The following is a 96154-nucleotide window of genomic DNA, read 5'->3' on the forward strand; positions in this document are numbered from 1 at the left end:
AGGCGCGGCGTCTTGCATGAGCAGCCGGCTGGGCCCGACCGCCGCGCGGCGCGGCGGTCGGGCCCAGCCGATGACACGGCCGGTTCGCGCGGTGGCAGGAGCCGGCGAGCCGCACCGAGCAGCCGGACGCGCCTACCGCGATGAGCGGTTCGGGCGCAGGCGCTCCGGCCAGATCCCGGACTTGCCCGGGTTCAGAATGCCGTTCGGGTCGAGCGCATCCTTGATGCGTTCCGCGAAGGCGCGCTGGATGTGGTCGTTGAAGCGGTACGTCTCGACGACCTGCTCGGCGAGGACGTTGTGCGTGCGATAGATTCCGTAGCCCTCCTGCGCTCCGGTAGTGATGAGCTCACGGGTCATCTGCAGCGTCTCCGCGCGACTCCGCTGATCGGTGACGTCGTATAGCGGCAGGCAGATGTGATGCATCTCGCGGAGCCCGATGATGAACTGCGCGAGGTAGTCCTTGCCGTACGCATCTGAAATGCGCTGCGTATCGGAGAACTGCGTCGCCGCGTCCGGGCCGCTCGGCGCGGAGACCGGGGCGTAGAAGAAGTGCCCGGCGTTCGGGAACCAGTCGAATACGGCCGCCGAATGACGGTTCGGCACCCCGGTGTTCAGCAGATGACGCGCGTGCAACAGGTCGGCCCTCCGATCACCGAAGGCCGGCGGAAGCGTCTCATTCGTCTCGAACCGTGCGCCCTCGATCTGCGAATAGGCGCCTTCGATGATCTCGAGATAGCGGTCGACCTGCCAGCGCGGTCCGTAGCACGTGCCGTACAGGATCCAGTACCCCGAGTCGAGGGCATCGATCATGCGCTGTTTGGCCTCGGCGGTCAGCGGACCGGGATCCTGCTGCCACTCGTCGCGACGCGAGACGCACGCGGCGTCGAAGACGATGTTGCGCACGATCGGCACGGATTGAATGGGTGCCATGCCGATGCGGAGCGGCAGGGTGATCTCCATGATCGCCGCGAGATCCTCCTCGCGCGGGAAGGTGATGGCGAAGGTCACTGCCGATTCGGGCTTGGGCATGAGCTGCATGCCCATCCGCGTGCAGATGCCGTAGTTCGACTGCTCGAAGAGTCCCTCGACGGAGGGCCCGATCCCGCCCGCGTAGAGATGCCAGGCTTCGGATTCGGGCAGGCCGCCCATGCCGGTGCGCAGCACCTCCCCATCGGGCAGCACCACCTCCATGCCGCATCGCCACATCGCATGATCGCCGTAGGGGGTGTAGCCGACGCCGTGATCCATCGTGTTTCCGATGACGCTGCCCCAGTCGAGCTCTGCGGGATCGATCATGAGCTGCGCACCCGACTCCTCCACCGCTCGATGCAGTGTCGCGTAGTCGACGCCCGGCTCCACTACCGCGTAGGCGAGCTTCTCGTTGATCTCGAGTACTCGGTTCATGCGCTTGCCGAGATGCAGCAGCACGGATCCGGTCACCATCGGGGACGACCCGCCGTACCCGAGATTGCGTCCGGTGGAGAACGCGTGCAGCGGAATGAGGAACTCGTTCGCGATGCGCACGATCGCCTGAACGTCGGCGGTGCTGCCGGGCCACACGACCGCTCCGCCGCGGAACTCGTCTCCGTCGGTCACCGGAAAGCGATCGTCGTACTGCCGCACGGTCGCGTCGTCGACGTGCACGTTCTCGGCGCCGATCGCCTCGCGCATCCGGTCGATCGCGGCGATGAAGTGCTCGGCGCCGACCCCGGGCGGCAGGTGGCTGATCGTCTCGCCGAATGCGTCGGTTCGGGCTGTCGACATGGGTGAACTCCTTCGTTCGTACGGTGTCATGCGCCCATTCATGGGGCGGTGCGAGCCAGCGTAGGGAGATCCGCGAAGCGCCGGATCGCGGGTTCGTTTTCGGGATACGCGCCTCCCGCCCGTGCGCGAGCACGCGGCGCGGGCTCGGCCTGCTTCGCGCGTGCTCGGCCTACTTCGCGCGCGTCTCCGAGGGGAGCTCGCCGAACTCGCGCTGGTAGAGCGCCGAGAAGCGTCCGAGGTGCGCGAAGCCGTGGCGCCGGGCCACGGCGCTCACACGTTCGTCGGCACCGGAGTCCCGGAGTTCGCGGCGCACCCGGTGCAGGCGCTCGGTGCGCTGAGCGCGCATCGGCGTCTCCCCGCGCACGTCGCGGAACGCGGCCTGCACGCTGCGGCCGCTGACGCCCGCGTACTCGGCGATGGCGCCGAGTGCGAGCGGCGGCCCGCTCGAGTAGGTGATCGCCTCGAGCGCTCGCTCGACGATCAGCGAGTTCGCGGCGGTCGTGCCCTCCGTTCCGGCTCCGGTGCCGGAGCCACGCACGGCGCCGGGCGTTCCGGAGTCGGCATCTCCGAGCACTCCGGCGACGAATCCGTCGACGCAGCGTTCGGCGAGGAACGCGGCAAGACCGGCGTCCATGTCGGGCATGCGATGCGCGCGCGCGATGAGGTCCCGGGTGAATGCGATCCACGAGCGCGCAGCACCGGCCGTGACATCGAGCACCGGTGCGAAGGCGGCAGCCTCCTCGGTGCCCAGCTCCTGAGCGAGCCGTCGCTCGACCAGCCGCCGGTCGAGCTTCACCGCGAGCATGACGCACGGCTGCTCCCATCCGCTGATCGCGGTGTCGACATCGGGGGTGTATATCGCTGCTCGGGAGCGTGTCGCCTGAATGCGTCGGTCGCCTATCGACGTGCGCAGCGATCCGCGCAGCGGTACATTGCACTGGAAGGCGGTCTCGTAGGGCGCCGTGTCGATCCTGATCCCCGTGGAATAGCTCAGCAGACCCGCCGTCACCGGGCCGAGCATGGCGGCGTGAGCAGTGAACGTGAAGTCCGGGCCCGAACGGGGGGCTGCCAGCATGGTCAGCTGATGCGGGTAATACAGGAGCGCCCCGAGCTCGCGCGCGGCGCCGAGCGAGTGGACGTGCGCGGCGACGCCCACCCGCTCGATCGGCTGCTGAGACATGTCAGGCCGCGGCTCCGACCGCGTGGAAGGCGCGGCTGTCGTACACGAGGGCCTGCGCGTCGGAGCGGAAGCGGATCGCGTCGATCTCGACGAAGAACACGCTGTGCGTGCCCCGCTCGAGCGTGCTGGTGATGCGCCCGGTGAGCGCCACCCGCGCGTCGCGCAGCGTGGGAATGCCGCCGAGATCCTGCCAGACGTCCCAGGCGAAGCGATCCTCCATCGGCACCTTCGTCTGGCCCGAGAAGTGCCGCGCCAGGTCCTCCTGATCGCCCGCGAGCACGTTGAGCGCGAGACGTCCATTGGCGGCGAAGACGTCGTGGGCGGAACTTCCGCGGTTGATGCACACCAGGATCGTCGGCGGAGCATCGGTGACGGAGCATGCAGCGCTCACCGTGATGCCCAGACGGCCGTGCGGGCCGTCCGTGGTGACCACGTGCACTGCTGCCGCGAGATTCGCCATCGCCTGGCGGAACTCGAGCTGGCGAGGATCGAGATCGGTCATGATGCGCTCCCTTCCGAGACGGGATAGTCGATGATGGTGGCGCCGCCCGAGGCGTAGTTCGGCACATCGGCCGCGACGGCCCGGCCTTCGGGCGACGCCATTGCTGCGCGGAAGTCCGCAGCGCTCGCGAACTCGGCTTCGAAGACGGCGAAGTAGGCGGGGGCCGAGCCGTCGGGTTCCGGCTGCACATCCGTCGTGTACCGCCACGCCTGCAGGCGCGGCAGCTTCGCCGCGAGCGGCAGGTGCGTGGACACGTAGTAGTCGATGAATGCGTCGGGGTCGGCGGGCTGCGGGTAGAGGACGACGAGTTTATGCATGTGCGGGATCCTTCACTGGTCGGAGGCGCCGGCAGTCGCCGGTGCCGTGGCTTCGACGGCCGCTGCGACGCGGTCCGGGGTGCCGAGGAGGTCGATCTGTCGAATCGGGTAGTTGAAGTTCTCGGTGAAGCGATTCGCGAGTTCCGGGTTGTGCACCATCTCCGAGAACAGGTGCGGAATCTGCGGGGCCGGCGGCAGCTGGATGATGGTGTTCACCCAGTCGGTCGACGCCTCGAGCCGTTCCGCGCGACGGCGTGCGACCTTGCGCATGAACCGCTCGTCGAACACTCGATCCTCTCGGATCGCGTCGGCCACGACTTTCGCAGAGTACGTGGCGGAGTTCGCCCCCTGCGCCTGCACCGGGTCGACAGTCATGTGCACGTCGCCGAGGGCGAGCAGGTATCTGCCGTTCGGCAGAAGCACGAAGTCTTCGCGGAGCACCGGGGTGACGGCTCCCTGGAGAATGTCACGAGCATCCGATTGCAGTACGAACTCCGCCTCGTTCACCCGTTCGGAGACGGAGGGATGGAACTCGCGCAGCATCTGCAGGGTGAGCTCGCGATAGGCTGCCGGATCCTCCTCGTACCTCCGATCCGTGAGCGCCTCCTGCGGTCCGCCCGGCACGCTTTCGAAGAGCAGCGCGTGCACCGGCCCGGAGAACGACCACATCGGCAGGGCGAGCAGCTCGCCGGCTGGTGGCGCCACGCTGATCTCGACACCGCGGGGGTCGCGAGGTGCGACGCCCTTCCAGAACCCGACTGCGAGCTTGCGCTGCGGGCTCGTGTAGGGGGACTTCTCCTCTCGGCGGGGGAAGAGTGCACCGATCTCGCCCTTGCCCGTCGAGACGACGACGAGATCGTGGACCTCGGTGAGCTGTTCGATCTCCGCAACCGAGAGGTCGCGGATCTCGAGGAGGCCGCCGCGCCTCTCGAACTCGGCCATGAGCTCGGGCAGATAGATGCGGTAGTCGAGGATGCGAGCCGGCTCCTCGAACTTGCCGGTGAACCGGCGATCGTCACCCCAGCCGTTGTAGTGGTAGTGGTACGAGTACTCCGCATCGGTGCCGGGCCAGTCCGCGATGCCGAGTTCGCGCTCGATATCGATGGTCGCGCTCATATGGGCCACGCTGTTCATGATCTTGCCGTCGCGCACCTGATCTGCGGTGCGGTTGGTGTAGATGGTCACGTCCAGGTCTTGCTGCAGGAGATGGAGACCGAGATGCAGCCCTGCGACCCCTGCTCCGATGATGCCGATGGTGGTCATGCCGGTTTCACTTTCCGATCAGGACGCGAATCGTCCGCGTCATTGCGTTCGTCTGCTCGATATGCGAACTACGTCTGTCGAATAGTTCGATATGTGAGCTCAATGTTACGCGCGCGTGACAGACGGACGCATCGGCTTCGCAAAATGGATAGTTGCGCGTGCAGCCAGGCCAGCGGAAGAGCAGGTGGGGGTCAGTGCGACCAGACGTCGGCGGGGCGCTCGACCCTGAGCGCTGCGTGCTGCAGCGCCGGAATCACCTCTCGGACCTCGTGCGCGCCATTGGGGAAGATCACCGCGATGCTCGCCGGTTGGCCGTCCGGCAGCTCGAGCGGTTTCGCGACCGCTTCGAAGCCCGGGAAGGGAGAACCCTTCGTGTGCACGTGGCCGATGCTCCGGGCGAGTGCGATCTCGTCGGCTTCGTACTCACGCGCTTCGCCGCGCGCGAGGATCGCCATACCCGGTGCCCCGTCCGTCAGCAGGAAGCGAGTGCTGCGCCGGATCGCAACCGCGGCGGAACGATGCGACGGTCGAATCGACGCGAGCACGACGGCGTGGTCCTTCTGCGGAACCGAGAAGATGGCGGTTGCGGAGGTGGCTTCGGCAAGCTCATCGAGCACCTCTTCGATCCGCAACTCGGAGTTGCTCACGCCCGCCTCTGCGAGCGCCGCGATTCCCGTGCCGAGCGTGTAGCGCCCGTCGGCCGCTCGAGTGACGAAGGTGTAGTCCTCCAGCGTGCGAAGAATGCGATACACCACCGAGCGATGCAGGCCCAGGGCGTCGGCGAGTTGCTGACTGGTTCGCCTCTGACCGTCGGCGAGCATCTGCAGCGCATCGAGGCCTCGCTCGAGCGTTTGCGAGCGCACGGCGCGGTTCTTCGCTTCGGTCATGATGCTTGCCATGCTATCGGGGGAGCGAGAGACGTACGACGCCGGCGCCCATTCGGGGCCGGTGGTCTCATCGTCTACGCAGTGCAGGGTCCTTTCCGGGCAGAGGGAGCTTCCGTTCCAGTCTGGCGGCGATCCGGTCGGCTCGTCCGCTGCGGTGGCCGAGGGTATGCACCGTGATCACCCGCGATCCGTCGTAGGAGACGCCGATGAACGCCCCGTGATGGAGGTTGTGACCGTTGTGCCACCAGAGGGCGTCATCGGCCATCCATCCGAACGGCTTCGCGCCGTTCGACTGAGCAGCGACCGCGGTGGCGTACTGTTCGAGCGCATCGAAGGTGCCGTGCACTCCACCCGCGCCGATGAACGGACCGGTGTCCGTCCACTGGCGGAGGATGCCGCCGGTCCATGAGCGCAGCAGCGGCACGCGCTTCGGGTCGGGGCTGATCGATACACCGGAGATGCCGAGTGGTGCGAACACCTCATCCATGGCGAGGGCCCACCAATCGCGGCCGGAAGCGACCTCGAGCAACCGGGTCAGCACCGCGTATCCCAGGTTGGAGTACCTGAACGACCCAGCGGTGCCATCGAGCTGCTCCGCGAGCGTCGGCAGCACCTCCGCGTCGAAGTACTCGTTCGTGTACTTCGCGTAGGGGTCTCGCGCTTCCCCCAGGGTCGCGACCATGTTCCGAGGAGCTTGGGGCAGACCGGACGTGTGCGTCGCCAACGCGAGAACATCGACGGTGCGCGGCAGCTGCGTCTCCGGGAAGTACTCGCTCACGGGGTCCGAGAGGTCGATGATGCCTGCATGTGCAAGACGCTCCGTGATCCGAGCGGTGACGGTCTTGCTGATCGATCCCCACTCGAGCATCGGAGCACCGAGGTGCAGCGGCCCCATCCGCTCGACCGTGATCCCACCGCGATCGCGGACCCGGTACGCCGTGCTCCTGCGACATACCAACCAACTCATGCCTGCGAGCCTATCGGCCCGGGCGGAGGCCGTGCTCGCCAGGAAAGAGCCGATCCGCGCAGTGCCCGGGCGCGCTCCGATGGTTCGCCTCACAGGCGCGCATTGCTCGTGGACGAGAGAAACGACCCGCTCGACCCGCTGCGGGTGCCACCCTCCGGGCACCCGCAGCGACAAGCGTCTGCACACGTCGGTCGAGCTGCGCCCGACGGATCAGGACGCGCGGCGACGCCGCAGCACGAGCAGACTGCCGGCGGCGAAGAGTGCGCCCATGAGCGCGATCGTCACCGGCCACTGGAGGTCGGAGGCGCCGGTGTCGGCGAGCTCGCGCCTTCCTGCGGAGTCCGTACCGGCGGCACCCGCTGCACTGCCGTCGGCACCGGAGGCGGCCCCGGTCCCGTCATCTGCTCCCTCGTCAGGGCCGTCTGCCGGTTCGCCCGGTGCTCCGGGGACGCCCGGCTCGGCCGGAGCGCTGGGGTCGCCCGGGCCGCCCGGATCGATCGGGCTGGTCGCGTCGTCGGCGACGGTGATGGTGTGCTCGCGCACCACCCCGTTCACGGTCACGGTGAGTGTCGCCTCTCCGACCCCGGTGGCGGTCAGCGCTCCAGTCGACGGGTTGAAGCGGACCACGCTTTCACCGGCTGCCTCGCTCGCGCTCGCGCTCACGGCGCGGCCGCGCTGATCCGTCTCGACCGATCCGTCGTCGACGATCACTCCGTCGCCTCCCCAGACCGCGCTCATCGGCCACTGCACCGGCACGATGCGCCCGCCGTCCTGCGAAATGGTGGCATCGACGGTGACGGCCTCTCCGACGGTCATCGCTGCTGGAACTGCTGCCGTCGCGCCGAGTGTGAGCTCGTCGACGCGGGGCTTCACCTCGGTGCGGAGCCAGTTCGTGCGGCTCGTCACGGGCGTCGGGTTGTGACCGACGACACCCGAGTTCGGGTTGATGCCGAGCATCGCCCAGCCGGTGAACCCGCCCTGATCGGGCGCGCCCGACGGCCCCTTACCGCTGTTGCCGCTGAGGAACGTCGATACGCCCTCATGGCTCGTCGCGTGGAATACCCCGGCGTGGCCGTTGATCGAGGCGATCGACTTGCCCGTGTCGGCGCGGAACTCCGCGAGCCGGTCCTGATACCGCTGCGCTTCGATGCGGTCGGAGAGTTGGCTGTCCTTGCTGCTCTTCGGATCGTCGACCGGATGGTGCGCGAACACCAGCACGCCCGTGATCGTCGAGTCCTGCTCAGCCTGGGCGAGCGCCTCCTCGAGGAAGCGCATCTGCTGCTTGTCGGAGCCGTTGAACGAGCCGTTCGCAGTGTTCAGCGTGACGAGAAGCGTGCCGCCCACTTGCTGCTTCGTCTTGGTCGGCCCGAACTCGGCGATGAAGTTCTCGATGGGGCCGCCCATCACCTCGTGGTTGCCCGGCACGTAGACCCACGGCAGCTGGTCGCCGATCTCATCGTCGAGAATTCTCCGCGCGAGTGCAAGGTCCTCGGGAGCGGCCTCGTCGACGAAGTCGCCGGTGATCACGAACATGTCGGGCTTCGCGGCGAGGATCTCGCGCAGCGTCTGCCGCGCCCCTTGCACGTTCGGCCCCTCGGGGTTGCGTGCGACGAATTGCGCGTCGCTCATCACGGCGATGCGTTGCGCGCGCTGATCGACGGTCCCGTTCGTGATGACGAGCGGATCGTGCACGACGGGTGCCTGCGGCTGCGCCACGTCGGGCGCCACGACAGCGCGGATGCCGGCGAAGCTGGTCTCGCCCTGGTACTGCTTCGCCGCCGAGGTCTCCATCATGCGCACCCGCTCGAGCTGCAGCGGGAAGGCGGTTCCGACGGGCACCGTGAACGTGATCTCCTGCCAGCCCGTCCAGCTCGTGTGCGGGCCGTCGAGGTTGATCGTCGTGCCGGCGCCGGTCTTCATCTGGAGGCGGGGCCAGGTGCTCTTGCCGTCTCCGTGCATCCACATCGTGATCGCCTTCGGCTGCCCCGCGATCTCGATGGGTTCGGGTGCCACCGCGTACGCGCCGCGCGTGCCCGTGGACGAAGCGAAGTCGTAGGTGAGTTTCAGTCCCGCCTCGCCGTTCGGTCCAGTCGCCTCCGAGATGGCACCGGTCGCCCGGTCCGAGCGGAAGGTCCAGTCCTTCCCGTTCGCGAGGTCCGACACCGGAGTCTCCTCCAGGCCGATGGTCACCGCGACGTCGACGCGGCGGTCTCCGGCGGCGAACGACACGGTCGCCGCCCCGGATGCCGTGCGCGGGGTGATGGTAAAGGTGTTGCCGTCGAGCGATTCGACAGCGACATCCGCACCCGCGGAAACCGTGAGATCTGCGGCCTCGATGGGTGCTCCGAAACCGTCACGGTCGAGCCCCGTGATCGTCACCGTCTCGCTGCCGTTCTGGTCGACCAGCGCGATGACGCTTCGGCTGGCACGGAGCCTGTCGAGCTCGCCGAGCACGCGCATCTCGCTCGTCGCCGACTTGCCGGCAGCGGTGAACGTGACGGGTGCGGTGCCCGGGGTCGCTCCGGTAACCTTCGCGGTGTCTCCGTCGATCGCAGTCAACGTCGCGTGTCCTCCTGCCACGGAGAACTCGCCCGTCGTAGCGAGCGCTCCGCGGTTCGCATCGAGGCCGATGCCCGAGACGGTGCGCGAGAAGCCGGGGAACACCGCGTCGGCGTCGTCGAGCTTCGACTCGGGGCCGACGCTCACGTCGGTGACGCCGGCGTCCGGCGCGGTCGACGAGAACACGAGGCTGTTGGGTACGCTGCGCAGATGCCCGTCGGAGGGTGCATTGCCGACGCTCAGTTCGCTGGTGCCCGGCTCCCGCATGAGCAGGGTGCTGGATCCGCCGCCGTCGAGGTTGACCGCGTTGTGCGCGCCGAGTTCGACCATGAATTCCCCGAGCTCGTCGAGGGCCATGCCGCGCGAGTGGCTCTGTCGGCCGTCGAGGGAGACGACGATGACTTCGCTGCCGTCTTCGCTCACGCCGACGGCGGTGCGCGGCTCGCCCGGGGTAGGCGCACCGACGACCGCTCCATCGGCGACGAGGCGCTGATTTCCGCTGATCGCGAGATCCACGTCGGCGCTCGCGGCGACCGTGACGGGCATCCGATCGCCGGGCTTCACGTCTGCGAAGAGGGCGACGGCCGATCCGCGCGCGAGCACGACGCCCGTTCCCGCGGCGATTGCGGTCGGCCCCGTGATCTCAGCGAGGTCGGCCGAGGTGCGTGTCACGACTCCGTCGGCGACCTCCACTCGAAGGAACTCCGGATCGATGTTCGCAGGTCCGCCGATCGCGCGCGCCATCGGGTACTCGCCCCACATCGGAGTGAAGTACCCGATGCCGTCAAGCGGAATTCCGATGTTGTTGACGGTGCTCACCTGGTGCGCTGTACCCGAGATCTCGACGGTGGCGGCCGAGGTGAGCGCTTGGATGGCGGCGATGCCCTCGCTCATCGTGAAGCTCTCGACGGGCGACGCGCTCGTGGTCTTCACGCCCTCGCTCGACGAGACGTTGGTGCCCTGTGCGACACCCGAGTTGTTGATGTCGAAGAACGAGCCGTTGACCGCGGCGACGGCATGATCGCCGAGGGAGTGCTCGGTGACGGGAGCAGGCTTCGTCAGGCTGCCCGAGTCGCGCACGTCCATCGACAGCGTCGGGGTGGAGAGGTCTGCGACGAGCACGTCGCCCGTCACCCACCCCTCGCTCTGCAACCGGTCGAAGCTCGTCGCCTTCAGGCCCGGGGCGAGGTGACGCGTCTCAGCGCGGAGCAGGCTCGAATCGCGGCCGCCGAGATCGAGGCCTCCGGTGTCGGGCGACGCGTAGCTCGCCGTCAGGGTGTGCTGGGGTACGAGAGCGATGCCGCTCACTGCGATGCCGAGACCGAGCCCGGCTGCGAGCGCTGTTCTCAGGGGTGATCGTCGAGATGAAGACACGAGTTGCCGCAGACCTTTCTTGAGGTGGGAAGCGCGTGCGGCAGCTCGATCCGAAGTATCGGGCCGCCGGGCGCCCAGGTCAGCGTAGGGAAGTAAAGTAGCGCGAAGATTGCCCGCGGGTGGACGGGAGGATCGCCGGAGGCGCTGGCAGCGCATCGTCCGATCACGCACAGCGCGGGAACGTGGGTCTCGGCCGGCATGCGCCGGAGTGATCGCCCGGTTGTCGAGAGCGTATGCACGGCTTGTGCCGATCCTGATGCCAGAGGGCGGGGAACCCGGAGCTCATCGTCCAGACCCCATGAGTAGCGCGATCAACCGTCTCATGAGTGATGCATACCGGTCATCCCGATCGGGCGGAGAACCTCCTCCACGGCGACGCGAAGCGCGGTGGCGCCCGAAGATTTGGTTAGCTCGGCACGGCGCCACCGCAGTTCCGGGTGCCTGACCCGCAGCGGTATCGAACGGCCGGTTGCGCTGGGAACGCCTCGCGTTTCAGCGCCAGGAGCGACCGGGTTCCTCTCCAACGGCGCGAGCATCTCGCCCACGCACACCATGGCTGATCTCTTCGAATTGGCGCTGGTGCACGAGGACGCTACGGTCAATGAGCTCCTCGACGCCAATACCGTCTGCATCGGTGCGCTCGCACTCGCGTGGGAAGTCCACGCGGGCTTCACTCCCGACGCGACGTGTTGGCTCATCCGCGTGCAGTCGGTCGAGGAGACCGGGGGCGACGCCGAGTACCTGTCGCTCTTCACCAACGCGGGCGATGCTGAGACGGCGACCGTCGATGCCCGCTTCGGCGAACTCGCGAAGGCATCCGGCACGACGCCGAACGACCTCTCGAAGCTGCTCGAAGGAATGGAATAGCGTCGCTCGACCGGGCGGCCACGGATGCATCGCTCCGGCGCGCTACCGAGCTGCCGCAGCATCTGAATCGCGCGCTCGACTCCACCAGGCAGATCACCGGAAGCGGTGAATGAAGATCATCGAAGTCCCCATGCTCCCGATCGTGATTCCGCTGGGGATCGTGACGTTCCTCGTGCTGCTCCGTGTCCTCCGCTCTCGCGGTCGCATCACCCTCGCGCGGGCGTCGGTCGCCGCCGCTCTCGCGATCTATGCGGGGGGAGTGCTCGCGAACACGGTGTTTCCGATCCTCCTCCGCGATGGACCAGGGTTTCATGACGGACCACGGCCGATACCTCTCTACCTCGTGCCGTTCGTGGACTATGAGTTCCAGGACGCTCTCATCAACATCGCAGTGTTCATTCCGCTCGGAGGGCTCATCCCTCTGCTGGCCGCGCGTGCGAGGTGGTGGGAGGTGTTGGCGATCGTCGCCGGCGCGAGCCTCGCTATCGAGCTGGCGCAGTTGGTCACCGCCCGTATTGTGCTGGGCGGTCACCTTGCAGATGTCAACGACTGGTTGACGAACATCTTGGGCGGCATGATCGGCTTCGGATTGTTCGCCCTCCTCACCCGCTCGACGAGGGGCGCCGCGTTCGTCGACCGCTTTCGGTGGCCGGCGCGGCAGGATCGGTTGACCACGGGGACCGTTGCAGACCCGACTCCCATCCCGGCTTCTCAGAACCAGCACCAGACGCATCCCGCGGAGTCGACGCAGCGCGTTACTTCGCGGAACGCGCCACCCGCCCCGTGATGATGCTGATCACACTCGTCGCGATCGCGACGAGCGCGAGAATGAGCACGACGGTGAGATAGAAGGGGTTCACCGGGACGCCCTGATACTCCGCGAGGATGACCACTCCTGCAGCACCGGCCCCGGGTACCCAGATCCACCGGCGCGACCCTGACTGCCCGTACAGAAACGCCCCCGCGATGAGACACACCAGGGTGAGGATCGTGGCACCGCTGCATGGGCCCCCATAGGTTCCGGGCCCGCACGTGCTCTGAAGATCAGGTGATGCGCCAGAGCGCGCCCCGACGACGATCAGGATCGCGCCCGAAGCCGCGCCGAGGAGACGAAGCACGCGCCGGAGGGAGCCTCGCTGGGGGTTCTGCGATGAGCTACGTGTCGGCATCTTCGTTCAGTACCTTTCTCTGAAAACCAAAGGCCCGCACCGCCGTTCATGTGAGAACCCTCTCCGCAGGCTCGGTACGGCCACACCCCATCTTCCACCCCGCACACCGACTCCCGTGCATCTGCGCCGTAGTTGCGCATTCGCACGCCCGATGCCGCAGGCACGGAACCAGTCAGCGCGAGGCCGCAACGTTCCCATCAGAACGTCTCGCAGTCCACCTCAGGAAACGCAACAGGCTCCCACCGCAAGTGCGGTGGGAGCCGATGGAGTAGGGCGTGCGGGACTTGAACCCGCGACCGATGGATTGCGCGTTCGGGACAACATCGTGCGCTTCCCGCTCAATGCTGAGCGCGACGGAATTCATGCTGCAAATGACACCGAGTGGTACCCAATTCGCGATGATTCCAACGTAATTTCATTGATTTCGCGAGCACAGCGGTAAGTCGCGAACAAGCTTCACCCGTGTGAACAGTACTGAGCTTCTGGCGGAATACCGACTCCATCTTCTTCGGCTCGGGCGATCGCCCGGAACCTTGAAACAACGGCTCGGCGATCTCAGCCGGTTGCATGCTCACGCCGGTCCGTTGGAAGACATCACCAAGACCGTCCTCGAGCAGCACCTCGACTTGCACTCGGCAGAGTGGTCGCCCGCCTACCGGAAGAAGGTATACGCCTCGTATCGATCCTTCTTCCAGTGGGCACGAAAACGGAAGCTCATCGCTCAGAATCCGAGTAGAGGGCTTGAAACGGTACGAGTGCCACGGTACCTACCGCGCCCAGCACCCGAAGACGTCGTACTCGATGCGTTCGACAAAGCGTCGACGGTCGAAGCAGCCATGCTGTGCCTCGGCGCAACCCAGGGTCTCAGACGAAGCGAGATTGCTGCTGCTCACCCTGCCCAGAGGGACGGTATGTCACTCCGTGTGATCGGCAAAGGCTCGAAGGAAAGGTTGGTCCCGCTCGACCCTCTCACGCTGAGCCTCCTCGAGCAACTGGAGTCGGAGCAAGGGTGCGACGACTACTACTTCCGCGGTCGGTTCGGTGGCCATGTTCATCCAGCGACGGTGTACAAGTGGCTGAAGCAGCACCTGGGGACCGGGTGGAGCACGCACAACCTGCGGCATCGCGCGGCATCGCACGGCCTCCGCGAAACGCACGATTTGCGAGGGGTGCAAGAACTCCTGGGTCATGCCTCTCTTGCGACCACTCAGATATACACCGAGGTGTCCACTGAACAGCTGACGTCGATCGTGACGGCGAACTCGCTGCGCACCAAGGTGATCGAGCGTCGCTTGAGCCAGACGTTACTCAATACCAACGTGCCTGCCACAGTGACCGATGCAGACGTCCAGCAAGCAATGAGAGTCCTCGCGCACCATCTGAGCCTTGTCCAAGACGGATGAGAGATTGGCGTGGTGGCGCGTTGCCATCGTGCCCTTCGTCTGCGGAATCGCCGCAACGATTCCTGAGCGCGACGACCAGATCGCTCACCGTCGAAACAAGCCGGGCCGACCGATCGACTTCGGTCACCAGCAGAAGGAGCGCTACAAGAGCCGAAACGTCGTCGAGAGATGCTCTCACAAGCTCAAGCAATGGCGCGGCATCGCGACGCGCTCCGACAAGACCGCTCACAACTACCGAGCCGCCGTTAGCCTCGCCGCCAAACTGACATGGATGAAGACGGACCTGTCCCGTCCGGCCTGAGCACGGGCCGGCCGGACCGCAAGGATGAGGCAGGATGATGGAATGAGTTCCTACGTCCGCCCCTTGATCAACGCGCCGGTCTTCCGCGATGCTGACGGCGGCGTAATCAACTATGGAAATCGGTGGCACGGGTCGCCTCCGGAGGACACCTACTCGGTCGACACGCATCCCGAGCGGTTCGCGCCGATCCACGTTGTCGCCGATGCCCTCATCGCGCACCTCCGAGAGACGTACGACGTCGAGGTCGATGAAGGCGTTGAGGCGGCGGCCGATCTGCTGCGTGCTGAACTTCAAGATGTGGTGCGCGCCGTGCGGATTCGGCCCAATGATCCGAGGTGCGCGTCCTTGACGATGGTCTTCACCGCCTATCCGGGGATCCACATGCACGCGGGCCTATTGCACGACTTCTACTACCCAGGCTGCGGTTGCGACGCATGCGACTCGAGCTGGCAGGCCGAAGCCGATGAACTCGAGCAGCAAGTATTGGCGATCGTCAGCGGTAACTACCGAGAGACGATTGAACGCGGACTTCGCCCCTGGGTCGACTACGCCTTCACCTATCCCGACGGCGCGAGCTCCGGAAAGTCCCGCTCTCAAGATCTTCCTGCCCAGCGTCTCAAAGACGCCAAACCCATCCTGCGCGCCCTTCCCAACGGGTGGCGTTCATGGCCGCGTTCGGCCTCAGTCTCTTGACCAGTACGGCCTAGCGGCCACCCGCGCGTGCCATCGGACGACTTCCTAGCGCTATCTGCTTGCGCGCCACTCCTCCCAGGGGAGAACATCTGGAATCGCGCGGAGAGTGCGCGCGATATTGCAGTCATCATCGAGGCACCGCACCGTGTTGATGTAGCGAAACGCTGGATCCCCACACGCAACGCACACGAACATGACGCCACCGTAGGTCACCCCGAAACCGAATCGCATCACCCGTCCCATTCGGCGGGAGGTTCTACGCCCGCGCTTCGCAGAGCTCTTCCCAGTGCGTCGTCGCGCGGCGCGAGAGCATCTCCCGCTTCATCGTCCACACCGGAGCTCCCCGCAGGCCACCACGGCCGATGCCGATCGCGCGCGGGCCGAGCTTCTGCGTGATGCCGTCCAGCGTCTCTCCGATCCGGCGCCCCTCGTACTCCGGCTCGAACAGCGCGAGCGGGGCGACGCTTTGCTTCTTCCGTAACCCGGTCAGCACCACCCCGGCTCGCACGTAGTCCGAGCCGGGTCGAACGCGGGGGAGCGCCGCGAACGCGGCCTTCGCGATCCCGATCGGGTCATCCGTCTCCGTCGGCATCCCGACGGCGACGTGCGCGGTGTGGAACTCGCCCTCGCGGAACCTGCTCGTCGACGCCCAGGCGGACACCACCCCTGCCACCAGGCCGTGCTCCCGAAGTCGCGTGCTCGCGCGCTGCGCGTAGATCGAGAACACCTGCTGCATGCCCTCCCGGGTCGACACCGGCTGGCAGAACGAGCGGGAGAAGATGAGCTGGTCCTTGTGCGGCGGCTGCTCCTCGAGCGGGATGCACGAGATGCCACGCAGCTCAAACACGGTGCGCTCCATCACCACGGAGAACTTCTTGCGGATCCACTTCGCATCCGCGTCACGGAGATCCTTCGCCGTGAAGATGCTCATCCCCGCGAGGCGCTTTCCCGTGCGCCCGGCGATGCCCCACAGGTCTGTCGTGCTGGTGCCGGCGAGAATCCGATCCAGCCGGTCGGGGGAGTAGAAGCCTAGGTGGCAGACACCGCCGAGCGACAGGTCGGCCTTCGCACCCCGCGAGGCGAGCTTCGCCTGCGTCTTCGATGAGGCGATGCCGACTCGGACAGGGATCCCGGTACAGCGGAGCACCTCGGAGCGAATCTCATGCCCGATTGCGGTGAGCTCGTCGACCGTTCCGTGCAGGCCGATGAAGGACTCGTCGATCGAGTACACCTCCTGCCATGCCGAGTACCGGCCGATGATCTCCATCACGCGCGCGGACAGGGAGCCGTAGAGCTCGTAGTTGCTCGAGCGGGCGACGACGCCGGCGCTGGCCGCCCAGTCCTTGATCTTGAACCACGGTGCGCCCATCTCGACCTGCAGCGCCTTCGCCTCACGCGACATCGCCACGACGCAGCCATCGTTGTTCGAGAGGACCACCACGGGTCGGCCGTACAAGGTGGGATCGAAGACCCGCTCGCAGCTCGCGTAGAAGGACTCGCAGTCCACGAGCGCGATCATCCGCTTACGCTCGGAGGACACGATGCAGGCTCCTCGTGACGACGCCCCAGATGTGCAGCTCCGACAGCTCGGCGACCTCGATGTCTGGGTGCTGGCGGTTCTCGGCCGAGAGGATCACGCCGGCGCGCGTCACGCGGAGCCGTTTCACGGTCATCTCGCCGTCGACGACGGCGACGACGACGTGCCCGTCCTCGGGCCGGATCGAGCGGTCCACGATCAGTTCGTCACCGTCGTAGATGCCTGCGCGGGTCATGCTGTTGCCGCGCGCACGAATCAGGAACGTGGAGACCCTGTTTGGCATGAGGTGCTCGTTCAGGTCGATCTCGGTCGTCTCGTAGTCCTGCGCGGGGGAGGGGAAGCCGCACGCGGCCTCGAGGTACGCGAAGGGGACGGCGCCGACGGGCGCGGCAGGATCGAGTGCCCGAACCTCTTCCACCCACATAGTCGCCCCCGCAGTCATCGAACATATGTTCGAGTGCCTATTATGCGTTGCGTTTGCGACGGTACGCCAATCTGTTGGCGTGTCGAAGGGAACTTCGACCTAAGCTCGAACCTGAGGGGGTGGCTGATCGTAGCTGAGCTGTGACCAATTTTCGCGTCGAGCCGTCGTTCCGGCCCGTGCTGCTCGACTTATCGCATGACGCCGATCCCGCTGCTCCCGAAGATGCTCTCGAAGAGTACGAGGGCGCGATGAAGAATGTTGCTGATGACCGAAGGTACAGGCTCGCACGGGAAAAGGCTGCCGTAATCCCAAGTCGGGAATCTCCATATCAGGCGATTACGGACCGTGCCCGCAATTTGCGCCGGGAGGTCGAGCGTCAATCGCCGAAAACGGCGACGCGCGCTCAGTCGCGCGGATTAGGAGTAAGGCGCTCGTTCTCAGCGATGCTGATCCGGACGAGGTTTAGCGTCGTGGGGACGAGACAGCCCGCGGTGTTGCCGAGCCAGTTGAGAACCTCGTTGCTGATCGTCGAGCTCAGATTGAAGGTGAAGCAACCATGTTCTCAAACTCGAAAGGTGCCCCACCTCAGGGGGGGCACCTTTGCTTTAGGGCTACTTCGTCTTCACACCTGTGTCGGCTCGTCAATAGCGATGCCTAACGCAGCTGGACTTCGCGCAGGACGTCGTTAACAGCAGGTCTTGGGGAAGCCGCGACCTCAAAGACCTCTGGCAAATGACCGACGCCGAGGAATGTGATGATGACTTCGTTGTCGGGAATGTCGAACTCTGCGCGCAAGCGCTGGTCGTGATCGGCGTCTTCGGACCAGTTCATCATGCATGCACCCAGGCCCGCAGCGTGGAAAGCGTACGCCAGAGACATCGCGAAGAGGCCGCCGTCAATCCAGGGCTGATTGCGTTCTCCGATCATGTCGAACCCGCGCAGGTCCGACGTGACGATCAGCACCGCACCGAGCTTGTGCCCAAATCCTCGGTTGCCGTGGTGGAAGGAGAGTAGGTGGTCTCTGAGATCAGAATCATAGGCAGCGTACACGCGGCGCGTCTCGCGATTGCATACTCGTGGGGTCTTCAATGCTCGAGAAACTGCAAGTTCGACATCGCTCGGTGACACCGCAGCGCCGGTGTAATGCCGGATGCTGTAGCGGGTGTTGATGAACTCGTCGTAGTCGAAATTCGTTGCGTTTTCGACCTCTCTCTTGGTGAGAGTGATCGACCCCCCGGTCGCGGCCGATCTCGGGGAATCTGCGACGAAGGCGCGCAATTCGGCTTCGGATCCTTCGGGAAGTGTCAAACCGAGGTTGTCGTGATACTCGACGTATTGGCGCAGGCACGCGCGCGCACCTGCGGTGATGCTGCTTGCGTGCCCGGTCGATTCAAGTTCCCGCACGGCTTGCATTGTCAGCGGGAGCCTGCCGGCGCCAAACCCCGCGCGGGTTTCTTCGACCGCGAGACCCTTCTCCAACGCGTGGGCCACCGAGGCGAGCACCGATTCCAACGCTTCCGGGTCGGGGTTGATCGAGGTCGTACTGGAATGCGTGATGAATCGTTCGAGGTCGTAGGCGTAGTTCCGTTGAACCTCTTCGCGATCGGCTTTGGGCGTGTACGCCAAACGCGCTGCGGTGAGATCCAAGAGCTCGGTTGTTGATGTCACGTTAGACCTCGCCTTTCGGGGTTTGTAGATGGGGGAGCGCGGCGTCGAGGATGGTGGCAGCAGCTGCTCGAGCGACGCGCATGGGTTCGTCGAACGACTGCGTGCCAAGGGTTACGAGTGCGCCTTCCAGGATGAGTAGCAAGTGCCGAGCTAAAACGTCCGGTTGGTCGAACCCTGCTTCTGCGCAAAGCTCCTGAAACCGTTCGAGCATCCAGGTTTTCTGTGCGGTGACCTCGATCGGTATGGGTTGCGCGGTCGCGTCTGGGCCGGCCTCGGCCCGTGCGTTCACCGCGCTGCATCCCTTCGTGGACCGGCCCGTGTACCACAGGTCCGCCGCGTCAAAGACGGCAAGAACTCGTTCGATGCTGTGTTCTGGCCGCAGTGACAGGAGTCTGTCGAGCGCGTTTCTCCACTGGTCTTCTCTGCGCCGAAGGTACGTGAGCGCGAGCTTCTCTTTGGAGCCGAAGCGATCGTAGAGCGTCTTTTTCGTGACGCCCGACTCTTCGGCGATGCGGTCCACGCCTACCGCATGTATCCCGTGGGCATAGAACAGCCGAGATGCCGTATCGAGAATTCTCTCTGAAGCCGGCGTCAATGCACCCACTGAGTCGTGCGCTCCTGTCATGGTCTCTTTCTAGCATGAAGTAAACAGACCTGTATAGTCGTTACTCACGGAGAACGGGTCCGCGGCTAGTGGGCGGAGATGGAAGAAAGGGCGATGATGGCTGACACGATGAAAACGATCACCGTAACCGAGTTCGGAGGACCGGAGGTGCTCTGCGCCGAGGAATCGCCAGTGCCGTCTCCACAGCCGGGAGAAGTTCTCGTTCGGCTCAAGGTGTCCGGGGTGAACTTCCTGGATGTGGCCCAACGGCGCGGTGCGACGCCGGTTTCGGTGCCGTTTCGTGCAGGCGTGGAAGGAGTCGGAGAAATTGCGGCTCTCGGTGATGATGAGACCGGGTTCGAGGTAGGTCAGCGCGTTGGATGGCTTGCGGGTGGGCAGGGGAGCTTCTCTGAGTATGCGATCGTGGACACCGAAAAGCTCGTGCCGATTCCGGACGACATCGACGATGAGACCGCTGCCGCTGCTCTCATGCAAGGCGTGACTGCACATTATCTGACCACCGATACGTTCCCTGTCTCTGAGGGTGATGTGGTCGTCGTGCACGCGGCCGCGGGCGGAGTCGGACAGCTTGTCACACAGATCGCGAAACTCAAAGGTGCGCGCGTGATTGGCACCACGTCGACTCCCGAAAAAGCCGCAACCGCGACCGCTCATGGGGCCGACTTCGTATTTGACTATGACCATTTCGCTGCACGCACTCGAGAAGTCACTGAAGGCATCGGGGCCTCGGTCGTATACGACGGCGTCGGCAAGACCACGTTCGACGACAGCCTCCGGGCCCTTCGCGTTCGCGGCACGCTGGCACTGATCGGAAACGCCAGCGGTCCCGTCGACCCCCTCGAGGTGAACCGATTGAACAGCGGCGGATCACTGTTCCTCACCCGTCCCACAGTGATGCACCACATTCGTACATCAGAAGAGCTGAATAGACGGGCCGCTGACATGTTCGATTGGATCAGAGAAGGGCGCGTGAAGGTGTCCATCGGAAACCGGTACCCCGTGGCGGAAGTGAGCGATGCATTCCGTGCACTCGAGGCGCGTGAAACTCAGGGGAAAGCGCTGCTGATTCACTGATCACAACCTGGAGTGACCACAATACGTTCGGTTACTGTCAGGGTCATGTTCAGGCTCGAGTGAGCGATCGCATCATTTGAAGGTGGATATTCAGATCTTCGGTGGTGTGATCGCTCAACAAATTTCGAAGCCGCGCCGTGGCAAGGTTCCGCGCCTGCGCCAATCGCGAACGCCCCAGTGGTGACACCCTCACGAGAACTGAGCGCTTATCCGCGAGTGAAGGAGCGCGCTCGACGAGTTCCGCTGCATGCAACTTTCGCAACACTCGACTCGATGCAGCACGGTCGATTTCGAGCGTGGCTGCAATGTGGGTCACGGAAGCTGGCGAGACACTGGAAACCGTGACGAGTACTGCAAGCTCGCTTGGACGCATGCCCTCGAGAACGCTTGCCGCGCGCTCCGCAAGATATCTTCTGGAAGTCGAAATCAGGCGTGTGAGCGCCACTTCGAGATCCTGAAGGGCCATATCCCGCGGACAGGTCTCCTCGCGAATCCCCCTTCGTGGCACAACGTCAGTCCGCGAGCGGCGCGGCGGTGCGCGGCCACGATGTTGTCGTCCCACCCCGGGATTCCCCGTAACGCTCGATATCGAGATTGAAACGGCGGAGAAGGTCCGCAAAGTGCGCGACGTCTGCGTCGCTCCACGCTTCTAGAGCGCGATCGAGCGTTGCCACAAAGCGCTGCCGTACCTTGGTTAAGCGCTCGGTACCACGTGCCGTGATCTCAAACTTCTTCGCTTGACCGCCATCGGGATCGGGGATGCGCTCAAGAAGGCCTTCACGCATAGCAGCGGCGGTCTGACGCTGCACCGTGGAGGTGTCCAAGAGAAAAGCATCGCGCAGTTGGGCGATAGTCATAGGGCCCTGATGCTCGAGGCGGCTGAGCAGTAGATATGCGCTCCGCTCGAGATCTCCTTCGAGACGATGCTGAGCCGTGGTGTAGCGGCTCAACAGCATCTGCTCGTACTCGATATCGGCAACACGTCGCGACATTGCACACTCCGTCCTTACTGGCGCTCCAATACTACCAGCAGATGTGTATTATGCATATGTACGATGCATATGCATTCTGCATAACGAGAGTCTGAGGAACCATGTCACCTTCCCAAATGCGTTCGCCGAGCTCCGGAGCGCTCGTTGCCACGCTCGCGTTCGCCGGCATTGCCGCGTCAGTTACGCAAACGATGATCACTCCGCTCGTCGCACAACTCCCCGCAATCTTTGCGACCTCGCCAGCTAACACCGCGTGGATCGTGACGGCAACCCTTCTCGCGGCTGCCGTGGCGGTTCCAATCGCTGGGCGGCTCGGCGATATCTTCGGCAAGAAGCGCATGATCTTACTTTCGACCGTTCCGCTCGTCCTCGGAGGCGTCCTATGCGCCTTGGCGCCGAACGTTGAGTTCATGATCGCCGGACGAGCGCTCCAAGGGCTCGGGATGGGCATGGCGCCGCTAGGAATCGCCCTGCTGCGGGATGCGGTGCCCCGGGAGAAGCTCTCCTCTGCGATTGCCACAGTGAGTGCGACGATGGGCATTGGTGGCGCCATCGGACTTCCCCTCGCAGCGGCCGTGATTCAGTTCGCCAGCTGGAGGGCCCTGTTCTGGGGAGGGGCCGGTGTCACTGTCGTGGCAGCCATCGTCATCGCGCTCGTCGTGCCCCAGGGGCGAGCTGGCGCAGCCGGTCAGAAGTTCGACTTCGTGGGAGCGATAGGGCTCGCCATTGGTCTTGTCTCCTTTATCCTCTCAATCTCGAAGGGTGCGCAATGGGGATGGGGATCCTTCGAAACGATCGGACTGTTTGCTCTCGCGGCAGTGTCGTTCGTGCTGTGGGGCTTCTGGGAGACGAAGCGGGACGACCCCCTTGTTGATCTTCGCACGGTGGTGAGGCCGCAGGTGCTCCTCACCAACATCGCATCGATCTTCATCGGTTTCGGAATGTACGCGAGCATGCTCGTGCTCCCGCAGGTATTGCAGCTCCCTGCGCAAACCGGATACGGGCTTGGTCAAACGGTGCTTGCCGCTGGGCTCTGGATGGCCCCGGCCGGTGTCATGATGATGCTTCTCTCCCCGGTCGGCGGGCGCATCACCGATGCTCGCGGCCCAAAGTTCACGCTGGTGACTGGAGCGCTGATCATTGCTGTCGGGTACGGTGTCGGGCTTTTGGGTATGAGCGCCACGTGGGGTGTCATGCTCGTAGGTATCGTAGTGAACAGCGGCGTTGCACTCGCTTATGGCGCGATGCCCGCGCTGATCATGGGGGCGGTCCCTCGCAGCGAGACGGCGGCAGCTAATGGCTTCAATACTTTGATGCGTTCACTCGGCACCACAATCGGCGCCGCCGTTGTCGGCGTAATCCTCGCGCAAATGAGTACTCCCTTGGGGCAATCACTCGTTCCGAGCGAGGCAGGTTTCCGCACCGTTCTCATTGTCGGCGCAGGAATCACGATCGTAGCCGCCGTCCTTGCTGCGAGCATCCCCGTGAAGCGGATGATCGAAAATGGAGAAGGCGATCCCGTCTCGTCTCCCGTGAAGAGCACCGCCGTCGAACACCCGGTTCCCTCTCGCTAGCGGCCTCGATCGCACTCACTGGGGCAAGCAACTGCAGAAAGGGCTCCGTTGGAAACGCCTCCGACCTCTGATCGCGTCCCGTGTTGAGCCTGCATAAGTTGCAAGTATGGTTACGACCACACGGGTGATCCCGATCTCAGCTCAGTTCCTACTCGCTGCTTCTCGGGGTGCCTGACGCGACACCGCGATCATTGCAGTCTGTTCGTTTCTCAGCAAATGCAGACCTCAAAGATCGCGAAGTCGCTCAGCTTACGGGCGTCAACAAGAGTGCAGTAGGGAAACGCGCGGATTCGGACTGCTGTCGCGGATGAGGCAGTGTAGGTCGAAGGAGTGAAGAGGCTGATGCCTTCGCGAAGAGCCTCATCCGTGGCCGTCACGAGATGTTCGAGCAAACTCTGAAGCGCGTGACGCCTCGCCCTCGCTCGCTTCCTGCAGAGGCTGAATATCAGTTCAATGAATGCGCCGCGGGAATCTGCGGTCATCGCGAGGGCCGCAAGGCGAGTGCCACAGCGGCGACCGAAACCATCGATTGAGAACGATGAGGCGACTGCAGGCCGCGGCTCGAGCTACTTCAGACCTGGGTTCTCGCGAAGATACCGGACCGCATCTTCTTCACTAATCGCGATCAGACCCCGGCGGGAGTACGAGATTGCGTTCAGCGCGATGAGCCACGCCTTGTTGGGCTTCGGCTGGTGGCTCCCGGTGTAGCGGAATGCGAGATGAACGTGTGGCGATACCCAGATCGTCATCTCGTTATCGCGTAGGCCGTTCGGGTGCCACGTGAAGAAGAAGTGCTCCTGCTTCGCGAGCTCCTGCTGGATGACGATCTGCAAATGCACGAGCGGGCGATCCTCGAACTCGTACGATCTTCCGTCGTAAATCAAGTGACCCATCAGGGTGCTCTCTCATCTCGAACTGGCTCACACACCCCTCTCGTGAGCGTATCGCAGCTCGTCGCTCGGCTCGTAGTAGGAGGTAACACGCTCGACCCCGACGCCGCGGCGTGCCGCGGCGCGTCGTGCGGCAGGCGCGACTGGATCGTTCAGCGGTGGAGCGGGCGGGGAGATGCTGAGCGGCTTCCGGTCGGGCCAGCCTGCCCGCTGCGCGGGCATTCTGGCCGCGGGCGCAGAGCGCCCTTTTGGATGGCTGGGTGACGGTGGATCGGCCTAACGTGTTCCCGAAGTTGTGGTGAAGCCGGCAGCTCGAAGCCGTTGCTGGTATGCCTTGCGCATAGTTCGAAACCGGGAGAGCAGGAACGAGGCATCATCGTGATATACACCCGGAACAGCGCGCCTCACCGCGTCTAGGTGCGAGGAGGCACCACGAGTGCCGACCTCATCAACTCATCGAACCGTCACTTACGCCCCGTCGGGGGCGACTCTCCATCGAGGAAGCATGAACAAGCGCACTGCCCACCGCATCACCAAGCTCGCCGTCACGCTCGCAGCCGCGGCGATCGCCGCCATCATCGCCGCACAGAACATCGACATCGACCCCGCCGCCCCGAGTTCGGAGCGGCCCGGAGACTCGACGACGCAGCAGGTGACGGCCGTGGTCGACGGAGACACGATCAAGGCCGTCGACGCCGCCGGCACCGTGAACCGAGTCCGGGTCATCGGGATCGACACCCCCGAGATCGGGCGAGGCAAGACCCCAGACGAGTGCTGGGCACAAGAAGCCCGCACCGCACTCGTCGACCTCCTCGACGGGAAGGACGTCGAGCTCGTCAGCGACCCGTCCCAGGGTGACGTGGACCGGTACGGGCGGCTGCTCCGCCACCTGTACACCGACACCGGGAACGTGGCCGAGCAGCTCCTGCAGCAAGGCGCCGGCTACGAATACACCTACTCCAAGCCGTACACAGGGCAGGCAGAATTCCGCGACGCGGAAAGCGCCGCGCGCGCTGCCGGCGCCGGGCTGTGGGGAGCCTGCGACCCCGCGAACTGAGGCGTCGCGGCGCCCGCGGATATGGCATGTGAACGTTGCAAGCTGTGCTGAACCGCTCGAGGCGGACCTGGAACGGAAAGGTGCGCTGAGCCCTGTGTCTCTGCGGAGAGCCCCGAGATCCCGAAAGCGGATCACGAACGGGGGAGTACCACCACCGAGGAGACGCAGATGCCCGCGAAACTGAATCCCTACGACACCGGAGGGCGTCTCGAGCCGAAACCATGGCCGGCCGACGCCGGCACCGACTCCGACGATTGCGGCAAGGTCAATTTCACCGACGAGTTCGGTGAGACGGTCTTCACCGGATGGATGCAGAAGACCGAGGCCGGCTACATCCTCCGCGTCGACGAGCACCAGGACGTCCAGCTCGCCTTCGAAACCAGCAGCCAACGCCTTGAGCGCGAAGCCGCGATGATGCAGCTCGATCAGGCGCTGCGCACTATCACCGCACGGCATGACGAAGCCGTCTGGTGCTACGACGGCGACCCCGACGCGTTCACACCCGGCTATTTCGTCATCGAGAACAACGCCGGAGGGCACCGCTTCGCCATCACCGAGCAGTACATCGGCACCGACTCTTCAGACATCGACCGCGTTCCCAACTCGTGGGACGTCGACGTCGCCCGACGCTCGCAGAACGGCTCATGGGAATCCGAGGGGACCCGCAACTACGAGCCCGCGAAGATCGGAGAACGATACAAGCTGATCATCTCCCGTTCTAGAGTGCAGGCCAGCTGCGCTTTCCGGCGGAGATCCTCCGTGCCAGCATCGACGGCGCAAGAACAAGCTGCTGCCACCCTTCCACGCCTACTGCGGCATCGCCGATGCTGCGGGTCATGTCGTCGGCGCGGCTGACGACGACCGTCGCCCGGTTCACCTCGAGGAAGCGCAACAGGCTCCCACCGCAGGTGCAGTGGGAGCCGATGCAGTAGGGCGTGCGGGACTTGAACCCGCGACCGATGGATTATGAGTCCAGTGCTCTAACCGACTGAGCTAACGCCCCTGGCGCAACCGTCTCATCTTAGCGACGGGGTGCATCGATTTCGAGCTCGCCGGTCTCGGCTGCCTCGGCGTTGCTCTCGTCAGCAGCGGGGTTGCCGTCCGCAGCCGCTCGGGCGTCGCCATCGGCAGCCGCCCGGGTGTTCCGAGCAGGTACCGCGCGTCCGTCGGCCTCCGCGAATGCCTGCTCGATGGCGACGCCCGGATCGTATCCGGCGCCGATCAGGGAGGCGGCGCGTTCGGTGTGCCGGCTGAAGTCGAGCATGTCGGTTCTGAGGCCGAGGTCACGGTCGACGTGCAGCGCCATGGAGTGCGCGGCGCTCCGCACGTCGCGGGCTTCGATGGCGCGCAGCACGGCACCGTGGTCGAGATGCATCGTCTCGAGCGTGGTTCCGAGGATCACTCGTCCCTGCGCCCGTGCGCGCTGCAGCACCGAGATCACGCCGAGATAGAGATCGAGCAGCAGCTTGCTGCCGCTCGCCTCGACGACGAGCAGGTGGAACGAACCTGGCGTGGTGCTCTGCTCGCAGGTGATGACTTCGTCGCGGTCGGCCTGCTCGTCGCGCCGCACGGCGTCTCGCAGGGCGTCGAGCTGCGCCTCGCTGCGGTGCACCGCCGCGTGCTGCGCCGCCTCGTTCTCGAGCGATCGCCGGTACACGAGCACCTCTTCGAGGTCGTGGTCGGCGAGGAACTCGGTGAGGAGCGTGCTCACCGGCGTGCGGGAGCGCACGAATGTGCCGACGCCGGGCACGGTCTCGAGCATGCCGAACGCCGCCAGCGAGCGCACCGCTTCGCGCACCGTCGACTTGCCGACGCCGATGAGCTCCATGAGTTCGGGCTCTTTCGGGATCAGATCGCCGACCGCCCAGGCGCTCGAAGAGATCTTCTCGCGCAGGTACTCGAGCGTGTCGCGCGCCTTCTGCGAACCCCGCAGGGGAGTGGACATAGCGAACCTCAGGGCCAGGGGAGTGGATGGTGCTCCCATGGTATCGGACAAGCTGTGATGGACCCGAGGCGGCGCGACCCGTTGGCTCGCAATGCCCTGCGATCCCTGTCGCCGCGGCACATCAGATGTACAGGCTGACCAGTGGTAGCGTGCAGGTGCACCCGCTTTCGGGCCCGGAGGAGGCCCGCAGCTGCGCGTCAGGATCGCGGTTCCGGGGTGCCACTGAGAAAGGGAAGCTGCATGAACGAGGGAGAGCGGCCGCAGGTCGACCATCGGCATGTCGCCGAGCAGATCAACGCTGCGACGAATTTCACGATGTACGCCGTGTTCGCGGAGCGCCGCGGAGCGGAGGGCGAGCGTGCGGGGAGTCCGCCGGGTGACGTCGCCGAGCTGCTCGCCGCACTCGAGCGCATCGAGGGCTTGCAGACGCGCGGATGGTACGACATCTCGGGCTTCCGCGCCGACGCGGACCTGCTGGTGTGGTGGTTCGCGCCCACCACCGACGCGCTGCAGCGCGCCTACCGCACCCTCTGGGAGTGGGGCGGCGGCCGGCTCGCTCCGGTCTGGTCGAACATCGGCGTGCACCGCGCGGCCGAGTTCAATCGCGGTCATGTTCCCGCCTTCCTCGCGGGCGATGCTCCGAAGGAGTTTCTCTGCGTGTACCCGTTCGTCCGCGGGCGCGACTGGTACCTCCTCCCCGACGCGGAGCGCGGGAAGCTGCTGCGCGAGCACGGCATGGCTGCGCGCGACTACGGCGACGTGCTCGCCAACACCGTCGCATCGTTCGCGCTCGGCGATTACGAATGGCTGCTCGCCTTCGAGGCCGATGATCTCGTGCGCATCGTCGACCTGATGCGCGAGCTGCGCGCCACCGAGGCCCGCCGCCACGTCATCGAGGAGACGCCGTTCTTCACGGGCCCCCGCCGCCCTGCGGAGGAGCTGCTGCTCCGCATCGCTCGATAATATTCCTGCGCGTCATCTGGGAATTCTCGCGATTTATGCGAGCCTTGCCTTCCTTGCGCCTCGCTGAAATCGGCGTAGTGTGAAGGTACTCAGTCACACGAACGAAAGGGATCCACTCGATGTCTACCAAGCAGATCACTGTTCCCGCAGCTCAGGGCGACCTGCACCGCCCGTCCGGTGTGGCGCAGTACCTGACCCCCGTCGTGCACGACCTCGTCGCCCTCGCGGTGAACGGCAAGCAGGCGCACTGGCACGTGCGCGGTGAGAACTTCATCGGCGTCCACGAGTACCTCGACACGGTCGTGTCGAACGCGCAGAACGCGGCCGACACGGTCGCCGAGCGCATCGTCGCTCTGGGCCTGCCGATCGACGCCCGGATCGGCACGGTTGCGGCCCGCACCACGACTCCCGAGCTGAGCGACGGGTTCCAGCAGTCCAAGGTGACGGTGCGCGAGGTCGTCGCGCAGATCGACGCCACGCTCGCCACCGTGTACGCCGCGGTGAAGGGGCTCGACGACATCGACCTCGTCAGCCAGGACGTCGTCATCGCGATCGCCCAGGAGCTCGACAAGGACCGCTGGTTCCTGTCGTCGCACTTCGCGGAGTAATTCGCCATCACCGCTTCGTCGGTCGAAGAACGGGCGCGATCCTCTCGGGGATCGCGCCCGTTTCTCGTTGCCGCGCCCGCATGGATCGAGCCCGAGGAGCCGGGTCCGTGACATCGCGACAGGCGGAACGGCTCGCGCGCACGAGACGTCAGCTCGCGCGCGCCACCGGTTCGTTCGCCGGCCCCGCACTGCGGTCGCCGCGGTGCGAATCCAAGTACTCCTCGACGAAGCGCGCGAGCACCATGTGCGAGGCGCGCACGTCCGCCGCCTCCGCCGTGGCGATGATCGAGTCGACCTGCGAGGGCTCGAAGTAACCGTGCCCGGCGTACGAGCGCACGCGAGCGGTGAATGCCGCGGTGTCGAGCTCGGGGTGGAATTGCGTCGCGTACACGTTCTCGCCGACGCGGAATGCCTGCACCGGGCAGGTGGGCGAGCTGGCGAGCACGGCGATGCTCGGCGGTGCATCGCTGATGGCCTCCTTGTGCCCGACGAAGGCGTCGAAGGAGGCGGGGAGCTCGCGCAGCAGCGGGTCGGCCGCGCCCTCATGAGTGAGGGTGATGCGCACCGCCTGAGACGGTTCGCCGTACGTGCGGTCGACGCGGGCCCCCTGGTGCGACCCGATGGTGCCGACCCCGTAGCAGACGCCGAGGAACGGGAAGTCGCGACGCACGACCTCGTCGAGCAGGCTGCTGAGTTCGCGCTCGACGCGCCGCTCCACGGAGGACTTGCGCTCCGGCGGCTCGCTGACGGTGAACGGGCTCCCTGCGAGGATGATCCCCGAGTAGCGCGCGAAGGAGATCTCTCCGATCGTTGCGCGGTCGGCACGAATCCACTCGAGCTCGTCGGGGAGGAGTCCGGTCAGTCTGCAGTACGCCGCGTGCTCGTGGGCGGCGACGTCGTCCTCACCCCGCGTGGTGATGAGCAGGAACGGCTTCATCCTTCTACCGTACCCCGGCCACTGCGCCGGCGGGCCCGCCGCGTCATCTTCGGTCACGCGCGCAGGCCCCGGGGTGCAAGGCGGGCTACTCGTACGAGCGCACTGCCAGCACGGCGTTGTGGCCGCCGAACCCGAACGAGTTCGAGATGGCGAGCTGCGGGCCGTCGCCCAGCGACTGCTGCTCGCTCGACACCGTCAGCGGGATCTCGGGATCCTGCGACACGAGGTTGATGGTCGGCGGTGCGATGCGCTGCTGCACGGCGAGCACCGTGAAGATGGCTTCGAGTGCGCCGGTGCCGCCGAGCAGGTGACCGGTGGCGGCCTTGGTGGCCGAGACGGGGATCTCGGTCACGCGCTCGCCGAACACGTTGCGCAGGGCCGTGTACTCGGCGATGTCGCCCACGGGGGTGGACGTGGCGTGCGCGTTGATGTGCGTCACCTCATCGGCCGTAGCGCCCGCCTGGGCGAGCGCCAGCTCCACGGCGCGGCTCGCTCCCTTGCCCTCGGGGTCGTTCGCCGTGATGTGGTACGAATCGGCGGTGACGCCGCCGCCCGCGATCTCGGCGTAGATCTTCGCGCCGCGCGCGAGCGCATGCTCTTCGGTCTCGAGCACGAGCGCGCCCGCTCCCTCGCCCATGACGAATCCGTCGCGGTCGATGTTGTAGGGGCGGGAGGCCGTCTCGGGGGAGTCGTTGCGCTTCGACAGCGCCTGAGCGGAGTTGAACGAAGCGAGGGTGATGGGGTGGATCGCGGCTTCCGCGCCGCCCGCGATGATCACGTCGGCGAGCCCGAGCTGGAGGTGCTCGAAGGCGTTCGCGATCGACTCGGTGCTCGACGCGCACGCGGAGGCGACCGTGCGCGCGAAGGCGCGGGCTTCGAGGTGCATCGATACGGCCGCTGCAGGCGCATTCGGCATGAGCATCGGCACGGTCAGGGGCATCACTCGACGCGGGCCCTTCTCGCGGAGGGTGTCCCACGCGTCGAGCAGGGTCCAGAGGCCGCCGATGCCGGTCGCCCAGTCGACGCCGAGTCGCTCGGGCGCGACCTCGGGGCTGCCCGCGTCGGCCCAGGCCTCGAGCGCGGCGACCAGCGCGAAGCGGCTCGAGGGGTCCAGACGCTTCGCGACGGGGCGTTCGAGCACCTCGGCCGGGTCGACCTTGGCGGTGCCTGCGAAGCCGACCGCGAGGCCGTACTCCTCGACCCAGTCGTTCTCGAGGGTGCGAACACCGGATTCACCGGCGAGCAGGGCTCGCCAGCTCTCGGGGGCCGTGCCGCCGATGGGCGAGGAGGCTCCGATGCCGGTAACGACAATCTTCTTCGTCATGTTGTTCGTGCTCCGCGTTCTCAGAAGGGCTGCAGTCGAGGGAATGTCGGGGGAGGGGGCAGCGAGCGCGGCGGGCCAGGGCGCAAGATCGCGCCCGTGGCCGCCGCGCGTCGCTCAGCCGTGTGCTTAGGCCTGAGCCTTCACGATGAAGTCGACGGCGTCGCCGACGGTCTTGAGGTTCTTGACTTCCTCGTCGGGGATCTTGACGTCGAACTTCTCCTCGGCGTTGACGACGATGGTCATCATCGAGATCGAGTCGATGTCGAGGTCGTCCGTGAACGACTTGTCGAGGGCGACGACGTCCGCCGCGATGCCCGTCTCGTCGTTGACGAGCTCGGCAAGACCTGCGAGGACCTCTTCGTTGCTGTATGCCATGGTGTGTTTCTCCTTGATCGGGGTTTCGGTCGGTGAAAAGTGTATGGTGCGCGCTGGCGAGCGCCGGGCCGACGCGCGAGTGTCGCGCGTCGAGAGCGGTCAGGGGATCTCGATGACCTGAGCGCCGTAGACGAGGCCGGCGCCGAAGCCGATGGTGAGCGCCAGGCCGCCCGAGAGCTCGGGCCGCTCCTCGAGCAGCGCGTGCAGGGCGAGCGGGATCGATGCGGCCGAGGTGTTGCCCTGCATCTCGATGTCGCGGGCGATCGCCACGGTATCCGGGAGCTTCAGCTGCTTCGCGAACTCGTCGACGATGCGCATGTTGGCCTGGTGCGGGATGAACGCGGCCAGGTCGGACGCCTCGATGCCCGAGGCCTCGAGGGTCTCACGGGCGACTTTCGCCATCTCCCAGACGGCCCAGCGGAAGACGGTCTGCCCGTCCTGGCGCAGCGTGGGCCAGGCTACCGTGCCGGGGTTGTTGCGGTACTCCTCGAAGGTCGAGGTCACCCGGATGGCGTCCCACTTCTCGCCGTCCGAGCCCCACACGGTGGGGCCGATGCCCGTGTGATCGCTCGGGCCGACGACCACGGCACCAGCACCGTCGGCGAGGAGGAAGGAGATGCTGCGATCCGTCGGATCGACGATGTCGGAGAGCTTCTCGGCGCCGATCACGAGCACGTTGCGGCATACGCCGGCGCGCACGAGCGCGTCGGCCTGCGCCACTCCGTAGACGTACCCCGCGCAGGCGGCGGAGATGTCGAAGGCGGCGGCGGGGGTGAGCCCGAGGCGGTGCGCGGCGAGCGAGGCCATCGAGGGGGTCACGGCGACGTTCGAGATGGTCGCGATGATCACCCCGTCGATCTCGGATCGCTCGAGGCCCGACCGGACGATGGCCGCCTCGCCGGCTTCGACGGCGAGGTCGACCGCGCCGATCGAGCGGCTCGCGCGGCGGCGCTGCACGATGCCGGTGCGCTGCCGGATCCACTCGTCGGACGAGTCGATCGGGCCGACGAGATCGTCGTTCGGCACGTCGAGGTCGCCGCGGGCGGCTCCGATCGAGAGGATGCGGGTGTGAGCAGGGCCCGAGGGCTGCACGAGAGCAGGCATGTGCACGGTTCCGTTTCGGTCAGGCAGCGGGGCCGGTGATGAGCGCCACGGCCGCGTCGAGGTCTTCTGGGGTTTTGATGGCGACGGCCGGCGTGCCCTTCAGCGCACGCTTGGCGATGCCGGTGAGTGCGCCTGCGGGCGCCAGCTCGACGAGCCCGCTGATGCCCGCTTCGGTGAAGCCGGCCATGCACGCGTCCCAGCGCACGGGGCTCGCGATCTGGGAGATGAGGAGCTCGACGAAACGCGACCCGTCGGCGACGCGCGACCCGTCGGCGTTCGTCCACAGCGGGTGGCGGGGATCGTTCGGGGTGAGCCCCTCAGCGGCGTCGCGCAGGCGCGGGATCGCCGACCCCATCGCCTCGGTGTGGAAGGCTCCGGCGACCTGCAGCGGAACGACCCGGGCACCGCGCGGTGCGTCGCCGGCGAGCGCCTCGAGCGCCGAGCGATCGCCGGCAGCGACGATCTGCCCGCCGCCGTTGCGGTTCGCCGGCGTGAGCCCGTGCTCCGCGATCTTCGCGAGCACGTCGGCTTCGACGCCCCCCACGACCGCGGCCATTCCGGTGTCGACTGCGGCAGCGGCCTCCGCCATCGCGCGTCCTCGGACGGCGACGAGGCGGAGCGCCTCGGCCTCGGTGAGCACGCCGGCCGCCGCGGCCGCGGCGAACTCGCCCACGGAGTGGCCGGCGATGCCCGAGTCCGCGATCGAGACGCGCGCCGACAGCTCGCGCCAGGCGAGCAGGCTCGCCGCGACGATCAGCGGCTGGGCGATCGCGGTGTCGCGAATGGTGTCGGCATCGCTCTCCGTACCGTGGGTGATCAGGTCGACACCCGCGTGCTCCGAGGCCTCGCCGAGGAAGTCGCGAGCGCCGGGCAGCTCGAGCCAGGGGGCGAGGAAGCCGGGGGTCTGGGAGCCCTGTCCAGGGCAGGCGATAACAATCACGTGTTCCAGTTTCTCAGATCGAGGGCGCATGGCCTGCATATTTCCGACCACACTTTCCGTGTTTCTTTGTGGGACCCCTGCATGGTGCGGGGGAGAATCGGCTCCATGCGGGGTCAGCGGTTCGCGTCGCGTTTCGACGACGGCGGCCGTCGGCCGTGCTGCGCGATCGATCCGGCGATGAGGGCGGATTGCAGAATCAGCGCCTCTCGCGCACCGGTCGCGTTCCAGCCGATCACATCGGAGACCTTCTTGAGGCGGTAGCGCACCGTGTTCGGGTGGACGAACAGCTCGCGGGCCGTCGCCTCGAGGGATCGCCCGTTGTCGAGATAGCACCAGAGCGTTTCGAGCAGCTCGCCCGAATGGGCGGCCAGCGGTTCGTAGATCTGCTCGATGAGCGTGCGCCGCGCGAGTCCGTCGCCGGCGAGGGCGCGCTCCGGGAGCAGGTCGTCGGCAGGTACGGGCCTCGGGGCGTGCCGCCAGGAGCGGGCCACGGCGACTCCCGCGAGCGCGGCCCGCGCGCTCCGCGACGCGTCGACGAGGTTGTCGACCGTGGGCCCCAGCACGAGCGGACCGTCCGAGAACCCGTCGGCGAGCCGCTGGGCGATCTCGAGGAAGGAGAGTGGCGCGGGAGCGCCGCCCGCGCCCGAACCCACCGCCCCCGAGCCCGCCGTCGCATCCGGTTGGGGCGCGTCGAGGCGGCCCAGCACCAGCACGAGACGGGTGCCCTGCAGCCCGATCAACACGTCCGCTCCCGCGTGACGCGCAGATCGCCGCAGCTGATCGACGTCCACGAATCGCTCGGCGGTGCCGACGAGCACCGCCGCCTCGCCGTCGCCGTGCCAGCCGAGGGCGGCGATGCGGCTCGGCAGTTCGTCGTCGCTCTCCCCGGTCAGGATCGAGTCGACGACGAGCGCTTCGAGCCGTGCATCCCACAAGCCCCGAGCCTCCGCGGCTCGGGCGTACACGTCGGCCGCCGCGAAGGCGACGTCGCGCGAATAGTGCAGCACGGCCTCGCGCAGCGCCTCGCTCTTCGGCGCCACGCGATCCTCGACCACGGAGACGACCACGCGGATGAGCTGCAGCGTCTCCTGCAGGCTGATCGACCGCAGCAGTTCGCGAGGTGCGGCGCTGAAGACGTCAGACGCGATCCAGGGCGTCGAGGTCGGATCCTCGTACCACTGGATGAATGAACTGATGCCCGTCTGCGCGACCAGGCCGATCGCGGAGCGACGACTCGGCGGCATGTTCCCGTACCAGGGGAGCGTGTCGTCGAGCCTCGTGATGGTGCGCGTCGACAGCTCCCCTGTGATCGTTCGGAGCCACGCGAGCTCCTGCGACTTCGTGCGATCCATGGGCGAGGATTCGGGCTGCATCCGGCCTCCGTTCAGGACTCCCCGCCCGCGCCGCCGGTCGAGCCCGCGTTCACATCGTCGAGCCGGTACTGCTCTGCAGCGCGACGCGGAATGTCGGCGTCGATCTCGCCCTGGAGCGCGAGACGCTGCAGCACCTTCACGACGACGGACTCGCGGTCGATGCCGAAGTACCTGCGGGCCGCCGCACGAGTGTCCGAGAACCCGAAGCCGTCCGCGCCGAGCACGGAGTAGTCGCCCGGCACGAAGGCGCGGATCTGCTCCGGCACCTGCGTCGCCCAGTCGCTCACCGCGACCACGGGACCCTCCGAGCCTTGCAGCTTCTCCGTGAGGTACGGCACGCGGGGCTCGGCGCCGAAGTTGCGGAAGTTGTGATCCTCGGCGGCGACGCCATCGCGCCCGAGCTCGGTCCAGCTCGTGACGCTCCAGACGTCGGCCGCGACGTCCCAGTCGCGCTCGAGGAGCTTCTGCGCCTGGAGCGCCCACGGCACCGCCACGCCCGATGCGAGGATCTGCGCGCGGTGCGTGCCGCCCTCTGCCGGGCGCACCTTGTGGATGCCGCGCACGATGCCCTCGACGTCCACGTTCTCGGGCTCTGCCGGGTGCACGATCGGCTCGTTGTAGACCGTCAGGTAGTACATGACGTTGGGGTCCGGGTGCTCGCCGCCGTACATGCGCTCGATGCCGGATCGGACGATGTGCCCGAGCTCGTACCCGTAGGCCGCGTCGTAGGCGACGACCGCCGGGTTCGTCGCGGCCAGGGCGATCGAGTGACCGTCGGCGTGCTGCAGGCCCTCGCCCGTCAGCGTCGTGCGGCCCGCGGTCGCTCCGATGACGAAGCCGCGCGCCATCTGGTCGCCGGCGGCCCAGAAGGCGTCGCCCGTGCGCTGGAAGCCGAACATCGAGTAGAAGATGTAGACCGGGATCAGGGGCTCGCCCTGCGTCGAGTAGGAGGTGCCCACCGCGGTGAAGGCCGCCGCGGCGCCCGCCTCGTTGATGCCGACGTGCAGCAGCACGCCCTGCGGGCTCTCCTTGTAGGCGAGCAGCAGCTCGCGGTCGACCGAGACGTAGTTCTGCCCGTTGGGGTTGTAGATCTTCGAGGTCGGGAAGTACGAGTCCATGCCGAAGGTGCGGGCCTCGTCGGGGATGATCGGCACGATGCGCGGTCCGAAGGTCTTGTCGCGCATCAGATCCTTGAGCAGGCGCACGAAGACCATGGTCGTCGCCGCTTCCTGCGTTCCGGATCCCTTCGCCGCAATGGCGTAGGTCTTCTTCTCGGGCAGTGCGAGCTCGGTGTGCTTCGTGCGGCGCTCGGGCAGGTACCCGCCGAGCGCGCGTCGGCGCTCGTGGATGTACTGGATCGCCTCGTCGTCGTCGCCCGGGAAGTAGTAGGGCGGGCGGTACGGGTCGGCTTCGAGTTGGGCGTCGGAGATCGGGATGCGCATGGTGTCGCGGAACGTCTTGATGTCGTCCAGCGTCATCTTCTTCATCTGGTGCGTCGCATTGCGGCCCTCGAAGTGCGGGCCCAGACCGTAACCCTTGACCGTCTTCGCGAGGATGACCGTCGGGCGGCCCTTGTGGGCGAGCGCCGCCGCGTACGCCGCGTACACCTTGCGGTAGTCGTGGCCGCCGCGGCGCAGCTGCCAGATCTGGTCGTCGGTGTAGTCGTCGACGAGGTGCATCGCCCGCTCGTCCTTGCCGAAGAAGTGATTGCGGATGTAGGCGCCGTTCTCCGCCTTGTACGTCTGGTAGTCGCCGTCGGGCGTCGTGTTCATGATGTTGAGCAGTGCGCCGTCGACGTCGCGCTCGAGCAGGTCGTCCCACTCGCGGCCCCAGATGACCTTGATCACGTTCCAGCCCGCGCCGCGGAAGAAGCTCTCCAGCTCCTGGATGATCTTCCCGTTGCCGCGCACGGGCCCGTCGAGGCGCTGCAGGTTGCAGTTGATCACGAAGGTCAGATTGTCGAGCCCCTCGTTCGCGGCCACCTGCAGCTGACCGCGGCTCTCGACCTCGTCCATCTCGCCGTCGCCGAGGAACGCCCACACGTGCTGATCCGAGGCGTCCTTGATGCCGCGGTTCGTGAGGTACTTGTTGAGCTGCGCCTGGTAGATGGCGTTGATGGGGCCGAGGCCCATCGAGACGGTGGGGAACTGCCAGAACTCGGGCGCGAGGCGCGGGTGCGGGTAGCTCGGGAGGCCGCCGCCGGCGTGCGACTTCTCCTGGCGGAAGCCGTCGAGCTGGTCGGCGCTCAAACGCCCCTCGAGGAAGGCGCGCGCGTACATGCCGGGGGAGGCGTGCCCCTGGGCGAAGATCTGATCGCCGCCGCCGGGGTGATCCTGGCCGCGGAAGAAGTGGTTGAAGCCGACCTCGTAGAGCGATGCCGCCGAGGCGTACGACGAGATGTGGCCGCCCACGCCGATACCGGGCGCCTGCGCGCGATGCACCGTCATGGCGGCGTTCCAGCGGATCCACGAGCGGTACTTGCGCTCGAGCTCCTCATTGCCGGGGAAGTCGGGCTCGTCGTTCGACGCGATCGTGTTCACGTAGTCCGTGGTGGGCACCTGAGGCACGTTCAGGTGCAGCTGGCGAGACCGATCGAGCAGGCTCGTCATGATCTCGCGGCCGCGGCCGGCGCCGCGCTCCTCCACGACCGCATCGAGGGACTCGCGCCATTCGGCGGTCTCCTGCGGATCCTGATCTTCATTTTCGCGTGCGTAGGGATCCTGCGTGTTGACAGCCAAGATTGTGCTCCATTCACCATGAGGCGTGCAGGAGCCGGAACCGCTGGTTGATGCGTCGGCGCACTGCACGAAAGGCGCCCGCTGGATTCGCGGGTGTGCCTCCACACTAGCGAATTTGCACGAAGGATCACCCAGCCGTCGCGCGTCGTGTGTCATTCCGGCACAATCCGCGCGGGTCGCGGGGCTTGGCTAGGGTGGATCGCGTCGCATCAGGAGCGGGCGTTCCAGCCCGGAACAGGAGGTCGCATGGTGCTCGCCGCTGGAGCTGCAGCGCCCGATTTCGCGCTGTCGGATCAATACGGGTCGGAGACCGTGCTCTCCGACCTGTTGCGGGACGGCCCGGTGGCGCTGGCGTTCGTGCCGTTCGCGTTCTCGCGCATCTGCACGTCGGAGTTCGCCGAGCTCTCGGCGCACCTCGACCTGTTCGCCGGGCGCTCGGTGCAGCTCGTCGGCATCACCGTCGACTCGGTATGGACCCTGCGCGCTTGGGCGGAGCAGGAGGGCTTCTCGTTCCCGATCCTCTCCGACTTCTGGCCCCACGGCGAGGTCGCCCGGGCGTACGGCGCACTCGTCGAGCGCACGGGGGCGGCCGCGCGGGCGACGGTGGTGGTCGGCCGGGACGGGCGCGTGGCCGCCTCGTTCTCGAGCGACGCGGTTGAGGCCCGCCCGCTCGCCGCCTATCGGAAGGCCGTCTCGGCGCTGCCGCTCGCGTGAGCCGCGCCGATTTCTCCGCGCGTCGGCGTTTCCTCTAAGCTATGGATGCCGCTCGGCGGCGTGGGGCCTGTAGCTCAGTTGGTTAGAGCATCTCGTTTACACCGAGAGGGTCGGGGGTTCGAGTCCCTCCGGGCCCACCCTCACCGTCGTCACTCCGGCAGCGCCGCCTCGATCGCGGCGATCACGGCCGGGTCGTCCGGCTCGACGGTCGGCCGGAAGCGAGACACCGAGCCGTCGGGTGCGACGAGGAACTTCTCGAAGTTCCACTTCACCCGCCCCGACTTGCCGGCCGCGTCGGGCACCTCGCGCAGCTGCTCGTACAGCGGATGCTTGTTCCGGCCGTTCACCTTGACCTTCTCCATGAGCGGGAAGCTGACGCCGTACGACGTCGAGCAGAACGTCTTGATCTCCTCGCCATCGCCCGGCTCCTGGCCCATGAACTGGTTGCAGGGGAAGCCGAGTACCGTGAGGCCGCGCTCCCCGTAGGTGCGCTGCAGTGCCTCGAGCTTCTCGTACTGCGGCGTGAGACCGCACTTCGAGGCCACGTTCACGATGAGCACGGCCCGGTCGGCGTAATCGGCGAGCGACGCCGGTTCGCCGTCGATCGTGGTGAAGGGGATGTCGCGAAGCTCCATGCCCACAGCCTAGGTCACTGCGGCATCGGAATGAACGCGCAGCAGGATACGTTGGGGTGGGTGTCGGGGCGCGATCCGCGCTTCGCAGAGACGAAAGGCACGGTGCGCATGAGTTCGGCTCCGGAGAATGCAGCGGTGGGGTTCGACGCGAGCGGGGTGAGCGGCGCCGATGCGCTGAAGCAGGCGTTTCGGGAGCACCCCTCGGGGGTGGCGCTGATCACGGCGATGACGGACGAGGGGCCGGTCGGGTTGACGGCTTCCAGCGTCGCCTCGGTCGGCATCGATCCGCCCGCCCTCGCGTTCTCGGTGACGCGCGCCACCGGCAGCGCCGGCGGCGTGCTGGGCGCGGAGACGCACCTCGTGCACCTCCTCGATTCGCGGCACGCCGAGGTCGCGCAGGCGTTCGCGGTCTCCGGCGCTGAGCGCTTCACCCCCGAGCAGGGGTGGGCGTCGCTCGAGACGGGCGAGCCGTACCTCCCCGCGTCGCGCGTGGCGCTCCGCTGCCGTCCGCTGCACACGCTCGGCGTCGGCTCGTCGGTGGTCGTCGTCGCGGAAGTGCTCGGCGCCGTCTTCGGCGAGGCCGCGGAGCCGATGGTCTACGTGGATCGCCGTTTCCACACGCTGCCCGCAGCCGATCGGGCCTAGCATCGGAACCACGAGTCGAGATCTCCGTGAGCGGAGATCCGCACGATCAGAGGAGACCCGATGACCGAATCGTCAGACACCGCGATGGGGAGCTACGTGACCGGGGGAGCGTTCGAGCGCGATACGCAGTACATCGAGGATCGCATCGTCGCCGATCCCGATGCGGTGCGCGCGCTGCCCGCGCCGCCGGCGTCGAAGATCGGCTCGCTCGGCTTCGGGCTCTCCGAGGGCGCCGAGGCGTGGCCGGTCGAACCGGGGCGCTACCGCCTCGTCGCCGCTGCCGCCTGCCCCTGGGCGAACCGCACGCTGATCGTGCGACGTCTTCTGGGCCTCGAAGACGTGATCTCGCTCGGGCAGCCGGGGCCGGTGCACGACGCGCGATCCTGGACCTTCGATCTCGACCCCGACGGTCGCGACCCGGTGCTCGGCACGGAGCGCCTGCAGGAGAACTACTTCGCCCGGTTCCCGGGGTACCCGCGCGGCATCACGGTGCCCGCGATCGTCGATGTTCCGAGCGGCGGAGTGGTCACGAACGACTACCCGCAGATCACGCTCGACTTCTCGACGCAGTGGCGGGAGTTCCATCGCGATGGCGCCCCCGACCTGCTGCCGAGCGATCAGATCGACGAGATGTGGCCGATCATCGAGCGCATCTTCACGGAGGTCAACAACGGGGTCTACCGGTGCGGGTTCGCGGGGAGCCAGGAGGCCTACGACGCCGCCTACGAGCGACTGTGGGCGGCGATGGACTGGCTGGAGGAGCGGCTGTCGACGCGCCGCTTCGTGATGGGCGACACGATCACCGAGGCCGATGTGCGACTCTTCACCACGCTCGCCCGATTCGACCCCGTGTACCACGGCCATTTCAAGGCGAACCGCAACAAGCTCAGCGAGATGGAGCACCTCTGGGGGTACGCCCGCGATCTCTATCAGACGCCGGGCTTCGGCGACACGATCGACTTCACGCAGATCAAGCAGCACTACTACGCCACCCATGCCGACATCAACCCGACGCGGATCGTGCCGCTCGGGCCGGATCTCGCGAACTGGCGCACCGCGCACGGCCGCGAGCGGCTGGGCGGAGCGCCCTTCGGCGACGGGACCCCGCCGCAGCCGAAGCGCTAACGCGGAATCGTGATGCCCACGGTGTCGCGGTCGCGCGCCTTGTCCCGGCGCTCGACCGCGATACCGGAGAGCGCGAGCACCATGCCGATGCAGCCGAGCACCACGCCGACCCACCCCGGGGCGAGATACCCGAAACCGCCGGCGATCGCGAGCCCCCCGAGCCAGGCTCCGAGGCTGTTGCCGACGTTGAACGCGGCGTGGTTGACGGCGGCGCCGAAGAGCGCGGCCTCGCCCGAGACGCGGATCAGACGCGACTGGATGGAGGGCATCAGCACCGATGAGGTGACGCCGAGCAGGAAGGTCGTGACGATGAGCCCTGCGGGGGTGCTGGCGAGCAGCGCGTAGGCGACCAGCACGGCGATGAACGAGGTGAAGCCGAAGACGATGGTGCGGGTCAGATCCTTGTCGCTCGCCCACCCGCCGGCGAGGTTGCCGATGGTCATGCCGAGGCCGAGCCCCGCGAGCACCCACGGCACCGCCGTCTCGGGAAGCCCTGTCGATCGCGTGGTGACCTCCGCGATGTACGAGTAGACGGCGAAGAAGCCGCCGAACCCGATCGCGCCCACGCCGATCATGATCCAGAGCCGGTAGTTGCGAAGCGCCGAGAGCTCGAGCAGCGCACTGCGCTCGGGGTTGCCGGGATAGCGGGGGAGGAAGGCGAGGCAGAGGAGCAGCGTCGCGGTGAAGATGACGGCGACGAGCACGTAGGCCCAGCGCCAGCCGGCGACCTGGCCGATCCACGTCGCGATGGGCACTCCCACCACGTTCGCGACGGTGAGCCCCGAGAGCGCCAGGGCGATGCCCCGGCCCTGCATCCCCGGGCCCATGATGCGCGCGGCGAGAAGTGAGGCGACGCCGAAGTAGGCGCCGTGCGGCAGGGCGGCGACGAAGCGGGCCACCGCGAGCGATCCGAAGGTCGGCATGCACACCGACGCGATCGTTCCGAGGATGAAGAGGCCGAGCAGCAGGAAGGCGAGCTTCGTCTGCGACATGCGCGCGGCGAGCACCGCGAACGTCGGGGCGCCCACGACGACCCCGAGCGCGTACGCCGTGATGAGCCAACCGGCCTTCGCGATGACCGTGTCGGGAGATGCTGCGAAGCCGGGGAGCAGGTCGCTCGCGATCTCGGGCAGGAAGCCCATCGTCGCGAACTCCGTCACCCCGATGCCGAAGCCGCCGAGGGCGAGCGCGAAGAGCGCGAAGCCGCGCTGCACGGGAGTCAGGCGAGCGGTCACCAGCCGCGCGCGATCCACGCGTCGAGGTCGGGCTGCTCGGCGGCGATCGTCGTCTGCTCTCCGTGCCCGGTGAGGGCGGCGGTGTCGCCGGGCAGCGTGAAGAGCTGCGTGCGGATCGAGTCGATGATCTGCGGAAAGCTGGAGTACTCCCACCGGGTCGCGCCCGGTCCGCCCTGGAACAGCGTGTCGCCGCTGAAGACCGCGCCGAGCGACGGCGCGGCGAAGCAGACGGAACCGGGCGTGTGGCCGGGCGTGTGCAGGGTCGTGAGATCGACACCCGCCACCCAGAACGAAGCCCCGTGCGCGAGCTCGATGTCGGGCACCGCGTCGCCGTGCGTATCCCGCCAGATGGTGAGATCATCGGGATGCAGGTGGATCAGCGCGTCGAGTCGGCTCGCGAGCTCGACGGCGGCGTTCACGTGATCGTTGTGGCCGTGCGTGAGCAGGATGCCGAGGGTTTCGCGATCGCCCACGGCCTGCTCGATCGCTGCCGCGTCGTGGCTCGCATCGATCACGACGACCTGTTCGTCGTCGCCGACGATCCAGACGTTGTTCTCGATCGGGATCTCCTCGAACCGGCCCGACGCGGGCTCGATCGGGAGCGTGCCACGGGTGACGACGCGTTCGATGCGGGGTTCGCTCATGCGGGAGCTCCTGTTCGGGGGAAGCGGATCAGCCGCGCGTGACGACGACGGGGCACGGAAGCGCCTGCAGCACGCCGTGGCTCACAGAGCCGAGCAGCAGGCGGGAGATGCCGCCGCGCCCGCGGCTGCCGACGACCAGCAGTTCGGCGTGCTCCGCGGCCTGCACGAGAGCCGCGACGGGGGACGACTGCACGATCTCGCGACGCACCTCGAGGTCGGGGTAGCGGTGCGCGATGCCCGCGACGCCGATCGCGATCGCCTCCTCGGCGGCGGCGCGCTGCGACTCGACGAGCTCCTCGCTCCACAGATACTCGAGCCCGGGGGTGAGGGGCGGCATCCACGCGTAGACGGCGACGAGCGGCACCTCGCGCAGCGACGCCTGCTCAGCGGCGAACGCGATCGCGCGCTTCGAGGCCTCGGAGCCGTCGACGCCGACCACGACGGGCGCGTTGGGGCGCGCCTCGACCTGAGGGATCACTGCGACGGGGCAGTGAGCGGTGGCGGCGACCTTCACGGCCCGCGTGCCGAAGAACGAGCCCGAGAACCGGCCGCCCTGGTGAGCGCCGAGCACCACGAGATCGGCGCGCTTCGATGCCGTCTCGATCTCCGCGATGGGGTGCCCGACGACTGCGGTGCCCGTGATCGTGCCGGCGAAGCCGAGCTCCCGCGCGTACGCGGTCTCGACCTGGAGCATCTGCTCGGAGGCGAGCTGCGCCTCCGAGAGGAACGCGACGCTCTCGGAGAGGAACGAGTCGTCGGCGACGTGGATGAGTTCGACGGAGGCGCCGCGCTCCGTCGCTCGCGCGAGGCCCCAGGCCAGGGCGACCCTGCTCGGCTCGGATCCATCTACTCCAATGAGGTACTTCTCAGACATGATCTGTCCTTTCTCTTCGGTGAGGCGTCGAGTGAGCAGGGTCGCCGGCGCCTCAGTTCGCGAGTGCCGGGAGGTGGACCGGATGGCCGCCGGCGAGGTGCTCGATGATGCGCACCACCTGGCAGCTGTAGCCGTACTCGTTGTCGTACCAGACGTACACGACGGCGCTGTCACCCGTGACAATCGTCGCGAGGCCGTCGACGATGCCCGCGCGGTTCGACCCGACGAAGTCGGTCGACACGATCTCGTCGGATTCGACGTAGTCGATCTGCGTGCGGAGGGCGCCGGTCAGCGCCACCTCCTGCAGCACCGCATTGACCTCGTCGCGCGTGGTCTCGCGGTCGAGCTGCAGGTTCAGCACGGCCATCGAGACGTCGGGCGTCGGAACGCGGATCGCGTTGCCCGTGAGCTTGCCCGCGAACTCGGGGAGCGCCTTCGCGACGGCCTTCGCCGCACCCGTCTCGGCGAGCACCATGTTCAGGGCGGCGGAGCGGCCGCGGCGCGCGCCCTTGTGGAAGTTGTCGGTGAGGTTCTGGTCGTTGGTGTACGAGTGCACGGTCTCCACGTGGCCCCGCGCGACGCCGAAGCGGTCGTTCAGCACCTTCAGCACCGGAGTGATCGCGTTCGTCGTGCACGAGGCGGCGCTGAGGATCTGCTGGTCTTCGGTGATGGCGTCGTGGTTCACGCCGTACACCACGTTGAGCAGGTCGCCCTTGCCGGGCGCGGTGAGCAGCACGCGGTCGATGCCCGGGTTCTCCAGGTGCTTCGCGAGCCCTTCGGCGTCGCGCCAGCGACCGGTGTTGTCGACGAGGATCGCGTGCTCGATGCCGTACTGCGCGTAGTCGACGCTCGCGGGGTCGTCGGAGTAGATGACCTGGATGCGCACGCCGTTGGCGAGGATCACGTTCTCGTCCTCGAGCACCTTGATGGTGCCGTTGAACGGTCCGTGAACGGAGTCGCGCTTCAGCAGGTTGGCGCGCTTCTCGAGGTCGTTGTCCGACCCGCGGCGCACGACGATCGCGCGCAGGTTCAGGCCGTTGCCGCTTCCGGTGTGCTCGATGATGATGCGCGCGAGCAGGCGGCCGATGCGGCCGAAGCCGTAGAGCACGACGTCGGTGCCCCGCCCGGGCGCGGCCGTGTCGGCAGCGGGGAGCGTCTCCCGCAGGTAGCCGTCGAGGTCGTCGCTCCCCGAATCGCGGAACGCCTTCGCGAGCAGCGCGAGGTCGACGGATGCGGGACCGGGCTGGATGCGCGCGAGCGCGGAGACGATCGCCGACGTCTCGTCGAGCGGCAGCTCGACGTCATCGATCTTCCGGGCGAAGCTGTGAGCGCGGATGATGTCGATGGGCGACCGGCCGACGAGGCTGCGCCCGTGCACCGACATGACGACGTCGTGGTCTCGGTAGAGCTGGCCGATGAGCGGGATCATGCGCTCCGCGAGCTCCTGCTTCGACTTCCACGCTTCGAGGTGATCGTCAGCACGCTGGTTCATGTGAACGGAGGGTTCCTTCCTGAGGTGTACACGAGGGATCGGCCTGCCCGCCGGAGACGCGCGGCGTCTCGCTCCCAGTATCCCACGGGCGCGACCTGAGCGCGCCCGGCGCGCGCACGACCGCGCGCGCCGGGCGCATGACGCCGTGTGACAGCCGGATTTCGGCGGTCGCCGAGCATCCCACATGCTGGACTGCGACCCCGCGGGCGCCGAGCCCGCATCCCCAATCACGACATTGAGGAACACTATGACGTTCACGAAGCGCGGCATCCTCGCCGCCTCACTCACCGCCTGCGCACTGGCCGCCGCGACGGTGCTCGCCGGCTGCTCGACCGACGCCGGCGGCGCCGAGGGCGCAGACAGCGGGTCCGAGACGGTCCGCATCGGCGTCGTCGGCGCGAGCGACGCCTACTGGCAGACGTTCACCGATGCCGCCGCGGATGAGGGCATCACCGTCGAGCTGGTCGACTTCACCGACTACAACCAGCCCAACCCGGCGCTCTCCGAGGGCGAGCTCGACCTCAACCAGTTCCAGCACATCCAGTACCTCGCCGACTACAACGTCTCGAACGATGACGACCTGGTGACGATCGGCGCGACGGCCATCTACCCGCTCGGCGTCTTCTCGACGAAGCACGACGCGCTCGAGGACATTCCCGAGGGCGGCACCGTCGCAGTTCCCTCGGATCCCAGCAACCGCGCCCGGGCGCTGAATGTGCTCCAGGCGGCGGAGCTCATCGAGCTCACCGACGGCGGCACCCTGTTCTCGACGCCCGATGACGTCGACACGGCGAAGTCGAAGGTGCAGGTCACCGAGATGGACGCGTCGTTCACCGCGACCTCGCTGGCAGATGTCGACGCCGCCGTGGTCAACAACGACTTCGTCACCGACGCCGGGCTCGAGTTCTCGGAGGCCCTGTACCAGGACGACCCGAGCGATGAGGGCGCGAAGTACTTCATCAACATCTTCGCCGCGCGCGCCGACGACGCCGAGAATGAGACCTACGCCAAGCTGGTCGAGATCTACCAGACCAATGAGGAGGTGCAGGCGGGCGTCGCCGAGAACTCCGGCGATTCCGCGATCCTGCTCGATACGCCGGTGGCGGAGCTCCGGGAGATCCAGACCGACGCCGAAGCGCAGATCGCCGAGAGCAAGGGCTGATTCGAAGCTCGTACCCCATAGGATCGGGGCGTTCGGTTCGCCGAGCGCCCCGTTGCTGTGAGACCCGAAAGGAGACGCGATGACCCGCGTCCAGATGATCGGCGTGTCGAAGCGCTACCCGGGCCGAGGGAAGAGCGCGTCGCCCGTCGTCGCGGTCGATGACGTCACGATCGACGTGGCCTCGGGCGAGATCCACGCCATCATCGGGTACTCCGGTGCCGGGAAGAGCACGCTGCTGCGGCTCGTGAACGGTCTGGAGCATGCGAGCGACGGGCGGATCCTCGTCGGCGACGACGAGATCACGGCGCTCCCCGAATCCCAGCTGCGCCGGGTGCGCGGCCGGATCGGCATGATCTTCCAGCAGTTCAACCTCTTCCATGCGAAGAAGGTCGCGAAGAACGTGGAGTACCCCCTCGTCGTCGCAGGCATGCCGGCTGCGGAGCGCCGACGCCGCGTCGCGGAGCTGCTCGAGTTCGTCGGCCTGTCGGAGAAGAGCGGAGCTTACACGGACCAGCTCTCGGGCGGTCAGAAGCAGCGCGTCGGCATCGCGCGCGCGCTCGCGACGAATCCCGGTGTGCTCCTCGCCGACGAGGCGACGAGCGCCCTCGACCCCCAGACGTCGCGCGAGGTGCTCGCGCTGCTGAAGCGGGTGAACGCCGAGTTCGGCATCACCATCATCCTCATCACGCACGAGATGGAGGTGGTGCGCGAGATCGCCGACCGGGTCACCGTCATGGACTCGGGGCGCGCGGTCGAGCAGGGGGACGTCTTCGACGTGTTCTCGAATCCGCAGTCGCAGACCACGAAGCGGTTCGTGGCGACGGCGCTGCCCACCGAGCCGCGCGCCGACCGGCTCGACGACCTGCGCGAGCGGCATCGCGGCAGGCTGGTGTCGCTGACCTTCCGCGACGGCGACGTCGATCAGCCGGTCGTATTCCGCACCCTCGCAGAGCGCGGCGTCGGCGTCAGCATCGTCCACGGCGGCATCACCGACGTCGGCGGCCGGAGCTTCGGCAAACTCACACTGGAACTGATCGGCGACGATCTCAAGGTCGAGCACGCCATCGCGGCGCTCGCGCAGGAGACGGCCCTGGAGGTGCTCGCCTGATGGACAACCTCATCGAACTGCTCTCGAACGGCAAGTTCCTCGAAGCGACGGTGCAGACGCTCACCTACGTCGTCATCGCGATGGGGCTCGGCGGGGCGCTCGGGCTCGTGCTCGGCGTGCTGCTCACCGTGACCCGTCAGGGCGGGGTGCTGCAGAGCCGCGGCGTCTACGTGGTGCTCAACTTCCTCGTCAACTTCTTCCGGCCGATCCCGTTCGTGATCCTCATCGCCGCGATCCAGCCCCTGGCGCGCGTCGTCGTCGGCACCGGCATCGGGGATCGTGCGCTCATCTTTGTGCTCACCTTCGCGGCGACGTTCGGCATCGCCCGCCTCGTCGAGCAGAACCTGCTGACGGTGCCCCCCGGGGTGATCGAGGCGTCGCGCGCGATGGGCGCCGGGCCGCTGCGCACCATCCTCACGGTGCTCATCCCCGAGGGGCTCGGACCCGTGGTGCTCGGCTACACGTTCGCCTTCATCGCGGTCGTCGACATGACCGCGATGGCCGGCGTCATCGGCGGCGGCGGGCTCGGCAATCTGGCCCTCCAGTACGGCTACCGGCAGTTCAACCCCTGGGTGACCTGGGCGGCGGTGCTGCTCATCATCGTCATCGTGCAGCTCGTGCAGCTGCTCGGCAACGTGATCGCCCGCAGGCTGCTGAGGAGGTAGGACGGTGGAGCACTCCGGAGAGGCGTACGCACTCGCAGATCTGCGCGAGGCAGCGGAGGCGCTCTGGCCCGGCGCGATCGCGGAGTCGTGGGATCGCGTCGGGCTCGTCACGGGCGCCGACTCAGCGCCGTTGCGCCGCGTGCTGCTCGCCGTCGATGCGGTGGGGGAGACAGCGGCGGAGGCGCTCGAGTGGGGCGCCGACGCACTGCTCACGCACCATCCGCTGCTGCTGCGCGGCGTGCACACGGTTGCTGAGGACACGGCGAAGGGCGCGCTGCTCGCGCGACTGATCCGCGGCGGCTGCGCGCTGCTCACGGCGCACACCAACGCCGATCAGCCCGCCGGCGGCGTCTCCGACGTGATCGCCGAGCGTCTGGGCCTCACGGGCACCGCTCCGATCGTGCCCCACGCCTCCGACTCCTCGATCGGCATCGGGCGGGTCGGGAGGCTCGCAGCTCCCGAGTCGCTCCGAGCATTCGCCGAGCGGATCGCCGCCGAGCTGCCGGCGACGGTCTCCGGAGTTCGGGTCGCCGGCGATCCGGATCGGCTGGTGCAGCGCATCGCCCTTCTCGGCGGTGCGGGCGACAGCCTCCTCGACCACGCGTCCGTGCGCGGGGCCGACGTGTACGTCACCTCCGACCTGCGCCACCACCCCGCCCAGGAGTCGCTCGAGGCGTCCGCGGTCGTGGGCGGGCCGGCCCTGGTCGACGTCGCGCACTGGGCGAGCGAATCGCTCTGGCTCGCGGGGGCCGCCGACTTGCTCTCGGCGCGTCTGCCCGGCGTCCAGTTCCGGGTGAGCGGGCGCCGCACTGATCCGTGGTCCTTCTCCGTCGGCGCGCTGCCCGAGTGACGCCGTGCGAGGGCGGTGGCGGTAGGCTTGCGCTATGAAGGCCAGCCCCCGGCAGCAGCGATTGCTGCTCGATCTCCAAGACCTCGACAACACGATCGCGCGGCTCCGCCGCCGTCGCGCGACGCTCCCCGAGCGCGCAGAGCTCACCGGGCTGAGCGGCGACGCCGCCGAGGCGCGCACGAAGTTCATGGCCGCGCAGCGCGAGCTCGACACGCAGAGCGCCGACCTCGAGCGCATCGAGGCGGATGTCGCGCTCGTGCAGCAGCGCCGTGATCGCGACGAGCAGCTGCTCTCCGCGAGCACGTCGAGCAAGGAGGCGCAGGCGCTGCAGGCCGAGCTCGAGACGCTCACGCGACGCCAGTCGGAGCTCGAGGATCGCGAGCTCGAACTGATGGAGGCGCAGGAACGGGCGCAGCGGGCGTTCTCGACCGCCGAAGAATTGTTCGCCGGCGTCGACGCCCGGCGCGCCGAGATCGAGGCTCGCATCGCCGAAGCCGAGCAGCGGATCGATCGCGAGCTCGCCTCGAACACGGAGGAGCGCGCCGGAGTCGCGGCCGAACTGCAGCGCGACGTGCTCGGGCTCTACGAGGAGATCCGCGGCCGCGTCGGCGTCGGCGCCGCACGACTGCGCGGCAACGTCTCCGAGGCGAGCAACATGGCGCTCGCCCCGGCCGAGCTCAGCGACATCCGGGCGGCCGCTCCCGACGAGATCGTGTTCTGCCCCGGCACGGGGGCGATCCTCGTGCGCGTCGAGGAGGACGAGGCGCGTCCAGTAAGCTGATTCTCGGAATGGGTCGGTGAGACGACCGCGTCGGTTCCGCCGCTTCGGCGGCGGGATCGCCGAGGAACGTCCGGGCTCCGCAGGGGAGAACGGTGGGTAACGCCCACCCGGGGCAACCCGCGAGAAAGTGCAACAGAGAGTAGACCGCCTGGCGTGGTTCGCCGCGTCCGGTCAGGCTGAAAGGGTGGTGTAAGAGACCACCGGCGTCCGTGGTGACACGGGCGGCCAGGTAAACCTCGTTCGGAGCAAGGCCAGACAGAGGATGATGACGCGCCCCGCCGAGTCCTCGGGTAGGCCGCTGGAGGGTGCCGGCAACGGTACTCCGAGAGAGATGGTCGTCGCCGGCCGGTTCGCCGGTCGGAACAGAACCCGGCGTATGATCCGGCCCATTCCACTTCCGCAGGAGCGCTGCCACGGCACGCCGACGCGCTCCGCGTGCGCGCGTCGCGCCTACGCGGAGTCGGACACCGTGAGCAGCTCGAAGCCGTCTTCACGGATGAGCACCGTGTGCTCGAACTGGGCCGTGACACTGCGGTCGCGGGTGACGACGGTCCAATCATCGTCCCACTGCTCCCACTCGTGCGTGCCGAGCGTCAGCATCGGCTCGACCGTGAAGACCATGCCCGGCCTGATCACGTCGTCGTAGGCCGGGGCCGAGTCGTAGTGCGGGATGATGAGCCCCGTGTGGAAGGCCGCACCCACCCCGTGCCCGGTGAAGTCGCGCACCACACCGTAGCCGAAGCGCTTGGCGTACGTCTCGATGACGCGGCCGATCACGTTCACCGCCCGGCCCGGCTTCGCCGCCCGGATGCCGCGCATCATCGCCTCTCGCGTCCGCTCGACGAGCAGGTCGACCTCCTCGGAGACGCGCCCGACGCGGTACGTGCGATTCGTGTCGCCGTGGAACCCGTCGAAGTATGCCGTGACGTCGACGTTCACGATGTCGCCATCGCGCAGCGCCGTGTCGTCGGGAATGCCGTGGCAGATCACCTCGTTCACCGAGGTGCAGGAGGACGCGGGGAATCCGCGGTACCCGAGCGTCGAGGGGTAGGCGCCTCGCGCGATCACGTACTCGTGCGCGACACGATCCAGCTCCGCCGTCGTGACGCCGGGCCGCACCGCTGCGCCGACGGCGTCGAGCGCACCGGATGCGATGCGCCCCGCGGCGCGGATGCGATCGACCTCCGCCGGAGCGTACGTGTTGTCGCCCGTGTACGCCGGCGGCTTCGCCAGGCCGACGTAGGGCGGCCGCGCGATCGCCGCGGGCACTGCGCGGAGAGCGGGGCGCGTGCCGGGAATCAGGTGTCCGTGTGCGTCGAAGGGCATGCCTCTAGTGTAGAAGCGCGCGCGGAAGCGCCGGGCGCGGATGTCAACGAGGGCGCGCGAGCGCCGAGTGGAGGCCGACATGAGCAAGCAGGAGTGGGGCATCGAGGATCCCGCCGAGACGTTCTGGTTCAACACGCGCACGGGGCAGGTCGAGGAGGGCCCCCAATCGCTGTCGGTGGATCGCATCGGCCCGTTCGCGACGCGCGAGGAAGCGGCGCGGGCCGAGGACATCGTCGCGGAGCGCGCCCGCAAGTGGCGCGAGGAGGAGGCCGCCGAAGACTGACTCCGACGTAACACGATTGTCACGGTCAGGAGATAGTCTGAGCCCATCGGCGGAGGCGGTGCGCGCGTGCTGCGCGCACCGTGCCCGCATGCAGCAATGACGAACGGAGTAGGCGTGAGCAAGCAGCGCGATTTTGTTCTGCGCACCATCGAGGAGCGCGGTGTCAGGTTCGTTCGGCTCTGGTTCAGCGATGTCTCGGGCACGCTGAAGTCGGTCGCGCTCGCGCCCGCCGAAGTCGAGGGCGCCTTCAGCGAGGGCATCGGCTTCGACGGCTCCGCCATCGAGGGTTTGACGCGCGCGTACGAGTCCGACCTGCTCGCCGTGCCCGATCCCTCGACCTTCCAGCTGCTGCCGTGGCGCAGTCAGACCTCGCCGACCGCGCGCATGTTCTGCGACATCACGACCCCGAACGGCGAGCCGGCCGTCGCCGACCCGCGCAACGTGCTGAAGCGCACGCTCGCCACCGCCGCGGAGCAGGGCTTCAGCTTCTACACGCACCCCGAGATCGAGTTCTACCTGCTGAAGTCGAAGGAGTTCGACAACCGCGGGCCCGTGCCGGTCGACCGCGCCGGGTACTTCGACAACGTTCCGGGTGGAACCGCGCACGACTTCCGCCGGGAGAGCGTCAACATGCTCGAGGAGCTCGGCATCTCCGTGGAGTTCAGCCACCACGAGGCCGGCCCCGGGCAGAACGAGATCGACCTCCGCTACGCGGACGCGCTCACCACGGCCGACAACATCATGACCTTCCGCACCGTGGTGAAGGAGGTCGCGATCGCTCAGGGCGTGCACGCGACCTTCATGCCGAAGCCGCTCGCCGGCCAGCCGGGGTCGGGCATGCACACGCACCTCTCGCTGCTCGAGGGCGACACGAACGCGTTCTACGACGCCGGCGCGCGGTATCAGATCTCGCAGACCGGTCGACGCTTCATCGCGGGCCTGCTGCGCCATGCGCCGGAGATCACCGCCGTCACCAATCAGTACATCAACTCCTACAAGCGCCTCTGGGGCGGCGACGAGGCGCCCTCCTTCGTGAGCTGGGGGCACAACAACCGCTCCGCGCTCGTGCGCGTGCCGATGTACAAGCCGGGCAAGGGCGACGCGGCGCGCGTCGAGTACCGGGGAATGGACAGCGCCGTGAACCCGTACCTGGGCTTCTCGATGCTGCTCGCCGCGGGCCTCAAGGGCATCCGAGAGGAGTACGAGCTCCCACCCGAGGCCGAGAACAACGTGTGGGCGCTGAGCGACGGCGAGCGTCGCGCCATGGGCTTCGACCCGCTGCCCGCGAGCCTCGACCACGCACTCGCGGTGATGGAGCGCTCGGAGCTCGTCGCTGAGACGCTGGGGGAGCAGGTCTTCGCCTACTTCATCCGCGACAAGCGCCGTGAGGTGGCCGAATACCACAGCCAGGTGACTCCGTACGAGCTCTCGTCGATGCTCGACACGATCTGACCCGACTACGCTGGTCGAATGGCGCGCGAGCACTCCACGGTCACCCTCTCCGAGATCGCACGGGCCGGATTCCAGGACCTGGCCGACGCGCGGGATTCGCTGGCGGAGCTCGCCGATCGGCTCGAGCAGCCGATCGGCCCGCTGCTCGGCGGTCTCGCGATGGCGGCCGACCCGGATGCGGCGCTCCACCGCGTGCGCCGGCTCTCCGAGCAGCATCGCGACGTGCTCGCAGCGATCGACTTCGACGACTTCGAGCGACTGTGCGTGCTCGTGGGCGCCTCACCCGCGCTGGGCGACTTCTTCACGCGTCACCCGTCGCGGCTCCCCGAGATTCTGCGCCGAGGCGGGGCCGTCGTGCCTGCCGAGGAGGCGCGCACCGAACTGCTTCGGGCGGTCGTCGACGCCACGGGGGAGACGCTCGTCGCCGAGGCCGGCTGGATCGCGCTGCGCACGCGCTACCGCGAGCTGCTCGCGCAGCTCGTGCTCTTCGACCTCTTCCAGGGCCGCGCGGGCAACGCGGAGGACGTGTTCGAAGACGTCGCCGAGTCGCTCTCCGGCCTCGCGGCCGCCGCGATCGACGCATCGCTGCAGGTGGCGCGGGCCACGCTCGTCGCGGGCACCTCGGGGCCTCCCATCGCGAGCGAACGACTGGAGGCGGTGCGGCTCGGGATCGTCGCGATGGGAAAGTGCGGGGCCGAAGAGCTCAACGTCGTCTCCGATGTGGACGTCATTTTCGTGGTGGAGAGCGCCGACGCGGAGGCGCTCGACGACGACCGCCTGATCCGCGTCGGCACGCGACTCGCGAGCGAGGTGATGCGCGGCATCCACGACCCCTCCCTGGAACCGCCGCTCTGGCAGCTCGACGCGAACCTCCGGCCCGAGGGCCGCCACGGACCGCTCGTGCGCACGCTCGGGTCCATGCGCAGCTACTACGACCGTTGGGCGAAGGCCTGGGAGTTCCAAGCGCTGCTCAAGGCGCGCCCGCTCGCCGGAGACCTCGGGCTCGCCGCGCAGTTCGTCGCCGCAACGCGCGACGCGGTGTGGGCCTCGTCGTCGCGCGAGGATTTCGTCGGCTCCGTGCAGCGGATGCGCGAGCGGGTCACCGAGCACATCGCCGACGACGAGCTCGAGGTGCAGCTGAAGCTCGGACCGGGCGGGCTGCGCGACATCGAGTTCAGCGTGCAACTGCTGCAGCTCGTGCACGGGCAGTACGACGAGTCGCTGCATCGCGCGGGCACGCTGCCGGCCCTCCGCGCCCTCGTCGACGGCGGATACATCGCCCGCAGCGACGGCGAGTGCCTCGCCTCCGACTACCGGTTCCTGCGCGTGCTCGAACATCGTCTGCAGCTCCGCGATCTGCGCCGCACGGCGATCATGCCCACCGAGGAGCAGGAGCTGCGGGTACTCGCCCGCGCGACCGGTCTCGCGACCTCCGCCGAGCAGCTGCACGCCCGTTGGACCGCGCGGAAGCGCGAGGTGCGGCAGCTGCACCTGAAGATCTTCTACGCTCCGCTGCTCAGCGCCGTCGCCGCACTGCCCGAGGAGGAGCTGGTGCTCGGCAGCGACGCCGCGAGAGCGCGTCTCGCAAGCGTGGGCTTCCGGGATCCGGACGGGGCCATGCGGCACATGGCCGCCCTCACTCGCGGCACCTCGCGGCGCGCCATGATCCAGCGCAACCTCATGCCGGTTCTGCTGCAGTGGCTCTCCGACGGCACCGACCCCGACTTCGGACTGCTCGCCTTCCGCCGCGTCAGCGAGGCGAACCGGGAGACCCCGTGGTACCTGCGCCTGCTGCGCGACGGCACCGAGGCGGCGGAGCGTCTGACGCGGGTGCTCGCGAACTCCCGCTACGCCGCCGAACTGCTCGAATCGATTCCCGAAGCCGTCGCCTGGCTCGAACGCGACGCCTTGTTGCAGCCGATGCAGCTGCAGGTGCTGTTCGACGAGATGCGGGCGATCGCCTCGCGCCGCGCCGGCATCGACTCGGCCGCCGGAGCTCTCCGCGCCGTGCACCGGCGGGAGGTGCTGCGGCTGACGATGGGAAGACTGGTCGGAGTCATCGACGACGACGCGGTCTCGGCCGGGCTCGACGCGGCCCACACCGCGCTGCTCGACGCGCTCCTACTCGCGCTGCGCGGAGGGACGGCGCCGTACGGGTCCACAACGGGTTCGCCAGCAGCGGGCGGGGCGCCCGTGCCCATCGAACTGGCGCTCATCGGAATGGGGCGCTACGGGGGTCGGGAGCTCGGATTCGCCTCCGACATCGACCTCATCGCCGTGTTCCGCGCCCCGGCGCACATCGCGAGCGACCGCGCCGCGCGCGAGGCGACACGGCTCGTCTCGGAACTGCGCCGAGCAGTCGCCGACCCCCGGTTCCCCGTGGACCTGGATTTCGATCTGCGCCCCGAGGGGAAGAACGGGCCGCTGGTGCGCAGCCTCGACGCGTACCGCGCCTACTACGACCGCTGGTCGGTGACGTGGGAGGCGCAGGCGCTGCTCCGGGCGCGACCCGTCGCCGGAGATGCGCAGCTCGGCCTCGACTTCGCGGCACTCGCCGACGAGATTCGTTACCCCGAGCAGTTCGACGAGGGACGCGTCAGAGAGGTGCGTCGTATCAAGGCCCGCGTCGAGTCGGAGCGTCTGCCGCGCGGAGCCGACCCGAAACGGCACTTGAAGCTGGGCCCCGGCGGCATCAGCGATGTCGAGTGGCTCGTGCAGCTCCTCCAGCTGCGCTCCGGCGCGAAGCACGACTCGCTGCGCACCGTGTCGACGGTCGCCGCGCTCGAGGCGGCGCGCGCCGAGGAGCTGCTCGCCGCGGAGGACGTCGACCACCTGCTCGACTCGTGGCGCTTCGCGAGCAGCGTGCGCTCCGCGCTCAAGCTGTGGACTGGACGATCCTCCGACTCGCTGCCCGCGGGGTGGAGCGATCTCGCCGGGATCGCCGGCGTGCTGGGCCTTTCGAGAACGCACACCTCCGAGCTCGAAGAACGCTGGTTCGCGGTGTCGCGCCGGGCTCGAGCCGTATTCGAGCGCGAGTTCTTCGGGTACACGGAGGATCCGCGGTTCCCGCTCCGCTGACCCCGTGCCGGGGTTTCCGTTGCGCAACCTGCGCAGACGCGACACCCGCGGTTCTGCAGCTGTTCACGGAAAACGCTCGCAGAAAACGCTCAGCAAGCGTAATCTGATTGTTATGCAGTATTTGCAGAGGTTCCTCGAAGCGCTCCTCACCGAAGAGGGCGCCGACTACGAGGACGAACTCGAGTCCTAGTCCCTCCGACGCGGTGCGACGAAGCCGTCGCACCGCAGCTCCCTGCCGTTCTCGGCGGCGCTGTGGCTTCGCCGCCGCAGAAGTGCTGCTTCAGCAGTGCGCGTCGAGGTACTCGCGCACGGTGGTGGCGGGCGCATCCAACTCCTCGACGATCTCGAAGACGCGGGGATCGGTGACCACGCCGCCATCTGGTGCTGCCGCAGCGAGGCCGAGCGCCTCGTCGTAGAGACCGCGAAGCTCGGTCCATGCCTCCGCGATGTCTTCGGGAGGGGTCGCCGCATCGAGCACTCGGATGCGCTCGGTGAGGTCGGCGACGGTCGAATCCGCCGGCATGCCGACCTGGAACAGCCCGGGCGTCGCGAGGGTGCCTCCGGCGGCATCGTACTCGTCGCAGAAGCTCCCCGTCGCTCCGCCGCTGCAGGCGGTGAGGGTGAGGGACGCGACGATGACGAGGGCTCCGAGGGCGGTGAAACGGGCGCGCTGCATGGGGGCGATCTCCTTCGTGATCCGGCCCCGACGTTCTCGGGGCACGCCCATATGCTTCCATACTCCCCGAACGCGCGTGCGGGCTGCGCATCCCGTGCGCGGATACTGCTGCAAGGAGCCTCGCGACTACTGAGCCTGCACGGATGAATGCGTAAAGATCGGCATGGACATGCGTAAAGATCGGCATGGACATGCGTAAATGTGCCGCGAGACGGCCGCTTCTCGTCGGGAGGTGCGAGAGTGGCAGAGCTGGTTGCCGGGCACGCGCGTGTGAAATGCGGCCTTCCGATTCGAGAGGTGGCGGGGTATGTTGAGAGCGAATTCGTTCTGGCCTCGGCCGGGAGTCGAGGGAGACGAAGCGACTTCGGGGGCACACGGAGTGGAGCGATCGAGCTGAGGATCGGCGCGCAGCCGAGTTTCGGTACCGCAGACCGTCGTACCCGAAGGAGCAGCGAAATGCAGTGGAGAACTCTCGTGACAGGAACCGCGGCGGCGATCGTCGCCGCGACCGGGATCGCTTTCACCGGTGCCGCGGCGCAGGCGGCACCGGACCCGGAGCTCTTTCCCACAGTCATCGAAGTGCCGTCGGTGCCGGCGACCTGGACGGCCCCCGGAACTGCGAGCAGCGCCGGAAGCAGCAACATCACCCTCCCCGTCGGGGCGCTCCCCGAAGGGACCGCGAAGGTGCTGAATGGCGAGGTGATCAACGGCTCCGACACCGATCTCTGCGTCTTCGCCACGTCGCGCTCACCGCTGTTCACCTCGTCTCCCACGGCGATCGGTGCGAACGCGACGATCCTCGAGTCCGCGGGCCTCCCCGAAGTCGTCAATACGCTCCTGCCCGCCCCTGCCTACCCTTCGATTCGGCGCGACGATCAGGTGGTGACCACCTCCACGACGACCGCCGACGGGTGGGTCTGCGACTTCGGCACGCTCCTGGCACCGGGCGAGAGCTTCGACTACAGCGTCACCATCGGCGTTCCCCTCGGCGGGACGGCCATCACGAACGAGAACTACCTGATTCGACTGGTGCTCGAAGCGGCGGCTCCGGTCGAGGGGGAGTGGGACGACTCCCGGTTCTACACAGGCGCGCTCCTCAACTCTCCCGAGGAGCCGCTGGTCATCAACGCCTCGTCGCCGACGACCGACTGGGGCTTCACGGACGGCCTCGGGGCCGGCATCGCGTACCCCGGTCGGGCGCTCGGCGCCTACGGGCAGATCGTCAACGACACCGACCAGCCCATAACGCTGACCTATGCCGGCTTCGCATCCGAGGGGTCGCTCACGAGGTTCCTCCTGTCCGATCTCGAAGACTGGGCAGAGCCGGTCACGCTGCAGCCGGGGGCGTCGACCGACACGTTCTTCATGAAGCTCGGTTCGCCAGACAGCGTGGGCAACGAATCCCAGCAGACGACCGCCTCGATCCGGTTCGGCTGGAACGCGGCCGCCGTCGCCGTCGAGCACACCGTCACGTTCGACCCCAACTCGGGCGAGGGCACGATGGACCCGCAGACGGCTGCGGAGCCGACAAGCCTGACCCCCAACGCGTTCACCCGAGAGGGGTTCGAGTTCGTCGGGTGGAACACCGAGGCGGACGGAACCGGCACCGCATTCGCCGACGGAGCGATCTTCCCCTTCGATCGCTCGCTCACCCTGTATGCGCAGTGGGAGGCCGTCGCGGAGCCCGGTCCGGGGCCCACGCCTGATCCGACTCCGGATCCGACTCCGGATCCCACGCCGAGCCCGGCCCCGCCGCCGAGCGCCGGGCCGACGCAACCCCCCGGCGCCGGGCAGACGCAGCCCCCGGGGCTCGCCTCGACGGGTAACGGCGCACCCTTCGGCGTCGCGGGGGCTGCCTCTCTCGCGCTGCTGCTCGCCGGAGGCGCAGTGCTCGCAGCGCGCAGACATCGGGCTTCCGAGTAGGCGGTCCGGTGCCTACGGGTGACTGGCGGTGACTCGCGGACATCCGCTTACGGCGCTCTTCGCTCACCGCGCACAGAACAGTACACGCACGAGCGAGCCTCCTCCAGGCACAAGGTGCGAGGCTCGCCACCCCGACCCCAGGAGATCATGAGCGACAAGGTCGACTTCACGAAGACGCTCGACAGCTATCGGGCGGCACACCATCGGTTTCGCGTCGTCGACGTCCCTGACATGCAGTACCTCATGGTCAACGGGCACGGCGACCCCAATACATCACCGGCCTACGCTGATGCGCTCTCGGCGCTGTACCCCGTCGCCTACGCGCTGAAGTTCTTCAGCAAACGCGAACTCGGCCGCGACTACGTCGTGCCACCACTCGAGGGGCTCTGGTGGGCGGAGAGCGCTGACGCCTTCACCGTCTCCCGCGACAAGTCGAAGTGGGATTGGACGATGATGATCATGGTGCCGGAGTGGATCGAACACTCCGCGTTTCTCCAGGCAAGGGATCGAGTCGCAGCGAAACAGGGGCCCGTGCGGCTCGAAGATGTCCGTCTCGACGCGCTCGCAGAGGGATGCTGCGTGCAGACGCTGCACGTCGGCTCGTTCGATGACGAGGGAGCGGTGCTCGAGGCGATGCATCATGAGTTCATACCGGAGAACGGATACCGCATGAACGGCACGCACCATGAGATCTACCTCACCGACTTCCGCAAGGCGGCGCCGGAGAAGTTGCGGACGATTCTGCGGCAGCCCGTCGCCGCCGCAACCGATCGCTGAGCCCTGTGCCGTCGTCCGTGCTGCACCCGAACACGGATGACGATCTCAGGCGATGCGCCCGCAGCGCCCGAGATCGTGCCCCAGTGCATCGCGGCCCTCCACTTTCAGGGCGCGAATGCGTATGCTGAGCACCACCGATCACGTGACCGTGATCTCGATGAGCGAGGAGGCTCGACGATGGAGGATCATCTCTGGGTACTGAAGGACAGGGAGCGCGACCTCATCCGCGAACTCGACCCCGACCGAATGCATGCGCTCGACGAAGACGACCTGCTCGCGCTGCACCGCCGGATTCGACGAGCGCGGAACAAGCACACCACCAACTACCGCAGGAAGGCAGCCGTCGACGTCGTCGAAGTCGGGGCGCGCGGAGCCGCATACCCGAAAGGCGGCAAGTCGCGGCTGCGTGCCGAGGTGTTCGAGGAGGCGCTGTCGCTCGTGTCCGCTCGCCTCGCAGCGGTCGCGCATGAGCAGGCGGAGGAGCTGAAGCGCGAGCGTTTGCAACGTGCTCGGAGCGCCAGGAGTGCCGGGCCGGAGCCGCACGGACCGGATTCGGACGGGAAGGTACCCGATCCGGGGCGGCTGCGAGAGCATTCGAAGCACAGCGGGCAGCTCAAGCGCGACGCATCGAGCATTGCCCAGGGAGCCCGGAGGCAGGCGAAGCGAGATTCGTGAGGTCTGTGCGCGCTGCGCGCTGGCATTTCTCAGCCCTGGGTGCTCGTAACATGATGCGAGGGTAGTCTGCGGTCGATGGTGTCGCTTCCTCCCTCGACGGGATCGGACGAACCGCGTCGTGGCAGGGGGCCGCTCCGAGGGTCGGGCAAAGCAATACGGGCGATCAGGTGTATTGAACCGGAACGTTGTCGACGTGGCAGAGACCCCCCCTCGGACGTGAACAAGGTAAACAGTGGGGGCGTGCTTCGCGCACGGCGCAGTGAACAACCGGATGTCTCGGACGACCGCGTAGCCGTGGTAGCGCGGAACGGCGCGATAGTGTCACGGGCGCCAGGAGCCGTGAATCCGTGAGCCGTAACGAGCACGACGAGTCCGGTTCGTTGATCCATATCGATGTGAAGAAACCCGGCCAGGCGCCCGACCGGGGGCGGGTGGCGGCTGCACAGCCGTGGCGAACGGCCGATTCAGAAGCGGGACTCGGAAACGACTCCGTCCACACTGTGTTCGATGACCATTCCAGTGTCGCGTATACGTGAGATTCGTACCGGTGAGAGAGGGGCGTTACCGCGGTAGAAGTTCTTGAATTGGCGTTCGCGACTTGATGAACGGTGAGGTCGAACGGTTCAACCGCGCGCTCGCGACCGAGTGGGCGTAGGCATGCGCCTAGACGACGAGCCAGGGCCGAGTTGGAGCGTTGCGGTCCTGGCTTGTGCGCTGCAACATCGACAGAACTCACCTCGGCAGCGTGTGCAGCACTCCCATCGGTCGCGTCCACAAGGGTCGAGGTCAGCCAGCGGTCTCGGCAGCAGGTCCGTGCACGACCAAACCCAAGCAACGGTGAACTGACGCGGAAGCATCGACAGCCGATTTTCGATCCCTCGGGCGATGCACGAACGGGGCTTGTGCATAATCATGCCGATGTGCATCACACCGTCGGAGTGACGCTCCTCATTCGCGACTCTGATCTCTGTCGTGTCATGTCGACGTGGGTCAGAACAGGCTCCGGATGGAATCGATGGAACGATGAATCCGGCGCCTCGCTCCTTGTCAATGGGAATGCGCGTCGGGTTCATGCGGAACAGTCAGTACGGTTTCCCCTAAGAGGCCATCGTTGGCTCGGTGCGGCACCGGCTCGGACACCCGTGGTGGGTGTTCGACAGATCGAGTGCGCCTGCCCGTCGAAGGGCGGGGCCAAGCCGGCCCTCATCCGCTCACCATTCACCAAGAGTCGTAGGAGAGATCTATGAGTTCTCACACTCGCAGAACCAGCCATCTCTACCGCTTTGCGCTTCACCGTAACGCGGCCAGACTCTCACGCGCAGCGTTTGTTGCCTGGCCCTTCGTGGCATTCATTATTCCAGCGTCCATCTGCTGGGGCGTCGGCGAGCTCGAACGTCTCCTGCTGATCCGCTTCTCGTGGTTCATCATTCCCACTTCGGTTCTCCTTGCGCTCGTTCCCTACTTCATCTCCCGGGCGCGGGGGTGGCGCGTCGTCCCCAGCAACTCGCTCGGGCTTCTGATGGTGCATTGGTGGAGCTGGGTCACTGTCGTATGCACATTTTCTGACAAAGTTGGGAGTGTTGCTACCGTGCTCGAGTTCCTCAGCGCGGAGGGTGTATCGCAAGCGTGGAACGATCGCATGCTCATAACCGCCGGCGTCGTCGGATTGGCCACCTGGGTGGCGCTGTTGTTCACGACATCGTTTTCCAACACGGGGACCCCTTATCAGCGACGAGCGGAACTCGGGGTCGTCGTTGCCTGGGTCGCTCCTTGTGTCGTGGTGGTTTCGGCGCTGCTGTGCGTACCGCTGGAAGGCGCACGCATTGATGCTGCCGGAGAACGTCCCGAACCTGCCACATCACGGCCGGTCGACGCACAGCTCACGCTCCTCTCGCAGCGCGAGGCGGGGACGCAGCAATCGTTGAGCAAAGTGCGCAGAATGATCGCACCGGAAGGCTGGACCCATGCGTATCCGTGGATGTTCGGTTCGTGCGAGGGTACGCACCACCCTTGTTATGACATTTACGCATCTGCCGAGTTTATGACGGAGAACGCAGTACCGGACCGAGCGCAACTCGAAAACGAGCTGAGCGCCGCTGGTTGGCAGTCGACGAAAACACCGCCCTACTGCCAAGGCACCGACATCGATTCGTACCGCAACCGAGACGGTCAGAGATTGTGCGTGGAATTCGACGTCGACTCCATCACCGTAGCCCTGATCGCGCCATCGTACTGGGGTGATTTGTTCGTGCTTCGTGATGCCGCCAGCCCGGATGCGGTCATCTTCAACCCGCGCGTTCGGGACAAAGCTGCATCCTTCGCGTGGAACGAATGGCAGGCGTCGGAGATGCTCCGCTGAAAGCGGTGAACGGAGCGATGCCGACGCGGGATCCCTCCAGCCGCTGCCGATGGTGGCTTTTCGGCAGCAGCATCTGACGCGAGGCCGAAAGAAGCACACAAGGGTTGATGAAATCAAGAAGTCTGGCTGAGATTCAGCTCGCTCGTTCGTCGTAGGACGGGTTCGAACAGCGGGAGAACACCGATGTGCGTCACCCAAAGGTCTTCGACGAAGCCGTAGCTGACCGGCATGCTCTTCCGTCGCTGGGGACCGTGATCCTCGAAGATGACAGCGCTGCCTGCTGTCCGCTCGATGAATACGGAATCGCGGAGGGATGCCACGAACCGCTCGCGAGTCGAAGTCGGAAGCCTGGCGACGAACACGGTCGCCACGCCATCGGCGTTCGGGTACGCCCAGCTGCACTGAACCACTTGCTCCGCGCCGTCGAGCGCATCGATCGCGGCCGGGCCGAATGACTCTGCGTAAGCGAGCTCCTTCAGCTTCGTCGAGTTCTCGAGCGCCTCGAGGCGGTATCGCCCCTGCGCCGAGTCCGCAGCGATCTGCCGAGCCAGACAGCCTCTCGCCTCCGCCACCACGCCGACTCCGCGGGCAAGTTTCTCGCTGTCGTTGTCATGCCCGACACCGACATATGTGCTTTCATGGCGTCTGGAGGCGAAACAGCGACGATTGCCGCTGCGGCACCGTGAAGGCTGGAAACCAATCTACGTCGGCGACGGTGAGGGGAACCGCACGTTGTAGCATCGGCAACAGGCGGTGGCTCGGTATCCTTCAGCTCGACCACGTACTGAGTGGTGCGTCACCCCTACTCATGGCGTTGGCTCATCAGCTCCCGAGCACGCAACCCCATTCGACGCTGAAGGACTCCGGTGCAGAGTTTCGGGAGGCCGGGACCGGCGGCGGGATCATGCGTCCCTCGGGCGGACATCCGGGGATAGGTCGGAGATCATTGCCGGTGTGCTGACCATTCCCCGTGCAACCCGATGCACAGGTCGTTCATGCCCCTCGGAGACAGTGAAGTGCCCCTCTCCGCGCTACGGGGAGGGGCACTTCACGGCGCGACCTCGGCCGTCATCCGGACGTCACGAGGCCGCCGAAAGACGCGCGTGCGTCACACGCCGTAGTACAGCTCGAACTCGAAGGGGTGCGGGCGCAGCGCCATCGGCGCGATCTCGACCTCGCGCTTGAACGCGATCCAGGTCTCGACGAGCTCCTCTGTGAACACATCGCCCTCCAGGAGGAACTGGTGATCGGCTTCGAGTGCGTCGAGCGCTTCCTCGAGCGAGCCCGGCACCTGGGGAATGTTCTTCGCCTCCTCCGGGGGCAGCTCGTAGAGGTCCTTGTCGATGGGATCCATCGGCTCGATGCGGTTGCGGATGCCGTCCAGCCCGGCCATCATCTGCGCCGCGAATGCGAGGTAGGGGTTGCCCGAGGCGTCGGGTGCCCGGAACTCGATGCGCTTCGCCTTCGGGTTCGAACCGGTGAGCGGGATGCGCACGGCTGCGGAGCGGTTGCCGGCCGAGTAGGCGAGGTTCACCGGCGCTTCGTAGCCCTTCACGAGGCGGCGGTAGCTGTTGATCGTGGGGTTCGTGAACGCCAGCAGCGCGGGGGCGTGGTGCAGGATGCCGCCGATGTACCAGCGGGCGATGTCGGAGAGCTGCGCGTAGCCGTTCTCGTCGTAGAAGAGCGGCTCGCCGCCCTTCCAGAGCGACATGTGCGTGTGCATGCCCGAGCCGTTGTCGCCGAAGACGGGCTTCGGCATGAAGGTCGCCGTCTTGCCCCACAGCTCAGCCGTGTTCTTCACCACGTACTTGAACTTCAGTACGTCGTCGGCGGCCTTCACCAGCGTGTCGAAGCGGTAGTTGATCTCCGCCTGGCCGGGTGCGCCGACCTCGTGGTGCGAGCGCTCGAGCTGCAGCCCGGCCTCGATGAGTCGCAGCGAGATGTCGTCGCGCAGATCCGCCTGCTTGTCGACGGGGGAGACCGGGAAGTAGCCGCCCTTCTCGCGGGTGGTGTTGCCGAGGTTGCCGCCCTCGACCTCGCGAGCGGAGTTCCAGCTCGCCTCTTCCGAGTCGATCTCGTACATCGTACGGCGGGGCGTCGTCTCGTAGCGGACGGAGTCGAGGATGTAGAACTCCGCCTCCGGAGCGAAGAACGCGGTGTCGGCGACGCCGGTCGACGCGAGGTACTGCTCGGCCTTCTTCGCCACCTGACGCGGATCCTTCGAGTAGATCTCGCCCGTGCGCGGGTTGAAGATGTCGCAGATGACGATCAGCGTGCGCTCCGCGCGGAACTGATCGAGGTAAGCCGTCGTGACGTCGGGGATGAGCTGCATGTCGGACTCCGCGATTCCGGCGAATCCGCGGATCGACGAGCCGTCGAACATCTGCCCGATCTCGAAGAAGTCCTCGTCCACCGTCGCAGCGGGGATGTTGAAGTGCTGCTGCACCCCGGGGAGATCGGTGAAGCGGATGTCGACGAACTTCACATCGGTTTCCTTGATGAAGTCGATGACTTCCTGCGGGGTGGTGAACATTCTGCTCCTCGGGTTGATTCCGGCCGCGGATATCGGATCTTCACCGCGCCGATCGTGTGCCTCCACCTTACGCGAGCATGATTTCAAAACCGTGAGTCGTGTGTTTCGCGAGTGTTACGCGGCGTTCACGAGCGAAACCTGCGGCAGCCCCGTCACCCCCGGATGAGCACCGTTCCGGCGATCTTGTCGTGGAAGGCGCGCTGATCCGAATCCCACACCAGCACGGGTATGACGAGGCAGAGCAGAACGGTGCGCACGAGCGGCCGCCACAGGCCGACCCACCCTCCGGAGATCGGCACGACCCTGAGCCCCATGATGCGATGGCCGAGCGATCCGCCGATCGTCGGGATGAAGACGATCTGCAGCAGCGCGAAGATCACCACATTCCAGAGCTCCGGGTGGAGCCCCCCGATGAGCAAATACGCGGGGAGTGCGGCGAGCCCCCAGTCGATGAGGATCGCAACGACGCGGCGGCCGACGCGCGCCACCGAGCGCGGGCCCTCGTCGGGGAGACCGAGCCGCTCGCCGGGCCACTGGCTCGGTTCGAGCTCGCCGAAGCGCTGCGGAGCTGGGGCGGGCATGGGTCAGCGCGGGCGCTGCGAGCGAACGCGGTTCGGGTCCATCCCCTTGGGGATGCCCACAGGCGAGCTCTGCAGCGACGACAGTCGCGTGTAGACCGCTCCGACCTCGGCGCGACTCATGACGGGCTTGAGCTTGACGAGGGTGCGCGACAGTTTCGCGAGAGGAATGCCGTCGCCGTCCGGGCCGACGTAGAGGTGCACGACCTCGACGTTGCGCAGCGCGCGCTTCACCTTCCGCTCCTCGTCGGCAGCCATGCGCTGCGTGCGCTGACGCGACCCCTCGGAGATGAGTACGACTCCGCCGCGGCCCACGACCCGGTACACGGCGTCCTGGTTCCGGTTGATGGCGATCGGCGTCTCCGATCCGCGCCAGGATCGGCGCAGAGCGCTCTGCACGACGGCGCCGACCGCGCCCGGGCGGCCCTCGATCTGCTCGTACGCGGTGCGTTCGGCGCGGCGGCCGAGCACGATCATGACGAGCAGGATGCCGACGAGCACGCCCGTGATGGGCCAGAGCACCCACGACAGCCAGCTTCCCGGCAGCAGCCAGGCGAGGAGCACGGCGACGACGACGGGGGCGATGAAGCAGAGGAGCAGGATCCACGGCAGGTTCGTGTCATGCACCTTCGTGGTGCGATAGATCTCGAACATCTGCCGAATACGACCGTTGCGCTTCGCCTTCTCTGCTGCCATGCCTCCAGGATACCGTGGCGAGCGCGCGAAGGATGACGCTGCGCGGGCATCCCGAGGCGCGTGTTCGCTCACAGGCGAGCGCAAAGGCGTCGGGGTCGCTGTGATCCACAGGATTGCGAGCCGCGTCCCCGAGCGCGGCGGTGACTGCCACACTCGGAACCCACCCCGCCCGATGACTCGACGGCGGGCGAGGGCGTTGACGGGAGGGAGCAGGGAATGAAACCAGGAGCACATCGGGTGCGTCGTGCAGGTGCCGCAGCGCAGCTCGCGCGCCGTGCGCTCGAGTGGACCGAGGAGGGCCTCGAGCACCGAGCTCGTGGACGCTGCGGCGCGCCGGAAGGTGCGGAGCGTCGCCACAGGGTCCGCGGACACGATGCGGGGTGCGCCGCACTCGGCGTTCCGCAGCACGAACTCACCCGGATGACCTCCCTTGCCGATGCCGCGGGCGCCGCGCCCCTGATCGATGCGGCATTGGGCGAGGCGATCGACGAGCTGAGCCGTCGCGGAGCGTCCTGGCGCATCGATGCCGCCCGCGAGGCGGTCCACGAGGTGATCGAGCGCCGCGTCACGCCCGCGCCCGGGGCAGCGGGTGCAGGCGAGGCCCGCTCGCGGGCGTGCCCGACCGCGGTTCCCCGGAACCGCAAGAGCCGCGGGCATCACGAATGATGACCGCGGCTCTTGCGTGCGGGACGGATCAGATTCCGAGGTTCGCCTCGAACTGGCCGCCCTCCAGGCGCTCGCGCACCTGGGTCAGGAACCGGGCCGCATCCGCGCCGTCGACGATCCGGTGATCGTAGGAGAGCGCGAGGTACACCGTCGAGCGAACGGCGATCGAGTCGCCCTCGGGGCCGGAGATGACGACCGGCTTCTTCACGACCGCGCCGGTTCCCAGAATGGCGACCTGCGGCAGGAAGACGAGCGGCGTATCGAACAGCGCGCCGCGCGAACCCGTGTTCGTGAGCGTGAACGTGCCCCCGCTGAGCTCATCCGGCGTCAACTTGTTGTCGCGCGTGCGAGCCGCGAGATCCGCGATCTCGCCCGAGATCTCGCTCAGATTCTTCTCGCCGGCGTCACGGAGCACGGGAGTGAGGAGACCCCGCTCCGTGTCGACGGCGATGCTGATGTTCTCAGTCGACGGGTAGGTGATCGAATCCCCGTCGACCGTCGCATTGATGATCGGGTACGTGCGGAGCGCCTCCGCTGCAGCGAGCGCGAAGAACGGCAGGAACGAGAGCTTCGAACCCGTCTTCTCCAGGAACTCGTCCTTCTTCGCCTGACGCAGCTGCGCAATGCGCGTCACGTCGACCTCGACGACGGTGGTCAGCTGCGCCGTGCTCTGCAGCGACGCGACGGCGCGCTCGGCGATCACCTTGCGCAGTCGGCTCATCTTCTGCGAGGTGCCGCGGAGCTCCGAGACCTCGGGAGCCGGAGCGGACTGCGCGGCGGGCGCCTGCGCTGCGGGCCGAGCCGACGATGCGCGCTCGGCGGCCGCCAGCACGTCCTCCTTGCGGATGCGTCCGCCGACGCCCGAGCCCGTCAGAGAGGAGAGGTCCACCCCGCGCTCGTGCGCGAGCTTGCGCACGATCGGCGTGACGTACCCGGCGTTCGACTCGGAGCTCTGCGCGGTCGACGCTGCAGGAGCCTCGGCGGTAGGTGCCTGCGCGGCCGGCTGCGTCGGAGCACCGGCCTGCTCATCGGCCGGGGCCGGCTTCTCGTAACCGGCCGCACCGCTCGCCGCCGGAGCGGCGGGCTGCTGCGACGTCGCCTCACTGGGGGCGGACGCCTCCTGCTGCGGCGCATCGGCGGACGAAGCCTGCTGCGGCTCGGTCTGCTGCGGCTCGGCGGGAGCGCTCTCGCCGCTGGAAGCAGGTGCGCCGCTGCCGATGCGGGCGAGTTCGCCGCCGACCTCGACCGTGTCGTCCTCCTGCACGAGAATCTCCTGCAGCACCCCCGCGAACGGCGACGGAACCTCGGTGTCGACCTTATCCGTCGACACTTCGAGCAGCGGCTCGTCGACCTCGACCGAATCTCCCACGCTCTTCAACCAGCGCGTCACCGTGCCCTCGGTGATGCTCTCACCGAGCGAGGGGAGCTTGACGCTCTGAGAATCGCCGCCGGCTGATCCCGCGTCGTCTCCACCGGACTGCGCGGCGGGCTGCGCCTGCGGTTCCGATGCGGACTGCGTCTCGGGCTGCTGTGCCGGCTGGGACTGCTGAGCCGGCTCGGACTGCGCGGCCGCAGGCTCGGCCTCGGCATCCGCCGTCGCGGGCTCATCTGCGGGCGCGGCGTCCGTCGAGCCGCTGCCGTCGCCCACCTTGGCGAGCACCGCACCGACCTCCGCCGTCTCGTCCTCCTGCACGAGGATCTCCTCGACGACGCCGGCGACCGGCGAGGGAATCTCGGTATCGACCTTGTCGGTCGATACCTCGAGGAGGGGCTCGTCGACCTCGACGGAGTCGCCGACGTTCTTGAGCCAGCGCGTCACCGTCCCTTCGGTCACACTCTCGCCCAGTGCGGGGAGGACCACCGATTCACTCATCGTGCATTTCTCCGTTCGTTGTTCAGTCTGTGGGCCGCGCTCAGATGGCGTGCAGCGGCTTGCCGGCGAGCTTCAGCATGGTCTCGCCGATGGTTTCGTTCTGCGTCGGGTGCGCGTGCACGAGCGGCGCCACATCCTCCGGGTAGGCCTCCCAGTTGACGATGAGCTGCGCCTCGCCGACGAGTTCGCCGACGCGGGCGCCGATCATGTGCACGCCCACGACGGGGCCGTCGTTGACCCGAACCGCCTTGACGCTGCCCGCGGTGCCGAGGATGGAGCTCTTCGCGTTGCCAGCGAGGTTGTACTCGTAGGTCGAGACCTGATCCTCGCCGTACTGCTCCTTCGCCTTGGCCTCCGTGAGACCGACCGAGGCGACCTCGGGGTCGCAGTAGGTGATCTTCGGGATGTTGGCGTCCTGCACCGTCACCGGGTTGAGGCCCGCGATCTGCTCGGCGACGAAGATGCCCTGCTGGTAGCTGCGGTGCGCGAGCTGCAGCCCGGGAACGATGTCGCCGATCGCGTACACGCCGGGAACGTTCGTCTCGAGACGCTCGTTCGCGAGCACGAAGCCGCGATCCATCTGCACGCCGACCTCCTCGAACCCGAGCCCCTGCGTCGCGGGGCCGCGACCCACGGCGACGAGCAGGTAGTCGGCCTCGACCGTGGCGCCGTCCTCGAGTGTGATCGTGACGCCGTCAGCGGTCTGCGAGACCTCCTTGAACCGCACCCCGAGCTTGAAGTCGATGCCGCGCTTGCGGAAGGCGCGCTCGAGCTGCTTCGAGATCGACTCCTCCTCGTTGGGCACCAGGTGGGGGAGACCCTCGATGATGGTCACCTCCGCGCCGAACGACTTCCATACGCTCGCGAACTCGACGCCGATGACGCCGCCGCCGAGGATGGCGACGCGCTTCGGGATCTCCTGGAGCTCGAGCGCCTGCTCGCTGGTGATGACGCGCCCCTCGATGTCGAGGCCGGGGAGCGACCGCGAGAACGAGCCGGTCGCGAGCACGATGTGCTTGCCGACGATGCGGTCGGAGCCGACCTGCACGGCGTCTGCGGCGACGAGCTTGCCCTCGCCCTCGATGACGGTGATCTTGTTCGCCTTGAGCAGGCCCTGCAGACCCTTGTACTTGCTCGCGACGAGCTTCTCGCGGAACCGGGTGACGCCGGCGATGTCGATGCCCGCGACGCTCGAGTTCACGCCGTACGCCTCGCCCTCGCGTGCGACATCGGCGATCTCCGCGGAGTGCAGGAGCGCCTTCGTCGGCACGCAGCCGCGGTGCAGGCAGGTGCCGCCGAGCTTGTCCTTCTCGATGACCGCGGCGCTGTATCCCAACTGCGTCGCGCGGATCGCTGCCGCATAACCGGCGCTGCCGCCGCCGAGAACTACGATGTCAAACTGCTGATCGGCCAAGTGGGGTCTCCCTCGGAAAGCTCGCAATGTGATGCGCGGCCATGAGATGCCGGCAGCGCTTCACCCAGACTACACCTGCGGATGCGGGCGGGGCCGTGGCGCGTTTCGCTCTGGGCGTGACCGAATCCGACGACGAGCCGCGCGGCGTTCGTAGGATGGTGGTGTGACCGATTCGATCTTCTCCGCAGACTACGCCGAGCGCCGTGCACGGGTGCCTCGCGGGCTTCCGCTCGTCGTCGCGATGCAGGGCCTGACCGATGCCGGCGGCGCGATCTCGCAGCTGGAGGAGTACCTCTGGAAGCACGGATCGCCCGAGGAGCTCGTGCGGTTCAACGCGGATCTGCTGCTCGACTACCGCGCTCGGCGCCCCGTGATCACCTTCGATGAGGATCACTTCGTCGACTACGCACCCGAGGAGTTGACGCTCTCCGTGCTCCACGACGAGCTCGGCACCCCGTTCCTCCTGCTCAGCGGCTACGAGCCCGATTTCCGGTGGGAGCAGTTCATCGACACGGTGCTGCTGCTCGTGCACGACTTCGAGGTGTCGATCACGGTCTGGTCGCATGCGATCCCCATGCCCGTGCCCCACACCCGACCCATCTCGACGACGGTGAGCGGATCCCGCGACGATCTCATCGAGGCTCGCTCCGTGTGGAAGCCCACGACGAAGCTGTCGGCCTCTGCCTCGCATGTGCTGGAGTACCGTCTGCACAGTCTGGGCGAGGAGGTCGCGGGTTTCGCGCTCCTCATTCCGCACTATCTCGCCAATACGGAGTACCCCGATGCGCTCTTCGCCGCGCTCGACGGCATCATGGCGGCCACCGGGCTCATCCTCCCGACGGACGAGGTGCGCAAGCAGGCGCGGCAGTTCAACGCGCAGGTCGATTCGCAGATCGCGGAGAACGAGGAGTCCGCCGAGATGGTGCGGACGCTCGAGCAGCGGTACGACGCCTACATGGAGGATCAGAGCCCGCGCTCCCCGCTCGTGTCGGAGGACGGTTCGATCCCGACCGCAGATCAGTTGGCGAGCGAGCTGGAGCGCTATCTCGCCGAGCACCGGCGACGGGGCGACGGCGACGAGTCCGAACTCGGATGACGGCGGTGAACGGCCCCGGAAAAATAGCACCTCGTGCGCTCGCTGGCAAGAAGTGCCGCGCAGACGTGCAATAATTGAGGTGCTGCCCATGCAATCCGGTCGCGCTTTCCGTTCCGCGGGAATACGCCGGGCTTGACATGGGTTTTCATGCTGTGAGCACTCGTCGGCGAACGCTGTCGGCGGCACAGGCCGAAATCTGAAACGAGAGAGGCGGCTGCGTGGCAACTGCAACCACCACCACAACTCGCGCATCTTCTGCGGATGCCAAGAAGAAGGCTGTCGAGACCGAGGAGGCCGGTGAGATGACCGAGACCGCGGCGACTCCGCGCAAGAAGGCGGCGGCGAAGAAGACGACGGCGGCGAAGAAGCCGGCGGCGAGCAAGAAGCCCGCGGCGTCGAAGACCAAGCGCGCGACCAAGAAGAGCGCGGAGGACGAGATCGATCTCGACGCCCCCGAGGTCGACGAGGAGGCGGAGGCCCCCGAGGAGGAGAAGCCGGCTCCCGCAGTGGTCGAGCCGCTGCCGACGGGTGCGATCGTGCTCAAGGCCCGCGACGAGGAAGATGTGCCGACGATCACGACGGCGATTCCCGGAGCGACCGCCGACCCGGTGAAGGACTACCTCAAGCAGATCGGCAAGGTCGCTCTGCTGAACGCGGCCGAGGAGGTCGAGCTCGCCATGCGCATCGAGGCGGGGCTCTTCGCCGAGGAGAAGCTCTCCACGGAGAAGGGGCTTCCGAAGAAGCTCGAGCGCGAGCTGAAGTGGGTGGCGCGCGACGGTCAGCGCGCGAAGAGCCACCTGCTCGGCGCGAACCTGCGTCTCGTGGTGTCGCTCGCCAAGCGCTACACCGGTCGCGGCATGCAGTTCCTGGACCTCATCCAGGAGGGCAACCTCGGCCTCATCCGCGCGGTGGAGAAGTTCGACTACACCAAGGGCTTCAAGTTCTCGACCTACGCGACGTGGTGGATCCGCCAGGCGATCACGCGTGCGATGGCCGATCAGGCGCGCACCATCCGCATCCCGGTGCACATGGTCGAGGTGATCAACAAGCTCGCCCGCGTGCAGCGCCAGATGCTGCAGGATCTCGGCCGCGAGCCGACCCCCGAGGAGCTGAGCCGCGAGCTCGACATGACCCCCGAGAAGGTCGTCGAGGTGCAGAAGTACGGACGCGAGCCCATCTCGCTGCACACGCCCCTCGGAGAGGACGGCGACAGCGAGTTCGGCGACCTGATCGAGGACACCGAGGCAGTCGTTCCGGCGGATGCGGTGGGCTTCACGATGCTGCAGCAGCAGCTCGAGCAGCTGCTGGACTCGCTGTCGGAGCGCGAGGCGGGTGTGATCCGCATGCGCTTCGGCCTGGGAGACGGCATGCCGAAGACGCTCGACCAGATCGGCGACACCTTCGGAGTGACTCGGGAGCGCATCCGTCAGATCGAGTCGAAGACCATGGCGAAGCTGCGCCACCCGTCGCGCAGCCAGCAGCTGCGGGACTACCTCGACTGATCGCGCACAGCGAGAAGGCCCCCGGAGATGATCATCATCGCCGGGGGCCTTCGTTGTGACGCGGGCTACGCGTTGAGCTTGTGGGTCTCGTCGTGCCAGGCCTCCGCCATGGGGCGGAGCTTCGACTCGTGCTTGTTCGCGTGGTGCGCGCAGAACAGCAGCTCGCTTCCGCCCAGCAGCACTCGGACGTATGCCTGCGCGCCGCAGCTGTCGCAGCGATCCAGCGCGCTCAGGGGACGATCCGCGGATTCGACCTCATCGGTCCGTTCCTGCTCGAGTGTCGTCATGGCAACCTCCTCTTCATCTTCATTCACTACGCACCCATCCAAGCACGCTCTCCTCCGAATGCCATCATCGGGGATCACCGGTTCGCTGACCGCGTATCATCCGCGGCGGCTCGCCCACTCGCCGGGCCCCTTCCCATCGAGTGTCGGCGGCGTGCCCTAGTGTGGATCCGTCATCAACCTGAGGAGATCTGAGCAGTGGCAGATTCCACCTATTCCGCGCGGCACCTGACGGTGCTCGAGGGGCTCGAGGCCGTTCGCAAGCGCCCCGGAATGTACATCGGCACGACCGATTCGCGCGGGCTCATGCACTGCCTCTGGGAGATCATCGACAACTCGGTCGACGAGGCTCTCGGCGGCCACGGCGACCGCATCGGGATCACCCTGCACGACGACGGCAGCGTCACCGTCACCGACAACGGGCGCGGAGTGCCGGTCGACATCGAGCCGAAGAGCGGGCTGAGCGGCGTCGAGCTGGTGTACACGAAGCTGCACGCGGGCGGCAAGTTCGGCGGCGGCGGCTACGCCTCGTCCGGCGGCCTGCACGGCGTGGGCGCCTCCGTCGTCAACGCCCTCTCGTCGCGTCTCGACGTGGAGGTCGATCGCGACGGGAAGACCTGGGCGATGTCGTTCCGCCACGGCGAGCCGGGCGTGTTCGCGGGCGACGGCCCCGACAGCGCGTTCACCCCCTTCGAGGAGTCCTCGGAGCTGCGCGTCGCGGGCAAGGTCAAGCGGGGCGTCACCGGTACGCGAGTGCGCTACTGGGCGGATCCGCAGATCTTCCTCTCCTCCGCGCGCTTCGAACCCGATGCGCTGGTCGCACGCGCGCGGCAGACCGCCTTCCTCGTGCCCGGGCTCGCGATCGAGATCACGGACGAGCGCGCGGAGTCGCTGACCGAGGACGGCAGCGCTCCGATGCACCGATTCGCGTACGAGGGCGGCATCTCGGAATTCGTCGACTTCCTCGCCGTCGATCCGCCGCTGACCGATACGTGGCGCATCACCGATTCGGGTTCGTTCACCGAGACCGTCCCGGTGATGGACGAGCAGAGCGGGCATCTGGTGTCGCGCGAGGTCGAACGGCAGTGCGAAGTGGATATCGCGCTGCGCTGGGGCACGGGCTACGAGACCGAGATCCAGAGCTTCGTGAACATCATCGCCACGCCGAAGGGCGGCACCCACCTCACCGGCTTCGAGCAGGGGCTCACGCGGTTCTTCCGGAAGCAGATCGAGCTGAACGCGCGGAAGCTCAAAGCGGGCAGCGACAAGCCGGACAAGGACGACATTCTGACCGGTCTCACCGCTGTCGTCACCGTGCGCGTGCCGGAGCCGCAGTTCGAGGGCCAGACGAAGGAGGTGCTCGGCACAGCCGCCGTCCGTGCGATCGTCTCGAAGGCCATCGTCCAGGGGATGACGGCTCGATACGAGTCGACGAAGAAGCCCGACAAGGTGCAGACCGGCGCGCTGCTCGAGAAGATGGTCTCCGAGATGAAGGCGCGCATCGCGCTGCGTGCGCAGCGCGACACCGCTCGACGGAAGAGCTCGCTCGAGAGCTCGTCGTTACCGGCGAAGCTCATCGACTGCCGCTCCAAGACGGTCGCCGAGACGGAACTCTTCATCGTGGAGGGCGACAGCGCGCTCGGCACGGCCCGACCGGCGCGCGACAGCGAGTTCCAGGCGCTCCTCCCGATCCGCGGCAAGATCCTGAACGTGCAGAAGGCCTCGGTGGCCGAGATGCTCAATAACGCCGAGTGCGGAGCGATCATCAAAGTGATCGGGGCCGGTTCCGGGCGCGACTTCGATCTGGACTCGGCGCGATACGGCAAGGTGATTCTGATGAGCGACGCCGACGTCGATGGCGCGCACATTCGCACGCTGCTGTTGACGCTGTTCTTCCGCTACATGCGCCCCATGCTCGAGGCCGGGCGCGTGTACGCCGCGGTACCGCCGTTGCACCGCGTGATCGTGCAGAACGCGGGCCGCAAGGCGAACGACGTCGTGTACACCTACAGCGAGCGGGAGCTGAACGCGCTCCTGGCCGACCTGAGGAAGCGCGGCAAGAAGCATCTCGAGCCGATCCAGCGGTACAAGGGCCTCGGTGAGATGGACGCCGACCAGCTCGCGGAGACGACGATGGATCGCGAGCACCGCACGCTGCGGCGCGTGCGGGTCGAGGACGCGCACGCCGCGTCGCAGATCTTCGAACTGCTGATGGGCAACGAGGTCGCCCCGCGCAAGGAGTTCATCATCGAGAACGCCGACGACCTCGACCCGGAGCGCATCGACGCCTAGCCCAGCGGGCGCTCGACGCCGAGTCGCCCGGAGCGTGCGACTCGCTGCCGTGAGCCCTCCCCGCCACCTGGGCGGGGAGGGCTCATCTCGCGCTGTGCCCTGCGGTCAGGGGGCGACCCCGACGTAAGCCGCGGAGCCGTCGATGGGCTGGCCCGAGCCGTCGCGCTTGCCGAGCTCGCTCGGAAGCTTGCGCGCGGCGCCATCGGAGGCCAGCGCGCGCGGCTCGCCCGTGCCGACCCACGCGCAGGCGATCTGATCCTCCCACTTCAGGAACCGCTGGGCGCGAACGCCTCCCGTGCCGCGGCCCTTCGCGGGGAACTCGCTCCAGGCGGAGACCTTCGCGGTCGCCACGTCGGTGCCCGGCAGCGTGATGGAGCTGTCGGCGACGGTCACCACGCGAGCGTCTGCTCCCTCGGGCACGGCGCCAGCGAAGACGATTCGAGCATCGGCGGAGAGCCGCATGCCGGCCATGCCAGCCGCCGGACGCCCCTGGGGGCGCACCGCAGCGGCGGGGAAGCGCAGCAACTGCGCGTCGCTCGATACGGCGGCGATCTCGTGACCATCGGGCGCCGCGAACGCCGCGACGAGCGCATCGCCGCCCTTCAGGCCGATCACCTCGAACGACGGCTTCGCCGGCAGATCGGTGAGCAGCACGCGCTTCACCGTGCCCTGCTGCGTGAAGAGCCCGATCGGGGTGTCGGTATCGAGGGGGACCACGCCGACGATGCGCAGTCGCTTGTCGGTGACGCCGATGTAGTCGAGCAGTTTCGCGCCCGCCGAGAACGCGATGCTCGCGGCGGGAACGAGCGGGAGGTCGACCGGGGTGAACCGGTGCAGGGTGCCGTCCGAGAGGATCGCTCCCATCTCGCCGCGCACGGTGCCGTCGACGGACGTGAGCACGGCGCCGTGCTTCGTCGCCCGCGGGGCCGGCCGAGTGATGGTCGGCGCCCCCGGATCGCGATCGATGCGCAGCGCGCGCCCGGTGACCGACAGCAGCACGGTGCAGGGGGAGTCGGCGACCTCGAGCGACGCAGCAGCGGTCGCCGATCGGCTGGGCCGCACGACCGCACCGGTGAGCACGGTGCGGCGCGGCGTGCCGAACGCCTCTGCGGCGTCGTCCATCTCCTGGGCGACGACCTCGCGGAGCCGGTGCTCGTCGCCCAGAATGGCGAGCAGGCGATCGATCTCCGCCTGCAGCTCGTCCCGCTCGGCTTCGAGTTCCACCCGCGAGAACTTCGTGAGGCGACGCAGACGCAGCTCGAGGATGTACTCAGCCTGAGCCTCCGTCAGATCGAAGACCTGCATCAGCCGGCTGCGCGCCGTCTCCGCGTCCTCGCTCGTGCGGATGAGCTGGATGACCTCGTCGATGTCCAGGATCGCGATGAGCATGCCCTCGACCAGGTGCAGGCGCTCGCGCCGCTTGGCCAGCCTGAACTCGGAGCGGCGCGTGACCACCGAGATGCGATGGTCGAGGAAGACGCGCAGCATCTCGCGCAGCCCGAGCGTCTGCGGCTGCCCCTGCACGAGGGCGACCGAATTGATGCTGAACGAGTCCTCGAGCGGGGTGTACCGGTACAGCTGCTCGAGCACCGCCTCCGGTGAGAATCCGGTCTTCAGCGTGATGACGAGGCGCAGCCCGTTCTTGCGATCGGTGAGGTCGGCGACATCCGAGATGCCGGAGAGCTTCTTCGCCTCCACGCCCTGCTTGATCTTCTCGATGACGCGCTCGGGGCCGACCAGGTACGGCAGCTCGGTGACGACGAGCCCGGTGCGTCGCGGCCCGAGCTGCTCGACCGACACCTTGGCGCGGGTGCGGAATGCCCCTCGGCCGGTGCGGTAGGCATCCTTCACCCCGTCGAGGCCGACGATGGTGCCGCCGCCCGGGAGATCGGGGCCGGGGATGAACTCCATGAGCTCCTCGACCGTGGCCCCCGGGTTGCGCAGCAGGTGCTTCGCGCCGTCGACCACCTCGATCAGGTTGTGCGGAGCCAGGTTGGTGGCCATGCCCACGGCGATGCCGCTCGCTCCGTTGACGAGCAGGTTCGGCACAGCGGAGGGGAGCACCTCGGGCTGCAGCAGCTGGCTGTCGTAGTTCGGGACGAAGTCGACCACGTTCTCGTCGAGCGACTCGGTCATGGCGAGCGCCGCGCCGGCGAGACGGGCCTCAGTGTATCGCGATGCGGCGGGGCCGTCGTCGAGCGAGCCGAAGTTGCCGTGGCCGTCCACGAGCGGCAGGCGCATCGCGAAGCCCTGCGCGAGTCTGACGAGCGCGTCGTAGATCGACGAATCGCCGTGCGGGTGCAGCTTGCCCATCACCTCGCCGACGACGCGCGCGGACTTGACATGACCCTTCTCGGGGCGCAGCCCCATGTCTTGCATCATGTAGAGGATGCGACGCTGCACGGGCTTCAACCCGTCTCGGGCGTCGGGAAGCGCGCGCGAGTAGATCACGGAGTAGGCGTACTCGAGGAACGAGCCCTCCATCTCCTGCAGGATGTCGATGTCTTCGATGCGCTCGCCGGCGAGTGCGTGGGGGGCGTCCGTTGCGGCATCGGACGCGCTGCGAGGGTCGGTCATAATGGATTTCATGCTACCGACGACCGCCGACAACGGTGCGAGGCTTGCCGCGATTCTGCCGAGCGGCATCGCGGCGGTCGCGCGGGGCCTCGCCTCACCGCCTCCCGACGAACTGGCCTTCGCAGACTCGGATTCACTCCCGAAGCTGCGGTCGTTCGTCATGATCGTGGTGGACGGGCTCGGGAGCGCGAACCTCTCGGCGCGCGCGGGGCACGCGCCCGCGCTCTCCCGCCTCCCGCGCAAGCGCATCGAGACGGTCGCTCCGTCGACGACCGGCGCGGCGCTCACGACACTGCTCACGGGCCGTCTCCCCGGATCGCATGGCCTGATCGGGTACCGCATCCGCCACCCCGAGCTCGGTCTGGTGACGACGCTCCGCGACTGGGACGGCATCGGCGATCACCGCAGCTGGCAGCGCGCGACCCCGCTGCTCACTCGGGTCTCGTCGATCGGAGCTCGAGCTGTCGCGATCGGCCGCCCTGCGCATGCCGCCGGCGGACTGACCGAGGCGATCCTCGCGGGAGCCGAGTACCTGGGCGGCCAGCGGATCGAGGATCGATTCGCCCTCGCCTCTCGCGTGGTGCGCGAGCCGACCCCCGCCGTCGTCTACCTCTACATCGACGAACTCGACAAGGCGGGGCACGAGCACGGGTGGCAGAGCGAGCACTGGGTGCGACGTCTCGAGCAGTTCGACGCGTCGCTCGAGGGGTTCCTCCGGGGACTGCCCGGCGGCGTCGGTGTGGTGGTCACCGCCGACCACGGCATGGTCGATGTCGCGCCGCATCAGCGGGTGCTGCTCGAATCGCACACGGGTCTGCTCGACGACGTCGCCGAGATCGGCGGCGAGCCGCGCCTGCGCTCGCTGTATCTGCGGGAGGGCGCCGACGCGACGGCGGTGGCCGCGGCGTGGGAGCGCGCGGAGGGCGCACGCGCGTGGGTCGGCACGCGCGAGGCGGCACTCGCCCGTGGAACGTTCGGTCGCGTGCGGCCGGAGGTTGCCGAGCGCCTCGGCGAGGTGCTGATCGCCGCCCGCAAGCAGGTGGCTTACTTCACGAACGCCGAGGACTCCCGAGTGCTCGAGATGGTCGGCCAGCACGGCTCGTTCACCGACGAGGAGCGGGGAGTGCCGCTGGTGCTCGGCGGGGCGCTCGACGGATCCTCGTTCGCAGCCGCCGTCCAGGCCGCCGCGCAGCGCATCCCCGAGTAGTGTCAGGGCAGCAGGGGCGCCGCCAGCGGCTTTCACGGCGCCGCTGATCGAAGCATCCGCGGCGGCACCCGCTCGTGCCCGATCACCGGGATCAGTTCGCGGGGTCCTCGTCGCTGCGCGTGCCGAACAGGATGTCGTCCCAGCTCGGAATCGAGGCGCGACCCTTCTTCGGCGCGCGCTCGGGGGCGTCGGGTGCAGCCGCGGGCGATTGCGCGGGTGCGACCGGCCGCTCCGGCGACGGGTCCGAGCCGGTCTTCGGGGCTCCGGTCACGCCGGCGCTGCTCCAGATGCTCCGCGGCTCCGTCGGGGTGTCCGCCGGCGCCTCGCGGCGGAGCGACGGGTGCGGGCTGCCCGAACCATGCGCGTCCGCCGCATCGGGCGAGCCCGCAGCCGTCTCGGAGTCACTCTCGGCGAGCGCCGCGAGGTCGAGTTCCTGGGGCTGCAGCTCGGTACCCGCTTCGCTCTGACGCTTGCCCTGATCTCGTTCTCCGCGCCGTTTGCGGAGCGCGTCGAGCAGATCGGCGGTCTGACTGAGATCCGCCGGGGCGTCGGCATCCGAGGAGATCGCGCGCTGGTCGATCTCGCGGCGCCGCGCGAATTCGACGTTGGGATCGGAGGAGGGAGCCTGCGCCTCACGCGCAGACTCGTCCGTCGTGACGACCTCCGACGCCTCCGCGGCGTTCTCGAGCGACAAGACCTCCTCCGCGTCGAACGCGCCCGAGTCGAAACGACCCGAGTGCTCGACCGAATCGACCGCGCGCAGCTTCGGGATCAGTCGCTCGCCGACATCGCCCTGCTTCGAGAGGTTCACCGCGTCGGGGTTGATGGGGGAGAGCATCGATTTGCGGTGGTCGAACGTCCAGACCGCGCGGTGACCGACGTCGTGCGACGCGAACTCGAGGCTGACCATCCAGCCCCGCTCTTCGTCCCTCCAAGCCGCCCACTCGCTGGTCTGCGCACCGAGACCGGCGAGGCGCTCCGCGATGACGGCGCCGAATCGCTGGTCGCCGTCGTCGTGCGCCTCCGTGCGCACCGGAACCGCGTGGGCGCGCTCGAGGATGTAGCGGCGCTCCGCGAGCACCGGCTCCTCGTACCGCTCGATGTCGGCATCCTCGAGGCCCGTCTCGGAGGCCACCTGGGCGCGGGACTTGCCGGCGCGGATGAGGGCCTGGATCTCACGCGGACCGGGTTTCCCGGGCTGGCGCTCGCGCCGCGCCAGGTGGCGCAGCTCGCTGAGCGCAGCCTCGTCGACGACGAAGCGGTACTCGTCGCCGGCGTCGTTCGCGACGATCAGCGACCGGTCATCTCGGCGCACAAAGCGCAGTTCGTCCATCGGCGCATCCCTTCGTGAGTCGCGACCCAGAGTGTCACATGCACGGCGGGACGCTCCGCATTGAAGCCGCGCGTGGCGAAACCCGGGGAGTCGCACTTCGCGCTCAGAGAACTTTCGGCGGGAGGGTTTGCGCACGGACCGTCTCGTACGTCAGACTATGGCCGCTCGAAGGATAAGGTGCCGGCAGACCGGCCCGGGAACGCAGGAGAGAATGGCCACGGATTACGACGCCCCGCGCAAGACTGAAGAAGACGCCGAGTCGATCGAGGCTCTGAAGGAGCGCGGGCCGGCAAAGGGCGCGTCGGGGCTCGACTCCGACGATGCCGACAACCCGAGTTTCGATCTCGGCGGCAACGATCTCTCCGATGTCGAGCTCGATGTCATCGTGCTCCCGCAGCAGGACGACGAGTTCACCTGCGTGAGCTGCTTCCTGGTGCGCCACCGCTCGCAGGTCGACCACGAGACGGAGCTCGGGCCGGTGTGCCGTGAATGCTCGAACTGACTCGCGCAGCGGGGCGGGCATTCACGGCCGACGCCACTGCGTCGGAATGCTCGAACTGACTCGTACTCGATAGCGAGACGCATGAGAACGGCCGCCCCCTCGGGAGCGGCCGTTCTCATGCAGGGGGGACCTCGAGTCCCCGCCGGCTACGCGGCGACGCGCGCCGCCGCGATGGCCTCGGCGAGCTTCTTCGGGTGACGCGTGGTGAGGATCCACTGCGGTGCTGGATCAGCAGGGTCGACGTTGGCGATCCTCACCCCGCGGTGGATCCATCCCCGGAGCAGGAGATAGCTGCGGGCGTCGCAGCCGGGGCCGATGGCCGCCTTCAGGCCCTCAGCTCCGAGCAGCTCGATGTCTCCGAGCAGCGACACGGGGATCTCGGCGCGTCCCGCCGTCAAGCGCCCGCCGTCGACCTCGATCGACGGACTGGTGAGCAGAAAGGTCGTGGCCAGAACGGCGTACACGATGACGCCGGTCGGGATGGCCCACTGCGCGTTGATCGGAGTGAGGACGAGCGCGACCGCCGGGATGACCAGGACGAGGGCGACGAACAGACTCGCTCCCGGCAGGAGTCGTTCCCGATACGTCGATTGCGGAGGGGCGGAACTGGCGTTTCGGGTCATGCCGACCATTATCCCGCGGCTCACTCGGAGGTCGCCGTGCGGGATCCGCTCTCTGCAGCCGCACGGCCGAATCCGCTAGCCTGAGCGGGTGACTGATGTCGTGGAGATTCCGATCGTGGCCGAGCATCCGCCCCAGTACGCCCATGCGGGCGATGCGGGGGCCGACCTGCGCGCAGCGGAGGCGGTCGAGCTCGGTCCGGGGGAGCGCGCGCTCATCGGCACCGGCGTCGCCATTGCGCTGCCCGACGGGTACGCGGCTTTCGTGGTGCCCCGCAGCGGGCTCGCCGCGAAGCACGGCATCACCGTGGTCAACGCTCCGGGGACCGTCGATGCCGGGTATCGGGGCGAGATCAAGGTGACGCTGCTCAACACCGATGGATCGGAGAGCTTCGCGATCGCGGCGGGCGATCGGATCGCGCAGCTCATCGTGATGCCGGTGTCCCGCGCAGTGTTCGTACCGGTGCCCGAGCTGACGGACAGCGCCCGCGGCACCGGCGGGTTCGGGTCGACGGGCGTGAGCAGCTGACGGCACCGCCCGGTCCGGCGGGAAACCGAGCGAGTTCGACCCCCTGGGTCAAGACGAAGGAGTAGCGAAAATGAGCGAAGATCAGAAGCCGGGCCAGACCGGGGCCGACGCGGTCGAACTGCACGAGGGCGCGCCCGCCGAGATCGACGACGCGAAGTCGGCGCCGGAGGATCGGGCCACTTCGGGGCCGTTCGATGCTGCGGAAGTGCCCTCGATGCGTCCGTACGTCGACCTGGGTGGCATCAAGGTCGCGCCTCGCGAGGGGCTGCAGCTGCGGCTCGAGGTCGACGAGCGCGCGAATCGCGTGATCGCCGTCTCCCTCGAGTACGCCGAATCGCTGCTGCAGGTGCAGGCCTTCGCCGCTCCGAAGACGACGGGCCTCTGGGGCCCGGTGCGGGCCGAGCTGACGCAGCAGATGACCGCCCAGGGCGGCACCGTCGCCGAGGAGCCGGGCGTGCTCGGCCCCGAGCTGCTCGTCGAGACGCCTGCTCCGGGCGACCAGGGCGGAACGCGCGTAGCCCGCTTCATCGCGGTCGACGGGCCCCGCTGGATGCTCCGCGGCGTGATCATGGGCAAGGCCGCACGCGACGCCGAGGCTCGCGACCGGGTGATCGAGCTCTTCCGCGAGCTGGTGGTGGTGCGCGGCGAGCAGCCGATGCCGCCGAGCGAGCTGCTGCAGTTGAAGGTGCCCGCCGGCGTGCAGGGGCAGCGGCAGGCGCCTCCCGCCGGAACGCTGCAGGTGTGATCGAAGTGGACGACGGCTCGGCGCGCGACCCGCGCGACTCGCGCGACCCGCGCGACGGGGAGGAGGCGCACCGGACGCCGCTCACCCCTCCGGCGCCCGAGGCGGCCCCGGAGAGCGGCGCAGCCGACGGGGCGCGGCCCTTCGGGGGCGCGATCGGGCGCACGGTGCGCGCCGGGATGTCGGGGGAGGCGATCTCCGGTCGCGGCGTGCTCGACGCGATCGGCGGATGGCGCGGCGTCGCCGAGACGCTCGTTCCCGGGCTCCTCTTCCTCGTCATCTTCACGTTCACGCGCGACGCCCGCGTGTCGGCGATCGCCCCAGCCGCGCTCGCGATCCTCGCCGTGATCGTCCGACTGGTGCGGCGCGAGCCGCTCGTCTCGGTGTTCTCGGGCGCCGCAGGCGTCGCAGTCGCGGTCATCGCGACGCTCTTCACCGGGCGCGGAGCGGACTACTACGTGCCCGGGTTCATCACGAACATCGTCTGGTCGGCGGGTCTGCTGATCTCCATCGCAGTCGGATGGCCGCTCGTCGGGGTCGCACTCGGAGCACTGCGGGGCGACCTCACGGGGTGGCGCCGCGACCGGTCGCTGAAACGGGTCGCGACCTGGCTGACCCTGCTGTGGAGCGGCCTGTTCATCGCCCGACTCGCCGTGCAGGTTCCGCTCTACTTCGCGGCGCGCGAGCCCGACGGGATCGCGGCGACGGACGCCCTCGGCATCGCGCGTCTGGTGATGGGCGTTCCGCTCTTCGCCCTCGTGGTGGTCTTCACCTGGATGGTGCTCAGCAGGCTGTCCGGATCATCAGATGAATCATCGGGGGAATCCCTTACGGAGACTGGGCACAACACCCCATCGGCGTGACATCGGAACGAGTCCTCTCGGGTGTAGAATTATCTCGACATCGAGACACATTGGAGGAGCTCAATGGGAGCCGTCAACAGCTTCGAAGCGAAGAGCACCCTCGCCGTCGGCGAGAAGGAATACGGGATCTACCGAATCGACCGCGTCCCCGGTCATGAGCGGCTGCCCTACAGCCTCAAGGTGCTGCTGGAGAACCTGCTCCGCACCGAGGACGGCGCCAACGTCACCCGAGCGCACATCGAGGCGCTCGGCAATTGGGATCCCTCCGCCCAGCCCGACACGGAGATCCAGTTCTCTCCGGCGCGCGTCATCATGCAGGACTTCACCGGCGTGCCCTGCGTCGTCGATCTCGCCACCATGCGCGAGGCCGTCGTCGAGCTCGGCGGCACGCCCGACAAGATCAACCCGCTCGCGCCGGCCGAGATGGTGATCGACCACTCCGTCATCTCCGATGTGTACGGCTCGCCCGATGCGGCGGCGCGCAACGTCGAGATCGAGTACCAGCGCAATGGGGAGCGCTATCAGTTCCTGCGTTGGGGCCAGGGCGCCTTCGACGAGTTCAAGGTGGTGCCCCCGGGCACGGGCATCGTGCACCAGGTGAACATCGAGTACCTCGCGCGAGTCACCTTCACCCGCGAGATCGACGGCCAGCTGTTCGCGTACCCCGACACCTGCGTGGGCACCGACTCGCACACCACGATGGAGAACGGGCTCGGCGTCCTCGGCTGGGGCGTGGGCGGCATCGAGGCGGAGGCGGCGATGCTCGGCCAGCCGATCTCGATGCTCATCCCCCGAGTGGTGGGATTCAAGCTCTCGGGCGAGATCCCGGCCGGCGTCACCGCGACCGACGTCGTGCTCACCATCACCCAGATGCTGCGCAAGCACGGCGTCGTCGGCAAGTTCGTGGAGTTCTACGGCGAAGGCGTCGGCTCCGTGCCGCTCGCCAACCGCGCCACCATCGGCAACATGAGCCCCGAGTTCGGCTCGACCGCCGCGATGTTCCCGGTCGACGACGTGACGCTCGACTACATGCGCCTCACCGGGCGTCCGGAAGAGCAGATCGAGCTCGTGAAGGCGTACACCCAGGCGCAGGGCATGTGGCACGATCCTTCGCGCGAGCCGGAGTTCAGCGAGTACCTCGAGCTCGACCTCGGCACGGTGGTGTCCTCCATCGCCGGCCCGAAGCGCCCGCAGGATCGCATCGAGCTCTCCCGGTCGAAGTCGCAGTTCGAGACCGACCTGAAGAACTACGCCCAGGCGGCCAACCCCGCGAAGGTCAAGGACGAGCAGGGGCGCGAGTTCGAGATCGACCACGGCGCCGTGACGCTGGCGTCGATCACCTCGTGCACGAACACCTCCAACCCGTCGGTGATGCTCGCGGCGGGCGTGCTCGCGCGCAACGCGGCGGCGCGCGGGCTGCGCGCGAAGCCCTGGGTGAAGACCACGCTCGCACCGGGTTCGAAGGTCGTGACCGACTACTACGAGAAGTCGGGGCTCAACCGCGACCTCGAGAAGCTCGGCTTCTACACCGTCGGCTACGGCTGCGTCACCTGCATCGGCAACTCGGGCCCCCTCAACCAGGAGATCTCGGACGCCGTCAACGAGCACGATCTCGCCGTGACGGCGGTGCTCTCGGGCAACCGCAACTTCGAGGGCCGCATCAACCCCGACATCAAGATGAACTACCTCGCGAGCCCGCCCCTCGTCATCGCGTACTCGCTCGCGGGCACGATGGACTTCGACTTCGACACCGACGCGCTCGGCCAGGACGAGGCCGGCAACGACGTGTACCTCCGCGACATCTGGCCCGACCCCGTCGAGGTGCAGAAGATCGCCGATGCGTCGATCGACTCCGACATGTTCACCCAGAAGTACGCGACGGTGTTCGACGGCGACGAGCACTGGACGTCGCTGCCGACGCCCGACGGCGACACCTTCGCCTGGGACGAGCAGTCGACGTACGTGCGCAAGGCCCCCTACTTCGACGGCATGCAGCTCGAGCCCACCCCGGTCACCGACATCTCGGGCGCACGCGTGCTCGCGAAGCTCGGCGACTCGGTCACGACCGACCACATCAGCCCCGCGGGCAGCTTCCGCGCGGAGACCCCGGCCGGCCAGTACCTCGTCGCGAACGGCATCTCGCCGCGCGACTTCAACACGTACGGCTCGCGCCGCGGCAACCACGAGGTGATGATCCGCGGCACCTTCGCCAACATCCGACTGCGCAACCAGCTGCTCGCCGACGAGAACGGCGGCGCCGGCGTCGAGGGCGGCTTCACGCGCGACTTCACGCAGGAGGGCGCCCCGAAGTCGTACATCTACGACGCGTCGCAGAACTACCAGGCGGCCGGCATCCCCCTCGTGGTGCTCGGCGGCAAGGAGTACGGCTCGGGATCCTCGCGCGACTGGGCGGCGAAGGGCACCAGCCTGCTGGGCGTGAAGGCGGTCATCACCGAGAGCTTCGAACGCATCCACCGCTCGAACCTCATCGGCATGGGCGTGCTGCCCCTGCAGTTCCCCGAGGGCGAGAACGCGGAGAGCCTCGGCCTGGACGGCACGGAGACCTTCGACATCGCGGGCATCACGGCGCTCAACGACGGGGTGACGCCGCGCACGGTGTCGGTGACGGCGACCCGAGGCGACGGCTCCACGGTCGAGTTCGATGCGGTCGTGCGCATCGACACCCCGGGTGAGGCGGACTACTACCGCAACGGCGGCATTCTGCAGTACGTGCTGCGCTCGCTCGTCTGAGTCGACGCGGTACGGATGGGCCCGGGCGCACTGCGCCCGGGCCCACTCGTCTGTTCGCGTGCGGGCCAGGGGAGCGGCCCCGAGTAGACTGTGGGGATGCTCGCACCCTCCCGGTCGGGCGGAACGGAGGTCGGCGGGTGGCGATCCTGGATCGAATCCGAGAACCACGTGATCTCGATGCGCTGACGATCGCGGAGTGCGAGCAGCTCGCCGCGGAGATCCGCGAGTTCCTGATCGCCGCGGTATCGCGCACCGGCGGTCATCTCGGGCCGAACCTCGGCGTCGTGGAGCTCACGATCGCGTTGCACCGCGTGTTCCAGTCGCCGCGCGATCCGATCGTCTTCGACACCGGGCATCAGAGCTACGTGCACAAGCTGCTCACGGGTCGGCGAGACTTCTCGGCGCTCCGGAGTCGTGGCGGCCTCGCCGGCTACCCGCAGCGATCGGAGTCGGTGCACGACATCGTCGAGAGCTCGCACGCGTCGAGTTCGCTGAGCTGGGCCGACGGCATCTCGCGCGCCTTCGCTCGTCGCGCGCAGAGCGATCCGTCCCAGCAGCACCGGCACGTAGTGGCGGTCGTCGGCGATGGCGCGCTCACAGGCGGTATGACTTGGGAGGCGCTGAACAACATCACCGACGACAACGACCGCAACCTCGTGCTCGTCGTGAACGACAACGGCAGGTCGTACGCTCCCACGATCGGCGGCATGGCGCGGTTCTTGAACTCGGTGCGCTCGAAGGGCGCGTACCGCGACCTGCAGGAGGGGAGCGAGAAGTTGTTCTCGCGCCTCGGCACGCCGGGTCGCACCGTCTACCGCGCGGCGCGCGGGGCGATGCGCGGTCTCGCGAGCCGCGCTTCCGACAACCAGGATCTCTACTCGAACCTCGATATCAAGTATCTCGGTCCGGTCGACGGCCACGATCTGCATGCCGTCGAGGAGGTGCTGCGTCAGGCGAAGGGGTACGGGCGGCCGACGCTCGTCCACGTGATCACGGAGAAGGGACGCGGCTACGCACCCGCCGAGAACGACGTCGCGGACCAGTTCCACGCGATCGGGCAGATCGATCCGGGCAGCGGCGAGCCGGTGGAGGCGGTGACGGGGCGGAGCTGGACGTCGGTGTTCCGGGAGCGCATCGTCGAGCTCGCCGATGCCGATGAGCGCATCATCGGCATCACGGCCGCCATGCTCGTGCCGACCGGCCTCGACGCTCTCGCCGCCCGGCACCCCGGCCGGGTCATCGACGTCGGCATCGCCGAGCAGCATGCGGTGACGAGCGCCGCCGGCCTCGCGTACGGCGGGCTGCACCCGGTGGTCGCGGTGTACGCGACGTTCATGAACCGCGCCTTCGATCAGCTGCTCATGGATGTCGCCCTGCACCGCGCGGGCGTGACGTTCGTGCTCGATCGGGCGGGCATCACGGGCCCCGACGGTGCGAGTCACAACGGCGTCTGGGATCTGGCGACGCTGCAGGTGGTTCCGGGAATCCGGATCGCCGCGCCGCGCGACGCCGCGACGCTGTCCGAAGCGCTCGCGGAGGCCGTGGCGATCGATGATGGGCCGACGGTGCTGCGCTACCCGAAGGGCGCGGTTGGAGCCGATATCACCGCGCTCCGCCGCCTCGACGACGGGGTCGACGTGCTGCACGAGTCGGCGGCCGACGGGGGTGGTCAGCGCGATGTGCTGTTCGTCGCGGTGGGTCCGATGGCGGTCGTCGCCATCGACGCCGCGCAGCGCCTGGAGGCCGCGGGCATCACGACGACGGTGATCGACCCGCGCTGGGTCGTGCCGGTCGCGGGGTCCGTCGTCGCGGAGGCGGAGCGCCATCGCCTCGTCATCACGATCGAGGACGGCATCCGCGTCGGCGGCGTCGGCACGCGCATCCGCCAGGCGATGCGTGACGCGGGGGTCGACACGGCGGTCAGCGAGCTCGGCACGCCGGACGAGTTCCCGGATCACGCCTCCCGCGGCCAGCTTCTCGCCGATGCCGGCCTCACCGCCGATCGCATCGCGGCCTCCGTGAGCGAGCAGGTGCGCGGGACGCGGGTCCCGGTCGCTCGGCCGCACGAACGCTCCTGACGGCCGCGAGCAACGACCCGGGAGCGGACCGCGGCGGGCAGCGACGCAGCTCGGCGCAGCGCAGCGGGGCGGCCGGGGAGTACCCCGGGCCGCGCCGCTGCGCTCTGTCGGACGGCCGGTCAGGCCCCGGCGATGCGGGGCTCGTGGAACGCGCCGCCGAACGCCCGCTCGCTCGCGCCGGAGCGATCGAGGTACGGAGTCGCGCCGCCCGCCTGGAACGGCCAGCCCGCACCGAGGATCAGACACAGATCGATGTCCTCTGCAGCAGCGACGACGTGCTCGTCGAGCATGATCTTGATCTCGCGGGCGAGCTCGTCCTCGACGCGGTGCAGAATCTCCTCCTCGCCGACGGCGGTCTTGCCGAGCGTCACCGCCTTCTTCCCCGCCTTCGACAGGTCCTCGACCTTGCCGTGCTTCGACTTGACGAGGGGCTCGTCGACGTCGGCGAGACGGTGCAGATTCTCCGACGCGTAGAAACGGTCGGGGAAGGCGGCGACCATCGTGTCCTGCACGTGCGCGGCGACCTTCCAGCCCACGAGGTCGATGAGCTCGAACGGCCCCATCGGCAGCCCGATCGGGGCGAACGCCCGCTCCACGACCGGCAGCGGGGTGCCGGCGTCGAGCGCGCGTGCAGCCTCGCCCATCACCTTCGCCAGCAGGCGGTTGACGACGAACCCGGGGCGGTCGGCGGTGATGACCGCGCTCTTGCCGAGCTTCTTCGCGACCACCATGGCCGTGGCCAGCGTCTCGTCATCGGTCGCCGAGGTGCGCACCACCTCGATGAGCGGCATCACGGCGACGGGGTTGAAGAAGTGGAAGCCCACGAGCCGCTCGGGGTGCTCGAGGCGCGCGCCGATCTCATCCACGGAGAGCGAGGACGTGTTCGTCGCGAGCACCGCGGTCTCGGGGACGATGGCTTCGATCTCGGCGAAGACCTGCTGCTTCACGCCGAGCTCCTCGAACACCGCCTCGATCACCCAGTCGCAGTCGGCGTACTGCGACTTGTCGGTGGTGCCCTGCACGAGGGCCGTGATCTGGTTCGCGTCGTCGGCGGAGAGGCGGCCCTTCTCGAGCATCTTGTCGATCTCGCCGCGGATGTAGGCGAGTCCCTTGTCGACCCGCGACTGGTCGAGGTCGGTGATCAGCACGGGCACACGCAGCTTCCGTGCGAAGAGCAGCGCGAACTGACTCGCCATGAGGCCGGCGCCGATCACGCCCACCTTGCGCACCGGCTTCGCGAGCTGCTCGTCTGGGGCGCCCGCAGGGCGCTTCGCGCGCTTCTGCACGAGGTCGAAGGCGTAGACGGACGCGGCGAACTGGTCGCCCGAGATCAGCTCTGCGAGCGCCTCGTCCTCCCGTTCGAATCCGCGCGCGAGGTCATTGTCCTTGGCAGCGCTGAGCAGGTCGAGCGCGACGTAGGGGGCGCGAGCTGCCGTGCCGATGCGCGCCTTGAGGGTCTCTCGGGCGATCTTGATCGCGGCGGGCCACTTCGTGAGCCGCTCGAGCTTGCCCGGTGCGTGCTTGCGCTCCACCTTCTCCGAACCCGCGATGACGGCATCGGCCCACGCGATCGATCGCTCGAGGAAGCTGGCGGAGCCGAACATCGCGTCGAAGAGGCCCATCTCGAACGCCTGCTTCGGCTTCAGCATGCGGTTGTTCTTCAACGGGTTCGTGACGATGATCTCGAGCGCCTGCTCGATGCCGATGAGGTTCGGCACGATCGTCGCGCCGCCCCACCCAGGGATGATGCCGAGGAAGACCTCGGGGAAGGCGAGCGCGGCGGTCGACGAGTCGAGTGTGCGGTAGTCGCAGTGCAGCGCGATCTCCATCGCGCCGCCGAGTGCGAGGCCGTTGACGAAGGCGAACGACGGCACACCCAGCTCCCCGAGCTTGCCGAGCACGAAGTGGCCGAACTGCGCCATCAGCCGTGCGTTCTCCTCCGTCGCGAGGGTGGAGACCTTGGAGAGGTCGGCACCGGCGGCGAAGATGAACGGCTTGCCCGTCACGGCGACGGCATGGATGTCGCCGGCCGCGGCCCGCGCGCGCAGCGCGTCGAGCACGTCGCCGAGCTCCTGGAGGGTGCGGGGCCCCAGTGTGTTGGGGCGCGTGTGGTCGCGGCCGTTGTCGAGCGTGATGAGGGCGAGCGTGCCGCCCGAGGGGAGCGCCACGTCCTGCACGAGCGAGCGCGTGACGACCTCGTCCTCGGATGCCGCGATCAGGGGCGAGAAGTCGATGCTGCGGTAGTCGGTCATGGCTTACTTGCCCTTCTTTCCGTCGAAGTGGGGGTTCTCCCAGATGGCCGTGCCGCCCTGGCCGAGGCCGACGCACATGGCGGTGACGCCGTAGCGCACGTCGGGTCGCTGGGCGAACTGGCGGGCGAGCTGCGTCATGAGGCGAACGCCCGACGCGGCGAGCGGGTGGCCGAATGCGATGGCGCCGCCCCACGGGTTGACCCGCGGATCGTCGTCGGCGATCCCGAAGTGATCGGTGAAGGAGAGCACCTGCACCGCGAAGGCCTCGTTCAACTCGAAGAGTCCGATGTCGTCGATGGTGAGCCCGGCTCGCTTGAGCGCCTTCTCGGTCGACGGAACCGGCCCGAGCCCCATGACCTCGGGTTCGACGCCCGCGAACGCGAAGCCGACGAGACGCATCTTCGCGGTGAGCCCGAGCTCCTTCGCCGTATCAGCGCCCGCGAGCAGCGAGACGGTGGCGCCGTCGGTCAGCGGCGAGGCGTTGCCGGCGGTCACACGGCCGTGCGGCCGGAACGGGGTCTTCAGCGTGGCGAGCCCCTCCATGGTGGTCTCGGGGCGGCGGCCCTGATCCTCCGTGGCGAGACCCCACCCGTTCTCCGAGCGCGTCGCGACGGGGATGAGGTCCGCCTGGATGTCTCCGCGTTCGTAGGCCGCCTGGACCTTCTGCTGGCTGAGCATGCCGAAGCGATCGGAGCGCTCCTTGGTGAGCTCGGGGAACCGGTCGTGCAGGCGCTCCGCAGTGATGCCCATGTTCAGCGCGTCGGGGCTCACCAGCTTCTCGGCGACGAAACGCGGGTTCGGATCGGCATCGAGACCGATCGGATGGCGCCCCATGTGCTCGACTCCGCCCGCGATGGCGACGTCGTACTGGCCCGAGCCGATGGCCGCGCCCATGAACGAGGCCACGGTGAGCGCGCCGGCGCACATGCGGTCGAGCGCGAAGCCCGGCACGGTCACCGGGATGCCCGCGAGCATCGATACCGTGCGACCGAGTGTCAGGCCCTGATCGCCCTGCTGTGTCGTCGCGGCGATGCCCACGTCGTCGATCCGGTCGAGGGGCAGTTGCGGGTTGCGCTCCAGGAGCCCTTGCAGCGCCTTCACGGCCAGGTCGTCGGCACGCGTTCCCTCGTATATCCCCTTGTCACCCGCCCGACCGAACGGGGTGCGGACACCGTCCACGAACACGACTTCTCTCATTGCGGCCACTTCGCCTCCATCAGCATTGGTGATCTGCGTCCTTCCCATACTAGAGAGACGCAGTGTCACGGGGAACCGGACCCGCTCCGGGCACCGATTCAGCGCCGCAACGACGCGCCTTCGTTATGGGAGGTCTACAAATGCGTCTGCGATGATTGGTGCAGTGATGCCAACCTGCCAGTCGCGCGCGCCGAGTTCGGTCAGCCGCCGCGCGATGTTCTCCGAGGTCGGGTCGGCGGGCGGCCGCCAGACGAGACGGCGCAGCGTGTCCGGGGTGAGCAGGTTCTCCACCGGGATGCGTCGCGCCTCGGCTTCCGCGTCGATCGCCGACCGCACGGACTCGAGACGCGCCGCGGCGGCGGGGTCGCGCTGCGCCCAGAACCGGTGATGCGGAATCGAGTCCGGGTCCCGGGGCTTCTGGCCCGGGAGATCCTCGGTCGTCTTCCCCCGGAGGATCGCCGCCCACCAGCGCTTCAGCTCCGTGCGACTCGCCCGTCCCTTGAAATCGCGCAGACGCGCGAGATCGCCGGGAGAGCGCGGGTTCGCGACGGACGCCGCCACGATCGAGGAATCCGGGATCAGCCGCCCGGGCGCGACGTCGCGCTCACGCGCGAGCCCGTCCCTGGCCTCCCAGAGCTCGCGGGACAGCGCCAGCGCACGCGGCGTCTTGAGAGCGTGGCTGCCCGAGAGCTTGCGCCACGGCTCCTCGGGCCGCGGCTTCTCGGGGCGCAGGCGCACCGCCTCGAACTCCTGGACGGCGAAGTCCGTCTTCCCCTGCGCGTCGAGCTCCGCGGCGATCACCGAGCGCAGCTCCGGGAGGAGCACGACATCGAGCGCTGCGTACTCCAGCCACTCGGCGGGAAGCGGACGCTGAGACCAGTCCGCAGCCGAGTGCGCCTTCTCGAGTGCGATGCCGAGGAGCCGTTCGACGATCGCGCCGAGGCCGACCCGCTCGAAGCCGAGCAGTCGCGCTGCCAGTTCGGTATCGAAGATCCGGGAGGGCACGAGTCCGATGGATGCGAGGCAGGGGAGATCCTGCGACGCCGCATGGAAGATCCACTCCGCGTCCCCGATGGCGCGCTGCAGCGGCGAGAAGTCGGGAATCCCGATGGGATCGATGAGGAAGGTGCCGGCTTCCGCGCGATGCACCTGCACGAGGTACGCCTCACCGCCGTACCGGAAACCCGAGGCGCGCTCGGCGTCGACCGCAACCGGGCCCGATCCCGCTGCGAGTGCGCCGGCCGCGGTCGCAAGACCCTCGTCGTCGACGACCATCGTCCATTCGATGTCGAGCTCCGACTGGGAGACCGTCATACCTGTTACCCACCTTCCGCGGCCTGGCGGGATCGCCGTGCCGCGATGGAGTCTATGCCCTCCGCGTGCGGAAGGCCCGCCAGCAGGCACAGCAGCTCCGACCAGGCCTCCGCATGCACGCCGAACTCCGAGCCCGTCGGAGTCCAGGAGGCCCGCAGTTCGATCTGCGCCGAATCGCCGCGCGCCTCGAGCGCGCCGAAGCTGCTCGAGAGCGTCTTCGTCGCGGTGCCCGAGAGGTACACGTACTGCGCTCCGCGCGAGTCGAGCGCGTCGACAAGCCACGACCAGGCCACATCGGAGATGAACGGGTCCACGCCGATCTCCAGCTCGAGCGGCGCCTGAGCGAAGCAGACGATGCGGAACGGGCCGCCCCACTCGTCGACGGCCGAGGCGTCGTGCATGAGGACGATGCGGCCGGCGCCGTACGGCGAGTCGAGCGCGACGTCCGCGGCATCGACGGCACGTCCGCCGCGGGTCACGCCCGCGGCGAGGGCGATGGACCGGGGAGCGATGCGCTCCGGCGCCGGAATCTCCCGCGACACGAGCTCGTCGCGCAGCCGCGCGCCGCGAAGCTGCTCGGCCGCCGTGCCGAAGTCGACCGGGGTCCCATTGATGCGTGCCATCACAGTGGCGACACTAGAGTTTGCTGTGAACAACGCGCCGGTGCCACGCCGGGATGCGGTGAACAGGGGGAGGGAGCCGGGATGCAGGCATCGGGATGGATCCGCGGGCTCGTGCTCGGCGCAGTGAGTGCGCTCGGGGGAGCGGCGCTCATCGGCGGCGTCGGATCGTTGCTCGGCGGGGTCGCGCTCGCGCGGCGCGCCGTCACCCCGACGGTGGTTCCCGAATCCCCGGTAACCGTGACGCGCGTCGTCGAGCGCCCGGGCGGCGCCGCGCTCGTGGGGCTCCGCGGCGCAGACGCGGATCTTCCGGGGCGGTACTCGTTCATCTTCGACGGCGGTGGCGGCCACGCACGACTGGGAGCGGTCGTCGAAGCGCTCGAAGACGAGGTGCTGCGGGAGCTCGTCTCGGTCGACCGGGGCAGCCTGGCCGCCGAGACGCGCGGGCGGGTGACCGGCTGGTGGTACACCGACCCCGAGCAGCTCGGCTATCGCGTCGAGCGCACCGTGTACGCCACGGAACTCGGCGACGCGGACGCCTGGATCATTCGCCCCCGGATTCCGCGAAGGCGCCGCTGGGCGGTGCACGTGCACGGACGGGGCGCACTTCCGGAGGAGACGCTGCGGGGCGTGCGCGCGCTCGCGCGCTGCGGCATCACGAGTCTCGTGATCTCGTACCGCAACGATCCCGGCGCTCCTCCGGGTCTGCGGGGGAGGTACGGGGTCGGATTCTCGGAGAGCCGCGACGTCGACGCCGCGATCGCCGCTGCCCGGCACCGGGGCGCCGAGCGGGTGACGCTCTTCGGCTGGTCGATGGGCGGCACCGCCTGCCTCGTCGCGGCGACCCGCGGGGAGCACCGGGATCTCGTCGACGGGCTCATCCTCGATTCCCCCGCCGTCGACTGGGACGCGCTGCTGCGGTATCACGCCGCGGCGCAGTCGGCTCCCGCCGCGATCGCCGGTCTCGGCATCGAGCTGCTGGCGCGCGGCGCCGTCGCCGGCGGCGAGGCCGGCGGCATCCCCATCGCCGATCTCCACCCGGAGACGTTCGCACGGTCGCTCGCGGTGCCCGTGCTCATCCACGCGAGCCGCGACGACACATTCGTGCCCTCGGCGGGCGCCGAACGGCTCGCGCAGCTCCGCCCCGACCTCGTGCAGCTGCGCATGCAGCCCGGCGCGGAGCACGTGAAGCTGTGGAACGTCGATCAGCGCGGCTGGGAGGCCGTCACTCGCGCGTTCGCCCGCGCGCTGCCGCGACCGCCCTGGCGCGGGTCACCGGCCGCTCGGCGGTAGGATGGCGGCGATGGTCTCCGACTCACAGCACAGCACAGCCAATCTCGTCGATCGGCGCCCCACGATCAGTGGGAGCGAGCTCGTCGCGACGCTGGTTCCCCCGCCCCAGTTCGATCATGCGTCGTTCGACTCCTATCGGCCGGATCCCGACTACCCGTCGCAGGAGGAGGCGCGCGAACTGCTGCGCGCATTCGCGGCCCCGGCTCCCTCCGTCTCGCGCGGCGGCTTCTTCGGGTTCGGGCGGAAGAAGGCGGAGCCCGTCGCGAACGCCCCCACCAAGCCGGGCATCTACCTCGACGGCGGGTTCGGCGTCGGCAAGACCCACCTGCTCGCGGCGACGTGGCACGCGACCACGGGGCGGAAGTACTTCGGCACCTTCATCGAGTACACGGCGCTCGTCGGCGCCCTCGGCTACAACGGCGCCGTGTCGGTGCTGCAGGGCGCGCGTCTCATCTGCATCGACGAGTTCGAGCTCGACGATCCCGGCGACACCATGCTCATGACTCGGCTCATCGGCGATCTGACCTCCACGGGCACCCGGTTCGTCGCGACCTCCAACACCCCGCCGAACGCGCTCGGCGAGGGCCGCTTCGCCGCCGCCGATTTCATGCGCGAGATCCAGGCGATGTCGGATCGCTTCACGACCATCCGCATCGACGGAGTCGACTACCGCCAGCGCGACCTCGAAGGAGATGCGGTGCCGCTCTCCGACGAGGAGTACCGGTTCGCCCTCGCCGACGTCGCCGCGGCGCACGAGCGGATGACGGATGACGACTTCTCCGCGCTCATCGAGCATCTCTCCACGGTCCACCCGTCGAGCTACAGCGGGCTGCTCACCGGCGTGCAGTGCATCGGCCTGCGCGATGTGCACGTGCTCACCGATCAGTCCTCCGCGCTGCGCTTCGTCGCCTTCATCGACCGCGTGTACGACGCGCAGATCCCGATCCGCGCCACCGGGGTACCGATCACCACGATCTTCGGGGGCGGCATGCTCGACGGCGGCTACCGCAAGAAGTACCTCCGCTGCATGTCGCGACTCAACGCGCTCTCCGCGAGCGAGATCGTCTAGCCGGTATGGTGCGGCGATCGGTCTCGCAGGCGGTCATCGGCCTCCTGCGCTCGCTCGTCGCGACCGTCGCGACCGTCGCGCCGTCGGAGCGCCGCAGCGGTCCCGTCGCGGAGCGCCCCGCGAACAACGGCCGGCCCTCGGGTGCGCAGGCCGGCGTGGACGACCTCACGAACGCCGAGATCCGCGCGCTCGCACCGAGTTACGACCCGGACCTCGACGGCAGCCCGGACCCGGGCGAGATCGTCTGGGCGTGGGTGCCGTACGCGGAGCACGACGGGAGGGGGAAGGATCGCCCGGTGCTCATCATCGCCCGCATCGATGCGCGCACCACCGCCGGCTGCGCCCTCAGCACGAAGCACCACCCCGGGTTCGTCTCCGTCGGCTCGGGCGGGTGGGACGC

Annotated in this window: 85 protein-coding genes, 2 tRNA genes and 1 other RNA gene; 42 read left to right on the forward strand and 46 right to left on the reverse strand. The window is 67.9% G+C overall.

What is annotated here, in order from left to right:
- Positions 1-132: 132 nt before the first annotated feature.
- The 8 genes from NS354_RS05595 to NS354_RS05630 all read right to left on the reverse strand — a co-directional run bounded on the left by NS354_RS05595 (position 133) and on the right by NS354_RS05630 (position 10747).
- Entirely contained in the window at positions 133-1764 is a 1632-nt protein-coding gene (locus NS354_RS05595) for an FAD-binding oxidoreductase (RefSeq protein ID WP_058593604.1), read from the reverse strand.
- Positions 1765-1933: 169 nt separating this feature from the next.
- Positions 1934-2944, reverse strand: a complete 1011-nt coding sequence (locus tag NS354_RS05600) for an AraC family transcriptional regulator (protein ID WP_058593605.1) — start codon at positions 2942-2944, stop codon at positions 1934-1936.
- 1 nt (position 2945) lies between these two features.
- A complete protein-coding gene (locus NS354_RS05605) occupies positions 2946-3446 on the reverse strand; it encodes a flavin reductase (RefSeq protein WP_058593606.1) in 501 nt (166 codons plus the stop codon).
- Positions 3443-3763: an EthD family reductase gene (locus NS354_RS05610; protein WP_058593607.1), complete on the reverse strand. Its 321-nt coding sequence runs from the start codon at positions 3761-3763 to the stop codon at positions 3443-3445. The genes NS354_RS05605 and NS354_RS05610 overlap by 4 nt, the downstream gene beginning before the upstream one ends.
- A gap of 12 nt (positions 3764-3775) precedes the next feature.
- A complete protein-coding gene (locus tag NS354_RS05615) occupies positions 3776-5026 on the reverse strand; it encodes a styrene monooxygenase/indole monooxygenase family protein (protein ID WP_058593608.1) in 1251 nt (416 codons plus the stop codon).
- Between the two features lie 191 nt (positions 5027-5217).
- Positions 5218-5925 (reverse strand): helix-turn-helix domain-containing protein, encoded by a 708-nt coding sequence (locus NS354_RS05620; protein ID WP_058593609.1) that lies wholly within the window; start codon positions 5923-5925, stop codon positions 5218-5220.
- A gap of 55 nt (positions 5926-5980) precedes the next feature.
- Positions 5981-6880 carry a serine hydrolase domain-containing protein gene (locus tag NS354_RS05625; RefSeq protein ID WP_082677920.1) on the reverse strand — a complete coding sequence of 300 codons (900 nt, stop codon included), beginning with the start codon at positions 6878-6880 and terminating at the stop codon, positions 5981-5983.
- Between the two features lie 210 nt (positions 6881-7090).
- The gene (locus NS354_RS05630; RefSeq protein WP_058593611.1) at positions 7091-10747 is read right to left on the reverse strand and encodes a phosphodiester glycosidase family protein; all 3657 of its coding nucleotides are present in this window, start codon (positions 10745-10747) and stop codon (positions 7091-7093) included.
- A 618-nt stretch (positions 10748-11365) separates the two neighbouring features.
- Between NS354_RS05630 and NS354_RS05635 the strand changes: the two genes are divergently transcribed.
- Positions 11366-11680, forward strand: a complete 315-nt coding sequence (locus NS354_RS05635; RefSeq protein WP_241490358.1) for a hypothetical protein — start codon at positions 11366-11368, stop codon at positions 11678-11680.
- A gap of 130 nt (positions 11681-11810) precedes the next feature.
- Positions 11811-12467, forward strand: a complete 657-nt coding sequence (locus NS354_RS05640; RefSeq protein WP_241490361.1) for a VanZ family protein — start codon at positions 11811-11813, stop codon at positions 12465-12467.
- Here the strand turns inward: NS354_RS05640 and NS354_RS13330 are convergent.
- Positions 12436-12657 carry a hypothetical protein gene (locus NS354_RS13330; RefSeq protein WP_153002120.1) on the reverse strand — a complete coding sequence of 74 codons (222 nt, stop codon included), beginning with the start codon at positions 12655-12657 and terminating at the stop codon, positions 12436-12438. The two genes, NS354_RS05640 and NS354_RS13330, sit on opposite strands and share 32 nt — an antisense overlap.
- A gap of 656 nt (positions 12658-13313) precedes the next feature.
- Between NS354_RS13330 and NS354_RS13335 the strand changes: the two genes are divergently transcribed.
- From NS354_RS13335 to NS354_RS05655, 3 genes are read left to right on the forward strand one after another with little or no spacing between them, the layout of a single operon-like run.
- A complete protein-coding gene (locus NS354_RS13335) occupies positions 13314-14252 on the forward strand; it encodes a tyrosine-type recombinase/integrase (RefSeq protein ID WP_153002121.1) in 939 nt (312 codons plus the stop codon).
- Positions 14236-14553, forward strand: a complete 318-nt coding sequence (locus NS354_RS05650; protein ID WP_082677922.1) for a transposase — start codon at positions 14236-14238, stop codon at positions 14551-14553. The genes NS354_RS13335 and NS354_RS05650 overlap by 17 nt, the downstream gene beginning before the upstream one ends.
- Positions 14554-14595: 42 nt before the next feature.
- Complete coding sequence (locus NS354_RS05655; RefSeq protein ID WP_058593614.1) at positions 14596-15246, forward strand: DUF6226 family protein; 651 nt, start codon at positions 14596-14598, stop codon at positions 15244-15246.
- 256 nt (positions 15247-15502) lie between these two features.
- On the opposite strand, the gene NS354_RS05660 is transcribed toward NS354_RS05655, so the two are convergent.
- From NS354_RS05660 to NS354_RS05675, 4 genes are all read right to left on the reverse strand, one after another.
- Entirely contained in the window at positions 15503-16786 is a 1284-nt protein-coding gene (locus NS354_RS05660) for a Y-family DNA polymerase (protein WP_241490362.1), read from the reverse strand.
- The gene (locus NS354_RS05665; protein ID WP_058593616.1) at positions 16770-17207 is read right to left on the reverse strand and encodes a LexA family protein; all 438 of its coding nucleotides are present in this window, start codon (positions 17205-17207) and stop codon (positions 16770-16772) included. The genes NS354_RS05660 and NS354_RS05665 overlap by 17 nt, the downstream gene beginning before the upstream one ends.
- A 654-nt stretch (positions 17208-17861) precedes the next feature.
- Positions 17862-18875, reverse strand: a complete 1014-nt coding sequence (locus tag NS354_RS13110) for a nitroreductase family protein (protein ID WP_082677923.1) — start codon at positions 18873-18875, stop codon at positions 17862-17864.
- A gap of 1 nt (position 18876) precedes the next feature.
- On the reverse strand, positions 18877-19500 hold the full coding sequence (locus NS354_RS05675; protein ID WP_058593617.1) for a TetR/AcrR family transcriptional regulator: 624 nt from the start codon (positions 19498-19500) through the stop codon (positions 18877-18879).
- Positions 19501-19593: 93 nt separating this feature from the next.
- Between NS354_RS05675 and NS354_RS05680 the strand changes: the two genes are divergently transcribed.
- Entirely contained in the window at positions 19594-20574 is a 981-nt protein-coding gene (locus NS354_RS05680) for a quinone oxidoreductase family protein (protein ID WP_241490363.1), read from the forward strand.
- Between the two features lie 49 nt (positions 20575-20623).
- On the opposite strand, the gene NS354_RS13935 is transcribed toward NS354_RS05680, so the two are convergent.
- Both NS354_RS13935 and NS354_RS05685 read right to left on the reverse strand, forming a co-directional pair.
- Complete coding sequence (locus NS354_RS13935; protein ID WP_082677924.1) at positions 20624-21040, reverse strand: MarR family transcriptional regulator; 417 nt, start codon at positions 21038-21040, stop codon at positions 20624-20626.
- Between the two features lie 46 nt (positions 21041-21086).
- A complete protein-coding gene (locus NS354_RS05685) occupies positions 21087-21566 on the reverse strand; it encodes a MarR family winged helix-turn-helix transcriptional regulator (protein WP_058593618.1) in 480 nt (159 codons plus the stop codon).
- 101 nt (positions 21567-21667) lie between these two features.
- Here NS354_RS05685 and NS354_RS05690 point away from each other — a divergent pair, with 101 nt between their 5' ends.
- Complete coding sequence (locus tag NS354_RS05690) at positions 21668-23140, forward strand: MFS transporter (protein ID WP_058593619.1); 1473 nt, start codon at positions 21668-21670, stop codon at positions 23138-23140.
- A gap of 566 nt (positions 23141-23706) precedes the next feature.
- Here NS354_RS05690 and NS354_RS05695 read toward each other — a convergent pair.
- A complete protein-coding gene (locus tag NS354_RS05695) occupies positions 23707-23979 on the reverse strand; it encodes a hypothetical protein (RefSeq protein WP_241490364.1) in 273 nt (90 codons plus the stop codon).
- Between the two features lie 556 nt (positions 23980-24535).
- On the opposite strand from NS354_RS05695, the gene NS354_RS05700 reads away from it, so the two are divergent.
- Both NS354_RS05700 and NS354_RS05705 read left to right on the forward strand, forming a co-directional pair.
- The gene (locus NS354_RS05700; protein WP_058593621.1) at positions 24536-25087 is read left to right on the forward strand and encodes a thermonuclease family protein; all 552 of its coding nucleotides are present in this window, start codon (positions 24536-24538) and stop codon (positions 25085-25087) included.
- Positions 25088-25255: 168 nt separating this feature from the next.
- Positions 25256-25942, forward strand: a complete 687-nt coding sequence (locus NS354_RS05705) for a hypothetical protein (protein ID WP_058593622.1) — start codon at positions 25256-25258, stop codon at positions 25940-25942.
- Positions 25943-26016: 74 nt separating this feature from the next.
- Here the strand turns inward: NS354_RS05705 and NS354_RS05710 are convergent.
- Positions 26017-26090, reverse strand: a tRNA-Ile gene (locus NS354_RS05710).
- 18 nt (positions 26091-26108) lie between these two features.
- Positions 26109-27032: a FadR/GntR family transcriptional regulator gene (locus tag NS354_RS05715; protein WP_058593623.1), complete on the reverse strand. Its 924-nt coding sequence runs from the start codon at positions 27030-27032 to the stop codon at positions 26109-26111.
- Between the two features lie 240 nt (positions 27033-27272).
- Here NS354_RS05715 and hemQ point away from each other — a divergent pair, with 240 nt between their 5' ends.
- Positions 27273-27995 carry a hydrogen peroxide-dependent heme synthase gene (gene hemQ, locus NS354_RS05720; RefSeq protein WP_058593624.1) on the forward strand — a complete coding sequence of 241 codons (723 nt, stop codon included), beginning with the start codon at positions 27273-27275 and terminating at the stop codon, positions 27993-27995.
- A 119-nt stretch (positions 27996-28114) separates the two neighbouring features.
- Positions 28115-28603 carry a Dps family protein gene (locus NS354_RS05725; protein ID WP_058593625.1) on the forward strand — a complete coding sequence of 163 codons (489 nt, stop codon included), beginning with the start codon at positions 28115-28117 and terminating at the stop codon, positions 28601-28603.
- A gap of 148 nt (positions 28604-28751) precedes the next feature.
- Here the strand turns inward: NS354_RS05725 and NS354_RS05730 are convergent, their stop codons facing one another.
- The 7 genes from NS354_RS05730 to aceE all read right to left on the reverse strand — a co-directional run bounded on the left by NS354_RS05730 (position 28752) and on the right by aceE (position 37394).
- A complete protein-coding gene (locus NS354_RS05730; RefSeq protein WP_058593626.1) occupies positions 28752-29540 on the reverse strand; it encodes a glutamine amidotransferase in 789 nt (262 codons plus the stop codon).
- An 85-nt stretch (positions 29541-29625) separates the two neighbouring features.
- Positions 29626-30864: a beta-ketoacyl-[acyl-carrier-protein] synthase family protein gene (locus tag NS354_RS05735; RefSeq protein WP_058593627.1), complete on the reverse strand. Its 1239-nt coding sequence runs from the start codon at positions 30862-30864 to the stop codon at positions 29626-29628.
- Between the two features lie 126 nt (positions 30865-30990).
- On the reverse strand, positions 30991-31239 hold the full coding sequence (locus tag NS354_RS05740; RefSeq protein ID WP_058593628.1) for an acyl carrier protein: 249 nt from the start codon (positions 31237-31239) through the stop codon (positions 30991-30993).
- 99 nt (positions 31240-31338) lie between these two features.
- Complete coding sequence (locus tag NS354_RS05745) at positions 31339-32343, reverse strand: beta-ketoacyl-ACP synthase III (protein WP_058593629.1); 1005 nt, start codon at positions 32341-32343, stop codon at positions 31339-31341.
- Between the two features lie 19 nt (positions 32344-32362).
- Positions 32363-33283: an ACP S-malonyltransferase gene (locus NS354_RS05750; RefSeq protein ID WP_058593630.1), complete on the reverse strand. Its 921-nt coding sequence runs from the start codon at positions 33281-33283 to the stop codon at positions 32363-32365.
- Between the two features lie 113 nt (positions 33284-33396).
- Positions 33397-34635: a PucR family transcriptional regulator gene (locus NS354_RS05755; protein ID WP_058593672.1), complete on the reverse strand. Its 1239-nt coding sequence runs from the start codon at positions 34633-34635 to the stop codon at positions 33397-33399.
- A 32-nt stretch (positions 34636-34667) separates the two neighbouring features.
- Positions 34668-37394 carry a pyruvate dehydrogenase (acetyl-transferring), homodimeric type gene (aceE, locus tag NS354_RS05760; RefSeq protein WP_058593631.1) on the reverse strand — a complete coding sequence of 909 codons (2727 nt, stop codon included), beginning with the start codon at positions 37392-37394 and terminating at the stop codon, positions 34668-34670.
- A gap of 246 nt (positions 37395-37640) precedes the next feature.
- On the opposite strand from aceE, the gene NS354_RS05765 reads away from it, so the two are divergent.
- Both NS354_RS05765 and NS354_RS05770 read left to right on the forward strand, forming a co-directional pair.
- Positions 37641-38108 (forward strand): redoxin domain-containing protein, encoded by a 468-nt coding sequence (locus tag NS354_RS05765; protein WP_058593632.1) that lies wholly within the window; start codon positions 37641-37643, stop codon positions 38106-38108.
- A 63-nt stretch (positions 38109-38171) separates the two neighbouring features.
- Positions 38172-38245 (forward strand) — tRNA-Val (locus NS354_RS05770).
- A gap of 12 nt (positions 38246-38257) precedes the next feature.
- Here the strand turns inward: NS354_RS05770 and NS354_RS05775 are convergent.
- The gene (locus NS354_RS05775) at positions 38258-38743 is read right to left on the reverse strand and encodes a glutathione peroxidase (protein WP_058593633.1); all 486 of its coding nucleotides are present in this window, start codon (positions 38741-38743) and stop codon (positions 38258-38260) included.
- A gap of 108 nt (positions 38744-38851) precedes the next feature.
- On the opposite strand from NS354_RS05775, the gene NS354_RS05780 reads away from it, so the two are divergent.
- Together NS354_RS05780 and NS354_RS05785 are read left to right on the forward strand one after the other, a co-directional pair.
- Positions 38852-39388 (forward strand): flavin reductase family protein, encoded by a 537-nt coding sequence (locus tag NS354_RS05780; protein WP_206542595.1) that lies wholly within the window; start codon positions 38852-38854, stop codon positions 39386-39388.
- A 60-nt stretch (positions 39389-39448) separates the two neighbouring features.
- Positions 39449-40513, forward strand: coding sequence for a glutathione S-transferase family protein (locus NS354_RS05785; protein WP_058593634.1), 1065 nt, complete (start codon positions 39449-39451; stop codon positions 40511-40513).
- Here NS354_RS05785 and NS354_RS05790 read toward each other — a convergent pair.
- From NS354_RS05790 to NS354_RS05805, 4 genes are read right to left on the reverse strand one after another with little or no spacing between them, the layout of a single operon-like run.
- The gene (locus NS354_RS05790) at positions 40510-41748 is read right to left on the reverse strand and encodes an MFS transporter (protein ID WP_241490365.1); all 1239 of its coding nucleotides are present in this window, start codon (positions 41746-41748) and stop codon (positions 40510-40512) included. The genes NS354_RS05785 and NS354_RS05790 overlap by 4 nt on opposite strands.
- The gene (locus NS354_RS05795; RefSeq protein WP_058593636.1) at positions 41745-42392 is read right to left on the reverse strand and encodes an MBL fold metallo-hydrolase; all 648 of its coding nucleotides are present in this window, start codon (positions 42390-42392) and stop codon (positions 41745-41747) included. The genes NS354_RS05790 and NS354_RS05795 overlap by 4 nt, the downstream gene beginning before the upstream one ends.
- Positions 42393-42420: 28 nt before the next feature.
- Positions 42421-43266, reverse strand: a complete 846-nt coding sequence (locus tag NS354_RS05800; RefSeq protein WP_058593637.1) for a universal stress protein — start codon at positions 43264-43266, stop codon at positions 42421-42423.
- 52 nt (positions 43267-43318) lie between these two features.
- Positions 43319-44758, reverse strand: a complete 1440-nt coding sequence (locus tag NS354_RS05805; protein ID WP_058593638.1) for a glyceraldehyde-3-phosphate dehydrogenase — start codon at positions 44756-44758, stop codon at positions 43319-43321.
- 247 nt (positions 44759-45005) lie between these two features.
- On the opposite strand from NS354_RS05805, the gene NS354_RS05810 reads away from it, so the two are divergent.
- From NS354_RS05810 to rnpB, 6 genes are all read left to right on the forward strand, one after another.
- A complete protein-coding gene (locus NS354_RS05810; RefSeq protein WP_058593639.1) occupies positions 45006-45920 on the forward strand; it encodes a MetQ/NlpA family ABC transporter substrate-binding protein in 915 nt (304 codons plus the stop codon).
- A 79-nt stretch (positions 45921-45999) separates the two neighbouring features.
- Positions 46000-47028, forward strand: a complete 1029-nt coding sequence (locus NS354_RS05815) for a methionine ABC transporter ATP-binding protein (RefSeq protein WP_058593640.1) — start codon at positions 46000-46002, stop codon at positions 47026-47028.
- Positions 47028-47693: a methionine ABC transporter permease gene (locus NS354_RS05820; protein ID WP_010157115.1), complete on the forward strand. Its 666-nt coding sequence runs from the start codon at positions 47028-47030 to the stop codon at positions 47691-47693. Before NS354_RS05815 ends, NS354_RS05820 begins: the two co-directional genes overlap by 1 nt.
- 4 nt (positions 47694-47697) lie before the next feature.
- Positions 47698-48543, forward strand: a complete 846-nt coding sequence (locus NS354_RS05825; RefSeq protein WP_058593641.1) for a Nif3-like dinuclear metal center hexameric protein — start codon at positions 47698-47700, stop codon at positions 48541-48543.
- A gap of 34 nt (positions 48544-48577) precedes the next feature.
- Positions 48578-49324: a zinc ribbon domain-containing protein gene (locus NS354_RS05830; RefSeq protein WP_058593642.1), complete on the forward strand. Its 747-nt coding sequence runs from the start codon at positions 48578-48580 to the stop codon at positions 49322-49324.
- Positions 49325-49333: 9 nt separating this feature from the next.
- Positions 49334-49717, forward strand: an RNA gene (gene rnpB, locus NS354_RS06015) — RNase P RNA component class A.
- A gap of 57 nt (positions 49718-49774) precedes the next feature.
- Here rnpB and map read toward each other — a convergent pair.
- Positions 49775-50650, reverse strand: coding sequence for a type I methionyl aminopeptidase (gene map, locus NS354_RS05835; RefSeq protein ID WP_058593643.1), 876 nt, complete (start codon positions 50648-50650; stop codon positions 49775-49777).
- 79 nt (positions 50651-50729) lie between these two features.
- Here map and NS354_RS05840 point away from each other — a divergent pair, with 79 nt between their 5' ends.
- The 3 genes from NS354_RS05840 (at position 50730) to NS354_RS05850 (ending at position 55463) form a co-directional block, all read left to right on the forward strand.
- Entirely contained in the window at positions 50730-50933 is a 204-nt protein-coding gene (locus NS354_RS05840) for a hypothetical protein (RefSeq protein WP_058593674.1), read from the forward strand.
- A gap of 114 nt (positions 50934-51047) precedes the next feature.
- Positions 51048-52385 (forward strand): type I glutamate--ammonia ligase, encoded by a 1338-nt coding sequence (gene glnA, locus NS354_RS05845; RefSeq protein WP_058593644.1) that lies wholly within the window; start codon positions 51048-51050, stop codon positions 52383-52385.
- 18 nt (positions 52386-52403) lie between these two features.
- The gene (locus NS354_RS05850) at positions 52404-55463 is read left to right on the forward strand and encodes a bifunctional [glutamine synthetase] adenylyltransferase/[glutamine synthetase]-adenylyl-L-tyrosine phosphorylase (RefSeq protein ID WP_058593645.1); all 3060 of its coding nucleotides are present in this window, start codon (positions 52404-52406) and stop codon (positions 55461-55463) included.
- A gap of 280 nt (positions 55464-55743) precedes the next feature.
- On the opposite strand, the gene NS354_RS05855 is transcribed toward NS354_RS05850, so the two are convergent.
- On the reverse strand, positions 55744-56184 hold the full coding sequence (locus tag NS354_RS05855; protein WP_153002122.1) for a hypothetical protein: 441 nt from the start codon (positions 56182-56184) through the stop codon (positions 55744-55746).
- 411 nt (positions 56185-56595) lie between these two features.
- Here NS354_RS05855 and NS354_RS05860 point away from each other — a divergent pair, with 411 nt between their 5' ends.
- The 4 genes from NS354_RS05860 (at position 56596) to NS354_RS13340 (ending at position 61873) form a co-directional block, all read left to right on the forward strand.
- Complete coding sequence (locus NS354_RS05860; protein WP_058593647.1) at positions 56596-58062, forward strand: InlB B-repeat-containing protein; 1467 nt, start codon at positions 56596-56598, stop codon at positions 58060-58062.
- A gap of 147 nt (positions 58063-58209) precedes the next feature.
- Positions 58210-58839: a GyrI-like domain-containing protein gene (locus NS354_RS05865; protein WP_058593648.1), complete on the forward strand. Its 630-nt coding sequence runs from the start codon at positions 58210-58212 to the stop codon at positions 58837-58839.
- 75 nt (positions 58840-58914) lie between these two features.
- A complete protein-coding gene (locus tag NS354_RS05870) occupies positions 58915-59514 on the forward strand; it encodes a hypothetical protein (protein WP_241490366.1) in 600 nt (199 codons plus the stop codon).
- 1243 nt (positions 59515-60757) lie between these two features.
- Positions 60758-61873 carry a hypothetical protein gene (locus tag NS354_RS13340; protein ID WP_153002123.1) on the forward strand — a complete coding sequence of 372 codons (1116 nt, stop codon included), beginning with the start codon at positions 60758-60760 and terminating at the stop codon, positions 61871-61873.
- A 113-nt stretch (positions 61874-61986) separates the two neighbouring features.
- On the opposite strand, the gene NS354_RS05875 is transcribed toward NS354_RS13340, so the two are convergent.
- The 4 genes from NS354_RS05875 to NS354_RS05890 all read right to left on the reverse strand — a co-directional run bounded on the left by NS354_RS05875 (position 61987) and on the right by NS354_RS05890 (position 65680).
- Positions 61987-62448 carry a hypothetical protein gene (locus tag NS354_RS05875; RefSeq protein ID WP_058593649.1) on the reverse strand — a complete coding sequence of 154 codons (462 nt, stop codon included), beginning with the start codon at positions 62446-62448 and terminating at the stop codon, positions 61987-61989.
- A gap of 533 nt (positions 62449-62981) precedes the next feature.
- Positions 62982-64406, reverse strand: coding sequence for a type I glutamate--ammonia ligase (gene glnA / locus NS354_RS05880; RefSeq protein ID WP_058593650.1), 1425 nt, complete (start codon positions 64404-64406; stop codon positions 62982-62984).
- 152 nt (positions 64407-64558) lie between these two features.
- The gene (locus NS354_RS05885) at positions 64559-64987 is read right to left on the reverse strand and encodes an RDD family protein (protein WP_058593651.1); all 429 of its coding nucleotides are present in this window, start codon (positions 64985-64987) and stop codon (positions 64559-64561) included.
- Positions 64988-64990: 3 nt separating this feature from the next.
- Positions 64991-65680, reverse strand: a complete 690-nt coding sequence (locus NS354_RS05890; protein WP_058593652.1) for a DUF4191 domain-containing protein — start codon at positions 65678-65680, stop codon at positions 64991-64993.
- A gap of 420 nt (positions 65681-66100) precedes the next feature.
- On the opposite strand from NS354_RS05890, the gene NS354_RS05895 reads away from it, so the two are divergent.
- The gene (locus NS354_RS05895; RefSeq protein WP_058593653.1) at positions 66101-66346 is read left to right on the forward strand and encodes a hypothetical protein; all 246 of its coding nucleotides are present in this window, start codon (positions 66101-66103) and stop codon (positions 66344-66346) included.
- Positions 66347-66374: 28 nt separating this feature from the next.
- Here the strand turns inward: NS354_RS05895 and sucB are convergent, their stop codons facing one another.
- Complete coding sequence (gene sucB / locus NS354_RS05900) at positions 66375-68219, reverse strand: 2-oxoglutarate dehydrogenase, E2 component, dihydrolipoamide succinyltransferase (protein WP_058593654.1); 1845 nt, start codon at positions 68217-68219, stop codon at positions 66375-66377.
- 40 nt (positions 68220-68259) lie between these two features.
- Positions 68260-69633 carry a dihydrolipoyl dehydrogenase gene (lpdA, locus tag NS354_RS05905; protein ID WP_010157132.1) on the reverse strand — a complete coding sequence of 458 codons (1374 nt, stop codon included), beginning with the start codon at positions 69631-69633 and terminating at the stop codon, positions 68260-68262.
- A gap of 163 nt (positions 69634-69796) precedes the next feature.
- Between lpdA and NS354_RS05910 the strand changes: the two genes are divergently transcribed.
- Positions 69797-70729, forward strand: coding sequence for a proteasome assembly chaperone family protein (locus tag NS354_RS05910; RefSeq protein ID WP_058593655.1), 933 nt, complete (start codon positions 69797-69799; stop codon positions 70727-70729).
- A gap of 218 nt (positions 70730-70947) precedes the next feature.
- Positions 70948-72231, forward strand: a complete 1284-nt coding sequence (locus NS354_RS05915) for an RNA polymerase sigma factor (RefSeq protein ID WP_058593656.1) — start codon at positions 70948-70950, stop codon at positions 72229-72231.
- Between the two features lie 65 nt (positions 72232-72296).
- On the opposite strand, the gene NS354_RS05920 is transcribed toward NS354_RS05915, so the two are convergent.
- Complete coding sequence (locus NS354_RS05920; RefSeq protein WP_010157135.1) at positions 72297-72518, reverse strand: DUF7455 domain-containing protein; 222 nt, start codon at positions 72516-72518, stop codon at positions 72297-72299.
- A 195-nt stretch (positions 72519-72713) separates the two neighbouring features.
- Between NS354_RS05920 and NS354_RS05925 the strand changes: the two genes are divergently transcribed.
- On the forward strand, positions 72714-74807 hold the full coding sequence (locus NS354_RS05925; RefSeq protein ID WP_058593657.1) for a DNA gyrase/topoisomerase IV subunit B: 2094 nt from the start codon (positions 72714-72716) through the stop codon (positions 74805-74807).
- A gap of 105 nt (positions 74808-74912) precedes the next feature.
- Here NS354_RS05925 and NS354_RS05930 read toward each other — a convergent pair whose 3' ends face one another.
- Positions 74913-77384, reverse strand: coding sequence for a DNA gyrase/topoisomerase IV subunit A (locus NS354_RS05930; RefSeq protein ID WP_058593658.1), 2472 nt, complete (start codon positions 77382-77384; stop codon positions 74913-74915).
- Between the two features lie 10 nt (positions 77385-77394).
- On the opposite strand from NS354_RS05930, the gene NS354_RS05935 reads away from it, so the two are divergent.
- Positions 77395-78591 (forward strand): alkaline phosphatase family protein, encoded by a 1197-nt coding sequence (locus NS354_RS05935; protein ID WP_058593676.1) that lies wholly within the window; start codon positions 77395-77397, stop codon positions 78589-78591.
- A gap of 91 nt (positions 78592-78682) precedes the next feature.
- Here the strand turns inward: NS354_RS05935 and sepH are convergent, their stop codons facing one another.
- Positions 78683-79924, reverse strand: a complete 1242-nt coding sequence (gene sepH, locus NS354_RS05940; RefSeq protein WP_058593659.1) for a septation protein SepH — start codon at positions 79922-79924, stop codon at positions 78683-78685.
- 211 nt (positions 79925-80135) lie between these two features.
- On the opposite strand from sepH, the gene NS354_RS05945 reads away from it, so the two are divergent.
- Positions 80136-80426: a DUF4193 domain-containing protein gene (locus NS354_RS05945; RefSeq protein WP_010157140.1), complete on the forward strand. Its 291-nt coding sequence runs from the start codon at positions 80136-80138 to the stop codon at positions 80424-80426.
- A 146-nt stretch (positions 80427-80572) separates the two neighbouring features.
- Here the strand turns inward: NS354_RS05945 and NS354_RS05950 are convergent, their stop codons facing one another.
- Positions 80573-81049, reverse strand: a complete 477-nt coding sequence (locus NS354_RS05950) for a DUF3093 domain-containing protein (protein WP_058593677.1) — start codon at positions 81047-81049, stop codon at positions 80573-80575.
- A gap of 88 nt (positions 81050-81137) precedes the next feature.
- Between NS354_RS05950 and dut the strand changes: the two genes are divergently transcribed.
- From dut to dxs, 5 genes are all read left to right on the forward strand, one after another.
- The gene (dut, locus tag NS354_RS05955; RefSeq protein WP_058593660.1) at positions 81138-81575 is read left to right on the forward strand and encodes a dUTP diphosphatase; all 438 of its coding nucleotides are present in this window, start codon (positions 81138-81140) and stop codon (positions 81573-81575) included.
- A 70-nt stretch (positions 81576-81645) separates the two neighbouring features.
- Positions 81646-82320, forward strand: a complete 675-nt coding sequence (locus NS354_RS05960; RefSeq protein WP_082677928.1) for a DUF3710 domain-containing protein — start codon at positions 81646-81648, stop codon at positions 82318-82320.
- A complete protein-coding gene (locus NS354_RS05965; protein ID WP_058593661.1) occupies positions 82317-83180 on the forward strand; it encodes a DUF3159 domain-containing protein in 864 nt (287 codons plus the stop codon). Before NS354_RS05960 ends, NS354_RS05965 begins: the two co-directional genes overlap by 4 nt.
- A gap of 63 nt (positions 83181-83243) precedes the next feature.
- Entirely contained in the window at positions 83244-85931 is a 2688-nt protein-coding gene (gene acnA / locus NS354_RS05970; protein ID WP_058593662.1) for an aconitate hydratase AcnA, read from the forward strand.
- A gap of 146 nt (positions 85932-86077) precedes the next feature.
- Entirely contained in the window at positions 86078-88009 is a 1932-nt protein-coding gene (gene dxs, locus NS354_RS05975; RefSeq protein ID WP_241490372.1) for a 1-deoxy-D-xylulose-5-phosphate synthase, read from the forward strand.
- Positions 88010-88128: 119 nt separating this feature from the next.
- Here dxs and NS354_RS05980 read toward each other — a convergent pair whose 3' ends face one another.
- From NS354_RS05980 to NS354_RS05995, 4 genes are all read right to left on the reverse strand, one after another.
- On the reverse strand, positions 88129-90261 hold the full coding sequence (locus NS354_RS05980) for a 3-hydroxyacyl-CoA dehydrogenase NAD-binding domain-containing protein (RefSeq protein WP_058593664.1): 2133 nt from the start codon (positions 90259-90261) through the stop codon (positions 88129-88131).
- Between the two features lie 3 nt (positions 90262-90264).
- Complete coding sequence (locus NS354_RS05985) at positions 90265-91458, reverse strand: thiolase family protein (protein ID WP_430735996.1); 1194 nt, start codon at positions 91456-91458, stop codon at positions 90265-90267.
- A gap of 123 nt (positions 91459-91581) precedes the next feature.
- On the reverse strand, positions 91582-92772 hold the full coding sequence (locus NS354_RS05990) for a ribonuclease D (protein WP_193750714.1): 1191 nt from the start codon (positions 92770-92772) through the stop codon (positions 91582-91584).
- Positions 92773-92777: 5 nt separating this feature from the next.
- Positions 92778-93395 carry a DUF3000 domain-containing protein gene (locus NS354_RS05995; protein WP_058593666.1) on the reverse strand — a complete coding sequence of 206 codons (618 nt, stop codon included), beginning with the start codon at positions 93393-93395 and terminating at the stop codon, positions 92778-92780.
- 81 nt (positions 93396-93476) lie between these two features.
- Here NS354_RS05995 and NS354_RS06000 point away from each other — a divergent pair, with 81 nt between their 5' ends.
- The 3 genes from NS354_RS06000 to NS354_RS06010 all read left to right on the forward strand — a co-directional run.
- Positions 93477-94685 (forward strand): alpha/beta hydrolase family protein, encoded by a 1209-nt coding sequence (locus NS354_RS06000; protein ID WP_058593667.1) that lies wholly within the window; start codon positions 93477-93479, stop codon positions 94683-94685.
- Positions 94686-94695: 10 nt separating this feature from the next.
- On the forward strand, positions 94696-95754 hold the full coding sequence (gene zapE / locus NS354_RS06005; protein WP_058593668.1) for a cell division protein ZapE: 1059 nt from the start codon (positions 94696-94698) through the stop codon (positions 95752-95754).
- A gap of 5 nt (positions 95755-95759) precedes the next feature.
- Positions 95760-96154 (forward strand): hypothetical protein (locus tag NS354_RS06010; RefSeq protein WP_058593669.1); only part of this gene is annotated, 395 nt, incomplete at its 3' end.

This window comes from Leucobacter chromiiresistens, from assembly GCF_001477055.1.
GTDB lineage: Bacteria > Actinomycetota > Actinomycetes > Actinomycetales > Microbacteriaceae > Leucobacter > Leucobacter chromiiresistens_A.

Excerpts from the sequence above, each read along its gene's own strand:
- NS354_RS05860 (WP_058593647.1), top strand. The coding sequence starts at position 56,596 with ATGCAGTGGAGAACTCTCGTGACAGGAACCGCGGCGGCGATCGTCGCC.
- NS354_RS05625 (WP_082677920.1), bottom strand. The coding sequence starts at position 6,880 with ATGAGTTGGTTGGTATGTCGCAGGAGCACGGCGTACCGGGTCCGCGAT.
- NS354_RS05740 (WP_058593628.1), bottom strand. The coding sequence starts at position 31,239 with ATGGCATACAGCAACGAAGAGGTCCTCGCAGGTCTTGCCGAGCTCGTC.
- map (WP_058593643.1), bottom strand. The coding sequence starts at position 50,650 with ATGCCCTTCGACGCACACGGACACCTGATTCCCGGCACGCGCCCCGCT.
- NS354_RS05935 (WP_058593676.1), top strand. The coding sequence starts at position 77,395 with ATGCTACCGACGACCGCCGACAACGGTGCGAGGCTTGCCGCGATTCTG.
- NS354_RS06000 (WP_058593667.1), top strand. The coding sequence starts at position 93,477 with ATGCAGGCATCGGGATGGATCCGCGGGCTCGTGCTCGGCGCAGTGAGT.
- NS354_RS05985 (WP_430735996.1), bottom strand. The coding sequence starts at position 91,458 with ATGAGAGAAGTCGTGTTCGTGGACGGTGTCCGCACCCCGTTCGGTCGG.
- NS354_RS05950 (WP_058593677.1), bottom strand. The coding sequence starts at position 81,049 with ATGACCCGAAACGCCAGTTCCGCCCCTCCGCAATCGACGTATCGGGAA.
- NS354_RS05780 (WP_206542595.1), top strand. The coding sequence starts at position 38,852 with ATGAGTTCGGCTCCGGAGAATGCAGCGGTGGGGTTCGACGCGAGCGGG.
- NS354_RS05705 (WP_058593622.1), top strand. The coding sequence starts at position 25,256 with ATGCCCGCGAAACTGAATCCCTACGACACCGGAGGGCGTCTCGAGCCG.
- NS354_RS05885 (WP_058593651.1), bottom strand. The coding sequence starts at position 64,987 with ATGCCCGCCCCAGCTCCGCAGCGCTTCGGCGAGCTCGAACCGAGCCAG.
- zapE (WP_058593668.1), top strand. The coding sequence starts at position 94,696 with ATGGTCTCCGACTCACAGCACAGCACAGCCAATCTCGTCGATCGGCGC.
- NS354_RS05830 (WP_058593642.1), top strand. The coding sequence starts at position 48,578 with ATGAAGGCCAGCCCCCGGCAGCAGCGATTGCTGCTCGATCTCCAAGAC.
- NS354_RS05640 (WP_241490361.1), top strand. The coding sequence starts at position 11,811 with ATGCTCCCGATCGTGATTCCGCTGGGGATCGTGACGTTCCTCGTGCTG.
- NS354_RS05690 (WP_058593619.1), top strand. The coding sequence starts at position 21,668 with ATGTCACCTTCCCAAATGCGTTCGCCGAGCTCCGGAGCGCTCGTTGCC.
- NS354_RS05810 (WP_058593639.1), top strand. The coding sequence starts at position 45,006 with ATGACGTTCACGAAGCGCGGCATCCTCGCCGCCTCACTCACCGCCTGC.
- NS354_RS05735 (WP_058593627.1), bottom strand. The coding sequence starts at position 30,864 with ATGACGAAGAAGATTGTCGTTACCGGCATCGGAGCCTCCTCGCCCATC.
- NS354_RS05800 (WP_058593637.1), bottom strand. The coding sequence starts at position 43,266 with ATGTCTGAGAAGTACCTCATTGGAGTAGATGGATCCGAGCCGAGCAGG.
- NS354_RS05615 (WP_058593608.1), bottom strand. The coding sequence starts at position 5,026 with ATGACCACCATCGGCATCATCGGAGCAGGGGTCGCAGGGCTGCATCTC.
- NS354_RS13340 (WP_153002123.1), top strand. The coding sequence starts at position 60,758 with ATGAGTTCTCACACTCGCAGAACCAGCCATCTCTACCGCTTTGCGCTT.
- NS354_RS05610 (WP_058593607.1), bottom strand. The coding sequence starts at position 3,763 with ATGCATAAACTCGTCGTCCTCTACCCGCAGCCCGCCGACCCCGACGCA.
- NS354_RS05595 (WP_058593604.1), bottom strand. The coding sequence starts at position 1,764 with ATGTCGACAGCCCGAACCGACGCATTCGGCGAGACGATCAGCCACCTG.
- NS354_RS05895 (WP_058593653.1), top strand. The coding sequence starts at position 66,101 with ATGACCTCCCTTGCCGATGCCGCGGGCGCCGCGCCCCTGATCGATGCG.
- NS354_RS05730 (WP_058593626.1), bottom strand. The coding sequence starts at position 29,540 with ATGAAGCCGTTCCTGCTCATCACCACGCGGGGTGAGGACGACGTCGCC.
- NS354_RS05795 (WP_058593636.1), bottom strand. The coding sequence starts at position 42,392 with ATGAGCGAACCCCGCATCGAACGCGTCGTCACCCGTGGCACGCTCCCG.
- glnA (WP_058593650.1), bottom strand. The coding sequence starts at position 64,406 with ATGTTCACCACCCCGCAGGAAGTCATCGACTTCATCAAGGAAACCGAT.
- NS354_RS05820 (WP_010157115.1), top strand. The coding sequence starts at position 47,028 with ATGGACAACCTCATCGAACTGCTCTCGAACGGCAAGTTCCTCGAAGCG.
- NS354_RS05765 (WP_058593632.1), top strand. The coding sequence starts at position 37,641 with ATGGTGCTCGCCGCTGGAGCTGCAGCGCCCGATTTCGCGCTGTCGGAT.
- NS354_RS05685 (WP_058593618.1), bottom strand. The coding sequence starts at position 21,566 with ATGTCGCGACGTGTTGCCGATATCGAGTACGAGCAGATGCTGTTGAGC.
- NS354_RS05675 (WP_058593617.1), bottom strand. The coding sequence starts at position 19,500 with ATGACAGGAGCGCACGACTCAGTGGGTGCATTGACGCCGGCTTCAGAG.
- NS354_RS05700 (WP_058593621.1), top strand. The coding sequence starts at position 24,536 with ATGAACAAGCGCACTGCCCACCGCATCACCAAGCTCGCCGTCACGCTC.
- NS354_RS05980 (WP_058593664.1), bottom strand. The coding sequence starts at position 90,261 with ATGACCGACTACCGCAGCATCGACTTCTCGCCCCTGATCGCGGCATCC.
- NS354_RS05745 (WP_058593629.1), bottom strand. The coding sequence starts at position 32,343 with ATGCCTGCTCTCGTGCAGCCCTCGGGCCCTGCTCACACCCGCATCCTC.
- NS354_RS05865 (WP_058593648.1), top strand. The coding sequence starts at position 58,210 with ATGAGCGACAAGGTCGACTTCACGAAGACGCTCGACAGCTATCGGGCG.
- NS354_RS05775 (WP_058593633.1), bottom strand. The coding sequence starts at position 38,743 with ATGGAGCTTCGCGACATCCCCTTCACCACGATCGACGGCGAACCGGCG.
- NS354_RS05620 (WP_058593609.1), bottom strand. The coding sequence starts at position 5,925 with ATGGCAAGCATCATGACCGAAGCGAAGAACCGCGCCGTGCGCTCGCAA.
- NS354_RS05725 (WP_058593625.1), top strand. The coding sequence starts at position 28,115 with ATGTCTACCAAGCAGATCACTGTTCCCGCAGCTCAGGGCGACCTGCAC.
- acnA (WP_058593662.1), top strand. The coding sequence starts at position 83,244 with ATGGGAGCCGTCAACAGCTTCGAAGCGAAGAGCACCCTCGCCGTCGGC.
- NS354_RS05715 (WP_058593623.1), bottom strand. The coding sequence starts at position 27,032 with ATGTCCACTCCCCTGCGGGGTTCGCAGAAGGCGCGCGACACGCTCGAG.
- NS354_RS05605 (WP_058593606.1), bottom strand. The coding sequence starts at position 3,446 with ATGACCGATCTCGATCCTCGCCAGCTCGAGTTCCGCCAGGCGATGGCG.
- NS354_RS05995 (WP_058593666.1), bottom strand. The coding sequence starts at position 93,395 with ATGGCACGCATCAATGGGACCCCGGTCGACTTCGGCACGGCGGCCGAG.
- NS354_RS05635 (WP_241490358.1), top strand. The coding sequence starts at position 11,366 with ATGGCTGATCTCTTCGAATTGGCGCTGGTGCACGAGGACGCTACGGTC.
- NS354_RS05680 (WP_241490363.1), top strand. The coding sequence starts at position 19,594 with ATGATGGCTGACACGATGAAAACGATCACCGTAACCGAGTTCGGAGGA.
- NS354_RS05960 (WP_082677928.1), top strand. The coding sequence starts at position 81,646 with ATGAGCGAAGATCAGAAGCCGGGCCAGACCGGGGCCGACGCGGTCGAA.
- NS354_RS05815 (WP_058593640.1), top strand. The coding sequence starts at position 46,000 with ATGACCCGCGTCCAGATGATCGGCGTGTCGAAGCGCTACCCGGGCCGA.
- sepH (WP_058593659.1), bottom strand. The coding sequence starts at position 79,924 with ATGGACGAACTGCGCTTTGTGCGCCGAGATGACCGGTCGCTGATCGTC.
- NS354_RS05890 (WP_058593652.1), bottom strand. The coding sequence starts at position 65,680 with ATGGCAGCAGAGAAGGCGAAGCGCAACGGTCGTATTCGGCAGATGTTC.
- NS354_RS05785 (WP_058593634.1), top strand. The coding sequence starts at position 39,449 with ATGACCGAATCGTCAGACACCGCGATGGGGAGCTACGTGACCGGGGGA.
- NS354_RS05990 (WP_193750714.1), bottom strand. The coding sequence starts at position 92,772 with ATGACGGTCTCCCAGTCGGAGCTCGACATCGAATGGACGATGGTCGTC.
- NS354_RS05850 (WP_058593645.1), top strand. The coding sequence starts at position 52,404 with ATGGCGCGCGAGCACTCCACGGTCACCCTCTCCGAGATCGCACGGGCC.
- NS354_RS05665 (WP_058593616.1), bottom strand. The coding sequence starts at position 17,207 with ATGTGGGTGGAAGAGGTTCGGGCACTCGATCCTGCCGCGCCCGTCGGC.
- hemQ (WP_058593624.1), top strand. The coding sequence starts at position 27,273 with ATGAACGAGGGAGAGCGGCCGCAGGTCGACCATCGGCATGTCGCCGAG.
- NS354_RS05805 (WP_058593638.1), bottom strand. The coding sequence starts at position 44,758 with ATGAACCAGCGTGCTGACGATCACCTCGAAGCGTGGAAGTCGAAGCAG.
- NS354_RS05920 (WP_010157135.1), bottom strand. The coding sequence starts at position 72,518 with ATGACGACACTCGAGCAGGAACGGACCGATGAGGTCGAATCCGCGGAT.
- NS354_RS05840 (WP_058593674.1), top strand. The coding sequence starts at position 50,730 with ATGAGCAAGCAGGAGTGGGGCATCGAGGATCCCGCCGAGACGTTCTGG.
- NS354_RS05755 (WP_058593672.1), bottom strand. The coding sequence starts at position 34,635 with ATGGATCGCACGAAGTCGCAGGAGCTCGCGTGGCTCCGAACGATCACA.
- NS354_RS05930 (WP_058593658.1), bottom strand. The coding sequence starts at position 77,384 with ATGACCGACCCTCGCAGCGCGTCCGATGCCGCAACGGACGCCCCCCAC.
- NS354_RS05655 (WP_058593614.1), top strand. The coding sequence starts at position 14,596 with ATGAGTTCCTACGTCCGCCCCTTGATCAACGCGCCGGTCTTCCGCGAT.
- NS354_RS05945 (WP_010157140.1), top strand. The coding sequence starts at position 80,136 with ATGGCCACGGATTACGACGCCCCGCGCAAGACTGAAGAAGACGCCGAG.
- sucB (WP_058593654.1), bottom strand. The coding sequence starts at position 68,219 with ATGAGTGAATCGGTGGTCCTCCCCGCACTGGGCGAGAGTGTGACCGAA.
- NS354_RS05600 (WP_058593605.1), bottom strand. The coding sequence starts at position 2,944 with ATGTCTCAGCAGCCGATCGAGCGGGTGGGCGTCGCCGCGCACGTCCAC.
- NS354_RS13935 (WP_082677924.1), bottom strand. The coding sequence starts at position 21,040 with ATGGCCCTTCAGGATCTCGAAGTGGCGCTCACACGCCTGATTTCGACT.